General features: G+C 71.6%; 84 protein-coding genes (2 of these 84 cut by a window edge). 42 read left to right on the plus strand and 42 right to left on the minus strand.

Annotated features, from left to right (window positions below; genetic code table 11):
- The 3 genes in view from WME98_RS31245 to WME98_RS31255 are tightly spaced (at most 17 nt apart) and all read left to right on the plus strand, a layout consistent with a single transcriptional unit that may run on beyond the window.
- Positions 1 to 4,952: the 3' portion of an RHS repeat-associated core domain-containing protein gene (locus tag WME98_RS31245; protein WP_437945364.1), read on the plus strand. It extends 1,792 nt beyond the left edge of the window; the window shows 4,952 of its 6,744 coding nt (coding positions 1,793-6,744); its start codon lies off the left edge, out of view; its stop codon occupies positions 4,950 to 4,952.
- A complete protein-coding gene (locus WME98_RS31250; RefSeq protein ID WP_437945365.1) occupies positions 4,949 to 5,341 on the plus strand; it encodes an Imm1 family immunity protein in 393 nt (130 codons plus the stop codon). Before WME98_RS31245 ends, WME98_RS31250 begins: the two co-directional genes overlap by 4 nt.
- 17 nt (positions 5,342 to 5,358) lie before the next feature.
- A complete protein-coding gene (locus WME98_RS31255; protein ID WP_437945366.1) occupies positions 5,359 to 7,581 on the plus strand; it encodes an RHS repeat domain-containing protein in 2,223 nt (740 codons plus the stop codon).
- Positions 7,582 to 7,617: 36 nt separating this feature from the next.
- Here the strand turns inward: WME98_RS31255 and WME98_RS31260 are convergent, their stop codons facing one another.
- Both WME98_RS31260 and WME98_RS31265 read right to left on the minus strand, forming a co-directional pair.
- Positions 7,618 to 8,082 carry an SRPBCC family protein gene (locus WME98_RS31260; protein ID WP_061621756.1) on the minus strand — a complete coding sequence of 155 codons (465 nt, stop codon included), beginning with the start codon at positions 8,080 to 8,082 and terminating at the stop codon, positions 7,618 to 7,620.
- Between the two features lie 161 nt (positions 8,083 to 8,243).
- Positions 8,244 to 9,527, minus strand: a complete 1,284-nt coding sequence (locus tag WME98_RS31265; protein WP_437945367.1) for a SprT-like domain-containing protein — start codon at positions 9,525 to 9,527, stop codon at positions 8,244 to 8,246.
- Positions 9,528 to 9,682: 155 nt separating this feature from the next.
- Here WME98_RS31265 and WME98_RS31270 point away from each other — a divergent pair, with 155 nt between their 5' ends.
- Both WME98_RS31270 and WME98_RS31275 read left to right on the plus strand, forming a co-directional pair.
- Positions 9,683 to 11,725 (plus strand): sulfatase-like hydrolase/transferase, encoded by a 2,043-nt coding sequence (locus WME98_RS31270; RefSeq protein WP_437945368.1) that lies wholly within the window; start codon positions 9,683 to 9,685, stop codon positions 11,723 to 11,725.
- 5 nt (positions 11,726 to 11,730) lie between these two features.
- Positions 11,731 to 13,683 (plus strand): sulfatase-like hydrolase/transferase, encoded by a 1,953-nt coding sequence (locus WME98_RS31275; RefSeq protein ID WP_437945369.1) that lies wholly within the window; start codon positions 11,731 to 11,733, stop codon positions 13,681 to 13,683.
- An 89-nt stretch (positions 13,684 to 13,772) separates the two neighbouring features.
- Here WME98_RS31275 and WME98_RS31280 read toward each other — a convergent pair whose 3' ends face one another.
- A complete protein-coding gene (locus WME98_RS31280) occupies positions 13,773 to 14,288 on the minus strand; it encodes a DUF1993 domain-containing protein (protein ID WP_437945370.1) in 516 nt (171 codons plus the stop codon).
- A gap of 198 nt (positions 14,289 to 14,486) precedes the next feature.
- Between WME98_RS31280 and WME98_RS31285 the strand changes: the two genes are divergently transcribed.
- Positions 14,487 to 15,080: a Uma2 family endonuclease gene (locus WME98_RS31285; RefSeq protein ID WP_437945371.1), complete on the plus strand. Its 594-nt coding sequence runs from the start codon at positions 14,487 to 14,489 to the stop codon at positions 15,078 to 15,080.
- Between the two features lie 66 nt (positions 15,081 to 15,146).
- On the opposite strand, the gene WME98_RS31290 is transcribed toward WME98_RS31285, so the two are convergent.
- Positions 15,147 to 18,215 carry a PEP/pyruvate-binding domain-containing protein gene (locus WME98_RS31290; RefSeq protein WP_437945372.1) on the minus strand — a complete coding sequence of 1,023 codons (3,069 nt, stop codon included), beginning with the start codon at positions 18,213 to 18,215 and terminating at the stop codon, positions 15,147 to 15,149.
- 277 nt (positions 18,216 to 18,492) lie between these two features.
- Here WME98_RS31290 and WME98_RS31295 point away from each other — a divergent pair, with 277 nt between their 5' ends.
- The 4 genes from WME98_RS31295 to WME98_RS31310 all read left to right on the plus strand — a co-directional run bounded on the left by WME98_RS31295 (position 18,493) and on the right by WME98_RS31310 (position 22,531).
- Positions 18,493 to 19,470 carry a YegS/Rv2252/BmrU family lipid kinase gene (locus tag WME98_RS31295; RefSeq protein WP_437945373.1) on the plus strand — a complete coding sequence of 326 codons (978 nt, stop codon included), beginning with the start codon at positions 18,493 to 18,495 and terminating at the stop codon, positions 19,468 to 19,470.
- 175 nt (positions 19,471 to 19,645) lie between these two features.
- Positions 19,646 to 20,275, plus strand: coding sequence for a hypothetical protein (locus WME98_RS31300; protein ID WP_437945374.1), 630 nt, complete (start codon positions 19,646 to 19,648; stop codon positions 20,273 to 20,275).
- A 61-nt stretch (positions 20,276 to 20,336) separates the two neighbouring features.
- Positions 20,337 to 21,470 carry a formimidoylglutamate deiminase gene (locus tag WME98_RS31305; RefSeq protein ID WP_437945375.1) on the plus strand — a complete coding sequence of 378 codons (1,134 nt, stop codon included), beginning with the start codon at positions 20,337 to 20,339 and terminating at the stop codon, positions 21,468 to 21,470.
- A 200-nt stretch (positions 21,471 to 21,670) separates the two neighbouring features.
- A complete protein-coding gene (locus tag WME98_RS31310; protein ID WP_437945376.1) occupies positions 21,671 to 22,531 on the plus strand; it encodes a DUF4328 domain-containing protein in 861 nt (286 codons plus the stop codon).
- Positions 22,532 to 22,746: 215 nt separating this feature from the next.
- Here the strand turns inward: WME98_RS31310 and WME98_RS31315 are convergent, their stop codons facing one another.
- The 9 genes from WME98_RS31315 to WME98_RS31355 all read right to left on the minus strand — a co-directional run bounded on the left by WME98_RS31315 (position 22,747) and on the right by WME98_RS31355 (position 32,330).
- Entirely contained in the window at positions 22,747 to 23,574 is an 828-nt protein-coding gene (locus WME98_RS31315; RefSeq protein ID WP_437945377.1) for a hypothetical protein, read from the minus strand.
- Complete coding sequence (locus WME98_RS31320) at positions 23,571 to 25,043, minus strand: DUF5924 family protein (RefSeq protein WP_437945378.1); 1,473 nt, start codon at positions 25,041 to 25,043, stop codon at positions 23,571 to 23,573. The genes WME98_RS31315 and WME98_RS31320 overlap by 4 nt, the downstream gene beginning before the upstream one ends.
- 88 nt (positions 25,044 to 25,131) lie before the next feature.
- Positions 25,132 to 25,884, minus strand: a complete 753-nt coding sequence (locus tag WME98_RS31325) for a dienelactone hydrolase family protein (RefSeq protein ID WP_437945379.1) — start codon at positions 25,882 to 25,884, stop codon at positions 25,132 to 25,134.
- Positions 25,885 to 26,066: 182 nt separating this feature from the next.
- On the minus strand, positions 26,067 to 26,726 hold the full coding sequence (locus WME98_RS31330) for a glutathione S-transferase family protein (protein ID WP_437954040.1): 660 nt from the start codon (positions 26,724 to 26,726) through the stop codon (positions 26,067 to 26,069).
- 101 nt (positions 26,727 to 26,827) lie between these two features.
- The gene (locus WME98_RS31335; RefSeq protein WP_437336457.1) at positions 26,828 to 27,514 is read right to left on the minus strand and encodes a Vgb family protein; all 687 of its coding nucleotides are present in this window, start codon (positions 27,512 to 27,514) and stop codon (positions 26,828 to 26,830) included.
- A 178-nt stretch (positions 27,515 to 27,692) separates the two neighbouring features.
- Entirely contained in the window at positions 27,693 to 29,390 is a 1,698-nt protein-coding gene (locus tag WME98_RS31340) for a DNRLRE domain-containing protein (RefSeq protein ID WP_437945380.1), read from the minus strand.
- 229 nt (positions 29,391 to 29,619) lie between these two features.
- Positions 29,620 to 30,276: a hypothetical protein gene (locus WME98_RS31345; protein WP_437945381.1), complete on the minus strand. Its 657-nt coding sequence runs from the start codon at positions 30,274 to 30,276 to the stop codon at positions 29,620 to 29,622.
- Between the two features lie 207 nt (positions 30,277 to 30,483).
- Positions 30,484 to 31,398 carry a hypothetical protein gene (locus tag WME98_RS31350; RefSeq protein ID WP_437945382.1) on the minus strand — a complete coding sequence of 305 codons (915 nt, stop codon included), beginning with the start codon at positions 31,396 to 31,398 and terminating at the stop codon, positions 30,484 to 30,486.
- Positions 31,371 to 32,330, minus strand: a complete 960-nt coding sequence (locus tag WME98_RS31355; protein ID WP_437945383.1) for a ferritin-like domain-containing protein — start codon at positions 32,328 to 32,330, stop codon at positions 31,371 to 31,373. The genes WME98_RS31350 and WME98_RS31355 overlap by 28 nt, the downstream gene beginning before the upstream one ends.
- Before the next feature lie 516 nt (positions 32,331 to 32,846).
- On the opposite strand from WME98_RS31355, the gene WME98_RS31360 reads away from it, so the two are divergent.
- On the plus strand, positions 32,847 to 33,176 hold the full coding sequence (locus tag WME98_RS31360) for a DUF2325 domain-containing protein (RefSeq protein WP_061629657.1): 330 nt from the start codon (positions 32,847 to 32,849) through the stop codon (positions 33,174 to 33,176).
- Between the two features lie 282 nt (positions 33,177 to 33,458).
- Here WME98_RS31360 and WME98_RS31365 read toward each other — a convergent pair whose 3' ends face one another.
- Positions 33,459 to 33,677, minus strand: a complete 219-nt coding sequence (locus tag WME98_RS31365) for a hypothetical protein (protein WP_020733417.1) — start codon at positions 33,675 to 33,677, stop codon at positions 33,459 to 33,461.
- Positions 33,678 to 33,720: 43 nt separating this feature from the next.
- The gene (locus WME98_RS31370) at positions 33,721 to 34,305 is read right to left on the minus strand and encodes a PH domain-containing protein (protein WP_437945384.1); all 585 of its coding nucleotides are present in this window, start codon (positions 34,303 to 34,305) and stop codon (positions 33,721 to 33,723) included.
- 170 nt (positions 34,306 to 34,475) lie between these two features.
- Between WME98_RS31370 and WME98_RS31375 the strand changes: the two genes are divergently transcribed.
- The gene (locus WME98_RS31375) at positions 34,476 to 35,048 is read left to right on the plus strand and encodes a hypothetical protein (protein ID WP_437945385.1); all 573 of its coding nucleotides are present in this window, start codon (positions 34,476 to 34,478) and stop codon (positions 35,046 to 35,048) included.
- Between the two features lie 48 nt (positions 35,049 to 35,096).
- Here WME98_RS31375 and WME98_RS31380 read toward each other — a convergent pair whose 3' ends face one another.
- From WME98_RS31380 to WME98_RS31415, 8 genes are all read right to left on the minus strand, one after another.
- A complete protein-coding gene (locus WME98_RS31380; RefSeq protein ID WP_437945386.1) occupies positions 35,097 to 36,578 on the minus strand; it encodes a phytoene desaturase family protein in 1,482 nt (493 codons plus the stop codon).
- A 385-nt stretch (positions 36,579 to 36,963) separates the two neighbouring features.
- Positions 36,964 to 38,982 (minus strand): hypothetical protein, encoded by a 2,019-nt coding sequence (locus WME98_RS31385; RefSeq protein WP_437945387.1) that lies wholly within the window; start codon positions 38,980 to 38,982, stop codon positions 36,964 to 36,966.
- 91 nt (positions 38,983 to 39,073) lie between these two features.
- Positions 39,074 to 39,388: a GIY-YIG nuclease family protein gene (locus WME98_RS31390; protein ID WP_437945388.1), complete on the minus strand. Its 315-nt coding sequence runs from the start codon at positions 39,386 to 39,388 to the stop codon at positions 39,074 to 39,076.
- Positions 39,385 to 41,721, minus strand: coding sequence for a tetratricopeptide repeat protein (locus WME98_RS31395; RefSeq protein WP_437945389.1), 2,337 nt, complete (start codon positions 41,719 to 41,721; stop codon positions 39,385 to 39,387). The genes WME98_RS31390 and WME98_RS31395 overlap by 4 nt, the downstream gene beginning before the upstream one ends.
- Before the next feature lie 11 nt (positions 41,722 to 41,732).
- Positions 41,733 to 42,581, minus strand: a complete 849-nt coding sequence (locus WME98_RS31400) for an SDR family oxidoreductase (protein WP_437945390.1) — start codon at positions 42,579 to 42,581, stop codon at positions 41,733 to 41,735.
- Positions 42,582 to 42,723: 142 nt separating this feature from the next.
- Positions 42,724 to 45,237 carry a TIM-barrel domain-containing protein gene (locus WME98_RS31405; RefSeq protein WP_437945391.1) on the minus strand — a complete coding sequence of 838 codons (2,514 nt, stop codon included), beginning with the start codon at positions 45,235 to 45,237 and terminating at the stop codon, positions 42,724 to 42,726.
- 356 nt (positions 45,238 to 45,593) lie between these two features.
- Entirely contained in the window at positions 45,594 to 46,403 is an 810-nt protein-coding gene (locus WME98_RS31410; protein ID WP_437945392.1) for an SDR family NAD(P)-dependent oxidoreductase, read from the minus strand.
- A 189-nt stretch (positions 46,404 to 46,592) separates the two neighbouring features.
- Positions 46,593 to 46,910 (minus strand): hypothetical protein, encoded by a 318-nt coding sequence (locus WME98_RS31415; RefSeq protein WP_437945393.1) that lies wholly within the window; start codon positions 46,908 to 46,910, stop codon positions 46,593 to 46,595.
- A gap of 338 nt (positions 46,911 to 47,248) precedes the next feature.
- Between WME98_RS31415 and WME98_RS31420 the strand changes: the two genes are divergently transcribed.
- The 3 genes from WME98_RS31420 (at position 47,249) to WME98_RS31430 (ending at position 52,324) form a co-directional block, all read left to right on the plus strand.
- Entirely contained in the window at positions 47,249 to 47,716 is a 468-nt protein-coding gene (locus tag WME98_RS31420; RefSeq protein WP_437945394.1) for a glycoside hydrolase family 88 protein, read from the plus strand.
- A gap of 280 nt (positions 47,717 to 47,996) precedes the next feature.
- A complete protein-coding gene (locus WME98_RS31425) occupies positions 47,997 to 50,333 on the plus strand; it encodes a DUF2169 domain-containing protein (RefSeq protein WP_437945395.1) in 2,337 nt (778 codons plus the stop codon).
- Positions 50,334 to 50,974: 641 nt separating this feature from the next.
- Positions 50,975 to 52,324 (plus strand): IS701 family transposase, encoded by a 1,350-nt coding sequence (locus WME98_RS31430; protein ID WP_437945396.1) that lies wholly within the window; start codon positions 50,975 to 50,977, stop codon positions 52,322 to 52,324.
- A 92-nt stretch (positions 52,325 to 52,416) separates the two neighbouring features.
- On the opposite strand, the gene WME98_RS31435 is transcribed toward WME98_RS31430, so the two are convergent.
- The 5 genes from WME98_RS31435 to tssI form a co-directional block, all read right to left on the minus strand.
- Positions 52,417 to 54,336 (minus strand): alkaline phosphatase D family protein, encoded by a 1,920-nt coding sequence (locus WME98_RS31435; RefSeq protein ID WP_437945397.1) that lies wholly within the window; start codon positions 54,334 to 54,336, stop codon positions 52,417 to 52,419.
- A gap of 228 nt (positions 54,337 to 54,564) precedes the next feature.
- A complete protein-coding gene (locus WME98_RS31440) occupies positions 54,565 to 55,479 on the minus strand; it encodes a DUF4123 domain-containing protein (RefSeq protein WP_437945398.1) in 915 nt (304 codons plus the stop codon).
- A complete protein-coding gene (locus WME98_RS31445; RefSeq protein WP_437336478.1) occupies positions 55,472 to 55,852 on the minus strand; it encodes a PAAR domain-containing protein in 381 nt (126 codons plus the stop codon). Before WME98_RS31445 ends, WME98_RS31440 begins: the two co-directional genes overlap by 8 nt.
- A gap of 27 nt (positions 55,853 to 55,879) precedes the next feature.
- Positions 55,880 to 56,353, minus strand: a complete 474-nt coding sequence (locus tag WME98_RS31450; protein ID WP_437945399.1) for a hypothetical protein — start codon at positions 56,351 to 56,353, stop codon at positions 55,880 to 55,882.
- Positions 56,354 to 56,376: 23 nt separating this feature from the next.
- Positions 56,377 to 58,797, minus strand: a complete 2,421-nt coding sequence (tssI, locus tag WME98_RS31455; protein WP_437945400.1) for a type VI secretion system tip protein TssI/VgrG — start codon at positions 58,795 to 58,797, stop codon at positions 56,377 to 56,379.
- 342 nt (positions 58,798 to 59,139) lie between these two features.
- Between tssI and WME98_RS31460 the strand changes: the two genes are divergently transcribed.
- Genes WME98_RS31460 through WME98_RS31475 form a run of 4 tightly spaced genes read left to right on the plus strand, consistent with a single transcriptional unit; the run spans position 59,140 to position 63,669 of the window.
- Positions 59,140 to 60,084: an ATP-binding cassette domain-containing protein gene (locus WME98_RS31460; RefSeq protein WP_437945401.1), complete on the plus strand. Its 945-nt coding sequence runs from the start codon at positions 59,140 to 59,142 to the stop codon at positions 60,082 to 60,084.
- Positions 60,081 to 61,202: an efflux RND transporter periplasmic adaptor subunit gene (locus tag WME98_RS31465; RefSeq protein ID WP_437945402.1), complete on the plus strand. Its 1,122-nt coding sequence runs from the start codon at positions 60,081 to 60,083 to the stop codon at positions 61,200 to 61,202. Before WME98_RS31460 ends, WME98_RS31465 begins: the two co-directional genes overlap by 4 nt.
- The gene (locus tag WME98_RS31470) at positions 61,199 to 62,425 is read left to right on the plus strand and encodes an ABC transporter permease (protein WP_437945403.1); all 1,227 of its coding nucleotides are present in this window, start codon (positions 61,199 to 61,201) and stop codon (positions 62,423 to 62,425) included. The genes WME98_RS31465 and WME98_RS31470 overlap by 4 nt, the downstream gene beginning before the upstream one ends.
- Complete coding sequence (locus WME98_RS31475) at positions 62,422 to 63,669, plus strand: ABC transporter permease (protein WP_437336483.1); 1,248 nt, start codon at positions 62,422 to 62,424, stop codon at positions 63,667 to 63,669. Before WME98_RS31470 ends, WME98_RS31475 begins: the two co-directional genes overlap by 4 nt.
- A gap of 131 nt (positions 63,670 to 63,800) precedes the next feature.
- Here the strand turns inward: WME98_RS31475 and WME98_RS31480 are convergent, their stop codons facing one another.
- The 3 genes from WME98_RS31480 to WME98_RS31490 form a co-directional block, all read right to left on the minus strand.
- Positions 63,801 to 65,087, minus strand: a complete 1,287-nt coding sequence (locus tag WME98_RS31480) for an MFS transporter (RefSeq protein ID WP_437945404.1) — start codon at positions 65,085 to 65,087, stop codon at positions 63,801 to 63,803.
- Between the two features lie 295 nt (positions 65,088 to 65,382).
- Complete coding sequence (locus tag WME98_RS31485) at positions 65,383 to 65,781, minus strand: PAS domain-containing protein (RefSeq protein WP_061626803.1); 399 nt, start codon at positions 65,779 to 65,781, stop codon at positions 65,383 to 65,385.
- Between the two features lie 184 nt (positions 65,782 to 65,965).
- Positions 65,966 to 66,436, minus strand: coding sequence for an N-acetyltransferase family protein (locus tag WME98_RS31490; RefSeq protein ID WP_437945405.1), 471 nt, complete (start codon positions 66,434 to 66,436; stop codon positions 65,966 to 65,968).
- 343 nt (positions 66,437 to 66,779) lie between these two features.
- Between WME98_RS31490 and WME98_RS31495 the strand changes: the two genes are divergently transcribed.
- From WME98_RS31495 to WME98_RS31515, 5 genes are all read left to right on the plus strand, one after another.
- A complete protein-coding gene (locus WME98_RS31495) occupies positions 66,780 to 67,715 on the plus strand; it encodes an NAD-dependent epimerase/dehydratase family protein (RefSeq protein ID WP_437945406.1) in 936 nt (311 codons plus the stop codon).
- A 71-nt stretch (positions 67,716 to 67,786) separates the two neighbouring features.
- Positions 67,787 to 68,470, plus strand: a complete 684-nt coding sequence (locus WME98_RS31500; protein ID WP_437945407.1) for a YqiA/YcfP family alpha/beta fold hydrolase — start codon at positions 67,787 to 67,789, stop codon at positions 68,468 to 68,470.
- 213 nt (positions 68,471 to 68,683) lie between these two features.
- Complete coding sequence (locus WME98_RS31505; RefSeq protein ID WP_437945408.1) at positions 68,684 to 69,478, plus strand: alpha/beta fold hydrolase; 795 nt, start codon at positions 68,684 to 68,686, stop codon at positions 69,476 to 69,478.
- 156 nt (positions 69,479 to 69,634) lie between these two features.
- Positions 69,635 to 70,162 (plus strand): hypothetical protein, encoded by a 528-nt coding sequence (locus tag WME98_RS31510; protein WP_437945409.1) that lies wholly within the window; start codon positions 69,635 to 69,637, stop codon positions 70,160 to 70,162.
- A 96-nt stretch (positions 70,163 to 70,258) separates the two neighbouring features.
- Positions 70,259 to 70,870, plus strand: coding sequence for an HAD family hydrolase (locus WME98_RS31515; protein WP_437945410.1), 612 nt, complete (start codon positions 70,259 to 70,261; stop codon positions 70,868 to 70,870).
- A gap of 279 nt (positions 70,871 to 71,149) precedes the next feature.
- Here WME98_RS31515 and WME98_RS31520 read toward each other — a convergent pair whose 3' ends face one another.
- The 6 genes from WME98_RS31520 to WME98_RS31545 all read right to left on the minus strand — a co-directional run bounded on the left by WME98_RS31520 (position 71,150) and on the right by WME98_RS31545 (position 80,190).
- Positions 71,150 to 72,625 carry a thrombospondin type 3 repeat-containing protein gene (locus tag WME98_RS31520; RefSeq protein WP_437945411.1) on the minus strand — a complete coding sequence of 492 codons (1,476 nt, stop codon included), beginning with the start codon at positions 72,623 to 72,625 and terminating at the stop codon, positions 71,150 to 71,152.
- Positions 72,626 to 73,105: 480 nt separating this feature from the next.
- Positions 73,106 to 74,335 (minus strand): flavin-dependent oxidoreductase, encoded by a 1,230-nt coding sequence (locus WME98_RS31525; RefSeq protein ID WP_437945412.1) that lies wholly within the window; start codon positions 74,333 to 74,335, stop codon positions 73,106 to 73,108.
- A gap of 230 nt (positions 74,336 to 74,565) precedes the next feature.
- A complete protein-coding gene (locus WME98_RS31530) occupies positions 74,566 to 75,171 on the minus strand; it encodes a hypothetical protein (protein ID WP_437945413.1) in 606 nt (201 codons plus the stop codon).
- 107 nt (positions 75,172 to 75,278) lie between these two features.
- Positions 75,279 to 76,913, minus strand: a complete 1,635-nt coding sequence (locus WME98_RS31535; protein ID WP_437945414.1) for a hypothetical protein — start codon at positions 76,911 to 76,913, stop codon at positions 75,279 to 75,281.
- Between the two features lie 185 nt (positions 76,914 to 77,098).
- The gene (locus tag WME98_RS31540; RefSeq protein WP_437945415.1) at positions 77,099 to 78,484 is read right to left on the minus strand and encodes a DUF1552 domain-containing protein; all 1,386 of its coding nucleotides are present in this window, start codon (positions 78,482 to 78,484) and stop codon (positions 77,099 to 77,101) included.
- The gene (locus WME98_RS31545; protein ID WP_437945416.1) at positions 78,484 to 80,190 is read right to left on the minus strand and encodes a DUF1592 domain-containing protein; all 1,707 of its coding nucleotides are present in this window, start codon (positions 80,188 to 80,190) and stop codon (positions 78,484 to 78,486) included. The genes WME98_RS31540 and WME98_RS31545 overlap by 1 nt, the downstream gene beginning before the upstream one ends.
- A gap of 332 nt (positions 80,191 to 80,522) precedes the next feature.
- Here WME98_RS31545 and WME98_RS31550 point away from each other — a divergent pair, with 332 nt between their 5' ends.
- The 3 genes from WME98_RS31550 (at position 80,523) to WME98_RS31560 (ending at position 85,018) form a co-directional block, all read left to right on the plus strand.
- Positions 80,523 to 81,443: a hypothetical protein gene (locus WME98_RS31550; protein ID WP_437945417.1), complete on the plus strand. Its 921-nt coding sequence runs from the start codon at positions 80,523 to 80,525 to the stop codon at positions 81,441 to 81,443.
- A gap of 1 nt (position 81,444) precedes the next feature.
- Positions 81,445 to 83,445 carry a nucleotide-binding protein gene (locus WME98_RS31555; protein WP_437945418.1) on the plus strand — a complete coding sequence of 667 codons (2,001 nt, stop codon included), beginning with the start codon at positions 81,445 to 81,447 and terminating at the stop codon, positions 83,443 to 83,445.
- A 283-nt stretch (positions 83,446 to 83,728) separates the two neighbouring features.
- Positions 83,729 to 85,018, plus strand: a complete 1,290-nt coding sequence (locus WME98_RS31560) for a glycosyltransferase family 4 protein (RefSeq protein ID WP_437945419.1) — start codon at positions 83,729 to 83,731, stop codon at positions 85,016 to 85,018.
- 41 nt (positions 85,019 to 85,059) lie between these two features.
- On the opposite strand, the gene WME98_RS31565 is transcribed toward WME98_RS31560, so the two are convergent.
- The gene (locus WME98_RS31565; RefSeq protein WP_437945420.1) at positions 85,060 to 86,568 is read right to left on the minus strand and encodes a serine/threonine-protein kinase; all 1,509 of its coding nucleotides are present in this window, start codon (positions 86,566 to 86,568) and stop codon (positions 85,060 to 85,062) included.
- 225 nt (positions 86,569 to 86,793) lie between these two features.
- On the opposite strand from WME98_RS31565, the gene WME98_RS31570 reads away from it, so the two are divergent.
- From WME98_RS31570 to WME98_RS31610, 9 genes are all read left to right on the plus strand, one after another.
- Complete coding sequence (locus WME98_RS31570; protein WP_437945421.1) at positions 86,794 to 87,399, plus strand: DNA-3-methyladenine glycosylase I; 606 nt, start codon at positions 86,794 to 86,796, stop codon at positions 87,397 to 87,399.
- Positions 87,396 to 87,524 carry a hypothetical protein gene (locus WME98_RS31575; RefSeq protein WP_437945422.1) on the plus strand — a complete coding sequence of 43 codons (129 nt, stop codon included), beginning with the start codon at positions 87,396 to 87,398 and terminating at the stop codon, positions 87,522 to 87,524. The genes WME98_RS31570 and WME98_RS31575 overlap by 4 nt, the downstream gene beginning before the upstream one ends.
- A 6-nt stretch (positions 87,525 to 87,530) precedes the next feature.
- Positions 87,531 to 88,532, plus strand: a complete 1,002-nt coding sequence (locus WME98_RS31580; protein ID WP_437945423.1) for a glycosyltransferase family protein — start codon at positions 87,531 to 87,533, stop codon at positions 88,530 to 88,532.
- A gap of 248 nt (positions 88,533 to 88,780) precedes the next feature.
- Positions 88,781 to 90,370: a glycosyltransferase gene (locus WME98_RS31585; RefSeq protein WP_437945424.1), complete on the plus strand. Its 1,590-nt coding sequence runs from the start codon at positions 88,781 to 88,783 to the stop codon at positions 90,368 to 90,370.
- A gap of 122 nt (positions 90,371 to 90,492) precedes the next feature.
- Positions 90,493 to 93,138, plus strand: coding sequence for an efflux RND transporter permease subunit (locus tag WME98_RS31590; protein WP_437945425.1), 2,646 nt, complete (start codon positions 90,493 to 90,495; stop codon positions 93,136 to 93,138).
- The gene (locus WME98_RS31595; protein ID WP_437945426.1) at positions 93,135 to 94,331 is read left to right on the plus strand and encodes a glycosyltransferase family 4 protein; all 1,197 of its coding nucleotides are present in this window, start codon (positions 93,135 to 93,137) and stop codon (positions 94,329 to 94,331) included. Before WME98_RS31590 ends, WME98_RS31595 begins: the two co-directional genes overlap by 4 nt.
- A 58-nt stretch (positions 94,332 to 94,389) precedes the next feature.
- Positions 94,390 to 95,715, plus strand: a complete 1,326-nt coding sequence (locus WME98_RS31600; protein WP_437945427.1) for a glycosyltransferase — start codon at positions 94,390 to 94,392, stop codon at positions 95,713 to 95,715.
- A gap of 55 nt (positions 95,716 to 95,770) precedes the next feature.
- Entirely contained in the window at positions 95,771 to 97,219 is a 1,449-nt protein-coding gene (locus WME98_RS31605; RefSeq protein ID WP_437945428.1) for a GuaB1 family IMP dehydrogenase-related protein, read from the plus strand.
- Between the two features lie 351 nt (positions 97,220 to 97,570).
- The gene (locus WME98_RS31610; protein WP_437945429.1) at positions 97,571 to 98,131 is read left to right on the plus strand and encodes a lysophospholipid acyltransferase family protein; all 561 of its coding nucleotides are present in this window, start codon (positions 97,571 to 97,573) and stop codon (positions 98,129 to 98,131) included.
- Positions 98,132 to 98,198: 67 nt separating this feature from the next.
- Here the strand turns inward: WME98_RS31610 and WME98_RS31615 are convergent, their stop codons facing one another.
- Entirely contained in the window at positions 98,199 to 98,666 is a 468-nt protein-coding gene (locus tag WME98_RS31615) for a hypothetical protein (protein ID WP_437945430.1), read from the minus strand.
- A gap of 464 nt (positions 98,667 to 99,130) precedes the next feature.
- On the opposite strand from WME98_RS31615, the gene WME98_RS31620 reads away from it, so the two are divergent.
- From WME98_RS31620 to WME98_RS31630, 3 genes are all read left to right on the plus strand, one after another.
- Positions 99,131 to 99,565, plus strand: a complete 435-nt coding sequence (locus WME98_RS31620) for a hypothetical protein (RefSeq protein WP_437945431.1) — start codon at positions 99,131 to 99,133, stop codon at positions 99,563 to 99,565.
- 249 nt (positions 99,566 to 99,814) lie between these two features.
- Positions 99,815 to 101,932 carry a DUF4215 domain-containing protein gene (locus tag WME98_RS31625; RefSeq protein WP_437945432.1) on the plus strand — a complete coding sequence of 706 codons (2,118 nt, stop codon included), beginning with the start codon at positions 99,815 to 99,817 and terminating at the stop codon, positions 101,930 to 101,932.
- Between the two features lie 260 nt (positions 101,933 to 102,192).
- The gene (locus WME98_RS31630; RefSeq protein ID WP_437945433.1) at positions 102,193 to 102,966 is read left to right on the plus strand and encodes a ribonuclease HI; all 774 of its coding nucleotides are present in this window, start codon (positions 102,193 to 102,195) and stop codon (positions 102,964 to 102,966) included.
- Between the two features lie 182 nt (positions 102,967 to 103,148).
- On the opposite strand, the gene WME98_RS31635 is transcribed toward WME98_RS31630, so the two are convergent.
- Complete coding sequence (locus tag WME98_RS31635) at positions 103,149 to 105,377, minus strand: NADP-dependent isocitrate dehydrogenase (protein ID WP_437945434.1); 2,229 nt, start codon at positions 105,375 to 105,377, stop codon at positions 103,149 to 103,151.
- Between the two features lie 408 nt (positions 105,378 to 105,785).
- Between WME98_RS31635 and WME98_RS31640 the strand changes: the two genes are divergently transcribed.
- The 3 genes from WME98_RS31640 to WME98_RS31650 all read left to right on the plus strand — a co-directional run bounded on the left by WME98_RS31640 (position 105,786) and on the right by WME98_RS31650 (position 112,612).
- Complete coding sequence (locus WME98_RS31640; RefSeq protein WP_437945435.1) at positions 105,786 to 106,802, plus strand: peptidylprolyl isomerase; 1,017 nt, start codon at positions 105,786 to 105,788, stop codon at positions 106,800 to 106,802.
- Positions 106,803 to 106,843: 41 nt separating this feature from the next.
- Positions 106,844 to 107,197, plus strand: coding sequence for a YkgJ family cysteine cluster protein (locus WME98_RS31645; RefSeq protein ID WP_061623436.1), 354 nt, complete (start codon positions 106,844 to 106,846; stop codon positions 107,195 to 107,197).
- 126 nt (positions 107,198 to 107,323) lie between these two features.
- Positions 107,324 to 112,612, plus strand: coding sequence for an AAA family ATPase (locus tag WME98_RS31650; RefSeq protein WP_437945436.1), 5,289 nt, complete (start codon positions 107,324 to 107,326; stop codon positions 112,610 to 112,612).
- A 95-nt stretch (positions 112,613 to 112,707) separates the two neighbouring features.
- Here the strand turns inward: WME98_RS31650 and WME98_RS31655 are convergent, their stop codons facing one another.
- Together WME98_RS31655 and gpmI are read right to left on the minus strand one after the other, a co-directional pair.
- Positions 112,708 to 114,162 (minus strand): serine/threonine protein kinase, encoded by a 1,455-nt coding sequence (locus WME98_RS31655; protein WP_437945437.1) that lies wholly within the window; start codon positions 114,160 to 114,162, stop codon positions 112,708 to 112,710.
- Positions 114,163 to 115,343, minus strand: partial view of a 2,3-bisphosphoglycerate-independent phosphoglycerate mutase gene (gene gpmI / locus WME98_RS31660; RefSeq protein ID WP_437945438.1) — the 3' portion only. It continues 451 nt past the right edge of the window; 1,181 of the gene's 1,632 nt are visible here — the last part of the coding sequence; the start codon falls outside the window, past its right edge; it ends in the stop codon at positions 114,163 to 114,165.

The following is a 115,343-nucleotide window of genomic DNA, read 5'->3' on the forward strand; positions in this document are numbered from 1 at the left end:
TCGACGCCGACGGCAAGGTCGATCTCGTCGTGCCGTCCCTGCGGCGGTTCGGCGACGGGACGGTCCTCCTCGGCGAAAGCTACGACGCGATCATGCGCCGGGGCGAGGGGCGCTGGGAGGTGATCGACACCGAGCTGCCCGTCGTGTGGCCCGGGGGCCGCGTCGTCTTTCTCGACGCGAACGGCGACGGCCTCCCCGATGCCGTCGAATCCGGCCCGGGGGACCACCAGCTCTATACCTTCTTCAACACGGGGCCGACCTTCGTGGCCTCGTCGTTCCGGACCGTAGACGCGTTCAGTTTCGGGGATCTGTTCGGTTTTCCCGATCAGGACGCGTTCTTCCGGTTCGCCGTACCGCTCGACGTCAACGGCGACGGGCGGCAGGATCTCCTCATGCCGGTGCCACCAGGCATGCTGCTGGGCGGCTCCGACGCGCTACCGTCGTGGGCCGTCTTCCTCGCGACGGGCGACCGCGCGGGGCCGCCGTTCAGGCTGGTCGACCCGAGGCTGCCGTTCGAGGCCAGCCTCGGCGACGCGGTCACCCTCGCCGATCCGCGCGGGCCGCGCGCCGGCGACGTCGACGGGGACGGCGCGCAGGATGTGATCCTGTCGCTCGGCGGCGCGTTCAACGTGTTCCGGAACCTCTCGGCCGACCAGGATCTCCTGGTCGCGGTCTCCGACGGGATGAACGCGCACGACCCGACCGAGCCGGGCTTTGTGCCCAACGTGAGCATCTCGTACGGGCATCTGACCGACGCGTCGGCGGCGACGGGCGACAGGGCGGAGGATCCGGCGCGCGAGGGCCCGCTGTACGTCGCGCGTTCCGGCGCGGCGGACGACTGCGGCTATCCGCGCCGCTGCGTGGTCGGGCCTCGTCGGGTGGTCAGCGCGTACGCCCTCAACAACGGGGCGGACAGACCGCGGCGCTTCGAGGTCAGCTACCGCGACGGGCGCTACCACGGGTTGGGCCGGGGATTTCTCGGGTTCGGTGAGCGGCTCGTCACCGACCTGGACACGGGCGCCGCGACGCTCGACGCGTACGATCACGTCACCTTCGACGACGAGCTCCAGGTCTTTCCTTTCGCGGGCAGCGTCCAGCGGACATGGCGCTGGGCGCCTGGGCTGGCGAGCCAGCCCAGACCGGAGCAGATCGAGCTCTCGTTCGTGGACGTGACGCGGACGCTCGTTCCGACGAACGACGGGGCGACGTACTTCACGCTGCCGACCGAGCGCCGGGTGAGGCGAGCGCAAGGCGTCTATCGGACCCCAAACGGCGCGACGACATCCATCGAGGCGTACGTGCGGGAGGTCGAGGCTGGAGGCGGCAGCGCGACGCTGCTGCGCGACTCCGTGTCGACGGTGACGGACTTCGACACGTTCGGCAATGTGCGCGCCGAGGAGGGCTCGACGAGCGGCGTCGACCTGACGTTCGAGGTCACGCGGACGTTCAAGAACGACACCGAGCGCTGGGTCCTCGGCCAGCTCCAGACGCAGAAGGAGTGCAGCGCGGCGGCGGGGATGTCGCAGTGCCGGAACGTCACGCGGACCACGACGATCTACGGCGAGGTGGAGACCGAATCCACCGAGAGCGACGACGGTCTGCCGGACACGAAGCTGACGATCGCCTATGCGCGCGACGACTTCGGAAACATCACCGGCATCACGGCGGAGGACGCCTTCGGCCACCAGCGAACCTCCAGCACGGACTTCGACGAGGAGGGCATGTTCCCCGAGAAGTACGTAAACGCGGCCGGGCACACCACGCTCGTGGAGCTCGACGACGCGCTCGGCGTGCTCCTCAAGCAGGTCGATCCGAATCAGCTCGTGGCGACGTGGGCGTACGACGGCTTCGGGCGCCTCGGCGTCGAGACGCGCCCGGATGGCACGACGACGACGGTCACGCTCTCCCGCGCCAAGGACGGCGGCCCGGCGCAGGACGCGTGGCGCGTGATGCAGCGGAGAACCACGACCGGCGGAGCCGACGACACGGTCGAGCTCGATAGCCTCGGCCGGCCGATCCGCTGGTGGTGGTACGGGCCCGAGCCGGAGCCGGCGCAGGGGTCGGGCGATGCGAAGCGCATCCTGCAGGAGATTGGCTACGACGAACTGGGCGAGCACATCTCGCGGCGCTCGGTGCCGGTCCGCGAAGATACGCCCGAGCGCAAGAGGTTGTACGATCGCTATGAGTACGACGCGGTAGGCCGCGAGGTGCGGCATACGACGCCATGGAACGCGGTCACGACGACCGAGTACGATGGCCTGCGCGTGCGCGTCAACGACCCGCTCGATCACGTGACCGTGACCGAGCTGGATCCGCTGGGGCGAACCGCGTCGATCACCGACGCCGCCGACGGGATCACCCGCTACAGTTACGGCCCGTTCGGCATGCTGCACACGGTCACCGACCCAGGCGATGCGGTGACGCGCTCGACGCGCGATGCGCTCGGCCGCGTCCGGCAGCTCGACGACCCCGATCGGGGCACGACGGTCTCGATCCATGACGGCTTCGGCGAGCTGGTTTCTTCGACCGATGCACTCGGGCGAGAAATCACATGGGAGTACGACGCGCTCGGGCGACCGCGCACGCGCGTGGACCGGGACGGCGCCGAGCGCGTGACGACCACGTGGACCTGGGACACCGCGGCGCACGGGATCGGAAAGCTCCACGCGCTCGCGAGCTCTGACGCGGAGAAGACGTACGGGTACACCGACCGCGGCCAGCTCGACACGCTCTCGCTCCGCATCGACGGCGAGCGCGCTCCGCTGGAGGCCGGGCTGGGTTACGACGAGCTCGGTCGCGTCGAGGCGGTCACGTATCCGGCGCCGGCCGGCGCGGCGCCGTTCGCCGTGGCCTACGACCACGACGCGTATGGCCACGTGATCGCCGTACGCGACCGCGGAACGGGCTCCGCCTACTGGCGCCTGACGGACGTGGACGACGCGGGGCGCTTCCGGGAGGAGGTGTTCGGCAACGGCGTCGTCACGGAGCGGAGCTATTTCGCCGACAAGCAGCGCCTGAGGCACATGGCGACGCGGAGCGGCGCGGGTGAGGTGCAGGACCTCGACTATGGGTTCGACGATCTCCTCAATCTCACGCGCCGCACCGATGCGCTCCAGCCCGAGAACACGACGGAGCGCTTCCGTTACGATCCGCTCCAGCGGCTAACCTGCGCGTACTTCGGCGACGTCGAGAGCGCGTCGGCGCCCTGCGCGCTCCGGTACGGCCATGACACGAACGGCAATCTCACCTTCAAGTCGGACATTGGCATGCTCTCGTACGATGACCCGCTGCACCCGCACGCCGTCACCGGCGCGGGCGCGGGCAGCTTCGCGTACGACGCTGTTGGCAATCAGATCGCGCGGCCGGACGGCACGACCGTGCGCTATACGCCGTTCGACCTGCCGGAGCGCATCACGCAGGGCGCGAGCACCATCACGTTCGGCTACGACGGCGACCAGCAGCGGGTCCGCAAGACGACCCCGGAGACGGAGACGCTCTACTTCGGCGACCTGTACGAGCGGGTCACCGATCGGGCGTCGGGCGCCGTGAAGCACCGGTACCACGTCCGCTCGCCGGAGCGCGTGGTGGCGATCGTGACCCGCGGAGGCTCGGACGCCGGCACGCGGTACGTGCATGTCGATCACCTCGGCTCGGTCGACGCGCTCACCGACGAGGACGGCGACGTGATCGAGCGGCGGAGCTACGACCCGTTCGGCCAGCGCAGAAACCCCGTGTGGGGAGAGCGCCCGCCGGCGTCGTTCTCCAGCGAGACGACGCAGGGGTTCACCGGGCACGAGAGCGACGACGAGCTCGGGCTCGTGAACATGAAGGGCAGGATGTACGATCCCAGGATCGGGCGGTTCTTGACCACGGACCCGATCGTTTCGATCCCGTCCTTCGGGCAGAGCTGGAATCCGTACAGCTACGTGTTGAACAACCCCCTCGCGTACGTCGATCCGGGCGGCTTTCAACAAGCGCTCCCGCAGGACGGGGCTCGCTCGCCACCGCCGCCCGGCGCGGAGCTCAGGTGGGAAGTGCTCGACCTGGCGCCGCTCGGACTCGATCTGCGCGTCGTCCCGTTGCAGAAGCACGAAACGCGCTCCGACGCCGATAGGAACATCGTGGCTGCCGAGACGGGCGGCGCCATGCCGCCGATCGACGTCAGCACGACCGGTAGCGCGTCCGGGTATGTGCCGCAGCCGGTGAGCACGGCGCCGGAGCACACGGGCGCCAGCACCGTGGTTGGCCTGAGCTTGCTCGGCGCCGCGGAGGGGACGGGCGAGCTGGCGGCGGGGGTCGCGCGGTCGCTGGCACTGAACGCGCTGACGCTCGGGATCTACAGCGGATACGAGCTCGGCAGCGCGGCGTGGGCGGGGTACGAAGAGGGCGGGCTCCTCGGCGCGCTGAACGCCGTGAACCCGCTCTACCACATCGGGCTGGGCGCCGCGGACACGGCCCTCGCGATCGACGGAGGCGACTACCGGGAGGCGGGCGCGGCGGGGACCAAGGCGATGATCCTCGCAGCAGCCACCGTCTTCGGGATGGGGAAGGGGCTGGGGGCGCTCGCGGAGGAGTCGGCGGCAGCCGTGGGGGCCGCACGAGCGGGCACGCAGCTCCAACTCCCATTCGTCCCGCCGCAGCCTCTCACGCGCGGTATTCTGACGCTGGAAAGCGGCGCCCAAGTGCCGCTCGGGAGTGGATTGAAGGGACCGGCAGCGACCATGCTGAAGGGGAGCCCCGGTTTTGATGCCTTTACTCGCACTCATGTCGAAGGCCACGCCGCTGCGCTGATGCGCACGGAAGGGGCTTCGTCAGCAACCTTGCACATCAACAACCCTCGAATCTGCCCCAATTGCTCTAGACTGCTTCCGGACATGCTTCCGCCCGGAAGCCAACTCACCGTCGTACTGCCGAACGGCACCCGTGTACCGTTTCGAGGGAATGTCAGATGAACGCAAATTTCTGCGATTATGAAGATCCGTCCAATCCACTAAACGGCCGCCGCCTCGCGCCGACAGAGATACTTGAAGCACTCCGATCGCTGCAGGGACGCGAGCCGTTCATCTGTTCGTTAGAAACGGACTCTGGGACCCTCTTGGTAGGCGTCGGCCGAGAGCTAGGATGTGTTCAATTCACTCCCGCCAACGGCGGGCCGCCATATCTTATGGCAACCACCGGATCAACGGTCAAAGACAACGAATTTGTTGAATTCCTAAGCGGCGGGACACCCTCACCCATTTCGCGTCGCCATTGCCTACCGTGGCAACTGGTTGAAAGTGCTGTCGCCGACTTCTTGGATCAGGGGGTTGTGCCCCAAAATCTTCACTGGGAGGAGGTTTAACTCTGCGGCTGACCGACGTGGACAGCGCCGGCCGCTACCGCGAGGAGGCATCCCGCAACGGCGCCGTCACCGAGCGGAGCTACTACGCGGACAAGCAGCGGCTGAAGAGCGTCGTCACCCGGAGCGGGGCGACCGCGGTGCAGGACCTCGGCTATGGCTATGACGAGCGGCTCAGCCTCACGAGGCACACCGACGCGCTGCAGCCGCGGCACCGGAACGAGCGCTTTAGGTACGACGCGCTCGAGCGGCTGACGTGCGCGTACTTCAGCGACGTCGAGAGCGCGACGGCGCCGTGCGCGCTCCGCTACGACCACGATCCGAACGGAAACCTCACCTTCGCGCCGGATGCCGGCACGCTCTCGTACGACGACCCGCTGCACCCGCACGCCGTCATCGGCGCGGGCGCGGACAGCTTTGGCTACGACGCGCTGGGCGAGCATATCGCGCGGCGCTCGGTGCCGGTCCGCGAAGATACCCCCGAGCGCGAGAGGCTGTACGATCGCTATGAGTACGACGCGGTAGGCCGCGAGGTGCGGCATACGACGGCGTGGAATGCGGTCACGGCGACCGAGTACGACGGCTGGCGCGTGCGCGTCGTCGACCCGCTCGATCACATGACCGTGACCGAGCAGGATCCGCTGGGGCGAACTGCGTCGATCACCGACGCCGCCGACGGGATCACCCGCTACAGTTACGGTCCGTTCGGCATGCCGCACACGGTCACCGATCCAGGCGGGGCGGTGACGCGCACGACGCGCGACGCGTTCGGCCGCGTCCGGCAGCTCGACGACCCCGATCGGGGCACGACGGTCTCGATCCATGACGGCTTCGGCGAGCTGGTTTCGTCGACCGATGCGCTCGGGCGAGAAAGCACATGGACCTACGACGCGCTCGGGCGACCGCGCACGCGCGTGGACCGGGACGGCGCCGAGCGCGTGACGACCACGTGGACCTGGGACACCGCGGCGCACGGGATCGGAAAGCTCCACGCGCTCGCGAGCCCTGACGCGGAGAAGACGTACGGGTACACCGACCGCGGCCAGCTCGACACGCTCTCGCTCCGCATCGATGGCGAGCGCGCTCCCCTGGAGGCCAGGCTGGGCTACGACGAGCTCGGCCGCGTCGAGGCGGTCACGTATCCGGCGCCGGCCGGCGCGGCGCCGTTCGTCGTGGACCACGACCACGACGCGCATGGCCATGGGATCGCCGTGCGCGACCGCGCAACGGGCTCCGCCTACTGGCGCTTGACGGACGTGGACGACGCGGGGCGCTTCCAGGAGGAGGTGTTCGGCAACGGCGTCATCACGGAGCGGAGCTACTTCGCCGACAAGCAGCGCCTGAGGCACATGGTGACGCGGAGCGGCGCGGGTGAAGTGCAGGACCTGGACTACGGGTTCGACGATCTCCTCAATCTCACGCGCCGCACCGACGCGCTCCAGGCCGAGAACACGACGGAGCGCTTCCGTTACGATCCGCTCCAGCGGCTCACGTGCGCGTACTTCGGCGACATCGAGAGGGCGTCGGCGCCCTGCGCGCTCCGGTACGGCCACGACCCGAACGGCAATCTCACCTTCAAATCGGACATTGGAACGCTCTCGTACGATGACCCGCTGCACCCACACGCGGTCACCGGCGCCGGCGCCGACAACTTCACCTATGACGCCGTCGGCAATCAGATCGCGCGGCCCGGCGGCACGACGGTGCACTACACGCCGTTCGACCTGCCGGAGCGCATCACGCAGGGCGCGAGCACCATCACGTTCGGCTACGACGGCGACCAGCAGCGGATCCGCAAGACCACGCCGGAGAAGGAGACGCTCTACTTCGGCGATCTGTACGAGAGGGTCACCGATCGGGCGTCGGGCACCGTGGAGCATCGGTACCACGTCCACTCGCCGGAGCGCGTGGTGGCGATCGTGACCCGCGGAGGCTCGGACGCCGGCACGCGGTACGTGCATGTCGATCACCTCGGCTCGGTCGACGCGCTCACCGACGAGGACGGCGACGTGATCGAGCGGCGCAGCTACGACCCGTTCGGGCAGCGCAGGAACCCCGTGTGGGGAGAGACCGCGCCGGCGTCGTCAGCTCGCTCCTGCGCACGCGACGCGGCGCTCCAGCCCAACCGTAACGACGCCCGCCAGGGCGAAGGGAGACGTCCATGCCGAAACGACCTGCACCGACGACGCCGAGTGCTGCCGCTGCCGAGCCGAAGCCGGCCAGCCGCGGAAAGAGAGCGCTAAAGCCCTTGACCTCGGGGCTGCCTCATCGTCGGTGCTCTAGCTCGCGCGCCGCCGCTCCAGGTGCGTCTTCATCGCCTTGAGATCCCCGTGCACGGCCTTCTTGAAGCTGCCGATGAACAGCCGCCCGAGCGTCTCCATGAACCACCCCATCCCGGCGATCTCGCCATCCATCCGGAGCAGCGTCCCGGCGCCCTGGGGCTCGAAGACGTAGCGAAAGCGGTATTCCCCGCGCCCCGTCGTGCCCTTCTTCCCGTCGACGAAGAGGTCCAGGCTCTTGCCGGGCTCTGCCGCCGTGACCTCGAACAGCTCGGTCGACTCCTTGCCGAACATCTTGCGGGTCTCACGCCACATCGTACCCTTGCCGGCGACGTCGCCCGTGAGCTTCTCCACCCGCACGAAATTCGGCATCCAGTCGCCGAAGGAGTCGATGTCGGTCGCGAGCCGGAAGACATCCTCGGGCGACGCATCGAATCGCTCTTCAATGGTGAACCGGAGCGGCATCTCGTTCTTCTCCTAGGTTGGCCCGCGCACCGGGCCATCGTGCCGGAACCGCTCCATCCCCGTCAACGCGCCCGTCGAGCGCGCGCCGCCCTCCAGATGCGGGCCGCGCGCCGTCGCCGGCGTCCGACCCGGCCCGGGTCGGACGCCGGCGACCGCGGCGCTCAGCCCTTCTTGCCCGGCGGCAGCAGCATGCCCCGCTCGCCGGTCGCCCCCTGCATCGGGCGGTGCAGCACGATCTTCCGTCCCGCCTCGCGCCCGTGCGCGTGCGCCGGCGTCCGCTGGTTGCCCGCGTGACGCAGGTGCTGCACGTGCGGGTGGCGCGTCCGGTAGTAGCCGTCCAGGTCGGCGTCCCTCACCCAGACGAGCCCCTGCTCCGCGGACACCTTCCGCTCCGCGTTCAGCTTCTCGAGGAACCCGAGCATCACGCCGGCCTGGTAGGTCCGACGGTCCTTGTTGCCCTTCACGCCGTGCGTCCGCTTGTGCTCATTCCACAGCTGCTCGGCCGTGTGGTGCAGGAACGCGTGCACGTAGGCCGCCATCTCGAGGTTCGCCGGCGTCCCGCAGATCTCGAGGACGCTGCCCCGCTTGCCCTCGAGCGGCGCGTAGACCGGCACCCAGATCGCCTCGACGAAGAAATGCTTCCCGAGGATCCCCCCGACGATCCGCTCGCTCTCGCCCACGCGCCCGCTCGGCGCGCCGAGGTGGCGGAAGCCGTACTGCCGCGCGGCGCGCGCCTTCGCGACGTCGAGGTTGTACTTCAGCATCAGCCGCTGCGCGGCGCTCATCGCCGCCTGCGCCTCGTTCGCGTTCGGGCTGTCCGCGAGCGCGAGCAGCCGCGCGATGCGGTCGAGGATCCGGGCGTCCGCGCCGTCCACGCTCCCGTCGCCGCGCGCCGCGCCGCCCGCGTCCGCCGACGGCATCCCGGACGCCGTCGCGTCGATGCCCAGGCGCTCGCACACCTCGCGGAACGCCGGCCCGTGCGCCGCCTCGTCCGTGACGCCCAGCACCTCGTGCACGTACTGGTGCGCCATCTCGTGCTTGAGCACCTCGATCACGACCCCCCACGGCTGCGTCAGCACGAGCGGCCGCGAGATCTCGATCGCGCGCGCCTCGGACATCCAGCGCCCGAGCCGGCTCGCGGCGTCGGACAGCTCGATCGACGGAGGGCGCAGCTTTCGCCGGAAATGCGTGTAGTTGAGGCTCTGGTACGCCGCCATCAGCTCGCGCACGAGCGCCGCCTCGAGCTCGGCGCTGAGCCTCGCCGCCGTCTGGCGCGGCGGCTCGGGCGCCGGCGCGCCAGGGGACGGTCGCGGCTCGGGCGGCGCGCCGGCTGCGGGGGGCGGCGCGCCGGCTGCGGGGGACGAGGACGGTTCGGCCGGCGGCGCGGCGGCCTCTCGGGCCTGCTGAGCGCCGCGCAACCCGTTCAGGAAGAGCTGCTCCGCCATGTCGGACGCCTCTCATGGCACGCCTCGGGCGGCTGTCGAAGGGTTTTCTCCGCCCGTCCGCCCCCCGACTAGCCTGAACCGTCATCGGGGCGCCACCGACCCGCCGCAGAAACGTTCCCGACTCGCCACGCCCTGGCTACACTCGCGCGCGACCCGTGCACCCGTTCCAGCCGTTGAACGATCCTCCGGCGGCCGACGCCGACGCCGCCAGCCGCTCGTCCCGCGGCCTCGCCCGCGATCTCGGCCCGGATCGCGCGGCGGCGCGCGCGCGGCTGCGCTCCCTCGCCCGCGCCCGGCGCCGCTATGGCCGCCTGTTCCTCGCGCTTCCGCTGCTCCTCGTCGTGCTCGCGGACGTCCGCATCCGCGGCGATCGCCTGCTCGACCTGAGCGCCAAGCACGCGGCGAGCTACCTCGGCGCGATGGTCGAGAGCGCCGCGCTCTGGGGGCTCCTGCTGTTCGCGGCCTCGTCGCGGCGGGGCGCGTCGCGGTGGATCGCGGCCCTGCTGTTCGTGACGCTCGCGACGCTCTCGCTCGGCGGCCAGCTCTATTTCCACCGCCAGTACGCCACGTACCTCAACCTCGACGCCACGCTGTTCGGGACCTCGCTCTCCGCGAGCCTCTTCGGCCAGCTCCGGGCCGACGGGGAGAACTTCCTCCACTCGGTCCTCCCGCCGCTCCTGCTCGCGGTCGCGCTCGTCTGGCTCGGCCGGCGGATCGTGCGCCCCGGGCGCACGGCGTGGGCCCGCGCCGCGCGCCTCGCCGCGCCCGCGGGCGTGGTGGCCGCCTTCGTGCTGCCCTGCTCGTACCGCACGGTGCAGGCGTCCACGCCCGACGTCATCTACTTCCACGCGATCGGCGGCCTCATCAAGGAGCTCGTCGGCGTCCAGACCACGGCGCAGGTGCGCCCCGGCCTCCGCACGCCGCCCGCGCTGCCGCCGCTGACCCCGAAGCCCGGCCCGCGGCGCAACGTGCTCTTCATCCTGACCGAGAGCGTGCGCGCCGACGTCACGTGCTCGGCGCCCGCGGCCGCCGGCGCGGCGCCCTCCGGGTGCCCCGGCACGCCGCGCATCGACGCGGCGGTGCCCGGCCGGCTGCCGCTAACGCAGATGCGCTCGAACGCCTCGACGACGGCGATCGGGCTCGCGGTGCTCTGGTCCGGCCTCCAGCCGATCGCCACGCGCGAGGAGCTCCACACCGCGCCGCTCGTCTTCGATTACGCGGACGCCGCCGGCTTCGACGGCGCCTACTGGACCAGCCACCACATGATGTTCGCGAACTCGCGCCTCTACGTGCAGGACCTGCCGGTCTCGCACCAGTGCGGCGCGACCGAGCTCGATCCGCTCGCCGACATCGATCTCGGGGCCGACGACCGGAAGCTGTCGGCGCGCGCGCGATCCGAGCTGCTCTCGCTGCGCGAGCCGTTCCTCGCGGTCGCCCACTTCGGCAACACCCACGTCCCGTACCTTGTCGACCCGGAGGACGCGCCGTTCCAGCCGGCCCTCGAGAGCAAGGCGCCGGACGACAACGAGGCGTACCGCAACTTCTACAGGAACGCGGTTTACCGGCAGGACGCGGCGATCGCCGAGCTCATCGACTTCGTCCGGCGCTCTCCGGTCGGCGAGCGCACGGTGATCGTCTTCACCTCGGATCACGGCGAGGCGTTCCGCGAGCACGGCCAGCTCGGCCACACGGGATCCATCCTCGACGAGGAGATCCGGGTGCCCGGCTGGGTCGACGCGCCGCCGGGCACGCTGACGGCCGCGGAGGAGTCCGCGCTGCGCGCCGCGCGGGACGAGCTCGTCTTCCACACGGACGTGACGCCGACGTTGCTCGACCTCATGGGCCTGTGGGAGGAGCCGGCGCTCGCGGGCTACCGGGCGGCGATGGTCGGCCGCAGCCTGCTCCGGCCGTCGCCGGGGCCGGCGACGCTGGCGCTCACGAACTGCACCGGGATCTGGGGCTGCGCGTTCAAGAACTGGGGGATGATGCGCGGCAACATGAAGCTCGAATCCCGCGCCTGGGACACCGCGTGGCACTGCTACGACGTGCTCGCCGACCCCGGCGAGCAGCGCGACCTCGGGCCCGCCGCCTGCGGCGACCTGCCCCGGCTCGCCGACGCGATCTACGGCGGCCCTGCCGGCAGCGTCGACGTCCCGGCCCACCTCCGCGGCCTCGCGGCGGCGCCTCGCCGCGACTGATCCGGATGGCGCAGGACCTCGATCGACAGGGCGCCGCGCCCGCCGCTCGCCCGCGCGCCGCGCGCCGGGCCGCGCGCCGCCGGCGCCGCCTCCTCGGCCTCGCCCTGCTCGCGTCGCCGGCGCTCTGGCTCCTCGTCGTCGACGTGCTGCGGCGGGCCCGCCACATGACCACGTTCGACCGGCTCCACGCGGCCGGGTACGCCGCGACCGTCGCCGTGTCGCTGGGGTTCTGGGGCGTCCTGCTCTACGTCGCCTCGGGCCGCCGCGGCGCCCTGCGCGGCGTGACGGGCGGCCTGTTCGTCGCGCTCTTCACGCTCGCGTGCGGCGTCCAGGGCGGCTTCCACGCCCTCTACAACATCTACTGCTCGATCGACTCGCAGATCCACTCCCAGTCGATCCCCTGGTCGATCGTGGGCACGCTCCCGCTCGGGCACCCGCGCGTGCTCGCCCACTTCGCCGTCGCGCTCGGGCTCGCCCTTGCGGCGCTCCGGCTCTCCCGCCGGTTCGTGCGCCCGCGGCGGCTCCGGCGGCGCGTCGCCGCGGCGCTCGTGCCGCTCGCGCTGCTCGGCGTGACGAGGATCCCGGTGAGCTACCGGGTGATCCAGTCGTCGTCGGCCGACATGATCTACTTCCACGGCATCACCGCCGTGGTCAAAGAGCACCTCGGCATCACCGACGACTCGCCGGATCTGCGGGTGCAGCGCCGCGACCCGGAGCGCGTGCCGCCGCTCGCCGCGCGGCCTGCGCGGCCGCGGAACGTCGTGCTCATCCTGCAGGAGAGCCAGCGGGCGGACGTGACGTGTGTCGAGTACGACCCGGACTGCGCGCTGGCGACGCCGTTCTCCAACGCCGCCGCGCCGGCGCGCATGCCGCTCTTGCAGATGCGGGCGCACGACTCGACGACGGCCATCTCCATCTCGAACATCTGGTCCGGCGTCTCCCCGACGGAGAGCCTCGCGGCGCTCAGCTCGGCCCCGCTGCTCTGGGATTACGCCCACGCGGCCGGGTGGGACACGGCGTACTGGACGAGCCAGAACCTCATGTTCGGGAACGCCCGGCTCTATGTGCAGGACATCCCGGTCTCGCACCGGGTCGTCGCGACCCAGCTCGATCCGGGCGCCGACCTCGATTACGGCGCCTATGACCGGCAGCTCACGGATCGCGTGATCGAGGAGTGGGGCGAGCTCGCCGAGCCGTTCTTCGCGGTCGTGCATTACTCGAACATCCACTTCCCGTACGTGAGCGATCCGATGCATGCGCCCTTTCAGCCCAGCGAGCTGAGCAAGGCGCCCGACAAGAACGAGCATTTCAAGAACTACTATCGCAACGTCGTTTACCTGTCGGACATGGCGGTCGGCCGGCTCATCGAGCACATCCGGGGGACGCCGAGCGGCGAGCGCACGGTGATCGTGTACACCTCGGATCATGGCGAGTCGTTCCGGGAGCACTGGCAGCTCGGCCACACGAGCTCGCTGTGGGACGAGGAGATCCTCGTCCCCGCGTGGATCGACGCGCCGGAGGGGACGCTGACCCCGGAGGAGCGGGCGAGCATCGCGGGCGCGCGGGACGAGTTCGTGTGGCACCTCGATCTCGCGCCGACGTTCCTCGACCTGATGGGCCTCTGGGACGAGCCGCGGCTCGCGCCGTTCCGCGGCCGGATGATGGGGCACCCGTTGACGCGGCCGGAGCGCACGGTCGCGCCGGTGCCGCTCACGAACTGCACGTGGGTGTGGGGGTGTTCCTTCCGCAACTGGGGGATGATGCAGGGGCCGCTGAAGATCGAGGCGCGCGAGTGGGACGGCGAGTTCCACTGCTTCAACGTGCTGGAGGATCCGCTCGAGCTGACCAACCTGGGAGAGCAGGCGTGCGCGCCGCTGCCCGATCTCGGGCGCGCGCTCTTCCACGAGATGCCGAACGTGACGCCGCCGGGGAGGCCGAAGGTCGACTGGGGCGGTTGAGCCTGTCGGGGCGGCCCGGCGTCGCCCCACCGCTCATCCGAGGGGAGGGGCGGCGTCGCGGGCTGGTGGGGCGGGGAACGCCGCCGCGGTCACAGGTCGCGGAGGTCGAGCGCGCCGATGAAGTCGCCCTTGCCGACGTCGATCCCGTTGTGCCGCAGGATCGAGTACGCCGTGGTGGCGTGGAAGTAGAAGTTGGGCAGCGAGAACTGGAACATGAAGTCCGCCGCCTTCATGCCCTTGCCCGGCAAAAAGAACAGCGGGATCGTTCGCTCTTCCGCGCCCTTCAGCTGCTCCGGCGTCAGCGCCTTCAGCTGCTCGAGCGCCTTCCCGATGCGCGCGCGCAGATCCGCGATCGTCTCCTGCTCGGCGTCCTCGCGCGCCGGCGGCTCCTCGCCGGTGAGGAGCGCGGCCAGCCGCACCGGCCAGTGAGCGACGGTCTGGATCTGACGCCGGAGGTTCCACTGGTCGGGCGCGAGGCGCGCCGTCAGGAGCTCCTCTGGGTTGAACTTCTTCTGCTCGGCGTAGGCCTGCGCCTTGTCGAGCCAGACCAGCACCTGACCGAGCATGCGAGCCATCTGCGGGAACGAGCTTTCATAAAGGCTCATGATCTTCTCCTCGTCGACGGTATGAACCGGCGCCTCTGGTCCATCCGCAGCCCGCGCGCGTCAACCCCCGCGCGCGCCGGCCCCGGTCCACGGCGCGCCGTGACCCGGAGCAGCGGCCGAGCTAGACCGTAATTTATTGAAATTGCTTGACAATCCGGAGGGACGCGACCCCTCGCCCGGAGGCGCTATGCTCGACGCGTGCCCACCGCTGCGCAGAGGCCACACCCCGCCACGCTGGCGGATCTCCTCGCCATCCCCGAGGAGCAGCGCTTCCACGAGATCGTCAACGGCGAGCTCATGCAGAAGGCCGTGCCTTCGTTCGAGCACGGCGACGCGCAGTCCGCCATCGTCGCCCACGTGAAGATCCCCTTCCAGCGGCGCCCCGGTGGCCGCTGGCCCGGAGGATGGTGGTTCGCCACCGAGGTCGAGGTCGAGCTCGCGCCGGACCAGGTGTACCGGCCCGACGTCGTCGGGTGGCGTCGCGAACGCGCGCCCGAGCGCCCCAGCGGGAGCCCCGTCCGGATCCGGCCCGACTGGGTCTGCGAGGTGCTCTCCCCGGACAACGCGCGAAACGACACGGTCAAGAAGATGCGTGTCTACCAGCGTTGCCAGCTGCCTCACTACTGGATCATCGATCCCAGGGAAGAGACGATGACCGTGTACCGGTGGACTCCCGAGGGATACCTCGTGGCGCTCCGCGCGGAGCGGGGCGAGCGCGTCAGGGCCGAGCCGTTCGACGCCATCGAGCTCCAGGTGGGCGTGCTCTTCGGGGACGAGCGCGAGGACGAGTGACCGCCCCGGCGGAGCCCCGGGCGGCCGCGCGGCGCGCCGGGGCTCCGCGGGCCGCCCGCGAGGCGCTCAGTCGATCTGGGTGAACTCGCCCGCCGCGTCGGCGGTCCACATCTGCGGCGGGACCCCCTCGATGTCGGAGGTGCGGACGTAGATCCACCGGATGCCCTTGTCTTCGAGCTCGGCGAGGAGCGCCGGGTCCAGGCCGGGCTCGAGCCGGGGCTCGAAGACGAAATCCTCCGAGAAGTTGTGGTGCGCCGGGCGGTACGTCTGCGCGTGGTAGCCCTTGAGCACGATCGGGCTGCTCGTCAGCCCCGTGATGCGCGTCTCCACCCACTTGTGGAGAGGCGCCGTGTACCCGGCCGTCGGGCCCTTCGGGGAAGGCGGCCAGTAGAACGACGTCTCCACCTGGACGCTGGACGACGCCGACGCGAGCGAGCGCTCCTGGAGCAGCGCGCCCTCCACGGGCGGACCGTCCGCGGGGCAGGCGCCGAGCCGCACCGCCTCCATCGACACGCTGAGCGGCGTGCCGTCCCAGTCGAGCGACGACACCGGCGTGGCGTACTCGGCGCGGACCTCGAGCCCGAAATCGCGCAGCGCGACGAGCGGCCCCACCGACGGCGGCAGCAGCTCGGGCACGGCCGAGGTGGCGAGCGCGAAGGTGACCGCCGAGGCCCCGTCGCCGTCCACGAACGCGTCCGTGGCCGTCTGGTCGGCGTACGTGTGCGTCGCGCCCGGCCACGCCGCGGGGCTCCCCGTCAGCGTCGCCACCGAGCCGGAAGAGAGGTAGTCGAGCGTCGCGTCCTCGAAGAGGGTCGCGCCGAGGGCCTCCGGCGTGAGGAACGCGCTCTTCGGCGAGAGGCGCGCGCGCACCTTGAGCCGGTGGTTCGCGAACACGTCGCCGAACTCGCCCTGGAACGTGCAGAGCTCCTGCGGCTCGGGGAGCAGGAACGGCGTGAGGGTCGGCGTCGTGCTCGGGACCGAGACCTCGCGCACCTGCTTCACCACGAGCTCCCCGGGCTTCATCTTCTTGAACTCGTAGTCGAGCAGGAACGCCGTCTTGCTCGGGTGCACCTCCCTGAACCGCTCCTCGACCCGGCCGAGCAGGGAGGCGAGCGCGCGGTAGTCGTCCTCCCACTTCATCACGTGATCGCCGAGCGGGACCAGCGTCGAGCCGGCGCGGAGCTGCACGTACGTCTCGCCGAAATCGCTGATCACGCTCACGACCTCCGGCAGCGCTCCCCCTTCCGGGTTGGTGACGGACGTCGCCCCGAGCTGCGTCACGATCTTGATCTCGTCCGTGGGCGGGATCCCGCGCGAGAGCGTGGCGACGCCGTTCGCCATCTCGTCCTCGTCAGGATAGGAGTAGTGGACGAGGACGCCCATGCCGACCTCGGCCTCGTCCACGCCGTACAGGAGCCGGGCGAGGAAGGCGTTGTCGTTGTAGAAGCTCGCGTACACCTTGCGGATCGCGCGGAACACGCCGCGCTCCTCGTCCTCGCCGGCCTCGCAGTGGCTCGGCCCCACCTCGTCGGCGTCCTGGTCGTCGGCCAGGCAGCCGCTGTAGCTGTCGTAGAGGCCCGCGCCCGTGAAGACCGCGCTGTCCTCCACGTTGGTCGAGCTCCGGAACCGGATCTTCCTCGTGGGCGAGAAGTCCGCGATCGCCGCCTCGATCGCCTGCCGCTGCCCCGCGGAGAAGGCGGTGTCCTTGGTGATCCGATCGCGGATCGCCGCGAGATCGACCTTGAGCGCCCGCGTGTCGGGCGGATACGTGTAGCCGCCGAGGCGCTCGGCGATCTCGGCGCGCAGCGTGCTGCCGCCGGGCATGACCTGATCGAGGAAATCGTCCCAGAGATCGAACGACAGCGCGACAGCGACATCGGAGCTCTCGGGGATGGCGTCCCGCAAGAGGCCGAAGTTCGCGGCCTTGCCGCCGAAGTGGACGATGTCCGCGGGGCCGAGATCCTCGGTGGAGCCCGAGTAGGCCCCGAGCGGCTCCTTGGGCTGGATCCCGAGATCGCCCGGCCGCTTCAGCGAGAGGAGCTGCTCCTTGTCCGCCGGGGCGAGCTTCCCGTCAGCGTCGAAGAGCGCGGCCCGGCACACGACCCCCCACTCCAGCGAGGCGCGCAGCGCGACCTCCTTGCCGTCGAGCGCCTTCGCCTGCTCGGCCGTGGCCGGGTCCCCGACGTACACGAACGGGATGCCGAACGACGTCGCCAGGAGCGCGGTGTGCGCGTTCGGGGTCGACGGCGACAGCGAGATGATGCCCGCCACATAAGGCACCTCCGCGGGAACGGAGTCGGTGAGGAGGATGTCCTCGGCCCGGAGATCGCCGCTCGCGTAGGCCGCGTCGATCATGTCCGGCGGGACATAGCGGAGCCGGCCCACGGCCCAGCCGGTCGAGTAGCACGCGTCGCCGTTCAACCATCGCTCGACCGAGCTCACGGGGAACCCGCTCTCCGCGAAGAACGCGCTGTTCGCCGCGGCCGACTCGGCCTGCTCGTAGGTCGGGAAATAGAAGGGCTTCGTCCCCTCGGGCGCGACGATGCTGTCCTTCACGAGATCCAGGACGACGCGCGCCATCTCGGGATCGTAGGCGTCCTGACGGACCAGCTGGACGCCGTACTCCGGGTCGGTGGCCGCGAAGGGCGAGATGAGCACCGCGCCGAGGATGGCCTTCTGCCCCTCTTCGTAGAGCGACACCTGGTCGAACTCGTCCAGCGTCATGCCGACGAACGGGTCGAGCCGCTCCGTGGCGAACTCGGCGTGAAACGGGTACTCGTTGCTGTTCTGGTAATAGACCTTGGTGGGGTCGTGCATCAGCACGGTGAACTTCACCCAGGTCGGCCCGTCGTACGACGAGTACGCCGCGAAGGGGTCGAAGGGGATCTCGATCTGGTTCTTCCAGAGCTCGGACGGGGTGATGTCGATCGGGTAGGTCTCGACGGGCCACTCGTAGCCGTCACCGCCACCCTCGCCGCCGTCACCGCCGTCACCGCCTTCGCCGCCCGTACCACCTGCTCCGCCGGTGGCGTCCCCGCCGCCCGCGGCGCCGCTGCCCCCGGAGCCACCCGAGGAGCCGTCGTCGCACGCGGTGAGCGTGCCTGCGCCGAGGAGCGCCAGCGCAAGGCAAGCCATTCGACCGATTCGTTGAAACCTCATGGGAGACGCTGATGTACAATCGTCGTGCCACCGTGCTGCCGAGAGCGCCTTCGCGCTGCGCGGCGGGGCATTCCTGTCGCGCGCATGGCGCACGCAGGCACAACCGCCGGAGCGCGCCCGAGCGGGCGGGCGGGCGGCGCGTCGATGCGCGCCGGCGACGCCCTCGGCCCCGCCGGCGCCGGCGCGGCGGCACGCGGCCTCCATGACGAATTTTCTTGGGGTTTCAACCGCTTCGGCGTTCTAGGATACGGCGATGACCGAGCGGAGAGCGGCGCTGATCTTCAACCCTGCTGCTGGCCACGCCGGGGATGCGGTCGAGTCGCTTCCTTCGCGGCTCGAGCGCGAGTTCGCGCTGAGCGTCTACGAGACGAGCGCGGACCGCAGCGCCGCCGCGTGCGCCGAGGCGGCGCGCCGGGAGGGCGCCCCCCTGGTCATCGCGGCGGGCGGCGACGGGACGATCTCGAGCGTCGCGTCCGCGCTCCTCGGAACGGACACGTGCCTGGGCATCCTGCCGCTCGGCACGGCGAACTCGATCGCGCTCACGCTGGGCATCCCGGCCGACCTGGAGGGGGCCATCGAGGTCCTCGTCCGCGGCGAGCCGACGCGCATCGACGCCGCCCGCGCGAACGGGCGGACCATGATCCTGCTGTCAGCGGTCGGGCTCCACGCCGACACCGTGGGCGAGACCCCGCAGGACGCCAAGCAGCGCTGGGGGGTGCTCGCGTACATCGGCACCGGGCTGAAGAAGCTGATGAGCCTGGAGCCGTTCGGGGTCGAGATCGTGACCGACGACCAGCGGATCCACTGCCGGGCGGTGGCGGTGACGGTCGCGAACATGGCGCCTGCGCGCACGGTGCTGGCGCAGGGGCCTCCGGTCGTCTCGCCGGAGGACGGGCGGCTCGACGTCACCATCGTGTCGGCGACGACGCTTGTCGAGGCGGTCGCGACGGGCCTGCACCTCCTCCGGACCGCGATCGACGGCGAGCCGGCCGAGCGCGACAACGTCGGGTTCTTCGCCGCCCGGCGGGTCCTCATCAGCACCGATCCGCCGCAGCGCGTGCTCATCGACGGCGAGGAGGTCGGGACCACGCCCCTCGCGGTCGAGTGCTTCCCGCGCGCCCTGACGGTCATGGCCGCCCGCCGCGAGGAGGTCCCCGCGCCGCCGCCCGCCGCCGAGGTCGAGGTGAAGCTGGAAGGGCTGCCCGAGCTCGAGGTCGAGCCGAAGGCCTGAGGCGACCGCGCGGCCGGCGCGGCGGCCGTCGCGACGCGCGCGCCCGCCGCGGCGGCGACAGCAGCATTGTGACGCGGAACACGAGGGGAAAGCGACAGCGGCCCTGCGTAAGGAAAGGTGGTTTCGCCGGTGGGGCGGAGCTTGATCCTGATTCCTTACAAGGGAGCTTGGAAGTATGCGATCGACGTTCTGGGCGGGTGTGGTGGGGGTGTGTCTGGCCTGTGGTCTCTCGGGCCTCGGCTGCGGGAATGACGGGGCTCCGGCGCCGGAGGAAGCGACGGTCGGTGAGCGGACCGGCGAGGCCTCGTGCACGGGGCTCGACCCGTCGACGGTGGTCGATGAGCTCACGCCCGCGGAGGCCGAGCAGGCGTGCAAGGGATACCGCACGTGCGAGGCCGACCGGCTGGACATGGATTATTTTTGCCGCATGTTCGGCGTGCTGGGCGCGAAGTTCGGGGACAATCCCGGGACCGACGACGCCGGGGTGCGAGCGAGGTGCGCCGAGCACTACGAGAGCTGCATGGCCGACCCGGCGCAGGCGGCGCAGATCGAGCAGTTCCTCGCAGAGCTGCAGGAGCGACCCTGTGTGCAGCCCACGCAGTGCACCGCGACCATCGCGGAGCTCGACGCGTGCGCCGCCGCGACGAGAGAGTACTCTCTCAACGTGCTCCCCGAGTGCGGCGCGCTCACCGTGGCGTGGTACGACCAGGAGCGGGACACCGAAGCGGTCATGGAGGCCTGCGGCAAGCTCAGCACCGGCTGCATGGCGCTCTTCGCGCTGCCGGAAGAGCCGGAAGAGGAGTGACCGGCAGCGCGAGGGCGCCGCGCCTTCCGCCGGCCTCCCCGGCGTGGTAGGTCGAGCGGCGATGAGGCTGACGGCGGGGGCCATCGAGCTGCCGGCGCTGGCGAGCGCCCACTCCCATGCGTTCCAGCGCGGGATGCGCGGGGAGGCGCAGCGGCCGGGGCCGTCGGGGTCGGACGACTTCTGGTCGTGGCGGACCGCCATGTACGCGCTCGCGGCGTCGCTCACGCCCGAGTCCATTCACGCGATCTCGAAGGTGGCCTATCGCGAGCTCCGCGCCGCGGGCGTCCGCACGGTGGGCGAGTTCCACTACGTGCACCACCAGCCGGACGGCGCGCCCTACGCGGATCGCACCGTGCTCGCGGACGCGGTGATCGAGGCCGCGCGCGCGGAGGGCCTCCGGATCGCGCTCCTCCGGGTCGTCTACGCGCGCGCCGGCGCGGGCCGGGCGCCCGAGGGGGCGCAGCGGCGGTTCTCGGACGGCTCGCTCGACGCCGCGCTCGCGGACGTCGAGGCGCTGCGGGCGCGCTACGCGGGCTGCGACGACGTACGCGTCGGCGTGGCGCCGCACAGCGTCCGCGCCGTGCCCCCGGCGTGGCTCGGCGAGATCGCGCGGTACGCCGCGGAGCGCGGGCTCATGGTGCACATGCACGTGGCCGAGCAGCCGGCCGAGATCGAGGCGTGCCTCGCCGAGACGGGCCGGCGCCCGGTGGAGCTCCTGGCCGAGCGCGGGGTCCTGAGCGAGCGCTTCGTGGCGGTGCACGCGACGCACCTCGCGCCGCACGAGCCGGCGCTCCTCGGCGCGGCGCGGGCGTTCGCGTGCCTGTGCCCGACGACCGAGCGCGACCTCGGCGACGGGCTGCCCGACGTGGGCGCGCTGCGCGGGGCGGGGGTGCGGCTGTGCGTGGGGATCGACAGCCACGTGATCACCGATCCGTTCGAGGACCTGCGGGGCGTCGAGCTGGGCGAGCGGCTGCGGACGGGCAAGCGCGTGACGCTGCGGGGCGAGGGCGAGGGGACGCCGGCCGAGGCGCTCTGGGAGATCGGCTCGCGGCGCGGGGCGGAGGCGTGCGGGTTCGCGGACGCGGGCGGCAGCATCTCGATCCGCCGGGACGCGCCGGCGCTCGCGCTGGTGCGGGAGGAGCGGCTCCTCGACGCGGTGGTGTACAGCGGGAGCCCGGCGATCGTGGACGATTGACGTCGGCAGGCACGGAAGCTCGCGTTTGCCGACGGGACGCGGATGCAGGTGTGTGGGATTGGTGCCACGCGGCGCGAGGAGCGAATCGGCTCTATTCCCGGGCATCCGTCGCGCGGGCGCGCGGGAGCGCGCCCGGCAAACCTCGCCGGTCGGCAGGGGTTGCCGGGTAGGGCCTGCCGTGCGGCAGCGGTTGCATTGCAATGCGGCGCGTTCCGCTGATAGCCTCGCTCGCCGTGAGCGGTTGGGCCGAAGCTCGGGAGGGGTGGGGCCGCGACGTCCGCGTCGTGCGCCGGCGCGCTCGTGCGGCGGTTGCCGGGCTGATCTCGATGGGGGCGGTGGCGGCGTTCACGGCGCTGGTCGGGGCATGGCACATTGCGTTGCTCGGCTCGACGGAGGTCTCGGCGTCGACATGGCAGCTTGCCAACACGCTCCGTGAGGCCGGCGGGTTGCTCGAGCTGGGGTTCGGGCTCCTTGCGGGCGTGTTGTTCCTGCGCTGGCTCGCGAGGGCTGTCGCGCTGGCTGGCGAGCTGGATCCGGTGCGGGGGTTTTCCTGGACGCCGTCCGAGTCGGTCGTGGCATTCTTGATTCCCGTCGTGAACCTGGTGCAGCCGTACAGGGTGCTGCGCGATCTCCACGACGGCCTTGCTCCGGCGGGCGTGCCCGAGCCTGCGCCGCGCCCTCTCCTGGACGGCGGGGGTGGTTACCGGCGCGTCGAGATGGCGCACGCCCCGCGGGCGGGCGCGGTGCACCATGCCGCGCTCGGCGCGTGGTGGGGGCTCTATCTCGCGAGCCGCGGCCTCGGGTGGCTGGCCTCTGTCATGCCGCAGCTGACCGTGGCGGAGTTCATCCGGTCCCGGTATGCGTTCATTGCGTCCGACGTGGCGTCGTTCGCTGCAGCGTGGCTCGCGGTGCGCATGGTCCGGGCGATCGACAGCCGGGTCGCGGAGCGCCAGCGAAGGTTGGCGTATGCTTCCGACGAGGAGCTCGACCGCCTCGTCGTGGAGCGCGATCTCCTGTTGCGGCGGGAACTGGCGAAGATCACCGGCTTCGGCGAGTTCTGAGCGTTTTTTTCTGGATCCAGGGCATGTTTGTCCAGTTGTTTGAACCGATTTTCTGGATCCAGTTTTTGATTGACCAGATATGAGCTGGATAATTCTGGATTCAACCCGGATATTCCAGATATCTGAGCTTTTTCCTGGATTGTGGTTCTGTTTGTCTAGTTTGTTGGCTGGGATGTCTCGATGCCTGGCCCGGCGCGCGTCGAGGCGGCGGGCGCTCACCCCATCGCGCCCGCCACGAGCTGCGCCGCCCTCAGGACCACCGCCGCGATCGCCCCCACCTTCCACGCGCGCGAGAGCCACCACTGCGCCTCGCCGCCGTCGAGCCACGGCGGGACCCACGCCGGCGGCTCCACCAGATCCGCCACGGTGAGGACCCGCTCCCGCCGCTGCGCCTCGCGGTAGCCGCCCTCGCCGCCGCGCACGTGCTCCTCCGCCCGCACGTACGCGAACAGCCGCGCGCTCCCGCCCTCCGGGAGCAGCGCCCCGCACGCGCCGAGCGCCTCCGGCGTCGCCGGCAGCTCGAGCCGCGCGCCGCCCTGCGCGAGCCGGAGCGCGCCCGCGCCGGCCCGCTCGACGCGCGCGCGGACCCAGCCGTCGGGGCGCTCGCCGCGGAGCAGCGCGCGGAGCGGCGTCAGCTCGGGGCTCGGGCCCAGGCGGGGCGCGCGCCGCCCCGGGAAGAGGCGCGCCGCGACGAACCAGAGCACGATCGGGAACACCGACAGGATGAGGTGCAGATCGGTCGCGCTGGCCACGCCCGCCGCGCCGTCGAGCACCGGGAAGGAGAGCACGCCCGCGGCGGCGAAGGCGCCGACCGCGATCGTCGCGCCAAACCCGCCGACGACCCCGAACGCGACGTTGCCGATCGCGATGACGCCGACGGCGACATTGCCGATCGCGATGAACCCGCGCGCGACGTTGCCGATCGCGATGAAGCCCGTGACGACGTTGCCGAACACGAGGAACCCGTTCGCCATGTTGCCGGCGTCGACCCAGCGCGCGCGCTGCGCGGCGCCGGCCCGGTCGCCCTGGAGCGGCGCCTTCATTCGGTCACCTCGAACGCGGTGCGGCCGACGAGCTGGCCGTCCTCGGTCTCGACATCCACGGTCCAGTGCCCGGCCAGGCGCCGCGGCAGGCTCCCGCCCACGAGCTGCGACTTGAGCCGCACCGCGCCCTCCGGGCCAGGCACCCGCAGCGTCTCCTCCGGCGCGCGGAGGATCTCGCGCCCCTCGTGCCGCCACACGTGGACGAGGCGGTCCCCGTCGCCGCCCGGCACCACCACGTCGGTCACCGCGCGCAGCTCTCGAATTACGGAAAAATGCAGCGATTTCACGGACATGGCCAGGCGGCCGTCCGGGAGCACCGAGGGGCCCACGGCGGCGGAGGACAGGTGCATCGGCACCGGCGGGATGATCTCCCGCGTGCCGTAGGCGAGCCCGACCCCGGCGGCCGACGCGAGGACGAGGAACACCAGGCCCACCCGGCTCCAGAGCGCGCCGAACGGCAGGTGAAGCGTGCAGAAGCCGAGCACGGACACGAGGGCGGCGGAGAGCAGCGTGTAGAGCGTCCGGGTGTTGGGGAGGAGCGCGGGGATGACGAGGTTCAGGCAGGCGAACAGCGTCACCCCGTAGAACACCGAGGCGAGCGTCTTCCAGCGCATGAGCACGCGGTCGAAGACGAGATCGAGCGTCGAGAGCACCGCGCAGGCGCCGAGGAGGAGGACGAACCACCGGTTCGGCGCGTCCAGGCTGGCGCTCTTCCAGTAGAACGGGAGGAGGAAGAAGAGCATGCCCTGATAGAGGTTCTTCAGGACATAGGTCATCACGAGGAAGCGCAGCCGGGCGCCGCGCCACGCGGTCGCGAAGTCCTGGCGGGCGCCGGTGCCGAAGAGCCGGAAGAACAGGAGCACGAGCAGCCAGGCGACGCTGACCGAGATCGCGAGGAAGCGGGCGTGCTGGAACCCCTTCTGCGCGAAGGCGACCACGAAGGCGCCGAGGCTGAGCGCATAGGCGGTGTGCAGCCACCAGAGCTTCTTGTGGTGGCGCTTGAAGAAGGCGCGGGCGGCCGACTTGAGGTCCTGAGGCCGGCCCTCCTCCTGCGCCTCGGCGTCGAGGTCGACGAAGGAGGCCTTGGGCTCGGCCTTGACGGTCGGCGCGTCGTCCTCCGCGGTGGCCCGCGCCGGCCGCGCGGGCATCTTGAGCGTGCGGTCGTCGTGGTCGCCGCCCGGGGCGCCGGCCTTGGGCGGCATGCGCAGGGTGACGTCGTCGATGGCGCCGCGCTCCCGGCCGCCGGGCGCGGCGGCGGCCGCGGCGCCCCCGGGCGGGCCGCCGGGCGCGCGGCCGGGCTCGTCGCTCGGCATGTACACGATCGTCGGCGCCTCCCCGAAGGCGTCGGGCACGCGCGGCTTCTGGACCAGGGTCGTGGCGTTGGAGGACGGCGGCGCGGGCCGCGAGGGCGCGTTCGCGTGGGCCTCGGGGGCCGAGGCGTCAGGGGAGCGCGGCGCGGGCTGTTTCATGTCCGGTGCGCAGCGTACCCGACGGGTGCTCTGCCATCGAGCGTCTCGGGAGGCATGGCCCGACGCGGGCCCAGCCGCCGGGCCCGACTCAGCCTGACCGGCGCTCGAGGACCTCCTCGAGGAAGCTCCGCATCGCCGCCCACGATCGCCTGGCGGCCGCGGCGTCGTACTGGATGCCTGCCTGCGGGAGGCTCGCGCCCGGGTAGGTGAACGCGTGCATCGCGTGGCCGTGGGCGTGGATCTGCCAGTCGGCCTTCGCCTCGGTGAGCTCGCGCGCGAGGGCGAGCACGTCGGCGGGCGGCGCCATCGGGTCTTCCCAGCCGTGGAGCACGAGCACGCTGGCCGTGATGGGCGCCTGCGGTCCCAGGTTCGGCGGGTGCAGCAGCCCGTGGAAGCTCACCACGCCCTTCAGGCCCGGCGGCGCGCTCCGCGCCAGGTCGAGGGCGCACAGCCCTCCGAAGCAGTATCCGATCGCCGCGATGCGGTCGGGGTCGGCGAGCGGGTGCCGTCGGGCCGCCGCGATGCCTGCCTCGAGGCGCCTGCGGAGCAGGCCGCGGTCCTCCATGAAGGGCGCCATGAGCCGCGAGTTGTCCTCCATCTCGCCGCCGCGGACGCCCTTGCCGTAGACGTCGAGCGCGAAGCCGACGTAGCCCAGGCCGGCCAGCTCCACGGCCTTCTCGTACATGGCCTCGTTCAGCCCTGCCCACGCGTGGGCGATGAGGACGCAGGGCCGCTTCGCGGCGCTCGAGGCGTCGTGCGCGACGTACGCCTCGCAGACCGTCTCACCCTCGGTGTAATCGAGGCGTTCGGTGTGGATGTGCGGGGGTGGCGTGGGCGGCATTGTCCTTGTCCCTTGCGAGCTCGAGCGAGCCAGCGTTCTAGCCCGGATGCGCCCGTCGCCGCCAGGTCAGGAAGCCCGCGGCCCGCATCCGGCCGTGGGCAGGTCGCCGGGGCCGCACCAGCGGCTCGCCAGGGACCGGCGGCGCTGCTCGCGCGCTCCGAGGCCGAGCGCAGCGCGCAGCCTCAGGCCGCGACCGGAGCGTTTCGAGCGTAGTCCGCCATTTGCTCGCGCAAGGCCAACTGGAAGGCCGGCCGCGCCTCACAGCGCTTGACGTAGGCGTCGAGCACGGGAAATCCGGCCACCAGGTCTGTGTGCCGGATGAGCCTCAGCACGGTCGTCATCAGGACGTCGGCCGCGGTGAAGCGATCGACCAGATAGTCGCGCCCGTCGAGCCAGGCGGAGAGCGCGTCCAGCCGAGCTTTCACCTCGTCCACGGCGCCGGGGCGCCGCAGCTTCGCCCACGGTTCATCGCTCTTCAGCACGTCCATCACGAAGAGGTTCTGGATCGGCGGCTCGACCGTGTTGAGCGCGGCGAACATCCAGGTGACCGTGTTGGCGCGGCCGTCCCGATCGGCGGGCATCAGCGCCTCGGACTCCGCGGCGATGTGATGCACGATGGCGCCGGACTCGAACAGCCACCGACCCTCCGCCTCGAAGGCCGGCACCATCCCGAAGGGGTGCTTCTGACGGTAGGCCTGCGAGCTCAGATCCCCGCGGTCGATCAGCCTGACCTCATAGGGAAGCCCTGCCTCCTCCAGCGCCCAGCGCACGCGCAAGTCGCGAACGAGCCCTTGGGCGAACGGCGGCGCCCATCGAAATCCCGTGATGGTGATCTTGTTCATCTGCTTCTTTCCCTCTGTGGAGTTGTGTCCCTTGGCGATGGCGCCGGCGGCGACGCGCGCGCCGAACGACGCGGGGCAGGCTGGGCCCATGACGAGCCTCGTCAGCGCTGGGCGCGGGCGGTCGGCCTGCGCACGGCGCGCACCTTGCCGCTCGTCCCGCCGCCGCAGAAGAAGAGATCCTTGCGATCGCCCTCGAGCCCCGTCACGGCGACCCCCTCGGGCATCTCCAGCCGGTCCAGCACCTCGCCGCTCCCGGGATCGACCCGCCGGATCTCGCTCTCTTCGCCCTCCTGGGCGCCGTGCCAGAGCTCCCCGTCGACCCACGAGACGCCGGTGACGAACCGATCCGACTCGATGGTCCGAAGGATCGCGCCTGTCTTCGCGTCGATCTGGTGGATCTTGCGCGCCCGGTACTCGCCCACCCAGAGCGTCCCCTCCGCCCACGTCAGGCCCGAGTCGCGCCCCTGCGCAGGCGCGGGGATGCTACCGACGACGCGCCCCGTCTTCGGGTCCACCTTCTGGATCCGGTCTTCGACGAGCTGCCAGAGATGTTCGCCGTCGAAGGCGGTCCCTGCGTGGGCAGCGACGTCGAGCTCGCGCACGACCGCTCCGCTCGCCGGGTCGATCGCGGCGAGCTTCTCGGTCCTGGCGAACCAGACGTTCTGGCCGTCGTAGGTGACGCCGTGGATGCGCGGCGTGCCCGGGAAGGGGCCGTACTCGCGCACGATCTCCGCGCGCTTCGGGCTCTTGCGCGCCCCCCGGCCCGCCCTGTTCTCCGTGGTCTTCATGCTGGGATCTCCCTCGCCCGCGCGGCGCGTGCTCGCGCGCCGTCCGCCGGCAACGAGAGGTTTAACGCAGCGGCAGCGCCCGTGGGAGCAACAAGGTTGTCGCGAATCTGGCGAGCGGCGGCGCGAGCACCGCGACCTCGGCGAGCAGGCGCCGCTCCGGCGCGCGGCGCGCCGCGCCTTACTGGACCTGGATCGTGAACTCGTCGGCGAGGCGGCCGTCCACGTCCTTGAAGTACGCGGTCGCGCGCTTCGGGTCCCCGCCCACGTTGAAGCGGATGAACAGGGCGCCGTAATCGGCGGTGCCGGACATCAGCGTTCCGTTCTTCACCCACTTGTTGCTCGCGTAGTACGACGACCACCACGTGTCGTCGTCGTGGCTCGCCGCCTCGTAATCGCGGATCCCCACGCCGCCGAGGCCCGACACGAACACGAAATTCCGGTTCGGGCCGAGCTCGACCAGGTCGAAGGCGCCCGTCTTGCCGTGGCCGGTCGAGGCGTTGCCGACGTCGGTGAGGGTCAGCGTGCGCGAGTAGGAGTGCTCGTGCCCCGTCGCGACGATCGCGCCGGCGTTCATGCACGCCTGGTAGGCGCTCCAGCCCACCTCGTTCGATTTGCCGCCGACCTGCATGTCGTGCTGGTTCTTGTGCCAGGCGCACACCGACCAGATCGAGCTGTCATTGGCGAGCGCGTCCTGGATGAAGCTCACCTGATCGGCCGCGTTGGCGGCGCAGGTCGAGCGGAGCTCGCCGGTGCCGATGCAGGACTGCACGATGAACAGCCCGCGGAAGTTGCACGTCGCCTTGACGCCGAGCTCGCCGGTGCAGTTCATGTCCGGCACGCGCGCGTGGCGGGCCTGGATGTAGCTGGCGTACCCGCTGCTGCCGCCCCACGCCGCGGCGTCGTGGTTGCCGATGATGGCGAAATAAGGATAGTTCGGGCCGAGGATGCTGTTGATCCGGTTCTCCCACGCCGCCGGGTTGTCGGCGTAGTCGAAGTCGCCGTTGTGGATGGTCGCCGCGGCGCCCTCGTCCTCGATGAGCTGGAGCACCGCGTCCGCGTTGCCGTTGTTCCCCTGGTCGCCGATGAAGGCGATGAGGAGCCCCGGGTCGGTCGAGCTTCCGGTGCCGCTCGACGTTCCGTAGGTGATCGTGAGCTTGGGCCGCTGCGCCGCGGTGGCGTGCTCCGAGGAGGCGAAGTCGATGCCGTCCGTGTTCGACGAGCTCGCGATGACGATACCGTTGTTGGACGCCCCGTCGACCCACGCCTGCACGAGCGCCACGCCGGCCGCGTTCAGGGTGATCGTCCTCGATCCGGCGCTGCCGGTGACGCTGCCCACGAGGCTGCCGCGATCGGTCGAGCCCAGCGCGCCCGCGGTGGCCCACGCCGTCGCGGAGGTCGCGTTGTTCCAGGTGACCTGCGCCTCGTCCCACGAGCGCTTCACCTCGTAGACGTTGTAGGTATTCGAGGAGCCGTCGGTGACCTGGAGGGTGATCGACGCCGACTGGACGGTGCTCCCCGCGGGGATGCCGGAGAGGGTCCACTTCAGCAGGCACGACTTGTCCACGCCCGAGCCGTCGTCGCCGTCGGCCTCGCACGTGGTCGCCCCGCCGTAATTCGTGGTGGCGGCGGCCTGCCGGATCGTCGCGTCGGTCGAGCCCGCGTACGACGAGCTCGGGAGCGACCCCTGCTGGAAGGAGACGGTGGTCAGCGCCTGTCGCGCCTCCGAGATCTCCTCGATCTCGCCCTCGGCTCCGCAGGCATTGACGATCGCGATCACGGGGAGGGCGGCGTAGAGGACGCCCTTCGACAGCCGAGACCAGCTCGCCGTCATTCGCTTGTGTCCGGGGAATTCATCTCGCGCGCGCGAATTCTGCATGAATGCGTGCCTTCCTTCTTCTGGATTCGAGCCTCGATGTGGGCGTTGCGCGAGCAAATTACGGGAAGACCTCTCGATAAAGCCTCAACGTTTTGGTGGTGATTCGGTGTCCTTTCCGTGATGTGCCGCTGGCGCTCGATGCGGCGTGAGGGCGCCGCCGAGGACGTCTGTCCAGCCCCCGTGGGACCCCCTCGCCAGGCCGGCACGTGGTGCTCGGCGCGGCGGCGTGTCAATACAGATCTCCTGTACACCGGACGGCGAAGCTCCCCGACTCGCCTCGTGTGCAGGCAGGCGCGCTGGAGCAATCGCCCTCGCGAGGATCGGCGGCGGCGGCGGCCAGGCAGTCGCAGGACGGCGCTGCCATGCAGGCGGTCGGTATCTCCTCACAGGTCCTCCGCGTCGGCATCTTGAAGAGCTCGTCGTGAGGATCCTCGACGCTCTGGCAGTATTCGGAGGCCGCGTCGCAGAAGTAGCTGCCGCAGGCGATCGTCCCTGGCGGCGCGGCGCCGCCGCACTCCTCGCCGCTCCCGATGCTCACGCCGGCCCGCGCGGCCTCGCAGGCGTTCTCGTAGACGCGCCCATCGCACGCGCAGACCTCCCGGGGCGTCGCGGTGTCGCACGACGCGGGGCGCGGCTGGCACACCCCGTAGTTCCCGGGGACGATGCCTCCCTCGCCGCAGTCGCCCGGCGGATAGACGCAGACCTGGTCCGGGGTGCACGTCGCGCCGCCGCACGGCCCCGGCTCCGCGCCCGCTCCCTCCGGCCCGCACGCCGCGAGCAGCGCGGCGACGGCCGCGGCGCTCGCGAGCCAAAGCGCGCTGCGCCTCCCCCTGGTCGCGCGACGCCGCGCTTGCCGCTGCGCTCCTGTCCTTGCCGGAAGACTCATATCGATCCCTCCTCTCGCGCGATCGTCGGCCGAGCGCCGGGGTCGCGCGCGGAGGCCGGCGCCGCGCCGTCCGGGTTCGCCGCTTGGCGTCTCGACGGTTCGCCTCGTCGTCGGAGCACCGCTATAGAGGAAGCGGCCAGCCTCTTGTGCAACGAGTCGGTGTCGGGATCGGGGCGCGGCCTCCGCGCGGCGTGTCCGTCGCGCCGGTCACTCGAGGTCGGGCCGGGCGCTGCCCATGCCGATCGCCCACGCCATCGTGTACCGCGCGTTGATCTCGCAGCGGGGGTTCCAGCGCAGGCGCCCGCGCTCGTCCTCCCAGCGGAAGGCGTCGATCCCGAAGGGCCCGAAATAGCCCGCGCCGGCGAGCGCCTCGCCCGCCTCGAGCGCGGCCTCGACGAGCCGCCGGCGCTCGTCGCCGTCGAGGTCGCCCTCGCCGGCGAGCGCGGCGCCGAGGTAGGCCCCGCGGTCGTCGCAGCGCTGGACGCACGGGGCGCCGAGGCGGACCGCGCCGCCGCGGGCGACGTGGCCGTGCAGCGAGAAGTCGCCGCGGCGCTCGACCCAGGGCTCGACCTGTAGGCCGCTGTCCGGGGAGGCGGGGTCGAGCGACGCGGCCGCCCAGGGCCGCGCGTCGGGCGGCAGGGGGCCGCGGGCGACCCGGCGGCGGCCGCGTCCGGCGAAGCCGAACGGCCGCTTGAGCAGCCAGTGGCCGGTCGGCGTGGGCGCGGCGATCGCGGCCTCGAGCTCGGCCAGGGTGACAACGTGGCGCGCGCCGGGCAGCGTCTGGCCGAGGTCGGCGCAGAACCTCCGGTGGTTGACGCGGCGGAGCACCTCGAGCGGCGGCGCGTCCGCGAGGGGGACGCCGGCGCGGCCGAGCAGGCGCCGGGCGCGGGGCGTAGGGCACCACGCGCGGCCGACGAGCGCGGCGCCGGGCGGCGCAGGCGGCACCAGCGGCGCGGGGAGGTCGGGGCTGAGCACGACGTCGCCGGGGCGCAGCAGGGCCGCGACCCGGCCGGCGAGCTCCGGGGCCCGGCCGGCGACCGCGGCGCGAGGGGTGTACCCCGCGGGGCGGGCGAGCTCCTCGTCGGCGTCGAAGTTCAGGACCCAGGCGCTCGCTCGGTCCATGCGGCCAGCGCGTCGAGGAACGGCTCGGAGAGGCCGGACCGGCTCCGGTCGCGGCGGTTCATCGGCTCGCCCCGCATGAGCAGCGGCGAGAGGGGCGGCGGGATGTGGCGGACCCACGTCTCGAAGTCGCCCGGCGGGTGGGGCGAGGCGCCGCCCGGCGGGTGGGGCGAGGCGCCGACCGGCGCGTTGGGCGAGGCGCCGCCCGGCGCGTTGGTGAAGCGACGGAACCAGCGGACCCCGAAGCGCACGTGCGGGATCTCCTCGGCGCAGACCCGCTCGGTGAGCGCCGCGCCCTCGTCGTCGCCGATGGCGCGGAAGCGCTCGGCGAAGCGCGCGGTGTGGTCGAGGTTGCCCCCCTCGAGGCCCATTCCCATCACCGCCACGAACTGCGCGGGCGACGCGGCGGCGGGCACCCGCGACCAGAACCAGTCGCGCACCGGGAAGTCGCCGAAGCGGTGGCCGATCGCGGCGAGGTAGGCCGCGTAGAGCCGCATGTGGCGCACCTCGTCGAGGGCGATCCGGACGAGGCCGCCGCGGAACGCGCGCGGCGTCTCCGGGAAGGCGAGCAGCGCCCAGGCCATCAGCTCTGCGGCCTGGAGCTCGTGGTGCATGAACGTGTGGAAGAGCTGCGCGCGTCGCGTCGGGTTGCGCAGCGCCTCGGGCCCGGGGCTCTTCGACGCGCGCGCGGAGATGCGCAGCTCGGCGGGTCGGCCCGGGCGAGCGATGCGGCGCGGCGTCGTGGGGTCGGGCTCCCAGACCGATGGCACGGGCGGCGGCTCGAGCTTGTGCGCGAGATCGGTCGCGAGGACGTAATCCCAGGCCCAGCGCTGGACGGTGCCCGGCGGAGGCGGCTCGACGGTGCCCGGCGGAGGCGGCTCGACGGCGCCCGGCGGAGGCAGAGGCGGGGCGCTGGGCGGGACGGGAGACATCATGGCACGGCAGGGCAGGGGGGGCGCTGCTCCCTACCACAGCTCGAGGTCGCCGGCGGGTCGCCGTGGCGTGTGTCCGCAGCGCGCCCGCGTGCAGATTGTTAGTGTCACAAACTAATCATGTTGCGCCATCTTTCCCGTCGAGCCTGGCCACCCCCCGCGGGTGCCTCCGCCGCGCGCAACCGGGACGGTATGTAGGTCTGTCGCGGAGCTCGTGGGGAGGTCCTGTGCCGAGGGACGCCCTTGCGGCGCTGTGGAGCTTCGGCGGGCGGGCGCCCGCGGTCGTCCCCTGTCTTCCGGATCCTCGTTGGCCGCGCCGGCGGGGGGCTGCCGTGAACGGGAATATTCCCCGATGCTCGCGACTGCGGGGCAGCGTCCGGTCGTCGCGCGCGCCATGTCACGATGACATAGCCCTCCGCGATGCGGCGACATTTTGCCGGGGAATAGACCCGAACCGTGAGTTTTGCGCGGAAATGCCCGCTCGAGGAGCGTGGCTTACGCCTTGCTCCAGGGGATCGCATGAAGGCGCAGAGGCGTTCCCAGGCGGTCGACAGGAAGCGCGAGGAGCAGACGGTGCTGGTCATCGGGGGCAGCGGCGGCATGTCCAGCCGCTACCGCGATGTGGTCGAGAAGCACGGCTGGTCGCTGCGCCATTATGAGAACCGCGTGCCCCCGGGGGCGCGCCACGGCGTGGGGAGGATCGCGCTCATCGTGATCATGGTGACGATGGTCTCGCATGCGCTGCGCGAGCAGATGCAGACCCTCGCGGCGGACGGCGCTCCCGTCGTGTACCTGCGCAGCGCCTCGGTCTCCGCGCTGCGCGCCGCCCTCGAGCAGCGGACCGCCTGACACGACGTCGAGCCGCCGCGGCGAGCAGCGGCCCTCTGCCGCGGAGCCGGCGGCGCGCCTCTCCCCCTGTTCACGTCTCCTCCCGACGAGCCCCAGCATGTCTGTTCCGGGCCGCCCCGTGGATGTCTGTTCCGGGCCGCCCCGCGGATGTCTGTTCCGGGCCGTCCCGTGGTCGTGGTCGGGTTCGATCACGAGGCGGGCAGACAAGAGGCATGCTCTCCCCGTCTTCACGGGAGCTCTCATGTCACGGTGACAAGGGGCCCGAGCCGCTCCGGCGCGCCCTCAGCGCACGCCGACGAGGCGCTGCATGAGGCGCTGGAACTCGGGAACCGAGAGATCGATGTGCTCGACGACGCGGCCGTAGAGCGTGGCCGTGGGCACGTTGCGGCCGCCGAACTCCCGCTCGAGCTCGGAGAGCTTCCAGAGGATGATGCGCTCGGCGCGGGTCAGGCCGTCGCGCACATCCGGGAGATCGTCGAGCGGGGATCGCCTGGGGGACATGGATGGGCTCCTATCAGGCCTGCGCCGCCGCGCGAAGGCCGCGCTACTGCACGACCCCGAGCACGCGCTGCTGGCGCGCGAGCTCCGCCGCGTTCTTGAGCGCCTCGAACAGCTCGCGCGACGCCGGCAGGCCCCGGATCACGAGCTCGGGATCGCTCGCGTCCTTCGTGAACACGCGGATCTCGGCGATGTCGAGCAGCCGCTCCATGAACGTCTGGCGGAGGTCGAGGTCGTGCACCCGCCAGAGCTGGAGCGTCTCGACCCGCCGCGTGAGCAGGCCGGCCTCATAGTCGATCGTGCGGTCGGTGATCTTGTAGCGGAGGCTCTTGCGCTTCCAGTGCAGGATGCCGAGCCACACGAGGCCCACCAGCACGAGCGAGAGCACGCTCGCGGCCACGTAGGACCAGAACCACGCCTTCCAGCTCGGCGCCCCCTCGAAGAGGACGCGCGCCCCGCCCGGCGCGGCGAGCGCGCCGGGCGCAGGGGAGAGCGCGCCCGGCGCGGGGGCGAGCGGCGCGGCCAGGGCCGTGGCCGCCGCGGGCGCTCGTTCTTCGAGCATGCTGCCGCAGAAGCGGCACTTGATCGCGGCGTCCTGGATCTGCTCCGCGCAGAAGGGGCACGGTTTCACGCCGGCGATTGTAGTACGGCGCCCGCCGGCGGACAGCGCGCCGACGACCACGCCCGCCGGTTCTGCGGCGCGCCCGACCGACGCGATTGCATCTGCCCGGGACCCTCGTCAGGATCCGCGGCACCCGGCACGCGACGGGCCTGGCGATGGCCGCCCGGTGGAGCGACTCGATGAGCAACGTCAAGGGCAACGCGCTGGGGGGGTTCAAGAACTTCGTGGCCGCGCAGCACGGCGCTGCCGGCGTGGAGCAGTGGCTGGAGGGCCTGAGCCCGCAGGAGGCCGCGCAGGTCGGCGGCATCATCCTGCCGCACGGCTGGTACCCGGTGGGCCTCTGGAACCGCCTCACCGACCGCTACCTGACGCTGTTCGGCGGCGGCCATCCGCAGTGCTTCCGGCCCATCGCCGCCGCCATCGCCGAGGAGGACCTGCAACGGTTCTTTACCGTGCTGCTCAAGGCCGCGTCCCCCGCCACGGTGCTGCGCAGGTCCGCCTCGCTGTGGGAGCGCTACTTCGACGAGGGCACGATGGAGGCGAGCGAGGTCGCCCCGAAGCGCTTCACGGTCCGCCTCACCGCGTCGCGGCTCCCGGACCGCGGCCCCGGGCCGATCACCTGCTCGGTGGGCATCCCGGTATGGCAGGAGCGGCTCATGTCCCACATGGGCGCCCGGGAGGGCCGCTGCCTGCACACCCGTTGCCGCTTCCGCGGCGCCAAGGCCTGCGAGTTCGACGTGTCGTGGGGGTGACCGCGCCGCGGGGGCGCGCTCGCTCGGGCGCCGCCCGTCCGGCGCGCCTCAGCCGCCGCGCGGCGGCAGCGCGGCCTGCGGCGCCGGCGCGGCGAGGGCGGGCGCCGGCCTCTGGAACACGCGCCGGAGGGCGGCCGCGGCGGCGTGGTAGCCGCACATGCCGTGGACGCCGCCGCCGGGCGGCGTCGAGCTGGAGCAGAGGTAGATCGCGGGGTTGGGCGTCGCGTAGGGGTCGAGGCTCGCGACGGGGCGCGCGAAGATCTGGATCCAGTCGTTGGCCCCGCCGGCGATGTCGCCGCCGACGTAGTTCTCGTTGTACCGCTGGAAGGCGGCCGGGGTGTGGACGGCGCGCGCGCGCACGAGATCGCGGAAGCCGGGAGCGAAGCGCTCCAGCTGGGCCTCGATGCGCGCCGTCATGTCGACCGTGCAGCCGGGCGGCACGTGGCAGTAGACCCAGGCGGTGTGCTTGCCGGCGGGGGCGCGGGTGCCGTCGAACAGGCTCTGCTGCGCCACGAGGCAGAAGGGGCGCTCCGCGGGCGCGTCGCCGGCGAGCGCCCGCTCCGAGGCCGCCACCTCGTCGAGCGTGCCGCCCACGTGCACCGTCGCCGCGCGCGCCGCCGCGGCCGCCTTCCACGGGATGGGGCCGTCGAGCGCGTAGTCGACCTTGAACACGCCGGGGCCGTGGCGGAAGCGCTCGAGGCGGCGCCGGTAGCCCGGCGGGAGCCGGTCGCCCGCGATGCGCGCCATGGCCGCCGGCGTCGTGTCGAAGAGGTAGGCGCGCGCCGCGGGCAGCTCGTCGAGCGACGCGACCGCGCGGCCCGTCTCGATCTCGCCGCCGCGCGCGCGCAGGAGGGCGGCCAGCGCGTCCATGAGCGCCTGCGAGCCGGTGCGCACCATCGGCCAGCCCGCCGCGTGCGCCGCGAGCGCGAGCACGAGGCCGAAGGACGCCGAGAACAGCGCCTCGAGCGGCAGGAACGCGTGCGCCGCGCAGCCGCCGAACAGCCCGCGCGCCGCGTCGCCGCGGAACGTGTCGCGCGCGAGCCCCGCCGCCGAGCGGACGGCGGAGAGGCCGAACCGCGCGAGCAGGAGCGGGTGGCGCGGCGGGATGCGCAGCGGCGGGCCGAGCAGCTCGGCGAACAGCGCGCCGTCTTGCGCGAGCAGCGGCCCGAACAGGCCGCGCCAGGACGCCGCGTCCTCCTCGCCGAGCGTCTCCGCCATGCGGTCGAGATCGGGGTGGAGCAGGGCGGCCCTCCCGTCGGGCAGCGGGTGGGCGAGCGCCGCCTCGGGGTAGATCCAGGCGACGCCGTGCTCCGCGAGCGGCAGCGTCCGGAAGAACGGCGAGATCACCGCCGTGGGGTGGATGGCGGAGCAGACGTCGTGCCGGAAGCCGGGGCCCGTGAGCTCGGCCGTGCGCGCGCCCCCGCCGATGGTGTCGCGCGCCTCGACGACGCGCACCGAGAGGCCGGCCCCGGCCAGCGCGACGGCCGCGGCGAGCCCGTTCGGGCCCGCGCCGATCACCACCGCATCCATGGCGCGAGGCGCCCGGGCATCCGGCATGGGACGACGGGGTACCCGATCGCCGACTGGACGGGAACGAAAAGCGTTGCTGGGCTCGGCGGCCGAGCGCGTGGACCGCCCCGGCGATCGCCGCGATCTGATGCGCGTGCGAGGTGGATCCGCGCGCTTCAGCGGAGCGATCTCGGCAGGCCACCCTCGCCACCGCAATGGCCATCGGCGGCGCGGCCGGGCAGTGGTCAACCTTGCCCAGGGAGAGTCCACATGAAGGCGGGAAGGCGGGAAGGCGGGAAGAACATGAATGTTTTCTTCCCGCCTTCCCGCCTTCATGTTCAAATTTGACCACCATCCGCGGCCGACCGCCCGCGGGAACAGCCCGCTCCTCGCGGAGCCGATGCGCTCAGTCGTCATCGGCACGACGCCGCGCAGCGGCGCGCTCGGCTGCCGCGGCGGCGACGAGCGCCGATGACGGCGCGCTCGCATGGAACAGCGGGGACGCGCAGAAGACCAGGTCGGCGCGGAGACCGTGGCCGGCGAGGTGCACGCCCCGAGGCACGAGGACGCCGATCTCGGTCTCGCTCCTACCATAGTCGCTGACAGCCACGTGCGTAGTGATCCGCACGCACAGCGCCGGCGGGAGCCATGCGCCCCGGCTGTCCTTGTTGGCAAAACAGGACCTCTCTGCCACCTGCACGAGGCTGGCCGTCGTCTGTCCCTGCGTAGCCGCGTGCGCGCGCAGGTGAATGTGCGCAAAAACGCCGTTCGCGAGGTGAATCATCACCTTGCCGCCCGGTAGCGGCAACGCCGTCTCGCGCGCCATGGCAGACCTCAGTGAGGCAAGGACAAACGCGATTTGGCGGTCGGATTCCTCCCAGTGGCTCGTGGAAATCTCCAGCGATGACGTCTCTGAAGTAGCGACGTTGCCAGCGCGAGCTTTCAGGCGTTCGGTCCATGTCGGCGCCGGATCGGCATCATCGCGCGGCGTGCTGGCGCTCCAGCCGTGGATGCTGGGTTGATCTGCGTTCCACGCGAATTGCTCGAGGAGCTGCGTACACCAGGTCTCGGACGCGCCGGTCAGAACGGGGATGGTAATCCGCTCATGCTCATCGGAGCTCCTCTGCACGATGACCAGCTTCTGATCTCGCCGGACGATCACGTCTGCAAGGGGACGCCGGCATCGCTTCCATGGATGCTCCGGAGGAGCCTCAGGTGCCACGAACGGCGGATACGAGCGTTCGTAGGTTCCAGGTGCGTCGGGCGAGATGCGGAGCCGCAAGCGTGCTTCGACGTCGGTCCCGTCGAGCAGCGCCGCCAGAGCGCCGCGCCAGTCGTCCGCCGAGGGCGACGGAGGCGGCCGGAACGCGGCCGAGAACAGCAGCGCTCTTCGCGCGAGCTCCAGGCACTCGCGGTCGACGTCGTCTGTCGCGTGGCGCGCAGCGAGCGCCTCGAGGAACGGATCGTCGAGCAGATCGTCCTCGGTCATCGCGATCGCGTCACGCAGCATCTGCTCCAGCTTGGAGCGCCGCGTGGGCGGGATCTCCTCGACTTCCACCTTCCCGAGCGCGGCGAGCTCGGCGCGCGCGGACTCCGGCACGTTGATGGCCAGGACCGCCTTGCCGGTCACCACCGCTGCGGGCGTGCCCGACAAGCTCGCGAGGCGACGCGCTCCCTCGACCCACACCTCTCCCTCCAGGATGGGCACCGGCGCAATCCGCCGCGGGAGCGCTGCTGCCCATTCTTTTACGGTCGCCGCTGCTTCAATCCCGAGCTGACGCGCCCAAGAGAGACGCCGCGCCGGAGACACGACGGCGCTCTCACCCCAGCTGCTCGCCTCTCCGTAATCCTTCTTTTGGAGCTCCTGTCCTGCGGCGAGCTTGCTCATCAGCGCCCGCAGCGCGATCGCGTCGGTGGTCGGGAGCTTCGCGGGTGGAGACTCTTCCTCTTCGATCTTCGCCAGAGGCCGGGTTACCTCGGGCAGCCCAGGTAGCGCGCTCCCTTGCTCGACCAGGCTGAGGCAGTCCGGCGGGTCGATTGCGATCTGGCCGTCGAGCCGGATCGCGATCCAGCGCGCGACGTCCCGGCGTGGATAGGGCGCGACGACGAAAGCGCCTTGCTCCGCGAGCTCGTCAGCCAGTGCGCGCGCAGTCTGGGCGTCCTGCACACGTTCTACGGTGAGCCTGTCCCTGGTGAGCTCATGGAAGCTGAACGGCAAGAGCTCGAACTGTGCCTCCGTCAGGATGAGGACGGTCGGGATGGCCGCATCGCCGCTGAGGAAATGCTCTCGGATTGCCTTGAGCATGGCATGGACGCGCGGGCCCTCCTGAGGGCCTCTCGCGGCATCCACGACGAGGCGCGCGGTCTTTTGCGTGGTGCCTTCCCCCATCCATCGCTTGAGCTCGTTACCGATGGTTCTTGCCACGGCAGTCCCTCCTGCAGCCACTTCCGCCAGTGGCGCTCCGGTCACCGCAGCCCCTCGTGAAGGAGCTCGTCCCGCGGGGCCGAAGCGCTCGCTACCTCCGCCCGGCGCGTCCCTCGCGCCCGCCCCGAGAGCCTCCCCTGGCGGCCCCGTCCCCCGCCGGCCCCTTCGCGAGCGCCTCTTTCCCCGCGCGCCCGAGCCTCCGGATGGCCGCCTCCCGCCGCAGCGCCTCGCCCTTGTCGGCCGCGGTCTCCACGTGGACCAGCGCGAGCGGCCCCCGGCCGCGCGTGTACCGCGCCCCGCGCCCGGCCTCGTGCTGGGCCAGCCGCGCCGCAACGTCGCGCGCGATGCCCGTGTACAGCGACCCGTCGCCGCAGCGCAGGATGTACACGTGCCAGGCCGCGGTCACTCCTTCGGCCCCTCGTTGTAGCCGCGCGGCCGGTACTTCGGGTCCACGCCCCCGTGCTTCGCGCCGTTGTCGAGCGTGTCGACCGCGAGGTACGCGAGCCACGTCCCCGGGTGCTCCTCCGCGAGCTGCCGGAGCTCCGCCTCGTGCGCCGCGAGGCGCTGCTCGTCGTGCAGGCACTGCAGCGCGAGCGCGATCAGGCTCAGCTCGTTCGGGCCGAGCTCCATGCCGCGCTGGTAGTGCGGGAAGGCCTCGTCGGCGCGGTGCATGCGGCAGAGCGTGTCGCCCGTGTACACGTGGGCCATCGGCCACGTCGGGGCGAGCTCCACCGCGATCTTGCTCTCGGCGAGCCGGGCCGGGAGGTCGCCGCGGGCGCCCTTCATGACCGAGTAGTTGAGGTGCGCCTTGGCGCTGTTCGGGACGGCCTCCTTCGTCGCCGCCCAGAAGTCGAGATCGTTGCGGTAGTCCATCGCGTGCCGGTAGGCCTGCACGCACTGGAAGCCGAAGAAGAGCGCGAACAGCGCCGGCGTCAGCCACGCCCGCCACGACCAGCGCCTGCGCGGCGCGAGGGTCGAGCCCGCGAGCGCCTCGTGCAGCCACGAGAACGCGACCGCGAGGACCAGCGACGAGCCGATGGCCGGGAAGTACCAGAAGCGCTCGGCGCGCACCGTCGGCAGGACGACCGGGATGTTCGAGTGCGGGAAGTAGCTGACCACGACCCAGGTCAGCCCGATCGCCAGGAGGCACAGCCCCGCGTAGCCGCGGCGCAGCGGCACCCATACGCTCCGGTCCGCGGTCGCGGGGCAGGGCAGGGGGCGCCCGCCCTCGACGAGCAACCCGAGGCCGAGGAGCAGCGCGGGCAGGAACGGCAGCGGCCAGAGCACGAGCGGCAGCGCCCGGAGCGGCGCCACGCGCCCCGCCGGGCGGAGCACGTGCCAGTCGTACGCGGCGAGCGCGGCCGCCGCGCCCGCCAGCAGGGCCCCGGCGAGGAGCAGCGACCACCGCCGCGACGTCGCCGGGCCGCCGTCGACAAGGAAGGCGGCGCGCACCGAGCGCCGCTCGCGCCGCTCGAGGTGCTCGCGGCGGAGCGCCACGATCCAGAGGGCGAGCGAGCCGAGCGGGGGCAGCGCCATCATCGCGGCGCCGGCGACGCTGCCGAAGAAGACCAGCCGGTCGGGCGCCGGCTCCTGCGGGTACGAGTAGTCGCCGCTGAGCGTCCACGGGAACACGACCTGGGTGAGGCCGCGCCAGTAGACGCGCAGCGCGCCGGCGATCCGGTGCGGGGTGTCCGCGGTGCTGAGCGGGTTGTTGAGCGGATCGCGCGGCAGCGGCGCCTGGTGGAACCAGACGAGCAGGTCGTGCAGCGCGCGCTTCGCGAGCGGCGTCCCCTCCGGGAGCGGCGTCGCGAGCTCGGCCGGCATGGGCGCCGGGAACCAGCGCCGCCGGAGCTCGACGTACAGCACGAACGCCGCGCCCGCGGCGAGCAGCGCGAGGAGCGACCGGACGAGCCGCGCCGGCCGCGTCGGGTGCGTGAGCGGCGCCGCGATCAGGGCGGCGAACGGGATCAGCGGCACGCAGACGAGCGCGCTCTCCTTGGAGAAGAGGCCGAAGAGCACGGCCGCGAACACGCCGAACGGCATCGCCCACGCGGGCAGCGCCAGGGCGGCGAGGGCGGCGATCGCGCCGAGGCCCCCGAGCACGTCGGCGATGCCCACGATGCCGCTCACCGCCTCGGTGAGCACCGCGCAGCCGACGAAGATGAGCCCGGCGAGGTAGGCGAGCCCGCGCCTGCGCGTGAGCCAGAACGTGACGCACGTGAGCAGCGCGGCGTTCGCCGCGTGGAAGAGGACGTTGTAAAAGTGGTGGAAGAACGGCTGCTTGGTGACGGCCCAGACGGTGCGCCAGAGGAAGTTCGGCAGCGGGCGGTAGGAGCCGACGCTCCGGTCGGGCGGCAGGCCCCAGAAATCGCGGTGGATCGCGTCGATGAAGCGGAGCCCGCCCTTCGCGTTCACGTACGGGTTGGCGAGGAGCGCCTCCTGCTCGTCGAAGATGTAGTTCGTCGACGGAGCGCGCGTGAAGAGGATGACCGCGATCACGGCGAGCGGCGCGACCGCGGACAGGAAGGTCGGGTCGAGCGCGAGGAAGTAGTCGCGCACGCGCCGGGCGACGCGCCCGAGCAGGGTGGTCGGCTCGGCGGGCGGCTGCGCGGACGACGGCGGCGCGGAGGAGGGGGGCGCGGACGGCGGCCCGAACGGCGGCGCCAGGGCGTCGGAGAGCGCGCCGGAGGTGGGCTCCGGTGCGGCCTGGCCGGCGGCGGACGGGGGCGGGTAGGTCACGCCGCGCCCCTTCAGCCTTTGCCGTCCGGCGGAGCGCCCGGCGCGCCCCCCGGCTCGGGGATGGACCAGATGTCGCCCCAGAGCGGCTGCCCGCCGTCGATCCCGTAGACCGCGCCGGTGATGAAGTCGTTCTGGTCGCTCGCGAGGAAGACGATGAGCCTCGAGACCTCCTCCGGGGTGGCGAGGCGCTTGAGCGGGGTGGCGCGCCGCGCGAGCTCGAGGAGCTCGTCGCCGTACTGCGACGTGCCGCTCGAACGGATGTTGCTGCCCGGGGCGACGGCGTTGATGCGGATGCCGTGCGCCGCCCACTCGACGGCGAGCGAGCGGGTGAGGTTCTCGACGCCGGCGCGCGCGGCGCCGGTGTGGGCCATGCCCGGGAAGCCGCGGCTCACCGACGCGGTGACGTTCACGATGCGGCCGCGCCGGGCCGGGAACATCGCCCGCTGCGCGACCTCGCGGGTCATGAAGAAGGTGCCGTTCAGGTTGTTGCGGACGACCGCCTCCCAGCCCTTCGGGGTCATGTCGATGGCCGGGCTCGGGAACTGGCCCCCGGCGTTGTTCACGAGGACGTCGATGCGGCCGAAGCGCCCGAGGACCTGGCCGACGAAGGCGGCGATCTGCTCCGGCTCGCGGATGTCGCAGGGCGCGGCGAGCACGTCGGCCTCGGCGACGCCGTCCCCGGCGAGCGCCTTCGCGGCCGCCTCGAGCTTGTCGGGCTTGCGGCCGCAGATCGCGACCCTGGCGCCGAGGGACGCGAGCTCGCGCGCGCACGCGAGGCCGATCCCGCTGCCCCCGCCCGTGACGAGGGCGACCTGATCGGCGAAGAGTCCTGGGGCGAAGATCGAGCGCGCCTGGGTCACGCCCCGCGTTTACAACGGGTCAGCGGGCGGCGCCACAAGCTGGCGGTCCCGGGGTTCCCCGGCGTTCCCCCGGGGTTCCCCGGCGTTCCAGGCAGAACGGCGGCGCGGCGGGCGGCGCCCCCGAGCGCGCCCCCGCGCGCGCTCACGGCCGGAGCCGGAGCACGTCCCAGCGCACGCGGCGCGCGGGGCCGCCCTTCGCGGTGAGCGTGACGTCCTCGAGCGCGATCTCCGAGCTCTCGGCGAGCTTCGAGGTCGCGCGGAGGCGCTCCACGCCGCCCTCGCTGGTCGCGAGGAAGCACGACGCGCACGCCTCGATGGTGGCCGCGCTCGCCTCCTCGAGGGCGCCCGGGTTGCCCTGCTCCGCCCCGCGCGACGCCTCGAGCGTGGTGCCGTCGGCGAGCGTCAGGCGCGCCCGCCCGCCAGGCGGGAGCGCCACCAGGACGTCGAGCCGGTCGCTCACCTGCTCGAGCGTCACCACCGACGGGTCGGCCGCGGGCGCCAGCGTGTCGATGCTCGGGTCGAGGAGCGGGAGGATCTGCTCCGAGACGAGCAGGAGCGGCAGCTTCTCGAGCGGCGCCGGGATCACCTGCTCGCTGCCGCCCGCGTAGGCCGTGAGATCGTCGAGATCGACATACTGGGCGCCGGGCGGCAGCCACGCCTTCCTCGACGTCTCGCCGCGCCGCACCACCGGCGCCACGTAGAGGGCCGGGCCCAGGTAGTACGCGTCGTCGACCGACCACGCCGCCGGGTCGCGCGGGTGCAGCAGGAACGGGTGCATCGAGAGCGGCTTGCCGCTGTTCGCCGCCTCCTCGGCCAGCGTCATGAAATACGGTAGGAGGCGCGTGTGCAGGCGGGCGTACTTCGCATAGACGTCCTGCGTCTCCTGGTCGTTCCAGAGCTTCCATTTCGTCTTCTTCGTGACCGGATTGGAGCACGCGTCCTGTTCCATCATGATCGGCGACGCGGCGCCGAGCTGGACCCACCGGAGGAAGACCTCCTTGTCGTTGGGAGCGCTGGTGATGCACTTGAATCCGGTCACGTCGCTGCCCCAGTAGGGCACGCCCGACATGGACAGGTTGAGCCCGCCGCGCACCGCCGACGGGAGCCCCTGGGTCTCGTCGAAGGTCGCCTCGGCGTCGCCGCCCCAGACGGCGGGCACGAGCGCCTGGGTCCCGCTGTAGCCCGAGCGCACGAAGAAGAGGTAATCGCCGGGGCGCTCCTCCTCCAGGAGCTCATGCGCCGCGCGCGCCGAGAGGACCGGGAACTCGTTGTGGACCTCGTCGCCGCGGCGGCCGTCGTGGAACACGGCGTCGTGGGCCGTGTACTCGCCGAAATCGTGCATCCAGCCGTCGTAGCCGAGGTCGAGCGTGCGGCGCAGGAGGTCCTTGTACCAGGCCACCGCGTCGGGGTTCGTGAGATCGACCGCGGCCACCGTGAGGAACTGGCCGGAGATGAAGGTGGTGAGCGAGGGCTCGCCGTCTGGGCCCTTCACGAGGAAGCCATGGTCCTTTGCGTAGGTGTAATCGGCCTCGGCGTTCGGCGCGTTCTCGGCGATGTACGGGTTGTTGTAGGCCATGACCTTGTAGCCGGCGGCGTGCAGGTCGCTCGTCCATTGCGCGACCTCGTCTTCGACGCCGAGGTGCGAGAGCGCGGGGAGGAAGTGGAGGGCGTCGTCGATCCCGGTGATCGGGATGTCGCGCTGGCGCATGAGGAGGTATTCGTCGACCCCGTCGATCATCGATCCTCGGTTGACGCGCCGTCGCGGGCCGAACACCCACGGCGCGGGCACGGGGGGGCGCCCGGTGTCCTCGGTGTAATCGGCGATCGCCGCGAGCGGCTCGGATCGCACGTAGATGGTGGCCGCGAACGAGGGCGCGTCGACGGCCATCCGCCACGTGTCGCTCGCCTCGCTGCCGAGGTGGACCTCGCTCCGGAACGTGGTGTCGAGGTAGACGCCGTAGCCCTGGCTCGAGAGGAAGAACGGGACGGGGAAATAGGTCATCGACGGGCCGTTCGGATACGGATTGCCCGGCCCTGCGGGCGCGTCTTCGCCCTGGCCGAGGCCGCCCTCCTCGGCCCACGCGTAGAGCGATTGGCCCCGGTGATCGACGGTCGCGAAGCGCTCGCCGAGGCCGTAGAAGTGCTCGTCCTGGCGGAGCGCGAACGAGAGGCTCGTCTTGTTCGGCGCGCTGGGCTCCGCCTGGCCTTCGGCCTCGCTGGCGTCGAGCGCGAGGCGGACGCGCGGGCCGTCCAGCGACACGTCGAGCGTCAGGGAGAGCCCGTCGCGCGCGAGCTCGAGCGTGGCGCCGTCGCTCCGCTCCGCGCGGACCGTCGCGTGGGCGGCGCGCCGCCAGGGGCCCTCGATGGGCGTGAACTCGTCCCAGCCGGGCAGGAAGCCCGTGCGGTGGACGGCCTCGTCGATCGTGGCCGCGGGGCCGCCGTAGGCGCCGTCTCCGGCCCCCTTCACGGTCTCGAGCACGGTGTTGCCCTCGGCGTCGAGGATGCGCAGCGCGAAGGGCGCGGTGTTGATCTCGACCGCGGCGTCGGGGGACTCGAACCGGAGCAGCCTGTCCTCGGGCCCCGGAGGCGCCGTGGAGCTGCACGCGGGCAGGAGCAGGGCGATGAGGGCGAGCGGCGGAGGGAGCGGCGAACGCATAGGAGATGCCACGATACCAGAGGCCGGCGCGGTCCGACGCACACGCGACGACCCGGAGGCGCGATGAGGCGAGCGCCGCTCCACGACGCCCGGTGTTCGCCCGTATTGCTTGAAGAAAAGGCTTATCGAGCGAGCTCGCTCTCGCTTACCTGTCCTCCGGAAGACGAGGTGATCTCATGAGTTGGATCACATCGATCCTCGAAACCCCGAGCTCTCCCATCGTGCGGTTCACCCCGAGAGCCTGGAGAAGGTAGGGCAGAGCACCGTCACACCGACGTCATGCGCGCTCGGACCGGCGCGAACGGGATCTCGCCGACCTGCGCCTTGTCGACCCGCCGTGGCCGGCGCGCTCCGGATCAGTGCCCCTTGCGCGTCAGCCGGGGCATGACGACGTCCTGGAGCAGCTCGGGGACGGCGCGCTTCAGCCGCCAGAACCAGCGGCCGTCGCGGTGCGGCACGGCGTAGAGGCGGCCGGCGTCGACCGCCTCGACGGCGCGCCGCGCCACGTAGTCGGCCTGGACGCCCTTGCGCCCCATGAGCTTCACGACGGCGTCCCGGGTGGCTTGATCGAACCCGCGCCCGCTCTCGACGATCTTCGTCAGGAAGAAGGTCGGGCAGAGGACCGTCACGCCGGCGCCGTACGGGGCGAGCTCGAGCCGCAGCGTCTCGGAGAGGGCGACGACCCCGGCCTTGGTCACGCAGTACGAGGCGGCGCCTGGCACGGAGAGGAAGCCGGCGGCGGAGGCGACGTTCAGGAAGTGCCCGCTCCTCTGCTCCTTGAAGCGCGGCGCGAACGCGTGGCAGCCGTGGATGACGCCCCAGAGGTTGACGCCCATGACCCACGCCCAGTCCTCGAGGGGGGTCTCGCCGACCTGCCCGCCCGCGGACACGCCCGCGTTGTTCACGACGAGATCGACGCCGCCGAGGGCGCGATCGGCCTCGCCCACGAGCGCGGCGACATCGTCGCTGCGGCTCACGTCGCAGTGGACCACGTGCGCCTCGCCGCCGGCGCTGGCGACGAGGCGCGCCGTTTCCCGGGAGCCTTCCTCGTTGAGGTCGGCGAGGAGCAGCTTCGCCTGACGGCCCGCGAGCTCGACGGCGAGCGCGCGGCCGAGGCCCGAGGCCGCGCCGGTGATGACGGCGCGGGGGTGCTTGGGGAGGGGCATGGCGCAGGCGCATACCACGGAGGCTCTCCCACGCGCGAGCTTCCGGCGCGCGCCGCGAGCGGGCGCCCGCCACGGCTCGTCTCCCGCGCTTCGACGATTCGACGACAAAACAAGGCGCCAAGATCGCTCGAGGAAGACCGTGCTCCCCGAGCGTCCTTGGCGCCTCGTCGATTCGACCGCTGGATCGCGTCAGGCGCTGCCGCGCGCGCCGCCCTGGCCCGAGCGCCCGCCGCCCAGCCGCTGGCCGAGCAGGTGCTTCGCGCGCTCCGCGAGCCGCAGCTCCTCCTGCCGCACCTCGCTGAAGAAGGAGGCGAGCTCCTGATCACCCTGCTTCTGCGCGTCCTGAACGTACTTCGAATAGGTCTCCGCGCCCTGGAGAGCATGGTAGAGCACGCTGACCAGGTTGTAGTCCTTGTCGGGAACAACGCTGCTCTCGGTGCGGCCTTCCTGGATGCCCGAGCCCTGCTGTCCCTGCGCGCCGACTCCCTGCTTCTGCTCGTTCGCCATTCCAACCTCCTCGATTCCCCCCAGCGCGGCCGGGGCGATGCAATCGGGAGGCCGCCCAGCGGAAAGCGTGCAGCAGCGAGGATTCGCGGCTGCCGGCGCGATCGCGCGACGATGCGCGTCGCGTTCCGCCACAGCAGGCGGACGCTCGCGCAGGATTGCACCACTCGGCGATCGCGCCCCTCCCGCTCAGGCCGCTGCGGGCGCGCTCGACGCAGCCTGCGCGGGTGCGCGGCGACAGGTTCTGCTCAGCTCGCTCGATGTGCTCGCTGCGCGGATCGCGCGGGGATGCGGGGGCTCCTCGACGGCGCCCCTGGGGCACCGCTGCCGCGGCGACCGGCGTGTCGCTGCGGTTCGAGCGCACGCTCTGGATCGACTCGCTGTTCATGTTCAGCAACGTGCTCATCCGCGCCGGCGAGCGCGACGAGGTCGTGGCGGCGTCGCTCGAGCGGCAGGTCGCCTCGATCCTGGACGCGCAGGATCCGGAGACCGGCCTGTGGTGGACGAGCATGAACCGGCCCGGCGAGATCTACGTGGAGACGAGCGCCACGGCCCTGTTCGCCGCCGGGCTCCCGTGCGGCTTCCGCCAGGGCATCCCTGATGTCTCGGGGCGCCCCGCGATCGGGGCGCGCCATGGCAGGCGTGCGCTCGCGCATCGAGGAGGACGCGGCGGGCGGCCGGTCGTCCCCGGCATCGCCGGCCCCACGACGGCCGGCCGGCTCGACGACCACGCCGAGGTCGAGCTCGGCGACATCTCGTACGGCGTCGGGGCCGTCGTGCTGGCGCCGGTCGAGACGTCGGGGCTGTAGCGGTGATCTCGCGGTCCGCTCACGATCCACCGAAGCGCCGCTGGTGTCCTCCGGCGTGACCCGAAGGGTGCTGAGACATCAGCTGCCCGAATTTCATCATCGAAGCAGTCCAGCGTGAGGTGCGTGGCGATGCACCGCGGTAGACGCAAGTCGGGTAGATGGACAGGGCGCAGTGGCGAGATTCGCGCGATGGTGAGCGCGTGGCCGGCGCCGGCGCGGCGCGCGGAGAATGGGCGCGCGGTCCTGCGGCTGTGGCAGTATGATGCTTTCTGGACCGCGCATGGACGTCGTTGCCCTCGGGCCCCTCTGCACCGCCTCGCTCCTCTGGCGCCGCTCTCGCGGCGACTGGGCGCAGACCGTCATCTGCAAGTCCACGTTCAGCCTGCTCCCGGATGTCTCTCCGCTCGCGGGCGAGCAGGAGCGCCCGAACGACAACGACAAGCACTGGGACGGCGATCCTGCACGTAGCCTCCATTCGCCGAGCGATCTCGTCCCGTTCAAGCCTCGTGCCGACGTGCTCCTCGTCGGCAGCGCGTTCGCGCCGCGCAAGGAGCCGGTCCACGCGCTCGTCGCGCGGCTCGCCATCGGGAGCGTTGACAAGTCGATCGAGATCTACTGCGACCGTGTCTGGACAGCGGAAGGCAAGCTCCACGAGGGCCCGCGGTTCAGCTCGATGCCTCTGCGCTACGAGCGCGCTGCAGGCGGCCCGGAGACGTGGAACCCGGTGGGCATGGGTCATCCTGGACGTCTCGACGCCCAGGGTTTGGGGCGGATCCCGAACCTCCAGCCGCGTGGCTTCCGGCTCGGGGATCGGAGCACGCGGATCCCGCCGGTAGGTTTCGGGCCCATCGCGCCGAGCTGGCCTGAGCGCGCGAGGAAGCTCGTCAACCGCACGGCCTGGTCAGAGAGGGACTGGCACCGGCGGCCGATGCCGGAGGATCTCGACACCAGCTGGTTCAATGCGGCTCCCGCAGACCAGCAGATCCAGGTGCTCCGCGGCGACGAGCGCCTTGTCCTCGAGAACCTGCACCGCGAGCATGCGCGGCTCGAGACCGCGCTGGCTGGCCTCCGCGCGCGCGCCTGCGTGGAGCCCGGCGATGGAAGCGAGGCGCGCGAGATCCAGATGGTCTGCGACTCGCTCTGGATCGACACGGATCGCGCGGTCTACACGCTGACCTGGCGCGGCGTCGTCCCGCTGCAACATCCCGAGCAGCCCGGGAGGGTCCTCGTTGCGACCGTGGAACGCGGGCGTTCGGTCGAATGGGCGGATCTCAAGCGCTATGTGCCCGACGTGATCAAGGACGGCACCGGGACGGTCGATCTGCGGGACGAGTGGGCCAACCAGCGGCTGGATTCGAGGCCGCAAAGCATGGCTGCGCGGAGCACCGGGCAATCGCCGTTGCCCTTCGCGCGGCCGCCGGCCCCCTCGCAGCACGAGGCGACGCCGCTGCTCCCGCCACCTCCGGTTCCGCCGCCAGGGATGGTGTCGTTGGGCAACGCCGGCCTGGAGGCCTCGGCGCCACGGCTCTCGTGGGGCGAGGCCGCGGTGCTCGGCAAAGCCGTAGCTGCACCACTCGTGGCGAGCGCGCAGCCGGCGGCGCCGGATCTCGGGCCGCTGGAGCCTGTGCTGCCAGCGGCTCCGAAGCCGAAGCCGAAGATAGGCGCCTGGGTGCCTCCGGGGAGCGCGCCGGAGAACGGCTCTGAAGCGGCTGCCCGCAGGGGGGGCGGTGCCTCGAAGAGGGAGGCTGCGGGAGGGGAGGGCCGTGCGGCTGTAGCGATCCCAGCGCCTGCGCCCTCGCGCCCGGAGGCGTCCTCGCAGGGGGCGGACGTCATCGAGCTGCTCTGGTTCGATCCCGAGCAGGTCGCGCGGATCCGCAAGCACCCAGCCTGGAAGAAGCTCATCGCCGACGTCAAGGCGCGCGCCCGCGACGAGGAGGTCAACGACGCGGAGCCACGCGAGAAGCGGCAGGAGGCGAAGGACCGCCGCGACGTGCTCACCGTCCTCCGAGGTGGCGATCCGGCCGGCGTGGCAGGCCTCGCCGAGGAGCTCGCGGCGGCGATGGAGGATGGCACCTTCGCGCCGCCGCTCGTGCTTGTGGATGGCGCGCTCGAGTTCCCCTTCGACGAGAAGCAGACGTTGGAGGCGACGATGGCGCTCGTCGCGCCCTTCACCGCGGGGGACAAGCGGCTGAAGGAGCAGAGCGACACGATCGGCGAGCTGCTCAAGTCTCCGTGGCTGGAGAAGGGGAGCGCCGGGCTCGAGGGGTACACAACGCGGCTGCGGGAGGCGTTCGTGCAGACCGCGCGGGGGTTGCCGCCGGGATACCTGGAGGCGCATACCGAGCGGCTGCTCCTGGAGCAGCGGCACTACCAGAAGCGGACGGTGCTGGGGCAGGCGTGGATCCGGGCGCTGCTCACGCCTGGCGGTGGGGGCGGAGGGGACGCGATTCCGACGTACCTGCCCGAGCGGCTCGCGAAGGAGCTGCCGATGTTCCAGCGGTTCAGGGCGCGGGCGGTGGTGGAGGTGAGGCTGCAGCTTGATCAGTTCGAGGTGCACCCGAGCGCGCTGCGGGCGGTGGCGCTTGGGCGGGTCGTCGGTAGGCCGGGGCGAAGGTGACGCTCTCGGTACGGCATTGGAGCAGCGTCAGGTCTCTGTTTATGTTGGAATGCGAGCAGCCTGGCTCGATCGTGTTTGAGCAGAAACCGCGCACATACGTCCGAAGCGAACCTCCATAGCTTCGTGGTGAGATAGAACTGCATAACAAGACACCGAGTGCACTGACGGCGGTACCAATCGAGGCGAGACGAAGTCGCGATGGCTCGCCAGAGGTGGGGCGGGGCGGAAAAAACGAGCACGGATCGATCCATGTGCGTCGAAGCACGTGCAATTTGTACTATATGAAGCCTGGAACACTTTAGAGCTGCTTATGCTAGACTCGACTTGGGCACTTTTCTCGTGGTGGCCGCGGTCCTCGCGCTGCAAGCGCCGCACCGGCGCGGCAACGCGAAAGGGGATCAATTCTGGCGCACGCGGCGCTCGCGAGCAGGGCCACGATGCACGGAGGCGGCTCTGGCCGGATGCTGCCGTGCGTGGTGGGCGGTAGCGTCAGCTACGCCGCACTTGGACGCTGCCCCTTGCGCCCACGCAGCGGCGATTTCCTTGTAAAAACAATCAATTGTACGCCGACAAAGACTTCCGGCACGGTCGCGCTTTGGCGAAGGAGGAGTTGCCACACACCAGCCCCACCAGAGGTTCCCGTGCCGGACGTCGTGATCGTTCCCAGCTTCCTCGCGCTGCTGCAAGTGCTCGAGCCGCACTTCACCGCACCTACCTTCCACACTTTCCTGACGATGGCGTGCGGCTGGGTGCTGGCGCTCGGCCGCCATACGGTCACCTCCGCGGTGCGTGCTGCCAACGCCATGGGCTGGAAGCACATCCGCAGCTTCCATCGCTTCTTTTCCAAGTCCATCTGGGAGCGCGACGCGCTGGGGCTGACCTTGGTGCGCGCGGTCGATGCGCTGGTCGAGCGCGACCAGCCGCTTGTGGCCGCGGTCGACGACACGCTCGGTCGTCACACGGGCAAGAAGATCGCCGCTGCGTCGATGCATCGCGACCCGCTGCTGTCGACCGCCACGCGCGTGGCGTTCCATTGGGGGCACGTTTGGGTGGTGCTGGGCATCATCGTGCAGCTGTTCCACAAGACGTGGTGCTTGCCGGTGCTGTTCCGGCTCTACCGCAGCGAGAAGCTGTGCCAGCAGCAGGGGCGCGCGCATCGCCGCACCACCGAGCTTGCGGCTGAGCTCATCGCACTGCTGGCCGAGCAGCTGCCGCACCGGCGCCTGCTCGTCGTCGGAGATGCGGCCTACACCAATCGCTCGGTCGTCCGGGCTCGCCCCAGCAACGTCACCTTCGTCGGCCGCGCGCGACTCGACGCGGCCCTCTACGCACCGGCGCCTGCCCGCCGCGGCGGCCAGATGGGGCGGCCGAGAGTGCGAGGCATGAGGCTGCCATCACCGGCCGCCCAGGCCGACGCAGCCAAGGCGCGCTGGCAGCGGGTCGAGGTCAGCGCCTACCACCGGGTCGTCACCGTCAAGGTCATGACCCTCGACGCGCTCTGGTACGCCGTGGCCCACTCCAAGCCGGTGCGCCTTGTGGTGGTGCGCGGCTTTCCGGGCCACGCCAAGGACGACGTGCTGCTCAGCACCGACCCGACCATGGCCCCCAAGAACATCATCGAGCACTACGCCACGCGCTGGTCGCTCGAGACCACCTTCCAGGAGACCAAGGGCAAGCTCGGCCTTGAGCAGCCGCGCTCCAGGACCGAGCGCGCCGTCGAGCGAACCGCCCCGTTCACCTTGCTCCTCTACACGCTCGTGGTGCTCTGGTACGCCCGAAGCGGCTGCGCGCTCCGCTCGGCGCAACCGACCAAAGCGCCCTGGTACTCGCCGAAGAGCTCGCCCTCCAAGACCTTGCCTGCCTTCTCCGACATGCTCGCGACACTGCGGCGTGCCTCGTGGGCTGAGCGACTTTTTGAGCCCGACGCAAACGCTCCGACGTTGAAGAAACGTCTGGCGCCGCTGCTGGCGTGCTTGGACACTGCTGCCTGACTTCGGGCAGCTGTGCCCAAGTCGAGGCTAGAGCCGCCAGTGGCCAGCTTCGAGGAGAGTTGCGATATTTGAAATGTGGCCTGGATAGCTTGTTACAGGGGTGGAAGTTCTTCTTTGAATTTCATATTATATCTCCGTTTCTCGCCATATAACTGACGATGTCTTCGAAAGAAGCGGATCTCGAGCGTGGAGTTATCTCTATTTAGAAGATCTGGGACGGCGCGGATGATGACGTAATTGTCCTCCGGTGTTGAAAAATTCCAGTGATTGCTCCATAGTTTCTCAAAGCTGCGGATGTGTCTCCTCCGTTTGCGGTCCCTTATGCTCTGGCCTCCGGGACCCATCAGCACCTCGCACACATTGGGGTACTGGCCCGAATCCAGGCCGAGCCCTCCGACGGACCCATAGTGAAGATCGCCTGAAAGCCAACAGACTCCGCCAACGCACTGCGCTGCTGAAAGGATCCGCTCACGCTGGCGCCGAAGCCAAGGTGCATCCCACCGGTAATCACCGCCCTTTGCGGACTTCTCAGGTGTTCTCGCCTGCTTCCTAAGCAGACTTGTCTGCTTCCGCAGCAGTTTCGCTTGCTGCTGTAACAGCTTCATATCCTGCGACGACAGCTGCTGCTTCAGCTGTTTGCGAAGGCGCCGATGCTCTATGCCCAGCAAATGCAGCAGTTGTCGCTCTCGCTTCGGTAGAAGCTTCTTTTTTAAGAGAAATTCTTTCTTTTTCTTGATCGGAACCATCAGGTGTCTGATTATGCGTTTAAGATATTGTGGTGCTGGCTTCTTCTGTTTTAGTGCCCTTTGGAGAGATTTTCCCTGATTCAGTACCGTTTTTAGAAGTTTTCCCTGCCGCAGGTTTGGAAATATTCCTATTGGTGATGAGTTGAGAATGAACTTGAAGACGGCTGGTGAGTTGTGGAGTCCGTTGATTAGCCATTTCATCTGTTTTCTTGAGATGTATCTGCCTTTTGTTATCTTGTTGTTGTCGCTTCTTCTTATGACCCGCCGCTCGGAGCGACAGTCGAGGATGAAGAGTTCCAGCGTATTTCCCCAGCGAAAGCTCCCCCATATCTTCTTGTTGTCCCGGCTTCTTGCTGGTGACTGATTGCCGCCTGTGAGACACTTGCAGGACGGTCGATGTGTATATGTTTGATGATTGTTGTTTTCTTGTTTGTTGCGAATTGGCTGGTGTTGAAAGAAGGATCTCTTTCCGGCGTTAGTGATCGACCTATTGGCCGATTCGATGTTAATTGCTCGTTTTTCTGCGATATTTTTGATCTTTCTAGGAAATTTTTGCTTTCCTTGCCAGTCGTCGATTACCTCGTGGTCATCCCACGTGGTGTATATTCCGAACGCTCTGTGTAACGCATTGAGTCCCTTTGGGGATGACCTGCTCTTTGGTCCACTGTTGTCGGAGAATGCCTTCTCATACCTGTCCTGGTAATCAGCGATGTCGACCGGCGGGGGCTCAGTTCGGGCGTCGCAGTAGAGTTGATCGCCAGCGTGAACGAAGAAGCTGATATTCAACTCGTCGCGCTTCTGGCACGCGGCTTTCAGATTCCGGTTCGTGTTCCGGACATGCGGCATAACTTGACTCGTGCACGATGTGCCGCCGAACGTCACCGGCTCCAGTTGGGCCTGATTGGGAGAATATTCAATTGCGGTGCGGAAGTGACCGATGGGGCTGGGAACCGTGCGCCCGCTGCCGTGGTGCTCGAAGAATTGGTATTCGTACTCTGTTCCTGATTTGAGTCCGCTTACTTCGACATGGAAAAATTTGCTTTTAGGATTTAGTTTGTCTTCCTCAGGCCTTGGGGGGAACTTTATCGTCGGTTTGTTTACGGGCTCTTGCCAGGGATTCTGCTGTGCGTCTCTGCATATGGGCCACAGGCGCACCTCCAGTTTCGCGGCGCCTCTGTGCTTTGTCCACAGTACTACGCTGTCGGGCTCTGCGTCTCCAGCCATGACGCCGGCCGGGAACGCCCCGTTGGAAGCATCTGAGCGCATCGTGCTCCCCGGCGCAGAGCTTTGGGTCGGTATACCATGAGGGCCTAGAGGTAGCTGAAGGGTCGCGCACGGAGCGTTAGTCTTCGGATTTCCCAGTGCGCTCAATGTTTTTTTGCTGCTTGTCATCGCTGAGTTGTGCTTGTCTGCACCGCGTCGGTGTTGGTTGTAGGATTGTTAGATCGGTGGTACGAGAGATCGCTGTCTGCATACCTGCACGCTGGAGTAGTGCTACGAACCCTTGGGCTTCGCTTGGTCAGCGAGCAATGGGGCTCGACTGTCGGAGCGCCGCAGACGACACTCAAGCCGCCATAGCTTCCGTCGCTCATCGGCGCCCTCGTGCAGCAGTACTGCGCGCGCCCAGGGTACCCGCACGTCGAATCGCGATCCGAGGACCGAGGTGATCATGAGGTAGCGTTCCACCCCGCGCTCGGACACGATCCCGTATCGGCGCGCGCGCTCGATTTCTTCGCAGATGACCGCTCGATTGCTGCTAGCCTTCAGACGAAGCCGGATCGTCTTTCCCATTCGATCAATGAATCGTTCGATTAGGCTCTGCGAGAACACCGTCATCTGAGCGTCACGGATCGTCACCAACTCCCACGGTGCGTTCGGCTGCATCGTGGGCGCGCCGGCCGGCAGCCACCGTAGCACAGTTCCCTCGCTCCGCCCCTCCATCAGAAACGCAGACACCGGTCCGAAGAAGGCACGCCGCTCCTCCTCCGTCGCGGTGTTGAGAAAGGGCGCGAGTATGCGCGGGTCGTAGAAGCGAAAACAGAGCGCCTGCCTCTCTTCTGTCTGCACCACAAGGAAACGCCGAAGATGCCTGCGCAAATCATCGAAGGGTGAGTCACATGCGACGAGCACACCCCAGCTTTGCCCCCAGCCTTCCCGTAGCAACTCCTCCAATTGTCGCGAGCCTGTCGACATGCGTACGAGGTACGGTGCCACTGCAGCGAACTGCTCACCGCGTCGACCGTTGTAGAGCGATCTAGCCTCGTCGCTGGAAGCGTGCACGAGCTTCAAAACGTGCGGACTCCGCGCGGCGTCGAGAACCGCATAGAGGGGCTCGTGGCGTTGAAGCAAAAGCGCGAGCTCGTCCTTGGACGAAAAGCGCATCGTGCTCCCGCTGGCCTCGTTAACCATCGCGCTCTTCCAGGCGGACGCGGACGATCTTTTCGCAGAATGGGGTACCGGAGCGCGCCGCCTCCCGGAGCACCTCCACCATCGGGTGTGGGCCGATCAGAACCGTGGTGCAGCCGCTCGTGACGTGGCCGCCCTCGGTCGCGTCTCCGAGGCGGGCGGCGGCGCGCTCGCCTATGAGCACGGTGGGCTCGCCGGTGACGATGACGTCGTAGACGCCCCCCTCACACCAGGCTTTATCACCGACGCAGGCGGCGTTTGCTTCGCCGATGAAGACGGTCCGGCTGCCCGGCTCGAGGATCTCGCCCCCCTTGTGAACCACCGGCGCGGTCTTGCGACAGACGTGCTGATCTCCAACGCGGGCTGCGGCCGGCATTAGCGTCTCCTTCGACTGATTCGTTCGTTATGCATCCCCGCCATCGCCATCATCATCATCGTCGTCATCGTCGTCATCATCGTCATCATCGTCGTCATCGTCGTCGTCGTCGTCGTCGTCGTCGTCATCATTATCGTCGATGTCATCGCCGTCCCCGATGGCATAGTAATCTTCCCGCTCCACGTAGAAGTCGAACACCACGCCGCCACGCAACTCCGGGAGCTGACCCGAGTAGATGGTGAGGACCTCTTTGAGCGCGTCTTCGCGCGCCTCATCCGACCAACTCCCCGGCTGCACGATCGCGCCCGTGGCGCTGGGCTCGCCGTTCTCGCCGCGGAAAACACCGTACTCCACGCCTTCCAACGCTCCCGCCCGGAGCGCCACCTTGCAGACCGTATCGCCGCTGCGCTCGAACGCGAGCGTATAGAACTCCCATGCGCCCAGGTCGGGAAGGCGCTCCGCGACCACCCTGTCCTCTTCGTTGTCTTCGCTCTCCCCCATCTCTTCGCCCTTCCGCGTGCAACCTACGCGTAGTTGTTGTCGTAGTACTTGAAGCCTTTTTTCACCATCTCCTGGTCCTCGGCCGGGGCCCCATACGGATACGTGCCGCCCCACACGCCGTTGCCAGGATCACCCCACTCCGGCTTCGCGTCGCCGCGCGCCTTCCGGCGCATCCCCGCGTGCCGGAGCAGCGCCCCCTCGGGGAGTCCCATCGCCTTCCCTATAACGCCGTAGTGGAAATTGCTGAACCCCGCATACCGCTCGCCGAGCCTGCCGTAATCCCACTCGCCCCCCGGCTTGGTCATCTCGGCGAACCACGCGGGAGCATCGCGATCGAAGCGAGCGTGCTCCTCGGCCTTCTCGATCTCCTCCTCCAGATCCACCCCGGGCGGCACCTCCACTGAGATCGGTACCCCATCCTCGCCCCGCAACGGCTTGCCGCCCACCTCCGGGTTGATCCTCACGATCGGCCCGCCCTGGATCACCACATCGCCGCCCTCGGACCTCACGACGAGCTTCGACCCGGACTTCAACGTCAGGTTCACGGTCGCGTTCGCCGTGATGTTCGCGTCCGCCTCCAGCGCGATATCGCTCGCCGCCTTCAGCAGGATCCCAGCCGCCGCCTCCAGCGTGATGTTGGGCCCCTCCAGGGTGATCGTCGCCTCGCCGGTCGTCCACGAGATCCTCCGGTCGACCATCTCGACCCCGGTCGCTCCGGCGCCGCCCGAGATCGCGACCGCATGCCTCACCCCGACATCCGCCTCATCCACATTTCCGATTGTCGCCGTGCGGCTCCCCCCAACGGCGATCGTCTCATTGGCCTTCACCACCTTGCTGCGGTTGTTGCCGATCGTGACCGCCTCATCCACCTTGACCAGCTTCTCGAGGTTCCGCTCGGCCTGCATGTAGACGAGCTCCGCGCCCTTCGCGTCCTCGAACATGATCTCGTTCGAGCCCTCGAGCCCCGGCGAGGAGCTGCTCTTCCAGGTGCTGACCGTCTTGCTCTCGGGCAGCTTGTACGGAACACGCGCCGTGTTGTTGTACACCCGGCCCACCACGATCGGCTGATCCGGGTCGCCCTCGATGAACCCGACCAGCACCTCCTGCCCGACGCGGGGGAGGGCCATCATCCCGTACGCGCCGCCAGCCCAGCCCTGGCTGACGCGGATCCAGCACGAGCTGTGCTCGTCGAAGCGCCCCTCGCGATCCCAGTGGAACTGCACGCGCACGCGGCCGAACTCATCCGTGTGGATCTCTTGCCCCTTGGGCCCGACCACCACTGCGCTCTGCACGCTGTGGATCCGCGGCCTCGGCGCCCGGAGCGGCGGGAGGAAAGGCTGCTCCGGTCCGACGAAGACCGCACGACCAGCGCGCGCCCACTCGCCGTCGTGGGTCCCCTCCATCGACATCTCGACCACGAGCAACCGCTTGTCCGCCGCGAGGTCCGCCCTCGGATGGCCCACCAGCGAGAAGGTCTCGCCCGGCGAAAGGTCGACATTGGTGCGGAACGTGACTGCGCGCCGCGAGATCCGCTCCTGCCCCAGCGCGCGCTCGGCGCGGATCTTCCCGGCACGCTCGTCGTGACGCGCCGCACCCGCGCCATCCGCAACGGGCGTGCTTCCGCCGCGCGCCGCCGTCTCTACCATGAAGGAGCCGGGGAGGTAGTGATACTGCTCGAGCCGAGCCTCCGGCGTCCCGCTCGCCGCTCCCGCGAAGAGCTGGTACTCGGGGCTCCTCCGGAAGTCGAAGTCGCGGATGGTGAAGCGGCCAGGACGCACCTGCTGGTTGAGCCGGACCTCGGTGACGAACGGCGCTCCCGCGGCCGTGCTCGGGTCGTCTATGAACGGCACCGTCCTCCGCTCGCTCGACGCGAGGGCGCGCAAATCGTCCGAGAACACGAGCTGCGGCCCGTCCTTTCGCTCCCTTTGCCCGGCGAAGAGGAAGGTAATGCCAGCCTCCTCGCTCAGTCGGCTCACGAAGTCGAGGTCGCTCTCGCCGTACTGGACGCGGTACTCGAGCTTCGGATGCTGGGTGGCATCGACTCGCCAATCGGCCTCGATGTTCCACTCCGCGAGGATCGCCTTGATGATTTCCTGGACGCTCCGGTGCTGGAAGACGCGATAATTGCGACGCTGCGAGAGCAGCCAGAGCGCGGGCACGATCGTCAGCGCGTACGTTGAGAGGCCGTTCGGCTCGACCCGCAGCAGCTCCATCGAGGCGCAGATCCCGCGAAACAGGCGACCGCCCTCGCCGCCGTCGGCATCCAGAACGCGATCGCGCATCCTGAAGGACGCGCCCTTGCCCACGATTCCTTCAAAATCGAGATCCTCGCTCGGAGAGCAGGCTTCGATCGACACGGAGAACAATGTGGACAGCGCTTCGCGTACGGCGAAGCGACGCACGGAGAGCGAGTCCTCGCCCGATTCGAAGGAGAGCTCGAGCATGTGAGCCGTAATGCTATGCACAAACGCAACCGGGTGGGAGCCCGGAAATCGCGCCATGCGGGCGCGTTCTGATCGCAGTCCCGCGCGGTCCTCCGGCTCCTCCTCCGGCGAAGCAAGGGACGGGGCCTGGCAGGCGTGGCCTCGAGGCGGCCGAGCGTCGCCGCGGTGCGCCACGGTTGCGTCGCTGCTCCCCCTCGCCTACGTCACGGTGCGTCCGCCGGTGCGGCGGCCTGCGAAGGAAGACAACAAGACCGGCACGACGTAGAAGCTCAGGCGTACGCAGGCGGGCTGAGCTGCCGCGACCGCTAGGGACGGTCGCGCCGGCCGCCTCCGAGAACCCCCATGTCTCCACTCGTGAAGCTCGACGCGATCACCAAGGTCTACTGGATGGGCGAGGTGGAGGTGCAGGCGCTCCGCGGTGTCTCCCTGGAGCTCTCCCGGGGCGAGATGGTCGCCATCATGGGCGCCTCGGGGTCGGGCAAATCGACCACGCTGAACGTCATCGGCACGCTCGACCGGCCGACCGCCGGCCGGTACCTCCTCGACGACGAGCCGGTCGAGGAGCTCGACGAGGTCGAGCTCGCGCGGCTCCGCAACCGCAAGATCGGGTTCGTCTTCCAGTCGTTCAACCTCCTGCCGCGCGACAGCGCCCTCGCCAACGTCGAGCTGCCCATGGTCTACGCCGGCGTCCGCCCGGCCGATCGGCGGGAGCGGGCCGCGCGCGCCCTCGCGCGCGTCGGGCTCGCGGACCGGTCGCACCACCTGCCGAACCAGCTGTCCGGCGGCCAGCAGCAGCGCGTGGCCATCGCCCGCGCCATCGTCAACGAGCCGCCGCTCCTCCTCGCGGACGAGCCGACCGGCGCGCTCGACTCCGCCACCACCCAGCAGGTCATGGAGCTCTTCTGCGCCCTGCACGCGCAGGGCATGACGGTCGTCGTCGTCACCCACGACCCCTCGATCGCCGCGTACGCCACCCGGGTCGTCACGTTCCGGGACGGCGCCATCGTCGAGGACACCGGCCCCCGCGGCCGGCGCGTGGACGTCCCGGCGTCGTCGGTTCCTGGACCGGCGTCGTCGGTTCCTGGACCGGCGTCGTCGGTTCCTGGACCGGGGTCATCGGTTCCTGGACCGGGGTCATCGGTTCCTGGACCGGGGTCATCGGTTCCTGGACCGGCGTCATCGGTTCCTGGACCGGGGTCATCGGTTCCTGGACCGGGGTCATCGGTTCCTGGACCGGCATCGTCGCCTCCCGGACGTTCGTCGACGCCTCCTGGAGGCTCCTCGTGAGCGCCCGGCGGCGGCGGCGCCTCTGGCCGTGGCTCATCGCCGCCCTGGCGCTCGCCGGGATCGGCGCCGTCGTCGTCGCCAAGGCCAGCGGCGGCCCCCCGCCCATCGACCCCGCGCTCGTCGTGACCGCGAAGCGCGGCGACCTCGCCGTCGAGATCCTCGAGACCGGCCGCATCGAGGCCCGCGAGAAGGTCGAGATCAAATCCAAGGTCGCCGGCCAGGTCGCCGAGGTGCTCGCGGACGAGGGCGCCCGCATCGCCAAGGACCAGCTCCTGCTCGTGCTCGACCCGACCGACAACGCGCGCGAGGTCGCCCGCGCCGAGGCCGAGCTCGCCCGGGCCAGGGCCGCCGCGGCCTTCGCCAAGCGCGTCGTCGAGCGGCGGACCGCCGGCGTCGAGGCCAGCGTCACCCCCTCGGAGGACCTCGACCTCGCCAAGCACGACCTCGCCGAGAAGACCATCGCCGTCCGGCTCGCCGAGGTCGCGCTCAGCGCCGCGCGCGACCAGCTCCGGTACACGAAGATCTACTCGCCCCTCGACGGCACCGTGATCCAGCGCAACATCGAGCCCGGCGAGGTCGTCACCCCGGGGGTGCAGTCGACCTTCGAGGGCAAGGCGCTGCTCACCGTGGCCGACCTCTCGACGCTCGTGGTCAAGGTGGACCTCAACCAGATCGACGTCGCCAAGGTCGCCCCAGGACAGCCGGCGACCCTGACGCTCGACGCCCTGCCCGGCAAGACGTACGCGGCCAAGGTCACAAAGATCGCGCCCGCCTCGGTGAAGCTCGAGGGGCGCGAGGTCGACGTCTTCCCGGTCGAGGCCGAGCTCTCCCAGGTCGACGGCCTCATCAAGCCCGGCATGACCGCCGACGTGCGCATCCGGCTCGACCATCGGCCAGGCGTGGTCTCCCTGCCGATCGAGGCCGTCTCCGCCGACGGCGGCAAGCAGCTCGTCACGCGCGTGATCGACGGGCCCGACGGCAAGCCGACCACCGAGCAGGTCGAGGTCGCGCTCGGCGCGCGCAACGACCGCGAGGTCGAGATCCTGAGCGGCGTCCCGGAGGGGGCCCGCGTGCTCATCAACCCGCCCTCCGCGGCCGAGAACGAGACCAAGATGTGAGGTGGGCCGTCTACCTCGCGATCGCCGCCAAGGCGCTCTCGGCGCACAAGCTGCGGTCGATGCTCACCGTCCTCAGCATCACCCTCGGCGCCTTCGCGATCGTGCTCATGACCTCGCTCGCCGAGGGCGGCCTGCTCACGCTGAGCCGCGGCATCGAGCAGCTCGGCGGGGCGCGGCTCATCCTCATCGCGCCGAAGGAGCCGGTGCGCGCCGAGCGCAAGAAGGCGATGTACGTCACCGGCTTCACCCGCAAGGACCGCGACCACCTCGCGCGCGGCATCCCCCACGTCGCCGAGCACACCCTGTACGCCATGCTCGGCTCGCGCGACGTGACCTCCGACGAGGGCGCCGAGGACCGCACCGATCTCGTCGCGGCCGACAGCGGCTTCCTCGACGCCTTCCGGATGCCCGTCGGCCGCGGCCGCGCCTTCTCCGACGAGGAGGACCGCCGCCGCGCCCGCGTCTGCGTCGCCGGCCCCAAGCTCGCCGCGCGGCTCTGGCGCGGCGACCCGATCGGCCGGTGGGTCACGGTCGGGGCCCTGCGCTGCCGCGTCATCGGCGTCCTGGCCGCGAGCGAGCGGATGGGCTTCAACTTCGGCTTCAGCTGGGACGACCTGCTCGTCGCGCCCATCGACACCGCGGCGGACGTCGAGAAGGACGTGCGCTCCTCGGCGCTCCTCGTCCTCAAGACCGACGACGTCCGCAACAACGACCCGGTGAAGCGCATCGTCAACGCGCTCCTCGTCGAGCGCCACCACGGCGTCGACGACTTCACCCTCTACGATTTCAGCAGCATCATGGAGCAGTTCGAGGCGGTGTTCGCGACGATGAAGGCGATCGTCGGCCTCATCGCCGGCGTCGCGCTGCTCATCGGCGGCGTGGGCGTGATGAACATGATGCTCGTCAGCGTCTCCGAGCGCGTGCGCGAGATCGGCATCCGCAAGGCGCTCGGGGCGGCGCCGGGCGACATCAGCGCGCAGTTCCTGTGCGAGGCGGCGCTGCTCTCCGGCGCGGGCGGCCTGCTCGGGGTCGCCGGCGGCGCGCTCGCGGCCGGGCTCGCCTCGTCGATCATCCGCCGCTTCACGCCGGGGTGGGTCGGCGCGATCTCGACGACGGCGGTGATCGCGGCGCTCCTCGTCTCCTCCGGCGTGGGCGTGGCGTTCGGGTGGCTGCCGGCCCGGCGCGCGGGCCGGCTCGACCCCGTGGCGGCGATGCGGCGATGAGGCTCGCCGACCTCCTCCACTCGACGCGCGCGGTCGTGGCCGACCGCACCCGCGCCGCGCTCACGCTGCTCGGCATCATCATCGGCACCGGCTCGATCGTGCTGCTCGCCTCGCTCCTCGCGGGCGGCGAGGAGGCGCTGCTCCGGGCGAGCCAGCAGGCCGTGGAGGCCGACCTCATCCAGGTCCACCCCGCCGAGGTGAGCGTCAAGGACCGGCGGCGCACCCGGCGCGACCTCTCGCGGGACGACGCCCGCGCGCTCGCCGGGTCGCGCGCCCTCGGCGGCGCCTCGGCCCTGAGCGAGTCGGCGCGCCCCACCGAGGCGCGCGCCGGCCGCAAGAAGAAGCGCGTCACGCTCGTCAGCGCGGCGCCGGCGGCGCCCGCGCTCTACGACCTCGAGCTCGCGGCGGGCCGGTTCCTCGGCGAGGCGGATCTCGCGGCGCGGCGGCGCGTGTGCGTCGTCGGCCACGAGGTCTGGGCCGAGCTCTTCGGCGGCCCGCCCGCGCGGGTCGCGCAGGCCGAGCCGGTCCACATGACGGCCGACGGCCACGTGTGGACGGTGGTCGGCGTGCTCGAGGACCGGCCGATCGTCGGCTCCACGGACGACACGAACATCTGGAACCGCAAGGTCCTCGTCCCGGAGACGACCTACGACGCGCTGTATGCGCCGGCGCACACGACCGGCCGCATCTACGTGCGGCAGGATCCGCTCGCGGCCTTCCGGTCGCCGCTCGCCGCGCTCCGCGGCGTCATCGACGCGACGCTCCTGCGCCGCCACCACGGGGTGAAGAACTTCAAGATCGAGGACAAGGACAGCCACGCCCAGGAGACGCTCGTCCTCGACATCATCAAGATGCTGCTGCTCAGCACCGGCGTCGTCGCGCTGATCGTGGGGGGCATCAACATCATGAACATCATGCTGGTGACCGTGACCGAGCGGACGCGGGAGATCGGCATCCGCCGCGCGGTCGGCGCCTCGCCCCGCGCGATCCTGCTGCAGTTCCTGTGCGAGGCGGCGGCGGTCTCGCTGCTCGGGGGCGCGCTCGGCGTGCTCTCGGGCGTGGGCCTGTCGTGGCTCGCCGGCGCGCTGCTCGCGCAGGTGGTCGGCCGCTGGGCCTTCCACGTGGAGCTCTGGTCGATCGCCCTCGGTCTCGGCCTCTCGGCCACGATCGGCGTGGTGTTCGGCTTCTACCCGGCCTACCGCGCCGCGCGCCTCGATCCGATCGAGGCGCTCCGCGCGGAGTAGCGCTCGCCCCCGGTGACGCGTGGGTAGTGGTCAACTTTGCCCAGAGAGAGTCCACATGAAGGCGGGAAGGCGGGAAGAACATTAAGGTTTTCTTCCCGCCTTCCCGCCTTCATGTTCAAATTTGACCACGACTACGCCGCGGCGGCGGCCTCCGGCTCCCCGGCCCGGCCTTCGCTCTCCTCGGGATCCCGCTTCGCGTGCGGGAAACGGTCCATGCGGCTCAGCACGGGGAAGCCGAGGGCCCACAGCGCGGCGACCACGACGGTGGCGCCGCCGCCGAGGAGGATGGCGGGGAGCAGGCCGAGCCAGCCGGCGGTGAGGCCGGACTCGAACTCTCCGAGCTCGTTCGAGGCGCCGATGAACACCGCGTTGACCGCGCTCACCCGCCCGCGGATCGCGTCCGGCGTCTCGAACTGCACGAGGATGTGGCGGATATAGACGCTCACCATGTCGCCAGCGCCGACGAGGAACAGGGCGACGAGCGCGGCGGGGAAGCTGTGCGTCTGCCCGAGGCCGATCGTGGCGAGCCCGAACACCGCGACGCCGCCGAACATCCAGCGGCCGACGTGCCGCGTGATCGGCCGGAAGGCGAGGACGCCCGCGGTGAGCGCGGCGCCGACGGCCGGCGCGGTGCGGAGCATGCCGAGGCCGGTCGGCCCGGCGTGGAGCACGTCGCGCGCGTACGCGGGCAGGAGCGCGACCGCGCCGCCGAAGAGCACGGCGAACAGGTCGAGCGAGATCGCGCCGAGCACGGCCGGCCTCGACCACACGAAGCGCAGCCCCTCCAGCACCGCGCCCAGCGACGCCGGCTCGCTGCGCCTGGCCTGCTGGGTCGCGCGCGCGAGGCCCATGAGCAGGAGGGAGGCGAGGAGCAGCGCCGCCACGATCGCGTACACGATCGTCGACCCGGCGAGGTAGAGGAGCCCGCCCAGCGTCGGCCCGACGATGACCGCGACATGGAAGCTCGACGAGCTGATCGCGACCGCCTTCCCGAAGCTGTCGGCCGGCACCAGGTTCATCAGGATCGCCTGCTGCGCCGGCATCATGAAGGCGCGCGCGCTGCCGAACAGCACCAGCACCGCGAACACGGGCCACACCACCGTGAGGCCCGACAGCGTGAACGCGAGCAGCAGCACGGAGCAGAGGAGCTCCACCCCGAGGCCGACCGTGATGATGCGGCGCCGGTCGAACCGGTCCGCCGCCTGCCCGGCGACGAGGATCAGGGCGAAGAACGGCGCGAACTGGGCGAGGCCGATGAGGCCGAGATCGAAGACGTCGCCGGTGAGCGCGTAGACCTGCCAGCCGATCGCGACGCTCTGCATCTGCACCGCGATCGCGGAGAGCAGCCTCGACGCGAGGTAGAACGAGAAGCTCCGGTGGCGCAGCACGCCGAGCCCGGTGAGTTGGTTGGAGGACATTCGACGCCTGCGGCGACCCTCGATGGGCCGTGGGGACTCACGCTCACGCTCGATGAGCAACAGCGCATGTCGCGACCGAGCCCGGGGGCCGCGCCACCGACACCAGCACGCGCCGCTCCAGCAACACCCGCGCCACGGCGCGCGTCTCGAGGGCCGTGCGCGCGATCAGGCCGCGATCGACGCGAGGCTCCGCCGCCGCTGCTGCCCCGGCAGCAGCCGCTGCTGCTCCGCTGCGCCCCCACGAGCAGCTCCCGGCGCCGCGCCGGCCCGCGCCGCTCAACCGCGCCCGCGCCGCTCAACCGCGGATGATGACCCAGACCGTATCGCCCTCTTGGCGAGCGGCCGCCTTGTAGAACAGCGAGACGTCGACGTGCCGTGTCTTGTGCGGGAAGTGGAACACGAAGCCGAAGGTGGCGTTGAGCTCGCGCTGCTCCACCCCGACCAGGAACCGGCCGTGGAACTTCTTGACCCGGCTGCAGGGGGCGATGTCGGTGAAGAAGTTCTTCCCGACCACATCCTGCCGCTTCCGGCGGGCCTGGCGTTCCTCGTAGAGGTTGTAGGAGAGCACCGTGCCCTCGCGATTCAGGCGGATGATCCCGAAGGGCTGCGCGTCGAGGCCGCGTTCATCCAGGTTGAACACTCCGATGTCGAACTCGAACTCACCACCGGACGCGGACTCCTCCTGCGACTGCATCAGACAACCTCCCGACGTGCGCTGCCCCCGACAGATGCTCGCCATCGTAGGGGGGACGGCAGAGCGCCCATCCGGCGCGACCGCATCGTTCCGTCGGGCGGGGAGGGGGGGCGCCCCGGTCGAGCGTCGGCCGTGGAGGTCCAGCGTCGCCGCGCCACGGCGGGCTGGGCGGGCGGCGAGCTCTTCAGCCCTGGGCGAGCTGGGCGAGCGCCTCGCCCGTGAGGCGGTAGACGGTCCAGTCGTCCATGGGCTTGGCGCCGAGCTTCCGGTAGAAGCCGATGGCGGGCTCGTTCCAGTCGAGCACGGACCACTCGAACCGCCCGCAGCCGCGCTCGACCGCGAGCCTCGCCAGGTGCACGAGGAGGGCCTTGCCGTGGCCTGCTCCGCGGTGCTCGGGGAGCACGAAGAGGTCTTCGAGGTAGATCCCCGGCTTGCCGAGGAAGGTGGAGAAGCTCTGGAAGAAGAGGGCGAAGCCGACCGCGACCCCCTCCGCCTCGGCCAGGACGACCTCCGCCGCGGGCCTCGGGCCGAAGAGGTGCGCCTCGAGCTCCTTCTCGTCGAAGACGACCTCGTGCGCGAGCCGCTCGTACTCGGCGAGCATCCGGATGAGGCGGGCGATGGTGGGGACGTCGGCGGCGGTGGCGGAGCGGATCATGGCGTCTCCGGCGCGTCATACCGCATCGCCCCGCCGGAGCGGAAGGGCTGCGCGGCGCCGATGGGGTCGCCGGGTCACCGCGGCCATCGTGCGTCCGTTGTGCGCGGCGGTAGCCATGATTCGCACGAAAATAACGAGCTTCGGGCTTGGGAGCCGGCTTCGACGTTGGGAAAGGGAGTTGGATAAACCGGAGAACAATCGCCTTTCTCTCCGCCTCTCCCTCACCGATCCTCGCGGTGTGAGCAGCTTGCGTCCACCGCCGCGATCCGCGTAATTTTGCATCACACGGGCAGCGCGCCGGGCCTCGGAGCCCCGCCGGCGCCCCGCATCTCAGGGGGGAGAGATGACCACTGGCTCTGACGGCGTGTTCGTGTGCGGCGGCAGCGGCTTCATCGGCTCGAACCTCATCAAGCACCTCACGCGCCCCGGGAGCCCCTGGGGCCCGGTGCGAGGGCTGGTGCGGAGCGCGGAGGGGGCGGCGCGGGTGAGGGCGGCCGGCGGTGAGCCGGTGTTCGGCGATCTCCTCGACGAGGTCGGCGCCTGGCGGGAGGCGGCCGCCCGGGCGGCGTACGTCGTCCACTGCGCTCAGCCGTCGATCGGCAGCCGCCCGTCGGAGCGCTCGGCCATGGATCGCTGCCTCCTCCGCGCGCTCGACGCGCGCCGGCTGCGGCGGGTTCTCGTGGTGTTCGGCTCCTCGTATTATGGCCGGACCGAGGAGGGCGGCTCGCTCGACGAGACCGTGCCGACGAGGCGGCCGACCGGCCTTGGCGCCTCCTATGCGCTCGGGGTCCAGGCGCTGCGGGGCCTCGGCCAGGACCTCGACTGGGTTGCGGCCTTCCCGGGCGGCGTCTATGGCCGCGGTACATGGTTTGTGGAGCACTGCCTTCGGGCGATCCAGGCGGCCGAGCCGATCGTCCTGCGCGATCCGCCCGCCATCTGGCCTTACCTCCACATCGAGGATTGCGTGAGGGCGCTCGAGTTCCTGATGGCGGTCGACGGCGCCCGGCTCGACGCGCTCGGCCGCGAGGTCATCCTGGCGGACGACGAGCCCGCCCCGATGAGCCGCTTCGTCGACTACATGAGCGAGGCCATCGGAAAATCGCCGACGGTGAGCCTTTTGTCCGAGGACGCGCTCCGGGAGCTCCTCCCGCCGTTCTATTCCGGGCAGCTCAGCGCGAACATGGTTCACAGGAACACGCGCCTGAAACGCCTCGGGTTCGAGCTCAAGTACCCTCGCATCCGCGAGGGCATCCGGGCGCTCGACCTGCCGCGGCTCTGACGCGCCCGCGCGTGAGGGCGCGGCGCGGCTTGCCGCTCGCCGCGCGCCCGCCCTAGGCTCTCCGCACCTCGATGAGCACGACACCGCCCTCCGCCGTCGGCCCGCGCTGGCTCTACCTGCACGGCTTCGCCTCGGGTCCGAGCTCGACCAAGGGCGTCCAGATCGCCGCGCACTACGCGCGGCGCGGGGTCGCCGTCGAGCGGCTCGACCTGCGGGTGCCCTCGCTCGAGCGGTTGCGCCTCCGCGCGATGATCGACGCCGTGAAGCAGGCGCTCGGCGGAGCGCGCGAGCGGGCCGTGGTGATGGGATCGAGCCTGGGGGGCCTTACCGCGTGCCGCGTCGCCGAGGAGGACGCGCGGGTGTGCGCGCTGGTGCTGCTCGCGCCGGCGTTCCGGATCATGGAGCGGTGGCGGCTGCGGCTCGGCGAGGAGGCCTATCGGGCCTGGGAGGAGCGGGGGTGGCTCGAGGTCGACGATTACGCCGAGAAGCGGCGGGCCCGGGTGGATTATGGGTTTGCCCTCGACGCGGCCGAGGTGGATGACCGCTCGGGCGGCTGGCCCGACGTGCGGGTCCCGACGCTGATCGTCCACGGCCGGAACGACGATGTGGTGGACATCGAGCTCTCGCGGACGTTCGCGGCGGGGAAGCGGCATGTCCGGCTCGTCGAGGTGGACGACGGCCACGAGCTCGTGGCCTCGATTCCGCGCATCCTCCGCGAGGCGGACGAGTTCCTGCGCTGCTTCCTCGAGGGCTGACGGGCGCGCTCTTCCTGGCATCTCAGCTTCGGGTCACGCGGAGCGCTGAACGTCTGCTCAGCGCATCGCGCCGTCGCGTGATCCGCCGGTTTCCTCGTCAGGCGAGTCGCATTGTATGCGCAAAGAGCACAGATATCAAGAGCGGCGTGCTTCGCTTATCTCTCCGGTGCATCCGGCTGCGGATTGGCCGCGGCCGAGCGATCGGAGGAGCGAATGGAGACTGCACCGACCATCGGGCGGACCGCGTCCGTCAACGGCATCGACCTGTACTACGAGCTTCGCGGCGAGGGGCCGCCGCTCGTGCTGCTCCACGGCTTCACCGGGGTGGGCGGCGACTGGGGCCACGTGTTCGACCTCGCCGAGCTGGGGCGCGATCACCGCGTCATCGTCCCCGATCTGCGCGGGCACGGCCGGTCGACAAACCCGGACGGCGCGCTGACCATCCGCCAGTGCGCCCTCGACGTCTTCGCCCTCCTCGACCACCTCGGGGTGACGACGTTCCGGGCCGTGGGCCTCAGCTTCGGCGCCAAATCCCTCCTGCACCTGGCCACGCAGCAGCCGGAACGCGTAGCGTCGATGGTGCTCGTGTCCGCGGCTCCGTACTTCCCCGAGCAGGCCAGGGCGATCATGCGGCAGGTCTCCGACGAGGGTCGCTCGGAGGGGGAATGGGAGGAGATGAGGGGCCGCCACAAGCTCGGCGACGCGCAGATCCGGGCGCTGTGGCGCCAGCCGAGGCGCTTCGCCGAGAGCTACGACGACATGAATTTCACGCCTCCTTACCTGTCGACCATCGCCGCGCGGACGATGATCGTGAGCGGCGACAGCGATCCCCTCTATCCCGCCGAGATCGCCCTGGAGATGTTCCGCGCCATCCCGCGCTCCTGCCTGTGGGTCGTGCCGAACGGCGGACACGGGCCCATCTTTGGCGAATGGAAGGAGCCGTTCGCCCGCGCGGCGCTGGCCTTCCTGCGCGGCGAGTCGGGCGAGCAGGCGGCCGTCCGGCCGTAGCGCCACGGCGAGCCGGGGAATTCGAGAGCGCCGGCGGCGCCCGCGCGGCCTCGCCGGCGGGGGTCGCCGCCCGTGACGCGGCCGGGATAGCGCCTCCGAGGCGCCACGCGTTCCCCGGGGTCGCGCGCCGCCGAGGCGTGCTAGAAGGGGGCCCGTATGAGCAGGATCTCCGAGCGCGCGTTTGCCGAGATGGTCGAGGCGGGGTGTCCCGCGTGCGGGGGACGGCAGCTCAGCCTGCGCTCGTATGTCGACGGGCTCGTGCCGCTCATGGAGGGCGAGCCCGTCGGCCCGGTCAAGTGGGTCTACAAGGGGGAGATGTTCGTCGACGGGCTGTACGAGATCGCGTGCGGCGCGTGCCGGCACCTCCTGTTCACGGACGACCGCTGCCCGCGGTGCCACGCCGAAGGCGGCCTCGCGCGCGGGCTCACGACGACCAACGCGTACGCCGTGCCGGAGCGGTGCCCGCGCTGCGAGCACATCGAGGTGCGCTTCATCGCGCTCGTGCCGGCGCGCGTGAAGTACGAGGGGAAGCGCGCGGACAAGGCACAGACGAGCGTCGAGCTGCACGACCCCGGGTTCCACGGCTATCGCGTCGACTGCAAGGACTGCGGCAAGATCGCCGAGCGCGCGGACGCGTGCCCGATCTGCGAGAGCCCCGCGCCGATCCGGGCGCGCTTCAGCTGAACCAGGGTTTGGTCAGGCGGACCGTAGAAAGAACGCCGTCGGATCCGTCCTCATGGCAGTAGCAGGAAGAAGGTTGATGAGCTAGGGTGCCGACCCATGGCTGGGCTCGTGTTCCCCTCCGGGTCGTTCGCTGCCTACCTCTTCGATTGCGATGGGACGATCGCGGACTCGATGCCGATTCACCATCAGGCTTGGCTCGAGGCGCTCGCCCCGCATGGATGCGAGTTCACCGACGAGGACTTCTACGGCTGGGCGGGTATGACGACCGAGCGGATCGTCGAGCTCCTGAACCACAAGTACGGGCTACGGATGCCGGTGGCCGAGGTCTTCGAGGCGAAGGAAGCGGCGTACCACCGGCTGCTGCCGGCCGTGCGCGGCGTGCCCGAGGTCGTGACCGCGCTCCGCGACGCTCCCCCGCGCACGAAGCGCGCCGTCGTCTCGGGGAGCCCGCGCGTGTCGGTGGAGAAGACGCTCTCGTTCCTGGGGCTCCGCGGCTACGTCGACGAGATCGTCGCGGCGGAGGACTATGCGCGGCCCAAGCCGGCGCCCGAGCCGTTCCTCACGGCGGCGACGCGCCTCGGCGTCGAGCCGTCGCGTTGCCTGGTCTTCGAGGACGCCGTGCTCGGGATCGAGTCCGCGCGGGCCGCGGGCATGCAGTGGGTCCTCGTCGATCCCCGAGCGCTCCGCGCCGGGCGGGCGGATCCTTGATCCATGCGCGCGCTCGGAGACGGGGCTCTCGGTCGGTAGCAACTCGGGTCAGAAATCCCGCCAGCGCTCGATGTCCTGGTCGGCGAGGGTCCTTCGTAGGGTCTCTCGGCTGACCGAGCGAACGGTCTTTTGCCGCTTGGCCTCGTCGGCGATCAGGGCGGTGATCCACCACGCTCGTCGCTCGGGCGGCGGACCGCAGATCGGCGCGATGAACGCGGCGGCTTGCGCGCTGTCGAGGAGCTTGGAGCGGTGCCGCCGGGGCTCCTCGCGGCTGTCGGTCTACCGGGATCGCGAGCGCCGGCGCCGCACCCCGAGCGCTGCCGCCGCGATCGTGAACAGCGAAGCGTAGGACGCGCCCCGCGGCGACTCTTCGCCGGTCATGCGGCAGCCGCAGCCGCCGTCATCGTCGCTGCCGCCCGCGCCGCCGGTGCCGGTCGTGGCAACCGTGGTCGTGGATGTCGTATCGCCGCCGGTGCCATCGCCGCCGGCGCCGCCGACGCCCGTGCCGCCGGTGCCATCGCCGCCGGCGCCCGTGCCGCCGGTGCCATCGCCGCCGGCGCCGCCGACGCCCGTGCCGCCGGTGCCATCGCCGCCGGCGCCGCCGACGCCCGTGCCGCCGGTGCCATCGCCGCCGGCGCCGCCGACGCCCGTGCCGCCGGTGCCATCGCCGCCGGCGCCGCCGACGCCGGTGCCATCGCCGCCGGTGCCGCCAACGCCCATGTCGCCGCCGACACCCATACCACCGCCCATGCCACCCCCGCCGCCCGTGCCGGACGCGTCGCAGGCGTCGCCGATGCCATTGCCACTGGAGTCCGCCTGGTCGGGGTTCGGCACGGTCGGGCAGTTGTCGCAGGCGTCGCCAACGCCGTCGGCGTCGGTGTCGATCTGCGCGGTGTTGGACACCGTGAGGCAGTTATCCATGCTGTTGAGGACCGTGTCTAGGTCGATATCGGCGGCGCTCGGCACGGCGCACGCGGTCCAGGTCGTCGACCAGGGCTCGCTGGTCTCGTCGCGGCCGCTGACGCCGTTGCTGCCCGTCATGACCTGGCCGGTCTCTGTGAGGTCCGCGCGACACGTGTTGATCGTCGTCGTCATCGTCGACAGGGGTGCGTGCAGCGCGGAGTTGTCCGCCGTATCCGGAAGATACGTCGCGCCGTTGACCGTGACGCCCGTCTTGTTCACCGGGGCCTGGGGCCCCGCCGCTCCATAATACACGTAATCGACGTCGGTCACGAGGTTCGTGATGCCATCCCAGTAAAACAGGACGACCGGCTCGCTTCCATTGGTGAACCCCCACGCGGTGCCGACCCCGTTCATGACCGGCACGAGCATGTCAGGGACAGCGGGGCTCGTCGTGGTCGCGGCGCCCGTCGCGATCTCGTACGTGGGATAGATCCCGTATCCGGTGAACGCGCTCGCCACGCCGCAGGAGGTCCTGAAGCACTCGCCTCCGGCGATCGACACGTACTGGGTCTCACCCGGCTGGATGACGGCACCGGCGGGGAATCGCACGACGAAGTCGGAGGTGCCGGCGGGCGCCCCACCGATGACCACGTCGTAGTAAGTATTGTAATCTGCGAGGTAGTAATCGGTCAGGACGATCGGCGTGTTTCCGGGGTTCCGGATCGCGACGGACTCGGCCTGCGTCGGGGAGACGACGACCTCCATCAGCAGGAGCTTCTCCGCCGCGGCGCGCGCCGCCGCTGGAAGCAAGACCATCGTGGAGAAGGAGAGAATCGAGGCGAGGTGCTTCATAAGGCGTGTCCTGGTCATCCTTTCATGGTTGTGCTTGCGCTGGCAGGAGAGGGGCGGTTTATTCAAGTTCGATGCCAGTGTCGAATCGGCGCTTTCGGAGGTGATGTTGACGCGGGCCCCTGCGTAGCATCCGGTGTGTGCGCGCCGCCGGTTCCTGTCGTCCGGGTCCAGTCGCGCGACGCCGTCTGCTGCTGCCTGAATGCCTCACCTGCGGAGGCCACGACGCACCGCCGTGATCGACCGGACGTCGCGCCAGCCAGGTAGATCCGCCGGGTGTTTCGCTCGGACGTCGCGAGGTGGGTCGCGTCGCACGACGCGCGGGCTCGTCCAGGGTCGAGTGTGGCATCTCCATCGCTCGGGATGTCGTCGCCGTCCCATAGCGCAAACGCTGGTGCTGCGCACGGACGGCGCTTCAGGTGTCGTGGGGCACGGGCGTGCGCGTGCGCTGGACGAAATCCGCGAGCGCGCCGGGGGCTCTCGTCAGCGCGCCAGGGGCTCCGAGGCGCGCTTCAGGCCGGTGAGCACCCTGTAGCGGGCGGCGATGTCCTCCAGCTCGCCGGGGGCGAAGACGTCCTCGATACGGTCGAAGCCGTCGGGCGCGCGCTCATAGGCGATCTGCAGGCACTGCTCCGGACCGTCGCGGCGATTGGCCGCGACGATGGCGGCGGTGGCGGGCAGGCGCTCGGCCTCGTAGGCGGCCAGCGCCTCCACCGGATCGGCGTGGGCTGCGAGCGCGCGGACCAGGGCGCGGGCGTCCAGGATGGCCTGGCTCGCCCCATTGGAGCCGTTCGGATACATGGGATGGGCGGCGTCGCCCAGCAGCGTCATGCGCCCGTGGCTCCAGCGCGGCACCGGGTCGCGGTCGACCAGCGGGAACTCGTAGATCGCCTCGGCGTCCCGGACCAGGCCGGGCACATCCAGCCAGTCGAAGCGCCAGGCCTCGAACCTGGGCAGGAACTCGGCAGGGTCGCCCGGCCGGTTCCAGTCCTCCCGTCGCAGGTTCCTGGCGACCGCGAGATCGGCGGCCCAGTTGATCCTCTGACGGCCGTCCGGCCCCGGTGGGGAAATCGGATAGATGACGAACTTCTGGTCCCGATGCCCGGCAATGACCATGCTGGCGCCGGTGAGGAAGGGCGCCGCCAGGCTGGTCCCCCGCCACAGGATGTGACCGCCGTAGATCGGCGGCCCCTCGTCCGGATAGAGGCGGGCGCGCGCCGCCGAGTGGATGCCGTCGGCGCAGATCAGGAGATCGGCGGGGACCTCCCACGCCGCGCCCGCGCGATCGAGGAAGCGCGCCACGATGCGGCCTCCGCCCTCTTCGTGGTCCATGAAGCGCCGGTCGCAGATCACCCGGTCAGGGCCCAGCCGCTCGACGACGGCGTCGAACAGCACGCCCTGCAGGGCGCCGCGGTGCAGGGAGATCTGCGGCGCGGCATGCCCGGCGAAGCGGCCGCGCGGCTCGCCCCAGATGCGCTGGCCGAAGCGGTTGAAATAGAGCATCTCGCGGGTCGCCACCCCGTGGGCCAACAGGGCCTCGACAAGGCCCAGCTCGCCCAGCACCTCGACGGCGTTGGGCAGGAGGTTGATGCCGACCCCGAGCGGCAGGATGGTGGGCGTGGACTCGAACACCGTCACCTCATGACCCGAGGCGTGCAGCGCCAGAGCCGCGGCCAGGCCGCCGATGCCAGCGCCCACAACGATCACCTGCATATGTCCTCCAGTAGGATTTCTTACCACGATGACCTCGCCGTCGCTCGAGGACAGCACGCACCCGGCGTCCAGCTCCGTGCGCGATCCCAGGAGCTGGTGGTCCTCTCACCCCGGGGAGCACCGAACCCTACGGGCCGCTGACGAGCGTTCCACCGGCGACCGTGCCCCCGGTGATCGGGACGGCGTTGCGCGCGCCGCGCTTGCTCGCGCCGACGCAGTCCTGGCGTCCGCTAGCGCGCGGGGCAGCGGGCCGCGACGTACCGGCCGTTCGGGTCCTGGTCGAGGAGCAGCGCGCCCGCGCCGTCGAGCTCGAAGGTGACCGACGTCGGCTCGATCGCCGTGATGGTGAGCCTGCCGAAGCCCCCGTCGCCGCCGCCGGTGGCGGCCCCGGTGCTGCTGCAATCCGCGCGAGACGACATCCCGTAGATCGTGAAATCGCCGCTCGCCGTATCCACCTCGCCCACGGCGAGCATCGACGCGGGCATGCTGAGCTCCAGGTTCCACCAGTCGCTGCAGGGCGAGAACGTGGGGCGCGCGTCGGGATCGCTGCAAGACAGGGCGAGGGTGGCGATGCGGATGGTCACGGTCGCGTCGCCGTAGACGATCGCGCTCACCCCCGGCGCCGGGCTGCCGGACGTCGTCGGCGGAGGATCGGGCGTCGGCGGATGGGGGGTCGGCGAAGGGCCGACGGAGGCGGTCGTCGTCGAGCCCGCGCCGCCGGCTCCGCCAGCGCCGTCTCCGCCGCCGTCCATGATCACCGCGCCGCCGCACCCGGCGTGAACGAGCAGCGCGACCGTCCCTATCGCCCAGGAAATGTGTCGAGGTGAGAGCGTCATCGCCGCATCGTATCGCCATCCGGCGAGCGCTGGGGGAACAGCGTCTGCGAGCGGACGCTCCGCCGCCTGGGTCCTCTTCGCCCGAGAGGAGCGGGGTGGTTCTTCCGTCATGGCAGCACCAGCCAGCACATCTGCGAAGCTGCGATGAGGCCCGCGACGAGCGCGACGGCCATCGCGGCCTTCAGGTACCGCGCTTCCAGGAGCAGCTCGCGGCGCAGGTCGGCTCCTGTGCCGGCGAACACGAGGAGCGGCGCGCCCTCACCCTGGCCGATGACGGGAGCAACGGCGTGCTTCCGGTAGCCAGCCCCCTGCGCCGAAGGAACCGTCCTCTTCACCGCGCCGACGACGAAGAGCGGCTCTCCCGGTTCCATGTAGCTCTCCTCGATCTCGTAACGGGACGATGGGTCGACGGACGGGAAACATCGGGGCCAATCGGACCGGTGCGCGTCCCTGCCCGGCTTGATGCCGCGCAGCGCGCGCAGATCCACCTCCGCTCCCGCCATCTCCAGCGTCCCCTCGCCCGACGCGTGCGCGAAGGCGACGGTGCGCGGCGTCGCTTGGCTCCACTCCAGGCGAGCGCCGGCGCGCGCCCTCGATCGAGCGACCTCGCAGACCTTGACCTGCGAGAAGGCGCGGGGCTCGCCGGTGAGCAGCCCTGCTTCGACCGCGTGATCGCCTCTGACGTTGACGTCCAGCGAGATGACGCCGCCGGTCGCCTGAACCAGCGGAGCTCGCGCGGACGACGACAGCAGCGCGTCCGCGGCGCGGAGCGCGCGGCGCCGCTCGCTCGCCGAGGCGATGAAGACAGCGACGGTCGCGAGCACGGCGGAGCAGACGAGGCCATGTCGAAGGGCCATGGACCCATCGATGACCTCCCCGAGCATCCAGACGACCCCGACGCCCAGCGACGCAGCGCCGAGCAGGTCAGGCCCGACAAGGGCCCAGGGGCGGCTGCTCGATCGGTGACCGGCGTAGCCCGCCATCGCCTTCAAGAGCGGGCTCGCCCTCACCACGCGCCATCCATAGGCGAGCAGCAGGATGCATGCCGCGCAGAAGCCGAAGATGCGCCCAGCGAGATGGAATATCCTCTGAACGATGCGCGGCGCCGGCGTACCGTCCCCCGGCGTCAGGATCACCGGCTCGCCGCCGCATCCCTTCAGGGCCTCTGTTCCGTCGGGCAACGCCTCGATGCACCCCTCCGCGAAGACGAGATCTCCGGCGGAGACGCACTGAGCGAGCACGCGGCCGCCTCTGGGCATCTCGCAGAGCATCTCCCGCAGACGCGGGGCATCGGGCGTGCGCTGCAGGTGGATCGGCTCGAAGTTGACTGGCCCGAGGATCCGCGTGGCGCGGCCATGGGCGACGAGCGATGCCCCAGCGTTGGCCGTCCCGCGGTAGTCCTCGACGAGGCTCCCCCGCGCGTCGGGGCGCTCACGGACGGTGAGGCAGAGCGCGAACGGATCCGCCGCGCCGCTGGCGATCGTCCCGGAGAGATAGACCCGATCCGGATGGCCGTCGCCTTCCGGCGTGATTCGCCGGAGCGCGTGGACCGGGTCGCGGGGATCCACCGCCGCAGCCATCGCCTGGACACCCCACCAGCCGAAACCCAGGCCGGCCCCGACGGGCACGAGAAAGCCGAGCACGCAGCACACGGCGAACCAGTCCCCGAAGCTCGCTTCACGCCCGGAGCTCTCGAAGAGCGACCACCGGGATTTCCGGCCGGTGCGTGTCGACCAATACAAGGTGAGGCCTCCTTCGAGCGGCGCGGTGGGGAGCCCTCCACGAATATCAGCAGCCCTCGCGCGGCGCGAGCGCGTACGCCGTACCGCTTCCTGCTTCGCGGCGTGCCGTCAGGACGTCCCTGCGCACCGACCCGGGGAGATCGGGCCTGGATCGCGCGCCCTCCGCGCGCCGTCGCCTCTGCCCCTCAGCTGGTCAGCCCCTTCAGGGGCCCGGTGCAGTACTTCGGGTCGCCGAACGACTCGGTGTCGACGCCCATCGCCTGGAGCAGCGAGACGAGCAGGTCGTTGTGCCCGACCTGCTTCGCCTGGGAGACGAAGCGGCCCGTCTTGAAGTGACCGGCCGCGCTCCCGGCGAGCACATAAGGGATGTTCTGGCGCAGGTGATTGCCGTCGGCGTGCTCGTTCGTCCAGAAGATCACCGTGTTGTCGAAGACCGACCCGTTCCCTTCCGGCATGCTCTTCAGCTTCGCGATGAGGTATGCGAGCTGCTCGGCGTAGAAGCGGCTGATCTTCGTGAGGCGCTGGCGGTTCACCGGGTCGGCGTAGCCGTTGTGCGCCATCGGGTGGTGGCCCTCGCTGATGTCCGGGCCGAGGAAGCTCAGCACCTTGGTCGTCGCGGAGTTCGTGAACTGGAGGCTCGCCACGCGCGTCAGATCGCAGGCGAGGGCCATCGCCATGAGATCGAGCTGGAGCCTCGTGACCTCGGGCATGCTCGCGACCTTGTCCGGGTCGACGTCCGGCGTCAGCTCCGGCTGCGCGCACGCCGCGGAGGTCGGCGCCACGCCGCGGTCGAGGCGCGACGCGATGTCCTCCACCGACGCGAGGTGCCCGGCGAGCTTCTCCTGATCCGCCGCGCCGAGGCGCCGCTGCAGCCGCTTGTAGTCGGCGGCCACCTTGTCGAGCACCGCCCTGCGCTGCTCGGTCTTCTGGGTCGCCGTCTCGGGCGTGACGGCCAGATCGGAGAAGAGGCGGTCGAACGCGGCGTAAGGGCTGTTCTCCGGCGGCAGCGGCTGCGCCGGGCCGCGGTAGGCGATGCGCGCGCCCACGTTCGCGCCGTAGACGAGCACGCCGAGCTCCAGCGACAGGAACTTGGTCCTCGTGCCGATGTGGCTCGCGATCTCCTGGTCGACCGAGATGCCGTCGGCCCAGCCGCACGACAGCCCGGCGTCGCCGGGGAAATCGCCCTCCTGCATCGGGCGCGCGGTCAGGCACTGCCCCGTGCCCTTCTGGTGCGCGTCGCCCGGCCCCACGAGCGCCGACAGCGCGCTCACGTTGCCGAGGACCAGCAGATCCTCGTTGTGGTCCTTGAGCGGCGCCAGGATGGGCGACAGCTCCTCGCCGTTCTTGAGCTGCGACGACGTCGGCCAGAAGTCCGGCGGGACGGTGCCGTTCGGCGTGTAGATGACGACGAAGCGCTTCGGGAACTCGGCCCCGAACGCGGCCCGCCCGGTCTGCTCCGACGCGGGGGCGAGCCGCTTCGAGCAGCCCATCACCTCGAGGAACGGCAGCGCGAGCGCCGCGCCGCCGAGGCCCCGGAGCACGGCGCGGCGGCTGAGTCGGAACGGCTTCATCACGGCTCTCCTTCTGCGCCGCCCTCTGCGGCGCCTGCTGCGCGGATCATGCGCCGGTAGCGGAACGCGTCGGTCTGGGTGAGCGCCACGAGCAGCGCCCGGATGTTGTACCCGGACGCCTCGAACGCCTGCGTCGCCTGCGCGAGGCTGCAGCTGTCCTCGCTCTGCTCGGCGCGGCCGTAGCCGAAGCGGAACCACTGCTTCACCACGCACGCGCGCACCTGCTCGCTCTCTGCGAGCCGGTGCGCGAGCTCGACCGCCCCGTCGAACGGGCCGTCGATGTCGGTCTGCGTGAGCTCGCCGCTCGCGTCGACGGGGATGCCGTTCTCGGCGTCGCGCCAGCGGCCGAGCGCGTCGTAGTGCTCGAAGCCGAACCCGATCGGGTCGAGCAGCGTGTGGCAGCTCTTGCACCCCGGATCCGAGACGTGCTGGGCGAACTGCTCGCGGGTCGTCTTCGTCGCGTCCACCATGGGCGGCTCCGGCACCACGTCCGGCGGCGGCGGCGGGATCTGGCAGAGCAGGCTCTGGCGCACGAACCGGCCGCGGTGGACCGGCGAGGACCGGTTCGGCTTCGCGTAGAGCGCGAGCAGCCCGGCGTGCGTCACGAAGCCGGCGCGCTGCGACGGATCGAGCTCGACCCGCTCGAACGCGTCGCCCTTCGGGCCGCCCTCGACGCCGTAGAACGCGGCGAGCTCCCGGTTCATCATCGAGTACGGCGCCGTGAACAGCGCGCTCACGCTCGCGTCCTGCTCGAAGATCGCGTGGTCCAGGAACGCCTCGGTCTCGGCCTGGAAGAGCGGCAAGAGCTCGTCCTTGTACTCGGGGTAGAGCTTCGGATCCTTCCCGCCCGCGGCGATCTCGTCGATCTTGGCGAGCCCGAGCCACTGGCGGTGGAAGCTCTTCACGGCCTCGCGCGCCCGCGGGTCCTCCAGCATGCGCCGCGCCTGCGCCTCGATCTCCGCGGCGGTGCCGAGCGCCCCCCGCTCGGCGGCGGCGAAGAGCGCGCCGTCGGGCATCGTGCCCCAGAGCAGGTAGGAGAGCCGCGAAGCGATCTCGTAGGACGTGAGCGGCACGACGTCGTCCTCCACCGGATCCGGCATGCCGAGCTCGACCCGGTAGAGGAAGTGCGGCGACTGCAGCATCGCCTGGAGCACCAGCGCGAGGCCGGTCGACGCGTCGTCGGGGGTGTCCCCGAGGGCGATGCCGCGCCGGAAGAGCGCGACGAAGTCGGCGATCTCGTCCTCGGCGAGGGGCCGCCGGAACGCCCGCTTGCCGAACGACGCGACGAGCGCCGCGACCTCGCCGCGGCACGCCTCGCCCGCCGCGGCCTCGAGGCACGCGGGCGCCTCCCGGACGAGCTTGCCCACCGCGCGGGCCGCGACGCCCTCGGCCGCCGTCATGTACTGCTCGGCGAGCAGGGGGCTCACCACGAGCGCCGCCGCCTGGTTGTTGAAGCCGAGCGACTCCTCTTCAGGCACGAAGTCCCTCGCAGGGCGGCTGTCGTCGCCGAGGAGATCGAAGATCGTGTTGTCGTACTCCGCGCGGGTCATCCGCCGGAGCGGCGACTCGCCGGGCTCGATCGCGGTGCACAGCGGGGCCGTCGCCTCGCCGTCGCCGTCGTGCGCGGGCAAATCGCCGTACTGACCGGTGCAGGAGGCGAGGAGGAGCAGGCCGATGGGCCAGCGGAGACTTCGTGGTTCAGCCATGATGCCTCGTCAGCGAGCGCGGAGAGGAGCCGACGGCGGGATCGCGCGCCGCCGTGCCGCGCGCGCCCTCTCGCCATCTTCCAGGGAGCCTATGGCAATCCACTCCTCCAGGATAGGCGCCGCGCGAGGAGGGGGCGAATCAAGTGGGAGCTTGGGGCCGATGCGATCCTCCCATGCGCGCTCGCCTTACCGCGGGCTCGGTTCGCGGCGGATTGCCCCGGATCTCCGCGGGGCGTCGCCGACTCGGTATCTCGAAAGCGACGCTCGACCCGCGACGTGAAGAGCGACTATGCTCGCGCTCGATGCCAACGAGGCGAACGCGCGCCTGTCCTGTGTTTCCCGCGCAATCGCGGCGCCGCGCGCGCCGCTCCCATGCGGCCGCGCTGCTCGGCGCGGCGCTCGCGGCGCTCGCCGCGCCCGCTTCCGCGCGCGCCGCCGAGGCCGCGGCGGCGCTCCGCCCCGAGGCGGCGGAGCGCGACGAGGGGCGCGCTCTACCCACCGAGGGAGCCGCCGAGGGGGCCGCCGTGAGGGCCGCCGTGGGCACCGAGCTCTTCAGCGCTGGAGTCGATCTCGAGATCGCGGGTCGTACGCTGTCCTATACGGACCTGCTCTCCGAGAACCTCCGCACCTACGAGGTGCTCGGCGTACCCATGCCGTCGCTCCGAGCGGAGCTGTACCCGCTCGCGCGCAGCGCCTTGCCGGTGCTCCGCGATCTCGGGATCGCCCTCTCGTACGCCCGCGCCGTCGGCCTCGACTCGGAGGGCGGCGGGGGAGCGAGCGTATCGACCTCCTTCAGCCGGCTGCACGCCGGCCTCAAGGGCCGTTACCGCCCGGCCGGGCAGGCTGGTCCGGTCCTGTTCGCGAGCGGCGGACTCTGCTGGACCGACTTCGATGTCGCGCCGACCGGCGACCCGTCGCGCGACGCGGCGGCGGTGTCTTACGTCGCCCTGCGCCTCGGCGCGGACGGCCGCCTCCCCGTCGGCCCGGTCGCGCTGGAGGCCGGCGCGGGCTACCAGGCGCCGCTCTCGATGGGCGCGCTCGCGTCGTATTTCCGCGAGCCCAGCGCCGGCGGCGTCGACCTCCGCGTCGCGGTCGCCGTCCCGTTCGCGCCGGGGCTCGAGGCGCGCGCCGGGGCGTCGTACGCGCGGTTCTTCTACGACTTCGACGCCGAGCCCGGGGACCCGTACATCGCCGGTGGGGCGCTCGATCAGCTCTTCGGCGCTCACCTGGGGGTCGCTTATTATGGGTACTGAGGTGCGCGGAGCGCGCGCGGCGCGCGGCGCGTCCGGCCTCCGCCGCGGCTTCTGGACGGCGGCCGCGCTCGCCGCGCCGGCCTTGCCGCTGCTCGCGGGGTGTCCCGGCAGGATCGACGACAAGGCGCGGTTCGAGACGCCCGACGACCGCCCGCCGGCCGACTGCGCCGACGTGCCCGCGGTGTTCGCCGAGCGCTGCGGCGGCGCGAGCTGCCACGGTCCGGGCGAGCCCGCGGCCGCCCTCGACCTCGTCACGCTCGGCGTCGGCGATCGCGTCGCCGGGCGCCCGGCCCAGAGCTGCGCGGGCGTGCTCGCCGACCCCGACCGGCCGGAGGAGAGCGTGCTCTACGCGAAGCTCACGGACGCGCCGTCCTGCGGCGCGCGCATGCCGCTCGGCGGGGCTCCGTACTCGTCCGAGGAGCTCGCGTGTGTGGCCGCGTGGATCGCGGAGCTCGCGCCGGCCGCGTGCAGCGGCCCCGACTGCGGCTGCCCCGGGTGCGTGTGCGCGCCCGGCGCGCAGGAGGCGTGCTACTCCGGCGCGGAGGACACGCGCGGCGTCGGGCGCTGCGCGGACGGCACCCGCACCTGCAACGCCGAGGGCACGTCGTGGGGCCCGTGCACGGGCGAGGTCCTGCCCGCGTTCGACGCGTGCGACACGCCCGAGGACGAGGACTGCGACGGGCGCGCGCCCGCCTGCGAGGAGGTGTGGAGCCGCGCCTTCGGCGACGCGAACGGCCAGTACGCCCGCGCCGTGGCCGTCGACGCGGACAGGAACGTGTTCGTGGCCGGCCAGATGGAGGGCACGGTCGACTTCGGCGGCGGGCCGCTCACGGCCACGGGCGCCGACGCGTACGTGGCGAAGTTCGACAGGTTCGGCACGCACCTCTGGAGCAAGCGCTTCGCGGGCGACGGCAACCAGTTCGCGATGGCGCTCGCGGTCGACCCGGCCGGCGACGTCGTCGTGGCGGGCCGCGCGTTCGGCAGCGTCGACCTCGGCGGCGGCGTGCTCGTGTCGCACGGGGGCGACGACGTGTTCGTCGTCAAGCTCGACGCGGGCGGCGAGCACGTCTGGAGCCGGATGATCGGCGGATCCGGCGCGGATCGCTGCGATCGCGTCGCCGTCGATCCGGCGGGCAACGTCCTCGTGGCGGGCGGCTTCCACGGCGCGGTCGACGTCGACGGCGCCGTGCTCACGAGCGCGGGCCTGCGCGACGCCTTCGTGCTGCGGCTCGCCCCGGGGGACGGACGCACGCTGCTCGCCCTGCGCGCTGGCGACGAGGGCGACGACTACGCCCACGCGATCGCGGCCGACGCGGACGGCAACCTGCTCGTCGCGGGCCATTTCTCGGGCTCGATCGATCTCGGCGGGGCGCCGCTCGCGAGCGCGGGGCTCTCGGACGTCTTCGTGGCCAAGCTCGGCCCCTCGGGCGACCACCTCTGGAGCGCCCGGTTTGGCGGCGCCGAGGCCGACGAGGCCCACGACGTCGCGGTTCACGAGGCGACGGGCGACGTGGTGCTCACGGGCACGTTCGCGTCGACCATCGACTTCGGCGGCGGGCGGCTGACGAGCGCCGGCGGGCGGGACCTGTACGTCGCCCGGCTCTCCAGCGACGGCGCGCACGTCCTGAGCCGGCGCTTCGGCGACGCGGAGGACCAGCTGCTCACCGACTTCGAGACGGGCGCGCGCGCGAGCGCCGACGTGGACGCCGCCGGCAACATCGTGCTCGCGGGGCCGCTCTTCGGCGCGGCGGACTTCGGCGGCGGGCTGCTGACGAGCCGGGGCAAGACCGACGTTTACCTGGTCAAGCTCGGCCCCGCGGGCGATCACCTGTTCAGCTCGCTGTTCGGGGACGGTCAGACGCAGGTCGGCCTGGATGTCACGGCGGGCTCAGGAGCGAGCGTGCTGCTCGCCGGCCGTTTCTACGGAAAAGTCAACTTCGGTCACGGGGCGCTCTCGGGGGCGGGCCAGGGAGATGCGTTTCTGACGAAACTTTCCCTGTAGCCCAGGGTTGTAAAATTGGCGCTCTGATGTACAAACCCGCTGTCTGCTGAACTGTCTCACGCAGGCGACCCCAGCCGGTCCTGTGCAAATTTGCCTCGCCTGAGGCAGGCTGGATGCTCGCTCGTTGCTGGCGCGGGCCTGCTGCTGCCATTCCGGCCTCGTTTCCAGCTTCTCCGAGGTGGCATGTTCTCTGCTGACCGTGGCTCGACCGCGCGCGAGCCGCGCACCCCCCTATTTGGAGGACTCCTGTCGAGCCTGCGGGCGAGTCCGGAGGAGCAGAGGTATGCGCATCCTGCTTATCACCAAGGTCTTCCCGAACGCGATGAACCCCGGCCAGGCGCCGTTCAACCGGCGGCAGTTCGCCGCGCTGTCGCGTTATTGTGACATCGACGTCTTCGCCACCATCCCCTGGTTTCCGGGGGCCTCCAGGTTCTCCAGGTGGTCAATCGCGGACAACGCGCCTCGCGAGGAGGTGATCGAGGGATTGCCGGTGCGCCACCCGCGGTTCCTGTACCTGCCGAAGGTCGCGCCGTACCTCAACGGCCCGCTCTACGCGGCCTCGATGCTCTTCGAGCTCGCGCGGCACCACCCGGCGCCGGACGTGATCGTCGGATCGTTCGCCTACCCGGACGGCTTCGCCGCGGTGTGCCTGGCGGAGCTTCTCGGCGTCCCGGCCGTCGTCAAGGTGCACGGCTCGGACATCGACGTGCTCTCCCAGCAGCCGGCGGTGCGGCCCGCGCTGGAGTGGGGGCTCCGGCGCGCGACGCGCGTCGTCGCCGTGAGCAAGCAGCTCGCCGAGGGGGTCCACGCGCTCGGCGTCCCGCGCGATCGCATCGATGTCGTCATGAACGGCGTCGATCGCGCCATGTTCCGGCCGCGCGACCGGGGCGAGGCCCGCGCCGCGCTGGGCCGCTCCGCGGACCGCCGGATGCTGCTCTACGTCGGCCACCTGCTCCGCGACAAGGGCGCGCTCGACGCGATCGCCGCCTTCGAGCGGATCGCCGCGGCGCACCCGGACATCGACCTCGTGCTGGTCGGGAGCGGCGCCGACGAGCAGGCCTGCCGCGCGGCGGCGGAGCGGCTCGGCCACCGCGTCCTCTTGACGGGGCGCCTGCCGCACGACCAGGTGGCGCGCTGGGTCGCCGCCTGCGATGCGCTGGTGCTGCCGAGCCACCACGAGGGCACGCCGAACGTCGTGATCGAGTCGATCGCGTCCGGCCGCCGCGTGGTGGCGACGCGGGTCGGGGGCATCCCCGACGTGCTGAGCAGCCCCGAGCTCGGCGAGCTCGTCTCGCCCGGCGATCTGCACGCGCTGGCCCAGGCGATGGTGCGCGCGGCGCATGCGCCGTACGATCCCGAGCGGATCGCGGCGATCTCGGGGTGCAAGGGGTGGGACGAGAGCGCCCGCGCCTTCTACAACTCGATCCTCGCCGCGCGGGGCGAGCGGCCGCTGCCGGCGATCGTCGAGAAGCGCCCGGCGCTCCAGCTCGACGGGCAGCCCCCTCCGTCCACGCGCTGGGCGCCGCCGCCCGCCTCGCGGCGGTTCCCCGAGGTCGCGGTCAGCCAGGCCTGAGGAGGCCGCGCGGCCCGGGCCCGCCTCGGCGCGGGCCCGCCTCAGGTCACCGGCACGGCCTTGTCCGGCCGAAGGCGCACGGTGGGGCCGGGATCCGGGGGCGGCGGCTCGGCGCGCGGCATCGCGGCGCGCGCGGCCCAGAAGCTCCTCGCGTCCTCCGGCGTCCAGTGCGGCTCCGGCGCGCACGCCTCGAGCGCCGCGAGCAGCTCGCGCGCGCTCTGGTAACGGTCGCCGGGCCGCTTGGCGAGGCACCGCATCACCACCTCTTCCAGCTCCGACGAGAGCGGCCACGGCGCGCGCAGCGACGGCGGGATCGGCGGCATCGTCATGTGGGAGTAGACGAGCTTGCCGAAGCTCCGGCCCTCGAACGGGGCCACCCCCGTCAGCAGGTAATAGAGCGTGACCCCGAGCGAGTAGATGTCGCTGCGCGCGTCGACCGCGCCGGCCGAGATCATCTCCGGGGACATGTAGGTCGGCGTTCCCTTGATCACGCCGACGTCCGTCATGCTCGCGTCCCCTTCCAGGGTCACCTGCTTCGCGATCCCGAAGTCGAGCACCTTGAGCACGTCGTGCTCGTCGCCGACGCGCGTGATGTAGAGGTTGTGCGGCTTGATGTCGCGGTGGATGACGCCCGCGTCGTGCGCCTCCGCCAGCGAGAGGCAGATCTGCCGCGCGAAGTGCACGACGCGCGAGGGGGGCATCGGGCCGTGATCGCGCACCAGGGTGGCCAGGTCGGCGCCGGCCAGGTGCTCCATCGCGATGTAGAAGATGCCGTCGCTGCTCGCCCCGAAATCGAAGATCCGGATGGTGTGCGGCGACGTGAGCCGGCTCGTCGCGCGCGCCTCGCGCTCGAAGCTGCGCACGTCGCCCTCGGACTTGCTCTCGCTGCGGAGCAGCTTCAGCGCCACATCGCGGCGGAGCGACTCGTCCCACGCGAGCCACACCTCGTTCTGCCCGCCCCGGCCGACCGGCGCCACGAGCCGGTAGCGGCCGAGCTTGCGCGCCTCGTAGACCTGCTGGCGCGCCGACCAGAGGCCGTGGCTCGCCGCCGACACGAGGATCGCGGTGGCGAGCACGAAGATGTAGTTGCAGGCGAAGACGACGAGCGACCGCGGCGACGTCCACTGCGCCGCGAGCGACGGGTCGAGCGACGCCCCCGCGCCCATGATGATCGGGAAGCTGAGCGCCACGGGGAGCGTCATCCGCAGCGAGCGCGTGAAGTGCGTCGGCAGGATCGTCGCGTCGACGAGCATCACGATCGACAGCCCGTGCATGTAGTTCCAGGTGAGATCCCCGAACTCCAGGGCCATCACCGAGATCAGCCCCCCCGTGCTCCAGACCGCGAACACGTGGGCGGCGTCGAGGAGCTCGGCCGAGGTCTGCCCGCGCCGCGCGAGCAGGTAGAGCCAGAGCAGGATGATCTCGCCGAACAGCCGGTAGAGCAGCAGCCGCGCGACGGAGGCGCTCGGAAACACCGCCAGCACGACGAACACGTCGAGCGCCGCGAAGGTGGGCCAGGTCACCAGCGCGGTGGGGAGGCCCCGCGCCATCGCGCGGCGCTCCTCCGTCGAGCTCGGGCCGGAGGCTCCCTGGGATCCCGTCGGATGAGAGCTGCTCGAGGCGTTCATGGTGCGGCGCGGCCCAGGGTGCAGGCCGCATTGGAGCGCCGCGCTGGCGGGGAGTCAAAGCGCACGTCGCCCCCCGCGGAGCGGCGAGCGCGATCGCGCAAGATTGCGCGGAATCGCGCGGAGAGGAAGCTGCTACAGTGCCGCGCGATGCCGGAGCGATGCCCGTGGGTGACCGCGGATCCCGAGTATGTCGCCTACCACGACGAGCAGTGGGGCGTGCCGCTGCACGACGACCAGGCGCTCTTCGAGATGCTGATCCTCGAGGGCGCGCAGGCGGGGCTCAGCTGGCTCACCGTGCTGCGCAAGCGCGCGGCGTACCGCGAGGCGTTCGCGGGCTTCGACCCGGCCCGCGTGGCCCGCTTCACGCCCGCGCGCGTCGAGAAGCTCCTCGCGAACCCCGGGATCGTGCGCAACCGGCTTAAGGTCGCGTCGGCCGTCGTCAACGCGCAGCGCTTCCTCGAGGTGCAGCGCGAGCACGGCAGCTTCGACGCGTACCTCTGGGGCTTCGTCGGCGGCGCGCCCGTGGTCAACGCGTTCCGCGCCCTCGCGGAGGTCCCGGCGAAGACGGAGATCTCGGACGCGCTCAGCAGGGACCTCGCGCGCCGCGGCTTCAAGTTCGTCGGCTCGACCATCTGCTACGCGCTCATGCAGGCGACCGGGATGGTCAACGATCACCTCGTGAGCTGCTTCCGGTACGAGCCGGTGAAGGCCATCGCCGGCGCTCGGGCCGGCGCGGGGAAGAAGCGGCGATGAAGCAGGGGCGCGCGCGCGTCGTCCCCGAGGGGCAGCACGACCATGGCGACCGGGCGCCGGGCGGCTCCGGCGTCGCGATGGGCGGTCACCCGCGCGATCGCGGCGCCGCGCCGCGCGAGCCCTGAGGGCCCGTGGCGAAGATCGGCTACTACGTCCACGGCCGCGGGCGCGGGCACGCGAGCCGCGCGCTGGCGATCGCGGGAGCGCTCCGCGAGCGCGGCCACGAGCTCAGGATCTACGGCGGCGGCCAGGCGGCGGATCTGCTCGGCGCCCTCCCGGAGCACCGCCTCGTCCGGCCCATCTACCCCGGCCTCGGGGGCGCGATCGAGCTCCCGCGCCGCCTCGCCAGGGAGCTCGTCGAGCAGGCGGACTTCCGGCCCGACGCCATCCTCAGCGACGGCGACGTGCCCTCGCTGCTCGCCGCCCGCGCGCTCGGGATCCCCGCGGTCGCGCTCGGCCACGACCTCCTCTTCAAGCGCTGCCGCCTGCCCGAGGAGCTGCCGCGCCTCGGGGTGCTCGCCTGCCGCCGGACCACGTGGGCCGTCACCCGGCGGACCTACGCGGTCGCCGTCCATTTCCTGCCCGCCGAGCCGGCGATGCCGCGCACGATCGTCGCGCGCCCGGCGCCGCGGCGGCCGCCCGCGGGCGCGGGGCAGGGGATCGAGCCCGGCGCCGTCGTCTGCTACTTCCGCGATCGCAACGCGCGCGCGGCGATCGAGCTCGTCGCGGCCGGCGGGCGGCGCGTGATCGCGTTCGGCGACCCGGACCTCCGCGTGCCCGGCGTGCGGGCGATGCCGTTCGACAGCCGCGATTTCCTCGCCCACCTCGCCGCCGCGTCCGCCGTCGTGGCCTCGGCCGGGAGCAACCTGCTCGCCGAGTGCGTCGTCGCGGGCAAGCCCGTGCTCGCCCTCCACGAAGCGCGCGATCACGAGCAGGCGCTCAACGCGAGCCTGGCCGCGGCCGCGGGGGTCGCCGTCGCGAGCTCGTTCGCGTCGCTCTCGTCGCGCTGCGTGGCGCGCTTCTTCGAGCGCGTCCGCGCAGGCGACTTCGCGCGCGTCGACCTCGCGGGCTCGTTGCCGGACGCACCCTCGGCCGTGCTCGCCATGCTTGATGAGGCGCGCCGAATGGCCTAGGTGCATCGCCGTGTTCGCACTCGCGCGACGATGGCAGGTGGTGAGATAGGCACGAGGTTTGCTAAACGTCCCCGTCGATTCGGAGTGACGAGGGCGAGGAATCGCTGCTGTGGCGAGCAGCAGGCTGCGCTCGCGGGCGCAGGACGACACGGCTGCCAGGAGCGCGACACGAACGTCATATCGCCCGTCGCGCCGCGCGCGCCGGCCGTTGACGAAGGGCTGCGCCGCTTCTCGAAGGAGCAACGAAGATGACCATGGATGCAATTCGGCCGCTGGGTGAGCACCGCATCGATCGCGCACAGCACGAGGCGATCGCGTCGGTGCGCCACACTCCATCGACGGGATCGGCGCGGGGAGGGCATTCCCCCGCCCGGGCGCAGGCGGCTCTTCCTGAAAATCCCTTCGCTGCCCTCTCCGGAGCCAACGGGCGGCCGCTGAAGGTCGCCATCCTCAGCGACTTCACGCGCATTCCTTACGCGAACGGGGCCGTCTTCCAGACGCGGGCCCTGTATCGCGCGCTCAACACCTGTGGTCACCAGGCAACACTGATCGGACCCCGGGATCCGGACGCCTCGGCCGACGAGATGCCCCCCGGCACCGTCGCCCTGCCCAGCCTGCCGCTGCGCACCTATCCGGGGGTGCACCTGCCGATGCCCCTGGAGTCCTTCGTGTTCGATCCGATGCGGTGGGATTTCGACATCTGCTTCGCCCAGACCACGACGCTCCTTGTCGAGTTCGGCATCTGGCTGCGCAAGATGCGCGGCATCCCGCTGCTCTGCGTGAACACGACGCACCTCGCGGCCGCGTACGACGTGCTCCTGCCCGAGCGCGTGTCCCGGATCGGCGCGGTCCACACGGTGCTCCACAAGACGCTGCGCGCCCCGATGGAGCGGCTCTTCGTGGACCTCTACAACCAGGGCGACGGGCTCGTCGTGCTGAGCGAGGGCCTGCGCGACTACTGGCGCGAACGGGGGGTGGCGGTGCCCATCCACGTCATCCCGCGGATGGTCCCGGAGGACGTGTTCGATCGCCCGCTCGGCCCCGACCCGTACGCGCCGCTGCTCGAGGAGCGCGGGCTCGACGTGCGCGGCCCGCGCTTCGTCTGCGCCGGGCGCCACACGCGCGAGAAGTCGCAGCACCGCCTGATCCGCATCTTCGCCGAGCACATCGCCCCGCACCACCCGCAGGCGACGCTCACGCTGGTCGGCGACGGGCCCGACAGCGCGGCGTACGCGGCGCTCGCGCGGGAGCTCGGCGTCGCCCGGCGGGTCATCATGACGGGCGAGGTGCCGTACAGCCGCATCTCGGACTACTACCGGCACGCGACCGCCTTCCTGCACGCGTCGCTGAGCGAGACGTTCGGCAACGTGCTCAGCGAGGCGCTCTGGTGCGGCTCCCCGACGGTGGCGTTCGCCGACGGCATGGGCGTGAGCTCGCAGATCCAGAGCGGCTACAACGGCCTGCTGCTCGATCCCGGCCGCGGGGCGCTCGCGGAGGACAGGGCGAACGCCGCGTTCGGCAACGCCGCGCTCGCGCTCGCGCGCGATCCGCAGGCCGCCGCGCGGCTCGGGAGCGCGGCGGCGCAGCGCGCGCGCGAGCGGTCGTCGCCGATCGTGGTGCAGCGGATGCTCGCGAACGCCTTCGTGAACGCGCGCGAGCACGCCCGGGAGGCCGGGATCCGGCCGCTCGTCGAGGGGCCGAAGGCGCTCCAGTGGTGGGAGACTTTCCGGCACTTCCGCTCGTGGGTGGGCTTCACCGGCGGCCTGTTCGCCTTCGGTCACCTGCGCCCGGCCGCGGCGCCGCGGCCGAAGGGCATCCAGCCGTCGTTCTGCGCGTGATTCTGCGCGTGATTCTGCGCGTGAGGTCGTTCTCGCCGTTGGCCGCCGTGCGCGCCTCGCGCGCGTGGTAAGACCGGCCCGGCGCCGCCCTCCGCGCGGCGCCGGCTCGAGGTGTCTTTCGCATGCTCCTCAGGATGATCGGGGCGCTCGTCGACTTCAGCGGGCGCCGTCCCTGGCTCGTGATCGGCCTGGCGATCGCCACCATGGCAGGGCTATGGGGTTACGCTTCGCGGCTCGAGCTGCGCACGGAGCTCCGGGAGCTCCTGCCGAGCGACAGCCCGGCGTTCATGGCCTACGAGCGCCAGGCCAAGCGCGTGGACGGCGGCGCGCAGCTCATCGTGATCGCCGAGTCGCCGGATCGCGGCGCGAACGAGCGGTTCATCGACGCGCTCTCGGAGCAGCTGGAGGAGCCGCTCCGTCACCACGCCGCGCGCGCGGCCTGCCTCGCGGCGTGCGCGGACGACGCGTGCCGGAGCGCGTGCGGGCCCGCGTCGCTCATCCGCTACGTGGAGACCGGCACCAAGGACGTGCGCCGCTTCTTCGACGAGAACAAGTGGCTCTACGCGGGCGTCCGGGAGCTCGAGCAGGCGGACGAGGCGATCGAGCTCGAGCTCGCGCTCCGCAGCGGCCTCATCGACGACCTCGACGCGGGCGAGGGCGGCGGCGCGAGCGGCGCCGCCAGCCAGGGCCAGGCGGCGGGCGCGCCGGCGAAGAAGGGCCTGTCGCTCGACGACACGTGGGCGGAGCTCCAGCGGCGGCTCAAGAAGATCGATGAGTTCCCGAGCGGCTACTTCTCCACGCCCGACGGGCGCATGGTCGCGATCCGCATCGTCTCGCGGAGCGCCGGGATGGGCGATCGCAGCGCGGCCAAGCTCCTCGACGAGGTGACGGCGCTCGTCGGGCGCCTCGAGCCGGCGAAGTTCCACCCGGCCATGCAGGTCGGGTACGCCGGCGACATCCCGAACGCGATCGCCGAGCAGAAGTCGCTCGTGAGCGAGGCGGTGTGGGCCACGGTCATCGCCCTCGTGCTGATCCTCGGCGGCGTGGCGCTCTATTACCGCTCGCCCTGGTCGCTGATCGTGATCGCCCTGCCCACGGCGTTCGGCGCGAGCGCGGGGTACGCGTTCGCGACGGCGACGTACGGCTACGTGAACACGGTCGGCGCGTTCCTCGGGGCGATCATCGTCGGCAACGGGGTCAACTACCCGATCGTGCTCCTGTCCCGGTACCGCGACTTCCGCGCGCGCGGCATGGCGGCGGACGAGGCGCGGCGCGAGGCGGTCGTCAACGCGTTCCGGGCCGAGCTCGTCGGGGCGTGCGTGGCGGCGATCGCGTACGGCTCGCTCACGATCACGCACTTCCGGGGGTTCAGCCAGTTCGGCACGATCGGCTTCGTCGGGATGCTCATGGTCTGGGCGTCCATCGTGCCGCTCGTGCCGGCGACGCTCGTCGCCATCGAGCGCATCCAGGCGAGGCTCCCGCGCTGGCTGCGCGATCCGGCGCCGCGCGTCTCGGACGAGGGCGCCTCCGGGCCCGGGGCGCGGCTGCTCTCCCGGGTCACGAGGCGCTGGCCGGTCGTGATCCTCGCCATGGCGCCGCTCATCCTGATCCTCTCGGCGTGGAAGCTCCCCGCGTACGTGAGGGACCCGTGGGAGTACAACTTCGCGCGCCTCGGCTCGAAGAGCTCGCGGGAGAAGGGCGCGGGGAGCTGGTCGCTCAAGGCGTCCGAGGTGTTCGGCGGCAAGATGAACGTCGCGGGCGCGATGATGCTGGCGGACACCCCCGAGCAGGTGCCGGCCATCAAGGCGCAGATCCTGGCGAACGACGCGAAGGACCCGGAGGGCAAGCTCGTGGCCGACGTCGCGACCATCGCGGACGTCCTGCCCGGCTCGCCCGAGGAGCAGCGCCAGAAGCTCGAGATCCTGGGGCGGATCCGCGACCGGCTGACCCCGCGCGTGCTGAAGTCGCTGTCCCCGGAGGATCGGGAGCGCGCCCTGCAGATGCGGCCGCCGGAGGCCCTGCGCGTGATCACGCCCCACGATCTGCCCGACCTCATCCGGCGGCGGTTCGAGGAGAACAACGGGGTCGTGGGCACGGTGTTCTACGTGAAGTACAAGAACAACGTCTCGTTCTCGAACGGCAAGAACCTCCTCCGGATGGCGAACACGACCGGCAACGTGGTCCTCCCCGACGGGACGCACGTGGTCACGGCGAGCCGGCCGACGGTCTTCGCCGAGATGATCCGGTCGATGGAGCGCGACGGCCCGCTGGCGACGGCGGCGTCGTTCCTGGCCGTCACCGGCGTCGTGGTGCTCGCGACCGGCAGCCTGATGGGCTCGGTCTCGGTGCTGTCGGCCCTCGTGCTCGGTGTGCTCGGGACGGCGGTCGCGATGGCCATGCTCGACGTGAAGATCAACTTCCTGAACTTCATCGCGCTCCCGATCACCTTCGGCATCGGCTGCGAGTACCCGTTCAACGTCTTCGATCGCGCGCGCCTGCTCGGCGGCGACGTGGCGCTCGCGCTGAAGCGCTCGGCCGGCCCGGTGGCGCTCTGCAGCTACACGACCGTGCTGGGCTACGGGTCGCTCATCTTCGCCGACAACCAGGCGCTGAACTCGTTCGGCTGGGTCGCGGTGAGCGGCGAGATCGCGTGCGTGGCGACCGCGCTCCTGTTCCTGCCGGCGCTGCTCCACGTGATGAACCGCTCCGGGGCGCTCCAGCGCGCCTGGAGGGGCGGCCTGCTCTGGAGAGGGAGCCACCACTCGTGAAGATCCTCGACGTCGCGGAGTTCTTCTCGTCGCGCGGGGGCGGCGTGCGGTCGTACCTCGAGGAGCTCGTGCGCCAGGGGAGCCGGCGCGGCCACGAGGTGGTCGTCGTGGCGCCCGGGCCGCGCGACGAGGTGGTGCCGCTCGAGCAGGGCCGCATCGTGCGGGTGGCCGGCCCGCCGATGCCCTACGACCCGACGTACCACGCCCTCCTCCGGCTCGGCGCGGTCCGCGCGATCATCCGCCGCGAGGCGCCCGACGTGCTGCAGGCGAGCGCGCCGTACACGGCCGCGCTCGTCGCGGCGACCGAGCGCGGGGTCCCGCTCCGCACGTTCGTGTACCACTCCGACCAGATCAGCACGTACGCCGCGCCGCTGCTCGACCGGCTGCGCCCGCGCGCGGTCGCCCGCGCCCTGGAGGGCGCGCTGTTCGCCTGGCCGCGGGCCCTGTCGCGGCGGTTCGACGCGACGATCGCGCCGGGGACGTTCATCGCCGAGCAGCTCCGCGCGCACGGCTGCGAGCGCGTCCACCGCGTCACGTTCGGCGTGCGCCGCGAGTCGTTCGACCCCTCGCGCGCCGACGCCGCGCTGCGGAGGAGCCTGCTCGGGCGGTTCGCGGACGACCCCTCGGCGGCGCTGCTGCTCGTCGCGTGCCGGCTCGCCGTCGAGAAGCGGGTCGCGCTCGTGATCGACGCCGCGCGGGAGCTCGCGGCGCGGCGCCCGGTGGCGCTGGCGGTGCTGGGCGACGGGCCCGAGCGGACGCGGCTCGAGCGGCGCGCGGCCGGCCTGCCGCAGGTGAGCTTCCTCGGCTTCGCGAAGGACCGCGCCACGTACGCGGCGCTGCTCGCCAGCGCCGACGTGTTCGTCCACGGGGGCGCCGCCGAGACGTTCGGCTTCGTGCTGGGCGAGGCGCTCTGCTCGGGCCTGCCGCTGGTCGTCCCCGCGGCCGGCGCGGCCATGGACTTCGTGAGCCCCGGCGCCGCGGAGGCGTACCCGCCGCGCGCCCCGGCCGCCGAGGTCGCCGCCGCGATCGAGCGGGTGCTGGAGCGCCCCCGGGCCGAGCGCGCCGCGGCGGCCCGCGCCGCGGGCGAGCGGCTGCCCGCGAGCGACGAGCACTTCGACGCGCTCTTCGCGCTGTACGCGGACCTGCTCGGCCGCGGCCAGGGCGGGCGCGCCGGCGACGGGCGCGATGGCTGAGCGGCCGGAGCGCCTCGGCGCCTGAGCGCCTGGGCGCCTGGGCGCCTGGTATGTTGCGATGGAGCCCGCGACCGTGCGCCCGTTCCTGTTGATCTCGCCCTATTTCGCGCCCCAGACGAGCGTGGGCGCGTTCCGCTGGGTGAAGCTCGCGCGGCACCTGCCGCGCCACGGCTTCCGCCCCGTGGTCCTGTCCGCGACCTTCCCCGGAGACGCGCGCGACGACGGCCTCCTCGCGGCGCTGCCGCCCGAGGTGGAGGTCGCCGATGCGTTCCTCGACCCGGCCATGCTCGCCGCGGAGGCCGCGTTCGCCGCCCTGCGCGCGCGCTTGCCGCGCCGGCCGGGGCCCGGGGGCCCGCTCGTGGGGCTCCGCCCGTTCCGGGCGCTCACCGATCGCTGCACCCCGCACGCGCCCCACGCCGCGCGCGTGGCCGTCGCGCTCGCCCGCCGCGCCGGCGCGCAGGCCGTCGTGGTGAGCGCCGGCCCGTTCTCCGCGTGCCCGGTGGGCCTCCACGTGAAGCGCGCGCTCGGCGTGCCGCTCGTCTTCGACCTGCGCGATCCGTGGTCGCTGCACGAGACCGGCCACGGCCCCCCGTCCGGCCTGGCCGAGCGGGCGCGGCGCGCCCTCGTTCCGCGCCTCGAGCGCCGCTGGCTCGCGGGCGCCGACCACGTGATCCTCAACACGAGGAACGCGCTCGAGGCCTACCGCGCGCGCTTCCCCGAGCTCGCGACGAAGTCGTCGTTCGTGCGCAACCACTTCGATCTCGCGCTGTACGCGCCGGCCCCCGCGCCGGAGCCGCCGCGCTCCTTCGTCATCCTCCACCTCGGCACGCTGCGCGAGGAGACCTCGGCCGACGCGATCGGGGCCGCGCTGCGGCGGCTGATCGACCGCGAGCGGCTCGCGCCTTCCGACCTCGTCCTGCGGCAGATCGGCCGGACGTCCGCCTACGATCGCGACCGCTTCGAGCGGCTCGGGCTCACCCCGTACATCGAGATCCTGCCGCCGATCCCGCAGCGCGACGTGATGGCCGAGCTGCGGCGGGCGCACGTGCTGCTCACCCTGGTGGGGCCGCGCGTCGTGCTGCGGATCGCCGCGAAGACCTACGACTACGCCGCGTCGGGCATGCCGATCGTCAGCGCCGCGGCGAACCCCGAGATCGACGAGCTGCTCGCGCACCGGAGCGACAACGCGCGCGTGCCGCCCGACGACGTCGACGGCCTCGCCGCGGCGCTCGCGCGCCACCTCGCTCGCTTCCGCGAGACGGGCGCCCTCCCGGAGCCCGCCCCGCCGCCCCCGGACCTCTCCTCCGAGGCCGCGGCCGCCCGGATCGCCGCGATCCTCGACCGCGTCCTCGCCGACGCGCCTCGCGCCGCCGGCAAGCACTAGACTGCGGCGCGCCGCGCCGCCTTCGCGGCGCCATCACCCTGGATCGGAGCTGTGCATGCGCTTTCTCCACCCCGAGCGTGACGAGTCGCTGGAGCTCGCCCTCGAAGACGTGTTCCTGACCCCCGGGTACTTCGCCGGCGGCTCCCGCCTCGACACCGACCTCCGCCCAACGGACTTCCCCGGCGGCTCGCACCCGATCGTCTCGGCGAACATGAACGCGGTCACCGGCAAGCGGATGGCCGAGACGATGGCCCGCTTCGGCGGCCTCGGCGTGCTCCCGCAGGACATGGATCTCGACACGGTCGAGCGCATCGTCGGCCACATCAAGCGCGCCGACCCGCGGTACGACACGCCGCTCTCGGTCTCGCCGCGGGCGACGCTCCGCGACGTGCACGGCATCATCCGGAAGCGGTCGCACGACATGGTGGTCGTGGTCGACGACGAGCGCCGCCCCATCGGCATCGTCACCCACGCCGACCTGCGCAACCGCGACCAGTACACGCCCGCGTCCGCGCTCATGTCGTCGCGCCTCATCACCATCCCGGCGGGCACGCCGAACCGCACGGCGTTCCTCCTGATGGAGGACGCGCGCGTGAAGGCGGTGCCCGTGCTCGACCAGGAGGGCCGGCTCCACGGCGTGCTGACCCGCGACGACGCCGTGCGCCTGGAGCTGCTCCGGCCGACGCTCGACGCCCGCGGCGAGCTCATGGTCGCGGCGGCGATCGGCATCTCCGCGCAGGCGGCCCAGAGCGCCGCGCGCCTGCTCGAGATCGGCGTCTCCGCGATCGTGCTCGACACCGCGCACGGCCACCAGCGGCGCATGATCGAGGCGGTCCGCGCGGTGCGGAGGACGATCGGCGACGCCGTCCCGCTCGTGGCCGGCAACGTCTGCACGGCGGAGGGCACGCGCGACCTCATCGAGGCGGGCGCCGACATCGTGAAGGTGAACGTCGGCCCCGGCGCCATGTGCACGACGCGCATGCAGACCGGCGCCGGCCGGCCGACGTTCTCCTCGGTGCTCGTCTGCGCCCGCGAGGCGAGCCGCCACGGCAAGCGCGTCTGGGCCGACGGCGGCGTCCGCCACCCGCGCGACGTGGCGCTCTACCTCGCCGCGGGCGCCTCGCGCGTCATGGTCGGGACGACCCTCGCCGGCACCTACGAGAGCCCGGGCGACGTGATGGAGGACCGCGAGGGGCTGCTCTACAAGGAGAACTACGGCATGGCGAGCGCCCGCGCCGTCAGCGAGCGCACCGCCGATCTCGACCCGTTCGAGCGCGCCAAGAAGGTCTTCTTCCGCGAGGGCATCTCGACGTCGCGCATCTACATCCACGAGGGCCGCGAGAGCGTCGGCGCCATCCTCATCGAGATGATCACCGGCGTGCAGTCGGCGTGCACCTACGCCGGCGCGGCGAACCTCGACGAGCTCCACGACAAGGCCGTCATCGGCGTGCAGACGCTGGCCGGCTACGGCGAGGGGAAGCCGCACGGGCTAGAGCGGCGGTGAGCGCGCGGATGAGCGGCGGTGAGCGCGCGGATGAGCGGCGGTGAGCGCGCGGATGAGCGGCGGTGAGCGCGCGGATGAGCGGCGGTGAGCGCGCCGCGCGCGGCGATGAGCGCGCCGCGCGCGGCGCTCCGTCACGGTCGTAGAGGCGCGTAGCGCCGTGCGCCCGCCGCGCTGCACATGCGAGCGGCGCGCGCGGCGCGGGATGACGGAAGCGTGACGTGACTTCCACCCGGCTCGCGACGAATCTCCGGCTGCTTACCGTCGAGGTCGTCCATGCCGAGCGCCGCTGCACCGCGTCTTTCAGCCACCCGCCGCGCCATTCGCCGGTTCATCGGCCACACATGGCTGTCCGTGTTCGGCTGGCGCGTCGAGGGCGTGACGGATCTGCCGCCGAAGGCGGTGCTGATCGCCTGGCCCCACACCTCGAACTGGGATTTCCCGTTCACGCTCGCGGTGAGCTACGTGCTCGACCTCGAGTTCTCCTGGCTCGGCAAGCACACGCTCTTCGAGCCGCCGTTCGGCCCTTTCTTCCGGTGGCTCGGCGGCATCCCCGTCGACCGCCGCGACCGCAACAACCTCGTCGCGGCCGTGGTCGACGTGCTGAAGCAGCACGACGAGCTCAAGCTGATCATCGCGCCCGAGGGGACGCGCTCGCGCACGAAGCGCTGGAAGACGGGCTTCTATTACGTGGCGCTCGGCGCCGGCGTGCCGATCATCCTCGGATACCTCGATTTCCCCAGGAAGCGCGGCGGGATCCTCCACGTCTTCTACCCGACGGGCGACATCGACGCCGATATCGCGGCGATTCGCCGGTACTACGAGGGCATCGAGGGAAAGCACGCGAGCCGGATGAGCGAGATCACGCTCGGCCCGCGGAATGTCCCGGCGAACGGGGTCGCGCAGCACCCGTGAGCGCGGGTCGGCGGCGCGCGGGTCGTTCGCGCGCCGCCGGGGGCGCTCGTCACGCCGGGGGCGCTCGTCAGCGCAGGGACGGCGCGCGCGCCGACGAGGCGGGCCCCGTCGTGATCCTCGCGGTCAGCACGCCCGCGAGCGCCCACTCGAACGCCGAGCGGTCGGTGTAGACGTTGAAGCGGCCGCCCGTGGCGAGGTTGGCCACCGTGACGCCCATGGCGACGAGCCCCGGCTTCACGAGGACGTGGACCTCCTTCAGCTTGCCGGGGTTCCGCAGGTGCCACGCCGTGAGCTTGGCCCGGACGTCGCTGTCGTAGCCGGCGCCGAGCTCGAAATCGTCGAACACGATCGGGTGCAGGCCCGAGTCGATCAGGGTCTCCAGGTGCCTGACCGCCGGCTCGATGAGATCGAGCGTCGCGTACCCCTCGAAACGCCGCGTCACGACGTCGGACGCGGGCGTGCGGACGTCCAGGACCCCCCTCGAGGTCGACCAGCGATCGCCCCGCGCTCCGAGCCGCGTGTGTGCCAAATCCATCTCGAATTCGAGACTTTAGTCGATAGCCGGCGCTTCGCCATGCGATCCGTCCGCGCCGCGCCGCTCGCCGATCCCGGGGATCGGCCGCCGGCGTCGTGCTCGCGGCCGAGCGCCGCCCGCCCGGCGGGCGGGCCCCGCGGTCGCCGTGGGCCCGGCGGAGGGCGCGGGGTCCGCGGGGCGCGCGCAGCGGCGGGGCCGCGGACGAAGCGCGCGCGGCGGCGGGGCCGCGGACGAAGCGCGCGCGGCGGAGCGGAGCCAGGGGGGGCGCGGCGGCGGAGCCAGGGGCTCCGCGCAGCGGGTCCGCCGGCTCGTCCAGCGCGTCCGGCCGCCGAGATGCATCGGCGAGCGCCGTCGGCGCCGTCGAAAGCGGCTATGATGCCGCCGCGGTCTCGGCCGCCGGCCGGTGCCGGCGGCTCGCGAGGCGTCTTCGCCCGCAAAAGAGCGACGAAGGAGGAGCGACCGAGATGAGAGGATATGTTTCCAAGGTGCTGCGGCTCGCTGTCGTGGCGTTTGCGTGCGCGATGATGGCGGGCTGCGGCGGCCCGCTGCGCTACACGCCGCAGGGCATAGGGAAAGCGCCGGGCGCCGACGCCGTGATCGTGGCCGACGTCAATTTCGACGCGGCCATGACCCGCCTCGACATCAGCGCGAAGAACCTCCCGCCGCCCGAGCGCCTCGATTCGAGCGGCTCCGCCTACGTCGTCTGGGCGCGCCCGGACAGCGACTCCCCCTGGCAGCGGGTCGGCGCGCTCAACTTCGACGCCGATGCCCGCACCGGCAAGCTCAAGGACGTGAGCGTGCCGCTCACCCGGTTCGAGCTCGTCATCAGCCTCGAGCAGAACGCCAATCCCGAATCGCCCTCTTCGGAGCTCGTCTTCAAGCAGGACGTCGAGTACTAGCGATTTCCCTAGGCGGGCGCCGCCTGGCGCCCGCGCGGATCGCGACGGGAGCGGAGCGCCGCGCGGACCCCCGATGCGACGTCCGGGGCGACGTCCCTGGATAAGGCCTCTCCTGAGCCGTCTGGCCGCTGGCGTCCTCTCGATTCCATATCAGTCTAGTGCGCTGAAGATCGACCGCGCGAGTCCGTCAGGCTCGGATCGGGCCTTGAAGGGACATCGCCGTTCCCGCGAGCCGCGGAGGAGATCGAGGTGCCAGTGCCAGCGGACCTCTTCAGAAGCGCTCCGTTCACGAGGGTCCTGCCGCCGCTCGTCATCGCCGCTGCCATCACGGCCGCCGGCTGCGATCAGCCCCGCGATCCGTCGGGCTCGGGGGCCGGCGGCGGGAGCGGCGAGGGCGGCGGGGCCGGCGGAAGCGGCGAGGGCGGCGAAAGCGGAGCGGGCGGCGAAAGCGGAGCGGGCGGGGCGCCGTGCAGCGTGGCGGCGGATTGCCCCGGGGTCGACGGCGCGTGTCGGCGGCGCACCTGCGAGGGCGGCCGGTGCGGCCTCGACCCGGCGCCGCGGGGAAAGCCCGTGGCCGAACAGGTGCCGGGCGACTGCAAAAAGAGCGTCTGCGACGGGCAGGGCGCCGTGATCGAGATCGAGGACGAGCAGGACGTCTTCTCCGATGGAGACCCGTGCTCGGCCGACGTCTGCGTCGCCGGCGCGCCGGAGAACCCGCCGGCCCCGGCCACCACGGTGTGCGGCGGGGCCGATCCGTCCGGAGGGCGCTATTGCGACGGAAACGGCGCCTGCGTCGAGTGCCTCGCCCCGGGCGATTGCCTGAGCAACGTCTGCGTCGGGAACAGGTGCGTGGCGCCCGATTGCGGCGACGGCGCGACGAACGGGGCGGAGACCGACGTCGACTGCGGGGGCTCCGCGTGCGTGCCGTGCCCGGACGCGGCGGCGTGCCTCGCCGACGCGGACTGCCGGAGCGGGATCTGCAGGGACGGGAGCTGCAGGGCGTCCTCGTGCACCGACGGCGCGACGAATGGGGCGGAGACCGACGTCGACTGCGGCGGGTCGGCGTGCCCGCCGTGCGCCACCGGCAAGGCGTGCGCGGCGGACGGCGATTGCCTCGGCGGCAGGTGCTCGGGGACGACGTGCCTCCCGTCGTGCACCGACGTCGCGCGGAACGGCGCGGAGACGGACATCGACTGCGGCGGGCCGGCGTGCGTCGGGTGCGCCGCCGGCATGCGCTGCGCGATCGGGCGCGATTGCCTGAGCCACGTCTGCAGCGCGGCGGGGACGTGCGCGCCGCCCGCGTGCGGCGACGGGGTCGTCAACGCCGCCGGCGAGGCGTGCGACGACGGCAACGCGAGCAACACCGACGCGTGCCTCACGACGTGCGAGGCGGCCTCGTGCGGCGACGGGTTCGTGCAGGCCGGCGTCGAGGCGTGCGACGACGCCAACGCCAGCGACACCGACGCCTGCCCGACCGGCTGCGCGGCGGCCGCGTGCGGCGACGGGTTCGTGCGCACCGGCGTCGAGGCGTGCGACGACGGCAACCGGAACGCCGGCGACGGGTGCAGCCCCGGGTGCCTCCGCGAAGGGTGCGGCGACGGCGCGATCCGGTCCGGCGAGGAGTGCGACGACGGCGACACCGACAGCACCGACGGCTGCCCCATCACGTGCCGCGTCGCGCGGTGCGGCGACGGGTTCGTGCGGGCCGGCGTCGAGGGCTGCGACGACGCCAACACGGCGAGCGGCGACGGATGCAGCGCGAGCTGCGTCGTGGAGGCGAGGTACACGTGCCGGGGCACGCCGAGCGTGTGTACCTACTCGAGCGAGCGCAACTGCGGGGACGCGGAGGACAACGACCTCGACGGCGAGACGGATTGCGACGACCCGGACTGCGCGACCGGCTGCGATGGCGGCGTGGGCGGCTGCTCGCCGGGGCAGGTGCTGTGGGTGGAGTCGTCCACGGACGTGCCCAAGACGGTCACGGATCGCGCGGTCGCCGCCAGCGTCCTTGCGGTCGGCGCGAGCGGCGCGGTGCGGCGCGTGACGCTCGAGGTCGATATCGCGCACTCGTTCGACGCGGACGTCGACATCTCGCTCGCCTCTCCGGCGGGGACGAGGGTCGATGTCTCGAGCGACAACGGGGGCTCCGGCGACGACTACCGCGGGACCCTCTTCGACATGGGGTGCAGGACCCCGGTCACGGCGGGCGTGGCGCCGTTCCGCGGGTGCTTCCGCCCGGAGGCCTCGTTCACGGCGTTCCTGTCCCGCCCGGCGAGCGGCACGTGGACGCTCCGGGTCGGGGACGACGCCGGGTCCGACTCCGGCACGCTGAACTCGTGGTCCATCGCCCTCTGCATCGAGCGGTGACCATGCCGCGGCGAGCGCATCGAGGACCCGCTCAGTAAATTTAGTTAGACTTATTAACTATTCCGGCCGATCGACGCGTGGACCGTCCGCACGAAGCTGCTGCTCGCGCGGCGCGCCCGCGTGGCTCGCACCGCGCTGCGGCCGTTAGTTGCCCGGCCGCGCCCGGCCGCGCCCGGCCGCGCCCGTCCGGTCCGATCGTCCGCGCTCGGCTGGCCGGGTCTCCCGTACCGCCGGCCCGCGATTCATGCCAGGGTGCGCGCGTGCCCTGGGTTCGCGCATCGCTTCGAGGTCAAACCGTCTACGCCCGCGCCGATGCCGCCGGCGCCCTGACCGCGGAGGAAGGGGGCGGCGTCGAGATCCGCTACAAGCCGAACGACGGCCGCAGGTACAAGGCCCGCCTGGACAACCTGACCATCGTCGACCCGAAGGTGCTGCCCGACGACACCTGCGGTCCGGCCGAGGCGGTCGTGAAGGCGCGCGCCGGCGAGCAGCCCGACGGGGCAGGGGGCGCAGGCGCTCCGGCGCCGGCCGGGGCGGCGCGCGGGCAGCGCAAGGCGCCGGCGCGAGGGGCGACCGCCGCGGCGCCTGTCCCGGAGGGGGCCGTCATCGTCTACGCCGACGGCGCGTGCTCGGGGAACCCTGGGCCCGCGGGCCTCGGCGTGGTGATCATCGACGGCGGCCGGCGGATCGAGCGCAGCGAGTACCTCGGTACCGCGACCAACAACATCGCGGAGCTGACCGCGATCCTCCGGTCGCTCGAGGAGGTGGACCAGCCGGAGCGGCCCATCGTCATCCACACCGACAGCCAGTACTCGATCGGCGTGCTCCAGAAGGGGTGGAAGGCCAAGGCGAACGCCGAGCTCATCGCCTCGCTGCGCGACGCGCTCGCGGCGCGGCCGCGCGCGCGCCTTGTCTACGTTCCAGGGCACGCGGGCGTGCTGCTCAACGAGCGCGCCGACGCGCTCGCGCGCGAGGCCGTCCGCGAGCGCGCGTCCCGGCGGACGGTGTACCCCGGCGCTGCCGGCGCTGGCTGAGCGCGCGCTCTCCGGCAGACGGTGGAGCACCGGCTCCCTGGAGGCGGCCCCAGCAGCCCTGGGGGCGGCGCCCCAGCAGCCCTGGGGGCGACATCCCAGCAGCCCTGATGTCGAGGCTCGGCGGCCGTGGCCGCCGAGCGCGTCGCCTGTGTACACGCGCGCTCGGCGGGGGCCCGCGCGGCTCAGGAGAAGCCGTCGATGGCCGCGTTCAGCGTGGCGCTGGGCCGCATCGCGGCGAACGTCTTCTGATCGTCGAAGTGGTAGTAGCCGCCGAGATCGACGGGTTTACCCTGCGCGCCGAGCAGCTCGTCGTTGATCTTGGACTCGTTGTCCGTCAGGGTCGTGGCGAGCTTGCCGAACTTGGCCGCCAGCTCCTTGTCCTCGGTCTGCTTGGCGAGGGACTGCGCCCAGTAGAGCGCGAGGTAGAAGTGGCTGCCGCGGTTGTCGATCTCGCCGACCTTGCGCGCCGGGCTCTTGTTGTTCTCGAGGAACAGGCCGATCGCCGTGTCCAGCGCCTTGGCGAGCACCTTGGCCTTGGCGTTGTTGGTCTTGCTCGCGAGGTCCTCGATCGAGACCTGCAGCGCCAGGAACTCACCGAGCGAGTCCCAGCGCAGGTAGTTCTCTTTCTGCAGCTGCTGGACGTGCTTCGGCGCCGAGCCGCCGGCGCCGGTCTCGTAGAGGCCGCCGCCGGCCAGGAGCGGCACGATGGAGAGCATCTTGGCGCTGGTGCCCAGCTCCAGGATGGGGAACAGGTCCGTCAGGTAGTCGCGCAGCACGTTGCCGGTGACGCTGATGGTGTCCTTGCCGTCCTTCATGCGGCCGAGCGTGAACTTCATCGCCTCCACCGGGCTCAGGATCGGGAGCTCCAGGCCATTGGTGTCGTGCTCGGGCAGGTAGGCCTTGACCTTGGCGATGAGGTTCTTGTCGTGGGCGCGGTTCTCGTCGAGCCAGAACACCGCCGGGGCGCCCGTGGCGCGCGCGCGGGCGACGGCCAGCTTCACCCAATCCTTGATCGCGATGTCCTTCGTCTGGCAAGCGCGGAAGATGTCGCCAGCTTCGACCTTCTGCTCCAGCAGGGCGTTGCCGGAGGCGTCGACGACGCGCACCGTGCCGCTCTCGGGGATCTTGAAGGTCTTGTCGTGTGAGCCGTACTCCTCCGCGGCCTGCGCCATGAGCCCCACGTTCGGCGAGCTGCCCATCGTGCGCGGGTCGAACGCCCCGTGCTGCTTGTGGAAATCGATCGTGGCCTGATAGATGCCGGCGTAGGAGCGATCGGGGATCGTGAACTTGGCGTCGTAGAGCTTGCCGTCCGTGCCGTACATCTTGCCGCTGGAGCGGATGGCCGCCGGCATCGAGGCGTCGATGATCACGTCCGAGGGCACGTGCAGGTTGGTGATGCCGCGGTCGGAGTCGACCATGGCCAGCGTCGGGCGTCGCTCGTAGACGGCCTTGATGTCCGCCTCGATCTTCGCCTTCTCGTCCGCCGGCAAGCCCTGGATCTTGTTGTACAGGTCGCCGATGCCGTTGTTCGGGTCGAAGCCGACCTTGGCCAGCGTGGCCGCGTGCTTGTCGAGCGCCTCGGCATAAAACACGCTGACGGCGTGCCCGAAGAGGATCGGGTCGCTGACCTTCATCATCGTGGCCTTGAGATGCAGGGAGAACAGCACACCCTGCTTCTTCGCGTCCTCCACCTGATCGGCGTAGAACGCGCGCAGGGCCTTGGCGCTCATCACGCTGGCGTCGACGACCTCGCCCGCCTGCACCTTGACGCTCGGCTTGAGCACGGTCGTCTTGCCGCCGGCGACGAGCTCGATCTTCAGCTCCTGCGCCTTGTCCACCACGACCGACCTCTCGCTGCCGTAGAAGTCGCCGCCCGACATGTGCGCGACGTGGCTCTTCGAGTCGCGGCTCCACGCGCCCATCGAGTGCGGGTGCTTCTTGGCGTAGTCCTTGACGGCGGGCGAGGCGCGGCGATCGCTGTTGCCCTCGCGCAGGACGGGGTTCACGGCGCTGCCGAGCACCTTGGCGTAACGTGCCTTGATCGCCTTCTCCTCCTCCGTCTTCGGCTCGGAGGGATAGTCCGGCACGGCGTAGCCCTGCTGCTGCAGCTCCTTGATGGCGGCCACGAGCTGCGGGATGGAGGCGCTGATGTTGGGCAGTTTGATGATGTTGGCGTTTGGCGTCTTGGCCAGCTCGCCGAGCTCTGCCAGGTGGTCGCCGAGCTTCTGCTTGTCCGTCAGGCGCTCCGGGAAGTTGGCGAGGATGCGGCCCGCCAGGGAGATGTCGCGCGTCTCGACCCGGACCCCGGCGGCCTTCGTGAACGCCTCGACGATCGGGAGGAGCGAATACGTGGCCAAGGCCGGCGCCTCGTCTGTCTTCGTGTAGATGATGGTAGAATTTTGCGTTTCCACTTGTTCCTCGAGGGTTGAAGGGCCGGGATTGTCGGATCGCCCGTGCCTACCCGCGGGCGAGTCGGATTCACCTGGTGCTGGACAACTTCACTACTCACACCCCCGCATCGCTATCAAGGCCTGCGGGACCGAGCGGGGCCACGCGCCCTCGATGAAGGGGGCGATGGGGTTGTCCGGTACGACCAGCGTGCCTGCCCGCGAGATGGAGATCGGCTGTCCTCGCGTGGGCCTCGGCAAAGGTCGTCATGGCGGCCGCTTACCGCGCCGGGATCGCTGCGGCAACAGGCTGGACAGCGGCGGCGCGGCGCGCTCGCGGCGCGCTCCGGAGCGAGGCGCGGCGCGTCATGTCGGGCCGCGCCGGGCCGGAAACGCGTGGAACCGGCCGGGGTCAAATGGTAGAGCCGCGCGATGCGCGCCCCGCTCCGCCTCGCCCTCGCCGGGCTCATCACCGCCGCCGCCCTCGCCTCGCCGCTCGCCCACGCGGTCGTGAGCGAGCGGATCGTCGCGGTCGTCGGCGATCGCGCCATCCTGCTCTCGGATCTGCGGCAGCGGGCCCGCCCCTTCCTCCTGCAGATCCAGGCCCGGGTCCCGCCGGGCCCGCAGCAGGCGGCGGCCGAGTCGCAGGTCTTTCGCGAGCTCGTCCAGAAGATGGTGGAAGAGGAGCTCGAGGGCCAGGCCGCCGAGAAGGCCAATATCCGCGTCACCTCCGACGAGATCGAGAACGCCTTCCGGAACATCGCCGCCGCGGAGCAGACGACGGTCGAGGAGCTGTTCCGGATGGCACGGGCGAGCTCCGGGCTCACCGAGCAGGAGTACCGCGACGAGATCCGCCGGCAGATCCTCGAGGGGAAGATGCTGCAGCTCCGGGTGAAGGGCCGGGTGCGCATCACCGAGCAGGACGTGCTGTCCGCTTACGACCGGATGGTGCGCGAGGAGCGCCGGCGGCGCGAGTACCACCCGGCCTGGATCGTCCTGCGCATCCTGCCCGGCTCGAGCGCCGAAGCGCTCGAGGAGCGGCGCGCGCTCGCGGCGGCGCTCGCCGACCGCGCGCGGCGGGGCGAGGACTTCGCGGCGCTCGCGCGGCAGTTCTCGGACGACACCGCGACCCGCGACGAGGGCGGCGACCTCGGGGTCCGCGCGCCGCAGGGGACGCAGGCCGCGGCGAGCGGCCAGCGCGAGGTGATGGCCCCGGAGCTCGAGGCGGCGCTGATGGCGGCCGAGCCGGGCGGCGTGGTCGGGCCGATGCGCGCGGGCGACGCGTTCGTGGTGATGAAGCTCCTCAGCCGCCAGCCGTCGCGCTTCACGACGCTCGACGCCGCCCGGCCGGAGATCCTCCAGCGGCTGCAGGCAGAGATCCTGCAGAAGGCCAAGCAGAAGTGGCTCGACGAGCTGAAGCGCGGGACGCACGTGGAGGTCCGGCTCTGACGCGCGAGGCGGCGGGCGCGGGCGGCCGCGGCGAGGCGGGCGTGCCCGAGTGCACCGCGTGCGGCACCTGCTGCTTCTCGACCCTGCCCGAGTACGTCCGGGTCTTCGGCTGCGACTACGACCGCATGGACGATCGCGCGCGGGCGCTCACGCGGTTCATCGGCAACCGCTGCTACATGCACGTCGAGGACGGCCGCTGCGCCGCGCTCACGCTGGACGCGGAGCGCGGCCGCTTTCTGTGCTCGATCTACGAGGTGCGGCCCGACTGCTGCCGCGCGCTCGAGCGCGGCAGCGGCGCGTGCATCGGCGAGCTCCACGAGAAGCGGGAGCGGCCGCTGATCGCGCTCGATCGGCTGCGGCGCGCCGCTGCGCCGCGCGGCGGACGGGACGGCTAGCCCCTGCCGCGGGCGCCCAGCGCGGTGCCACGATGTCGCTATCCTCTTCGCAGGTCCCTCGCGCGCCGAGCGCCAGCCGCTCACAAGGGCGCTCCGCGCGCGAGACGGGCGACCTGGATGTGGGCCATGGACGTCGCAGCTCAGATCGTCAAAGCCTTGGAGTCCGCCGGCTACGGGCAGATCGAGGCGGTCGCCCGCACGAGGTCGGGCCACGTGCTCCGTGCGGTCGCGCCGACGGACGGGCGCGCCGCCCGCTCCGTGATCCTCAAGATCTACAGCGATGAGAGCGAGGGCCCCGACCACGAGGCCGCGGTGCTCCGCCGCCTGGGGCGCGCCTTTCAGCTCCTCGCCTTCGACGGCAAGCGGTGCCTGGAGATGCCGGACATCGGCGGCGTCTCCGTCGCCAGCGTCTGCGCTCGGCGGCGGCTCGCGATCGACGAGGCGCTCGCGATCGGCGCTGCAGTCGCGGGCGAGCTGACCGAGGTGCACCGCCGACACGTCATCCACAAGGATGTCAATCCGTCGAACGTCGTGTGGAACGAGCGCACGGGCGCCGTTCAGCTGATCGATTTCGGCGTCGCGAGCGAGCTGCCGCTGGAGCAAGCCGAGCTCGCGCAGCCGTCCGAGATCGAGGGGACGCTCGCGTACATGGCGCCCGAGCAGACGGGGCGCATGAACCGGCCGCTCGACGCCCGCGCCGACCTCTACGCGCTCGGCGTGACGCTCTACGAGATGCTCACGGGCAGCCGGCCCTTCGAGCGGAGCGACCCGCTCGAGCTCGTGTATTGCCACCTGGCGTGCGCCCCCGTCGCGCCCCGCGAGGTCGACCCCGCGATCCCCGAGGTCGTGTCCGACCTCGTGCTCCGCCTGATGGCCAAGGAGCCGCAGGACCGCTACCAGACGGGGTGGGGCGTCGAGGCGGACCTCCGCCGGTGCGTCGACTCGCGGCGCAGCGCGCGCCGGATCGAGCCCTTCCCGCTCGGCCGGCGCGACATCCCCGATCGGCTGGCGATCCCCCGCCGGCTGTACGGTCGCGACGACGAGATCGAGGCCGTCGCGCTCGCCCTGGAGCGCGCCACCGCCGAGGGGCGCGCGGAGGTCATCCTCGTCGGCGGACCCCCGGGCATCGGCAAGTCGGCGCTGGCCCACGAGCTGCTCTGCCCCATCACGGGCAAGCGCGGGATGTTCGGCGCGGGCAAGTGCGACAGGTCCCAGCGCGCGACGCCGTTCGACGTCCTCGCCAAGGCGCTGCAGGGCGTCGTACGGCACCTGCTCGGGGCCGAGCCGGACGCGGTCGCGGCGTGGCGGCAGGAGCTCCTGTCCGCGCTGGGCGAGAACGGCGCCCTGGTCACGGCGCTCGTGCCCGAGCTGACGCTGCTGATCGGGCCGCAGCCGCCGCTGCGGGAGCTCGATCCCGTGGAGGCGCGCAACCGCGCGACGATGGTGCTCCGCAACTTCGTGCGCGCGCTGTGTCGGGACGGCCGTCCGCTGGTCCTGTTCCTCGACGACCTCCAGTGGGCGGACGCCGCGACGCTCGACCTGCTCTGCGAGCTCGCCGCCGATCCGGAGCTGCGCTTCTGTTGTGCGATCCTCGCGTACCGCGACAACGACCTCGCCGCGGGGCACCCCCTGCCCGCGGCGATGGATCGCATGCGCCTCGGCGCCGCGAGGGTCACCTCGATCGCGCCCTCGCCGCTCCGCGAGCGCGCCGTCGCGGCGCTCGTCGCCGACGCGCTGCGGGTCCCGGTCTCGCGCGTGGGGACCCTCGCGTCGATCGTGGCGCGGAAGACGGGGGGCAACCCGTTCGTCATCGGCCAGCTCCTGGAGCGGCTGCTCCGCGACGGCGTCATCACGTTCGACCCGGCCGCCGCCTCCTTTACGTGGGACGATGCCCGCGTCGAGGCCGCGCCGATGGCGGAGAGCGCCGCCGAGCTGCTCCGCGCGCGGCTCGGCGAGCTCTCGCCGGCCGCGAGGAGCGCGCTGCGCGTGGGCGCGTGCCTCGGCGATACGTTCGACGCGGCCACGCTCGCGGCCGTCTGCCGCGCCTCCGCGGAGGACACGCTCTCGGACCTGCGGGAGCCGGTGGAGGCCGGGATGCTGATCCCGCTCCGCCTCCGGGCGCCCGCCGGCCACCCCTCGGGCGCGACGTTCGCGTTCGCGCACGATCGGATCCGGGAGGCGGCCTACGCGCTCATCGAGGAGCGGGAGCGACCTGCCGTGCACCTCGAGCTCGGACGGCGGCTCATCGCCATGACGCCGGCCGAGCGCCTGGACGAGCGCCTGTTCGTGATCCTGGACCAGCTCAAGGCCGGCCAGGCGCTGCTCGCGGACGAGGGGGAGCGGCTCGAGGTGGCCAGGCTGTTCCTGCGCGGCGGCCAGCGGGCCCTCGGCGCGGCGTCGTTCGAGGTGGCCGCGAGCCTGCTCGGCGCGGGCGTCCGGGTGCTGGGCGAGGAGGGCTTCGCGCGGGCGCGCGAGCTCGCCGTCTCGCTGTACCGGGCGACGGCGCTCGCGGCCTGCCTCATCGGAGATTTCGGCGGCGTCGAGCGGCTCGTCTCCGCGCTCTCCTCCCACGCGGCCTCGGTCCTCGAGGAGGTCGAGGTCGACGGGCTCCGCATCCGCAGCGCGCAAGCGCAGGACCGGAGCAGGGAAGCCCTGCGCCTGGGCCTCCGCGCGCTCGGGCGGCTCGGGCTCGCATTCCCCGAGAAGCCCGCGGTCGAGGACGTGCTGCGCGCCATCTCCGCCATCCGCGAGCGGCTCGCGGGCGAAGGCGTGGAGGAGCTCGCGAAGCTGCCACCCATGCGCGATCCATGCGCCCTCGCCGCCATGCAGCTCATCCGCCAGGTCGTGGGCCTGGCCTTTCAGGTGGCGCCGGCGCATTACCCGCTCCTCGTCACCGAGGGCGTGCGGCTCTCCATCGAGCACGGCAATGCGCCGTCGTCCCCGCAGTCGTATGTCTTTTTCGGCAACCTCCTCGTCGTCCTGGAGGGCGACGCCGAGGGGGGCGCGCGCTTCGGCCGGCTCGCGATGGAGGTGATGGCGCGGCTGCGAGCTCGCGAGCTCTCGGCCATGATCGTCAACCTCTTCGAGTGCATGATCCACCCGCGTACGGCGCACTTCCGCGACACGCTCGCGCCGCTGCGCCTCGGCCACCAGGAGGGGCTCTCGCACGGCGATTTCGAGTGGGCGAGCCACTGCGGCATGGGGTACTGCATCCACGGCTACATCAGCGGCGCGCCGCTCCGCGGGCTCCTTCTGGAGATCGAGGAGCTGCGCCGCTCCTTCGCGCCGCTCCACCAGGAGCGCACCGCGCGGTACCTGAGGGCCCTCCAGCAGGCCACGCTGAACCTCCTGGGGGCGGGCGGGCAGCCGACGGTCCTGAAGGGCGAGGCGTTCGACGCGGAGGCGGCGCGCCCCGGCCTGGAGGCCGCCGGCGACTCGTTCTCCCTGTTCTACATCGCCTTCCATCGCACCTTCCTGCTCAGCCTCTTCGGCGATTTCCGCGGCGTCCTCGAGGAGATCGCGTGGATCGAGCCGCACCTCGCGGCCGTGCCCGGGCTCGTCCTGTTCACCCGGATGCAGGTCCCGGAGGCGCTGGCCTGCCTGATGGTCGCCGCGGAAGAGGCGGGGGAGCGGCGCGGCGCGCTCGTCGCGCGCGCCGACGGCATCCTCGCCGGGCTGCGGCAGGCGGCGCGGCACGCCCCGATGAACTTCGGGCACCTCGTCGCGCTCATCGAGGCCGTGCGGTCCGGGATCCAGGGCGAGCACCCCTGGGCGACGGCCAGGCTCTACGACGAGGCCGTCACCGGGGCGGAGGCGCACGGGTTCGTGCAGGACGCCGCGTTCGCGTGCGAGCTCGCCGGGCGCTTCTGGCTGGCCGCTGGCAGGGACTTCCTGGCGCGCGCCTACCTGGAGCGAGCGCGGCGGCTCTACGCGCGGTGGGGCGCCGTGGCCAAGGTCGCGCAGCTCGAGCAGCAGCACGCGACGCTCCTGCCGATGCACACCCCCATGGGCGCGCTGATCACGACGTCGCAGGCGCCGGCCGTCCTGCTCGACGCGGCGTCGCTCTTCAAGGCCTCGCGCGCGATCGCGAGCAGCCTGGCGCTCCACGAGCTCCCGACGCGCTTCCTCGCCGTCGCCATGGAGAACGCCGGCGCGCAGCGGGGGGCGCTCTTCGTCGAGCGGGAGGGGGCGCTCGTCCTGGAGGCGGCCGGCGACCCGTCCCGCGGGGCCGTCCGCGCGGCGGGCGCGCCCGTCGAGCTCGCCGGCGATCGCGCGTGCCTGCCCGTCGTGCGCACGGTGGCCCGGACCCGGGCGCCGGTGGTCCTCGAGGACGCGCGCACGTCTCCGGCGACCCGCGACGACCCCTACGTCGCGTCGCGGCAGTCCCGCTCCGTGCTGTGCGCGCCGGTCCTCTCGGGGAGCGCGCTGCGCGGCGTGCTGTACCTCGAGAACGACCTCGTGACGGGCGCGTTCACGGCCGAGCGCGTGGAGGTGGTGGCGATCCTGTCGGCCCAGGCCGCCGTCGCGCTGGAGAACGCGTTCCTTTACGGCGACCTCGAGCGCCTGCTGGAGGAGCGGACGCGCCTGCTGGAGGAGCGGACGCGCCTGCTCGCGCAGGCCGAAGAGGGGGTGCGGGCGCGCGACACGTTCCTCACGCTCGCCGCGCACGAGCTGAGGACGCCGCTCACGCCGCTCCAGGTGGAAGTCCAGACCTTGCTCCGGGACGCGCGCGCCGGCCGGATGAGGGCCGAGGGGTCCGATCGCGCGGCCAGGAAGCTGGAGCGCGCCGGGCGCCAGATCGGACGCCTCGAGCGGCTCGCGAACGATCTCCTCGACGTCGCGCGCCTCGCCGCGGGCGAGCCGGAGATGCGGATGGAGCCGGTGGATCTGTCGCTCTTGGTCCGCGACGTCGCCGCGAGGCACGCGGCGGCGCTCGAGCACGCAGGCTCGGCGCTGTCCCTCGACGCGGAGCCCGGGGTCGTGGGCCTCTGGGATCGCGTGTGCCTCGTTCAGGTGGCGGACAAGCTGCTGTCGAACGCCGTCAAGTTCGGTGAGGGCAAGCCCATCGATGTCCGGGTCGAGGGCGACGACGGCCGGGCCCGGCTCGTCGTGCGCGACCGCGGCGCCGGCATCGCCCGCGCGACGCAGGCGCGCCTCTTCGGGCGGTTCGAGCGCGGCGTGTCGGAGCGCCATTTCGGGGGGCTCGGCCTCGGGCTCTGGATCGCGCGGCGCATCGTCGACGCGCTCGGCGGGAGCATCCGGATCGACAGCGAGCCCGGCGCGGGCGCCACGTTCATCGTGGAGCTGCCGCGCGAGCCCCCTCGGGAGGCCCGTGGGCAGGTCCCGAGCGCGCCGCCCGGCGGGCAAGCCTCGTCGAGCGCGCATCACGGCCGCGCCGAAGAGCGCACGGGCTGACGCCTCCCGCCGATGCGACGATCGCCGGGTCGACCGACGGGCTCGAGCGCCGGAGCGATCCGGCGCCGGCGCGGCGGTTCCCCGGGCGCCGCGCCTCAGGGTGAGGCGTCCCTGTCCTCCACCGGCGGCGCCCCCGCGTCGAGCGCGCTGCGGTCGATCCGCATGCTGACGTCGAGCGTGACCGTCTGCCCGGCGGAGACGGTGATCGTGCGCTTCTCCTCGGGCGCGTTCGGGTGGCGGAACGTGACGTAGTGCCGCCCCGCCTGGAGCGGGATCGACCGCGCCATCGGCGTCACGTCGACGAGCTCCCCGTCGACGACGACCTCCGCCCACGGCCTGGCGAGCACCTTCAGGTAGCCGCGCCCCTCCGACGGCGCGCCGGGCTGCCTGGCCTCGGCGCTGGGCGGGCCGACCGCGTCGTGCTCGCGCAAGCCGAGCTCGATGAGCGCGCCGCCCACGACGACCAGCGCGAAGATGCCGAGCAGCCGGACCGCGTCCGGCGCGAGCGACGGCGCGTGGCGCCGCTCGGCGGCCGGGCGGACGGACGGCACGTGCGCGGGCGGGAGCTCGTCCCCGCCGAGCTTCGCCGCCGCGAGCGCCCTCCCGATGAGCGCCCTCGGCTGCGCGTGACCGCGCTCGGCGAGCTCCTCGGCCAGGGCGTCCGCGACGGCGCGGCCGTTCTCGTAGCGCTGCTCCGGCTCCTTCTCGAGGCACCGGAGCACCACCCGCTCCAGGCCGCGCGACACGTCGGGCGCGAGCGCCCGCAGCGGCTGCGGCGGCGCGCTGCGGATGCGGTGCGCGACGGCCCGGCCCTCCGCCCACCGGTCCTCCTCGCGCTCGCGCGGCGCGCGCGACGCGCGGGACGCGGAAGCCGCAGCGTCCGCGTCGGCCGGCCCGACCTTCGGCTCGTCGAACGGGCGCGCGCCGGCGAGCATCTCGAACAGGACCACGCCGAGCGCGAACACGTCGGCCTGCGGCCCGGTCTCCGCCCCGAGGATCTGCTCCGGCGCCATGTAGTCGGGCCGCGCGAACGTGTCGCTGCCCTCGAACGGCTCGGGCAGCGACGGCAGCCGGCCGTCGAACGCCGCCGCGAACTCCAGGATCTTCACGCCGCCGGGCGCCGTGACGACGACGCGCTCCGGGCGCAGCTCGCGGTGCACGACCCCGCGCTCGTGCGCGTGCCCGAGGCCGCGCGCGATCTCCAGCGCGATGGCCGCCGCCGCGCCCTCGTCGAGGCGGCCGGCGCGCGCGCACAGCTCCGCGAGCGTCGGGCCCGAGAGCGGCTCGAGCACCAGCCAGATCCGGTCCTCGTCGCGCTGGAAATCGTGGATGTCGATGATGTTGGGGTGCCGGATGCGCGCGAGGATCTTCGCCTCGCGCTCGAGGCCGGCCGCGAACGCGCTCGCGGCCGACACCGTGGGCTTCAGCGTCTTGATCAGCGCCGCCCGGCCGAGCTCGACGTGCTCGGCCCGGTACGTGACCGTGAGCGCCCGCGACGAGACGGCCTCGCGCAGGATGTACGGGCCGAGCTGCCTCTCCGCGGCGCCCACTTAGCGCTGTCGAACGCGGAGCGAGCGCCCCGTCATCGCCGCGGGCTGCGGGATGCCGAGGATCTCGAGCATCGTCGGCGCCACGTCGCAGATGCGGCCGCCCGAACGGAGCACGACGCCGGCGTCGTGCTTGTTCAGGTAGTAGAGCGGCACCGGGTTCAGCGTGTGGGCGGTGTGGGGGTTGCCCTGATCGTCCTTCATCTGCTCGCAGTTGCCGTGGTCCGCGGTGATCATCAGCGCGCCGCCGGCCTCGCGCACGGCGCCCGCGATGTCGCCGATCCCCTTGTCGACCGCCTCGACGGCGTGGATGGCGGCCTCGAGGATGCCCGTGTGCCCGACCATGTCCGGGTTCGCGAAGTTCACGAGGATGAAGTCGTACTTCCCGCTCTTGATCGCGGCCACGACCTCGCTCGCGACGCCGGCCGCGCTCATCTCGGGCTTCTTGTCGTAGGTGGCGACGTCGCGCGGGGAGGGCACGAGCTTCCGGTCCTCGCCCGGGAACGTCTCCTCGCGGCCGCCGTTGAAGAAGTACGTGACGTGCGCGTACTTCTCGGTCTCGGCGCACCGGAGCTGCGTGAGCCCGGCGCGGGAGATCACCTCGGGGAACGAGTCGGTCACCTCGTCCTTCGGGAACGCGACCGGCAGCTTCAGGGCCGCGTCGTACTCGGTCATGCAGCTGTAGCAGTGCTCCTGGAAGGCGTAGACCGGCTTGCCGCGATCGGTGAGGAGCTCCTCGACCTCGGGCGGCAGGTTGCGCCGCGTGAGCATCGCCGAGATCTCGCGCATGCGGTCCGGCCTGAAGTTGACGGAGAGGCCGACCTCCTCCCCGAACCACTCCCAGCGAGCCTCCTTCGAGGCGAAGTCGGCCATGAAGTCGCCCTTGATGCCGCTGTAGTCGCCGATGCGGACGGGCTCGACGAACTCGTCCGTCTTGCCGAGCGCGTACGACTGCTGGATCGCGTCGAACGCCGTGTCGGCCCGCGGCGCGTCGCCGCGCACGATCGCCGTGTAGGCCTTCGTCACGCGGTCCCAGCGCTTGTCGCGGTCCATGGCGTAGTACCGGCCCGACACGGTGCCGATGACGCCGACGCCCTCGAGCGCCTCCTGGACCTTCTCGACGTACCCCCACGCGCTCTTCGGCGGCGTGTCGCGCCCGTCGAGGAACGCGTGCAGGACCACGG

This window comes from Sorangium sp. So ce296, assembly GCF_051529605.1.
Taxonomy (GTDB): Bacteria; Myxococcota_A; Polyangia; order Polyangiales; family Polyangiaceae; genus Sorangium; species Sorangium cellulosum_D.

Coding starts and splice junctions, on each gene's coding strand:
- WME98_RS31485 (WP_061626803.1), bottom strand. CDS start 65,781: ATGCAGTCGCAGGAGGAGTCCGCGTCCGGTGGTGAGTTCGAGTTCGAC.
- WME98_RS31600 (WP_437945427.1), top strand. CDS start 94,390: ATGGAGCCCGCGACCGTGCGCCCGTTCCTGTTGATCTCGCCCTATTTC.
- WME98_RS31355 (WP_437945383.1), bottom strand. CDS start 32,330: ATGATGTCTCCCGTCCCGCCCAGCGCCCCGCCTCTGCCTCCGCCGGGC.
- WME98_RS31510 (WP_437945409.1), top strand. CDS start 69,635: ATGAGCAGGATCTCCGAGCGCGCGTTTGCCGAGATGGTCGAGGCGGGG.
- WME98_RS31365 (WP_020733417.1), bottom strand. CDS start 33,677: ATGTCCCCCAGGCGATCCCCGCTCGACGATCTCCCGGATGTGCGCGAC.
- WME98_RS31360 (WP_061629657.1), top strand. CDS start 32,847: ATGAAGGCGCAGAGGCGTTCCCAGGCGGTCGACAGGAAGCGCGAGGAG.
- WME98_RS31450 (WP_437945399.1), bottom strand. CDS start 56,353: ATGGGGGAGAGCGAAGACAACGAAGAGGACAGGGTGGTCGCGGAGCGC.
- WME98_RS31425 (WP_437945395.1), top strand. CDS start 47,997: ATGGACGTCGTTGCCCTCGGGCCCCTCTGCACCGCCTCGCTCCTCTGG.
- WME98_RS31345 (WP_437945381.1), bottom strand. CDS start 30,276: ATGAGTCTTCCGGCAAGGACAGGAGCGCAGCGGCAAGCGCGGCGTCGC.
- WME98_RS31440 (WP_437945398.1), bottom strand. CDS start 55,479: ATGGTTAACGAGGCCAGCGGGAGCACGATGCGCTTTTCGTCCAAGGAC.
- WME98_RS31300 (WP_437945374.1), top strand. CDS start 19,646: ATGCGATCGACGTTCTGGGCGGGTGTGGTGGGGGTGTGTCTGGCCTGT.
- WME98_RS31310 (WP_437945376.1), top strand. CDS start 21,671: ATGCGGCGCGTTCCGCTGATAGCCTCGCTCGCCGTGAGCGGTTGGGCC.
- WME98_RS31540 (WP_437945415.1), bottom strand. CDS start 78,484: ATGAAGCCGTTCCGACTCAGCCGCCGCGCCGTGCTCCGGGGCCTCGGC.
- WME98_RS31515 (WP_437945410.1), top strand. CDS start 70,259: ATGGCTGGGCTCGTGTTCCCCTCCGGGTCGTTCGCTGCCTACCTCTTC.
- WME98_RS31305 (WP_437945375.1), top strand. CDS start 20,337: ATGAGGCTGACGGCGGGGGCCATCGAGCTGCCGGCGCTGGCGAGCGCC.
- WME98_RS31585 (WP_437945424.1), top strand. CDS start 88,781: ATGACCATGGATGCAATTCGGCCGCTGGGTGAGCACCGCATCGATCGC.
- WME98_RS31620 (WP_437945431.1), top strand. CDS start 99,131: ATGAGAGGATATGTTTCCAAGGTGCTGCGGCTCGCTGTCGTGGCGTTT.
- WME98_RS31350 (WP_437945382.1), bottom strand. CDS start 31,398: ATGGACCGAGCGAGCGCCTGGGTCCTGAACTTCGACGCCGACGAGGAG.
- WME98_RS31480 (WP_437945404.1), bottom strand. CDS start 65,087: ATGTCCTCCAACCAACTCACCGGGCTCGGCGTGCTGCGCCACCGGAGC.
- WME98_RS31320 (WP_437945378.1), bottom strand. CDS start 25,043: ATGAAACAGCCCGCGCCGCGCTCCCCTGACGCCTCGGCCCCCGAGGCC.
- WME98_RS31520 (WP_437945411.1), bottom strand. CDS start 72,625: ATGAAGCACCTCGCCTCGATTCTCTCCTTCTCCACGATGGTCTTGCTT.
- WME98_RS31525 (WP_437945412.1), bottom strand. CDS start 74,335: ATGCAGGTGATCGTTGTGGGCGCTGGCATCGGCGGCCTGGCCGCGGCT.
- WME98_RS31475 (WP_437336483.1), top strand. CDS start 62,422: ATGAGGCTCGCCGACCTCCTCCACTCGACGCGCGCGGTCGTGGCCGAC.
- WME98_RS31560 (WP_437945419.1), top strand. CDS start 83,729: ATGCGCATCCTGCTTATCACCAAGGTCTTCCCGAACGCGATGAACCCC.
- WME98_RS31380 (WP_437945386.1), bottom strand. CDS start 36,578: ATGGATGCGGTGGTGATCGGCGCGGGCCCGAACGGGCTCGCCGCGGCC.
- WME98_RS31410 (WP_437945392.1), bottom strand. CDS start 46,403: ATGCCCCTCCCCAAGCACCCCCGCGCCGTCATCACCGGCGCGGCCTCG.
- WME98_RS31640 (WP_437945435.1), top strand. CDS start 105,786: ATGCGCGCCCCGCTCCGCCTCGCCCTCGCCGGGCTCATCACCGCCGCC.
- WME98_RS31315 (WP_437945377.1), bottom strand. CDS start 23,574: ATGAAGGCGCCGCTCCAGGGCGACCGGGCCGGCGCCGCGCAGCGCGCG.
- WME98_RS31500 (WP_437945407.1), top strand. CDS start 67,787: ATGAGCACGACACCGCCCTCCGCCGTCGGCCCGCGCTGGCTCTACCTG.
- WME98_RS31280 (WP_437945370.1), bottom strand. CDS start 14,288: ATGAGCCTTTATGAAAGCTCGTTCCCGCAGATGGCTCGCATGCTCGGT.
- WME98_RS31415 (WP_437945393.1), bottom strand. CDS start 46,910: ATGGCGAACGAGCAGAAGCAGGGAGTCGGCGCGCAGGGACAGCAGGGC.
- WME98_RS31530 (WP_437945413.1), bottom strand. CDS start 75,171: ATGACGCTCTCACCTCGACACATTTCCTGGGCGATAGGGACGGTCGCG.
- WME98_RS31265 (WP_437945367.1), bottom strand. CDS start 9,527: ATGGCGGAGCAGCTCTTCCTGAACGGGTTGCGCGGCGCTCAGCAGGCC.
- WME98_RS31545 (WP_437945416.1), bottom strand. CDS start 80,190: ATGGCTGAACCACGAAGTCTCCGCTGGCCCATCGGCCTGCTCCTCCTC.
- WME98_RS31590 (WP_437945425.1), top strand. CDS start 90,493: ATGCTCCTCAGGATGATCGGGGCGCTCGTCGACTTCAGCGGGCGCCGT.
- tssI (WP_437945400.1), bottom strand. CDS start 58,797: ATGCTCGAGCTCTCCTTCGAATCGGGCGAGGACTCGCTCTCCGTGCGT.
- WME98_RS31505 (WP_437945408.1), top strand. CDS start 68,684: ATGGAGACTGCACCGACCATCGGGCGGACCGCGTCCGTCAACGGCATC.
- WME98_RS31250 (WP_437945365.1), top strand. CDS start 4,949: ATGAACGCAAATTTCTGCGATTATGAAGATCCGTCCAATCCACTAAAC.
- WME98_RS31490 (WP_437945405.1), bottom strand. CDS start 66,436: ATGATCCGCTCCGCCACCGCCGCCGACGTCCCCACCATCGCCCGCCTC.
- WME98_RS31335 (WP_437336457.1), bottom strand. CDS start 27,514: ATGAAGACCACGGAGAACAGGGCGGGCCGGGGGGCGCGCAAGAGCCCG.
- WME98_RS31330 (WP_437954040.1), bottom strand. CDS start 26,726: ATGAACAAGATCACCATCACGGGATTTCGATGGGCGCCGCCGTTCGCC.
- WME98_RS31260 (WP_061621756.1), bottom strand. CDS start 8,082: ATGCCGCTCCGGTTCACCATTGAAGAGCGATTCGATGCGTCGCCCGAG.
- WME98_RS31495 (WP_437945406.1), top strand. CDS start 66,780: ATGACCACTGGCTCTGACGGCGTGTTCGTGTGCGGCGGCAGCGGCTTC.
- WME98_RS31375 (WP_437945385.1), top strand. CDS start 34,476: ATGAGCAACGTCAAGGGCAACGCGCTGGGGGGGTTCAAGAACTTCGTG.
- WME98_RS31460 (WP_437945401.1), top strand. CDS start 59,140: ATGTCTCCACTCGTGAAGCTCGACGCGATCACCAAGGTCTACTGGATG.
- WME98_RS31575 (WP_437945422.1), top strand. CDS start 87,396: ATGAAGCAGGGGCGCGCGCGCGTCGTCCCCGAGGGGCAGCACGACCAT.
- WME98_RS31565 (WP_437945420.1), bottom strand. CDS start 86,568: ATGGCGCGGGGCCTCCCCACCGCGCTGGTGACCTGGCCCACCTTCGCG.
- WME98_RS31325 (WP_437945379.1), bottom strand. CDS start 25,884: ATGCCGCCCACGCCACCCCCGCACATCCACACCGAACGCCTCGATTAC.
- WME98_RS31570 (WP_437945421.1), top strand. CDS start 86,794: ATGCCGGAGCGATGCCCGTGGGTGACCGCGGATCCCGAGTATGTCGCC.
- WME98_RS31435 (WP_437945397.1), bottom strand. CDS start 54,336: ATGCGCTCAGATGCTTCCAACGGGGCGTTCCCGGCCGGCGTCATGGCT.
- WME98_RS31615 (WP_437945430.1), bottom strand. CDS start 98,666: ATGGATTTGGCACACACGCGGCTCGGAGCGCGGGGCGATCGCTGGTCG.
- WME98_RS31340 (WP_437945380.1), bottom strand. CDS start 29,390: ATGCAGAATTCGCGCGCGCGAGATGAATTCCCCGGACACAAGCGAATG.
- WME98_RS31405 (WP_437945391.1), bottom strand. CDS start 45,237: ATGCGTTCGCCGCTCCCTCCGCCGCTCGCCCTCATCGCCCTGCTCCTG.
- WME98_RS31445 (WP_437336478.1), bottom strand. CDS start 55,852: ATGCCGGCCGCAGCCCGCGTTGGAGATCAGCACGTCTGTCGCAAGACC.
- WME98_RS31295 (WP_437945373.1), top strand. CDS start 18,493: ATGACCGAGCGGAGAGCGGCGCTGATCTTCAACCCTGCTGCTGGCCAC.
- WME98_RS31275 (WP_437945369.1), top strand. CDS start 11,731: ATGGCGCAGGACCTCGATCGACAGGGCGCCGCGCCCGCCGCTCGCCCG.
- WME98_RS31605 (WP_437945428.1), top strand. CDS start 95,771: ATGCGCTTTCTCCACCCCGAGCGTGACGAGTCGCTGGAGCTCGCCCTC.
- WME98_RS31650 (WP_437945436.1), top strand. CDS start 107,324: ATGGACGTCGCAGCTCAGATCGTCAAAGCCTTGGAGTCCGCCGGCTAC.
- WME98_RS31290 (WP_437945372.1), bottom strand. CDS start 18,215: ATGGCTTGCCTTGCGCTGGCGCTCCTCGGCGCAGGCACGCTCACCGCG.